Annotated in this window: 109 protein-coding genes and 4 pseudogenes; 59 read left to right on the forward strand and 54 right to left on the reverse strand. The window is 69.0% G+C overall.

Annotated features, from left to right (window positions below):
- Positions 1-409 precede the first annotated feature (409 nt).
- Entirely contained in the window at positions 410-1,057 is a 648-nt protein-coding gene (locus tag CG723_RS30200) for an HD domain-containing protein (RefSeq protein ID WP_100596833.1), read from the forward strand.
- A 26-nt stretch (positions 1,058-1,083) separates the two neighbouring features.
- On the forward strand, positions 1,084-2,061 hold the full coding sequence (locus tag CG723_RS30205) for a GlxA family transcriptional regulator (RefSeq protein ID WP_100596834.1): 978 nt from the start codon (positions 1,084-1,086) through the stop codon (positions 2,059-2,061).
- 195 nt (positions 2,062-2,256) lie between these two features.
- On the opposite strand, the gene CG723_RS30210 is transcribed toward CG723_RS30205, so the two are convergent.
- Positions 2,257-2,844, reverse strand: a complete 588-nt coding sequence (locus CG723_RS30210; protein ID WP_100596700.1) for a TetR family transcriptional regulator — start codon at positions 2,842-2,844, stop codon at positions 2,257-2,259.
- A 97-nt stretch (positions 2,845-2,941) separates the two neighbouring features.
- Between CG723_RS30210 and CG723_RS30215 the strand changes: the two genes are divergently transcribed.
- Positions 2,942-3,985, forward strand: a complete 1,044-nt coding sequence (locus CG723_RS30215) for an NAD(P)-dependent alcohol dehydrogenase (protein ID WP_100596701.1) — start codon at positions 2,942-2,944, stop codon at positions 3,983-3,985.
- Positions 3,986-4,060: 75 nt separating this feature from the next.
- Here the strand turns inward: CG723_RS30215 and CG723_RS30220 are convergent, their stop codons facing one another.
- The 4 genes from CG723_RS30220 to CG723_RS30235 form a co-directional block, all read right to left on the reverse strand.
- A complete protein-coding gene (locus tag CG723_RS30220) occupies positions 4,061-4,804 on the reverse strand; it encodes a class I SAM-dependent DNA methyltransferase (RefSeq protein ID WP_100596702.1) in 744 nt (247 codons plus the stop codon).
- Between the two features lie 378 nt (positions 4,805-5,182).
- The gene (locus tag CG723_RS30230) at positions 5,183-5,785 is read right to left on the reverse strand and encodes a zinc-binding dehydrogenase (protein WP_324905295.1); all 603 of its coding nucleotides are present in this window, start codon (positions 5,783-5,785) and stop codon (positions 5,183-5,185) included.
- Positions 5,782-6,099 (reverse strand): alcohol dehydrogenase catalytic domain-containing protein, encoded by a 318-nt coding sequence (locus CG723_RS49015; protein WP_324905298.1) that lies wholly within the window; start codon positions 6,097-6,099, stop codon positions 5,782-5,784. Before CG723_RS49015 ends, CG723_RS30230 begins: the two co-directional genes overlap by 4 nt.
- Positions 6,100-6,502: 403 nt before the next feature.
- A complete protein-coding gene (locus CG723_RS30235; protein ID WP_100596704.1) occupies positions 6,503-8,731 on the reverse strand; it encodes a penicillin acylase family protein in 2,229 nt (742 codons plus the stop codon).
- Positions 8,732-9,303: 572 nt separating this feature from the next.
- Here CG723_RS30235 and CG723_RS30240 point away from each other — a divergent pair.
- Complete coding sequence (locus tag CG723_RS30240; protein ID WP_100596705.1) at positions 9,304-9,825, forward strand: GNAT family N-acetyltransferase; 522 nt, start codon at positions 9,304-9,306, stop codon at positions 9,823-9,825.
- A 79-nt stretch (positions 9,826-9,904) separates the two neighbouring features.
- Here the strand turns inward: CG723_RS30240 and CG723_RS30245 are convergent, their stop codons facing one another.
- The 9 genes from CG723_RS30245 to CG723_RS30285 form a co-directional block, all read right to left on the reverse strand.
- Positions 9,905-10,876, reverse strand: coding sequence for an SDR family NAD(P)-dependent oxidoreductase (locus CG723_RS30245; protein ID WP_100596706.1), 972 nt, complete (start codon positions 10,874-10,876; stop codon positions 9,905-9,907).
- Between the two features lie 196 nt (positions 10,877-11,072).
- Entirely contained in the window at positions 11,073-11,507 is a 435-nt protein-coding gene (locus tag CG723_RS30250; protein ID WP_100596707.1) for a VOC family protein, read from the reverse strand.
- Positions 11,508-11,786: 279 nt separating this feature from the next.
- Positions 11,787-12,455, reverse strand: coding sequence for a response regulator (locus CG723_RS30255; RefSeq protein WP_100596708.1), 669 nt, complete (start codon positions 12,453-12,455; stop codon positions 11,787-11,789).
- Complete coding sequence (locus CG723_RS30260) at positions 12,452-13,711, reverse strand: histidine kinase (RefSeq protein ID WP_199841954.1); 1,260 nt, start codon at positions 13,709-13,711, stop codon at positions 12,452-12,454. Before CG723_RS30260 ends, CG723_RS30255 begins: the two co-directional genes overlap by 4 nt.
- Before the next feature lie 112 nt (positions 13,712-13,823).
- Positions 13,824-14,684, reverse strand: a complete 861-nt coding sequence (locus CG723_RS30265) for a hypothetical protein (RefSeq protein ID WP_100596710.1) — start codon at positions 14,682-14,684, stop codon at positions 13,824-13,826.
- Entirely contained in the window at positions 14,681-15,619 is a 939-nt protein-coding gene (locus CG723_RS30270) for an ATP-binding cassette domain-containing protein (protein ID WP_100596711.1), read from the reverse strand. Before CG723_RS30270 ends, CG723_RS30265 begins: the two co-directional genes overlap by 4 nt.
- Positions 15,620-15,808: 189 nt before the next feature.
- Positions 15,809-16,843, reverse strand: coding sequence for a sodium-dependent transporter (locus CG723_RS30275; RefSeq protein WP_324905311.1), 1,035 nt, complete (start codon positions 16,841-16,843; stop codon positions 15,809-15,811).
- Between the two features lie 268 nt (positions 16,844-17,111).
- Positions 17,112-17,948: an undecaprenyl-diphosphate phosphatase gene (locus CG723_RS30280; protein ID WP_100596713.1), complete on the reverse strand. Its 837-nt coding sequence runs from the start codon at positions 17,946-17,948 to the stop codon at positions 17,112-17,114.
- Positions 17,945-18,601, reverse strand: a complete 657-nt coding sequence (locus tag CG723_RS30285; protein WP_159032579.1) for a phosphatase PAP2 family protein — start codon at positions 18,599-18,601, stop codon at positions 17,945-17,947. The genes CG723_RS30280 and CG723_RS30285 overlap by 4 nt, the downstream gene beginning before the upstream one ends.
- A 162-nt stretch (positions 18,602-18,763) precedes the next feature.
- Between CG723_RS30285 and CG723_RS30290 the strand changes: the two genes are divergently transcribed.
- Positions 18,764-19,150, forward strand: coding sequence for a BlaI/MecI/CopY family transcriptional regulator (locus CG723_RS30290; protein WP_234374595.1), 387 nt, complete (start codon positions 18,764-18,766; stop codon positions 19,148-19,150).
- 15 nt (positions 19,151-19,165) lie between these two features.
- Positions 19,166-20,095: a M56 family metallopeptidase gene (locus CG723_RS30295; protein ID WP_100596715.1), complete on the forward strand. Its 930-nt coding sequence runs from the start codon at positions 19,166-19,168 to the stop codon at positions 20,093-20,095.
- 209 nt (positions 20,096-20,304) lie between these two features.
- Here the strand turns inward: CG723_RS30295 and CG723_RS30300 are convergent, their stop codons facing one another.
- Positions 20,305-21,090 (reverse strand): ABC transporter permease, encoded by a 786-nt coding sequence (locus CG723_RS30300; RefSeq protein ID WP_100596716.1) that lies wholly within the window; start codon positions 21,088-21,090, stop codon positions 20,305-20,307.
- Positions 21,091-21,246: 156 nt separating this feature from the next.
- On the opposite strand from CG723_RS30300, the gene CG723_RS30305 reads away from it, so the two are divergent.
- Both CG723_RS30305 and CG723_RS30310 read left to right on the forward strand, forming a co-directional pair.
- Entirely contained in the window at positions 21,247-21,909 is a 663-nt protein-coding gene (locus CG723_RS30305; RefSeq protein ID WP_100596717.1) for a response regulator transcription factor, read from the forward strand.
- On the forward strand, positions 21,906-23,264 hold the full coding sequence (locus tag CG723_RS30310; protein WP_100596718.1) for a sensor histidine kinase: 1,359 nt from the start codon (positions 21,906-21,908) through the stop codon (positions 23,262-23,264). The genes CG723_RS30305 and CG723_RS30310 overlap by 4 nt, the downstream gene beginning before the upstream one ends.
- Here CG723_RS30310 and CG723_RS30315 read toward each other — a convergent pair.
- Positions 23,245-24,075 (reverse strand): COG4705 family protein, encoded by an 831-nt coding sequence (locus CG723_RS30315; RefSeq protein ID WP_100596719.1) that lies wholly within the window; start codon positions 24,073-24,075, stop codon positions 23,245-23,247. The two genes, CG723_RS30310 and CG723_RS30315, sit on opposite strands and share 20 nt — an antisense overlap.
- A gap of 322 nt (positions 24,076-24,397) precedes the next feature.
- On the opposite strand from CG723_RS30315, the gene CG723_RS30320 reads away from it, so the two are divergent.
- Both CG723_RS30320 and CG723_RS30325 read left to right on the forward strand, forming a co-directional pair.
- Positions 24,398-24,838 carry a MarR family winged helix-turn-helix transcriptional regulator gene (locus tag CG723_RS30320; protein WP_100596720.1) on the forward strand — a complete coding sequence of 147 codons (441 nt, stop codon included), beginning with the start codon at positions 24,398-24,400 and terminating at the stop codon, positions 24,836-24,838.
- 98 nt (positions 24,839-24,936) lie between these two features.
- Positions 24,937-25,521: a YbhB/YbcL family Raf kinase inhibitor-like protein gene (locus tag CG723_RS30325; protein WP_100596721.1), complete on the forward strand. Its 585-nt coding sequence runs from the start codon at positions 24,937-24,939 to the stop codon at positions 25,519-25,521.
- Here the strand turns inward: CG723_RS30325 and CG723_RS49310 are convergent.
- The 3 genes from CG723_RS49310 to CG723_RS30340 form a co-directional block, all read right to left on the reverse strand.
- Positions 25,499-25,801, reverse strand: a complete 303-nt coding sequence (locus tag CG723_RS49310) for a hypothetical protein (RefSeq protein WP_100596722.1) — start codon at positions 25,799-25,801, stop codon at positions 25,499-25,501. The genes CG723_RS30325 and CG723_RS49310 overlap by 23 nt on opposite strands.
- A 136-nt stretch (positions 25,802-25,937) precedes the next feature.
- Positions 25,938-26,516 (reverse strand): dihydrofolate reductase family protein, encoded by a 579-nt coding sequence (locus tag CG723_RS30335; RefSeq protein WP_100596723.1) that lies wholly within the window; start codon positions 26,514-26,516, stop codon positions 25,938-25,940.
- A gap of 171 nt (positions 26,517-26,687) precedes the next feature.
- A complete protein-coding gene (locus tag CG723_RS30340) occupies positions 26,688-27,686 on the reverse strand; it encodes an SDR family NAD(P)-dependent oxidoreductase (RefSeq protein ID WP_100596724.1) in 999 nt (332 codons plus the stop codon).
- A 318-nt stretch (positions 27,687-28,004) separates the two neighbouring features.
- Between CG723_RS30340 and CG723_RS46465 the strand changes: the two genes are divergently transcribed.
- From CG723_RS46465 to CG723_RS30355, 4 genes are all read left to right on the forward strand, one after another.
- Positions 28,005-28,151: a hypothetical protein gene (locus CG723_RS46465; protein WP_159032580.1), complete on the forward strand. Its 147-nt coding sequence runs from the start codon at positions 28,005-28,007 to the stop codon at positions 28,149-28,151.
- Positions 28,148-28,621, forward strand: coding sequence for a hypothetical protein (locus tag CG723_RS30345; protein WP_100596725.1), 474 nt, complete (start codon positions 28,148-28,150; stop codon positions 28,619-28,621). The genes CG723_RS46465 and CG723_RS30345 overlap by 4 nt, the downstream gene beginning before the upstream one ends.
- A gap of 109 nt (positions 28,622-28,730) precedes the next feature.
- Positions 28,731-30,167 (forward strand): MFS transporter, encoded by a 1,437-nt coding sequence (locus CG723_RS30350; RefSeq protein ID WP_234374596.1) that lies wholly within the window; start codon positions 28,731-28,733, stop codon positions 30,165-30,167.
- A 149-nt stretch (positions 30,168-30,316) separates the two neighbouring features.
- Positions 30,317-31,198 carry a DUF4232 domain-containing protein gene (locus tag CG723_RS30355; protein ID WP_100596726.1) on the forward strand — a complete coding sequence of 294 codons (882 nt, stop codon included), beginning with the start codon at positions 30,317-30,319 and terminating at the stop codon, positions 31,196-31,198.
- 24 nt (positions 31,199-31,222) lie between these two features.
- Here the strand turns inward: CG723_RS30355 and CG723_RS30360 are convergent, their stop codons facing one another.
- From CG723_RS30360 to CG723_RS30370, 3 genes are all read right to left on the reverse strand, one after another.
- A complete protein-coding gene (locus tag CG723_RS30360) occupies positions 31,223-31,714 on the reverse strand; it encodes a nucleotidyltransferase domain-containing protein (protein WP_199841945.1) in 492 nt (163 codons plus the stop codon).
- 214 nt (positions 31,715-31,928) lie between these two features.
- Positions 31,929-32,471, reverse strand: a complete 543-nt coding sequence (locus CG723_RS47030; RefSeq protein WP_199841957.1) for a hypothetical protein — start codon at positions 32,469-32,471, stop codon at positions 31,929-31,931.
- A 763-nt stretch (positions 32,472-33,234) separates the two neighbouring features.
- Complete coding sequence (locus CG723_RS30370) at positions 33,235-33,846, reverse strand: helix-turn-helix domain-containing protein (protein WP_100596728.1); 612 nt, start codon at positions 33,844-33,846, stop codon at positions 33,235-33,237.
- A 104-nt stretch (positions 33,847-33,950) separates the two neighbouring features.
- On the opposite strand from CG723_RS30370, the pseudogene CG723_RS47945 reads away from it, so the two are divergent.
- The 3 genes and pseudogenes from CG723_RS47945 to CG723_RS30385 form a co-directional block, all read left to right on the forward strand.
- A pseudogene (locus tag CG723_RS47945) lies at positions 33,951-34,604 on the forward strand (FAD-dependent oxidoreductase); the annotation flags it as partial.
- Between the two features lie 95 nt (positions 34,605-34,699).
- Positions 34,700-34,876 (forward strand): hypothetical protein, encoded by a 177-nt coding sequence (locus tag CG723_RS47040; RefSeq protein ID WP_199841947.1) that lies wholly within the window; start codon positions 34,700-34,702, stop codon positions 34,874-34,876.
- A gap of 241 nt (positions 34,877-35,117) precedes the next feature.
- Positions 35,118-35,603: a nucleoside deaminase gene (locus CG723_RS30385; RefSeq protein ID WP_100596729.1), complete on the forward strand. Its 486-nt coding sequence runs from the start codon at positions 35,118-35,120 to the stop codon at positions 35,601-35,603.
- 168 nt (positions 35,604-35,771) lie between these two features.
- On the opposite strand, the gene CG723_RS30390 is transcribed toward CG723_RS30385, so the two are convergent.
- Positions 35,772-36,269, reverse strand: coding sequence for a GNAT family N-acetyltransferase (locus CG723_RS30390; RefSeq protein ID WP_100596730.1), 498 nt, complete (start codon positions 36,267-36,269; stop codon positions 35,772-35,774).
- A 112-nt stretch (positions 36,270-36,381) separates the two neighbouring features.
- Positions 36,382-37,281 (reverse strand): bifunctional helix-turn-helix transcriptional regulator/GNAT family N-acetyltransferase, encoded by a 900-nt coding sequence (locus CG723_RS30395; RefSeq protein ID WP_100596731.1) that lies wholly within the window; start codon positions 37,279-37,281, stop codon positions 36,382-36,384.
- A 181-nt stretch (positions 37,282-37,462) separates the two neighbouring features.
- On the opposite strand from CG723_RS30395, the gene CG723_RS30400 reads away from it, so the two are divergent.
- Positions 37,463-37,984, forward strand: coding sequence for a maleylpyruvate isomerase family mycothiol-dependent enzyme (locus CG723_RS30400; RefSeq protein WP_100596732.1), 522 nt, complete (start codon positions 37,463-37,465; stop codon positions 37,982-37,984).
- 177 nt (positions 37,985-38,161) lie between these two features.
- Here CG723_RS30400 and CG723_RS46470 read toward each other — a convergent pair whose 3' ends face one another.
- A complete protein-coding gene (locus CG723_RS46470) occupies positions 38,162-38,350 on the reverse strand; it encodes a hypothetical protein (RefSeq protein WP_159032581.1) in 189 nt (62 codons plus the stop codon).
- Positions 38,351-38,694: 344 nt separating this feature from the next.
- Between CG723_RS46470 and CG723_RS30410 the strand changes: the two genes are divergently transcribed.
- From CG723_RS30410 to CG723_RS30450, 9 genes are all read left to right on the forward strand, one after another.
- Complete coding sequence (locus CG723_RS30410) at positions 38,695-39,537, forward strand: phytanoyl-CoA dioxygenase family protein (RefSeq protein ID WP_100596733.1); 843 nt, start codon at positions 38,695-38,697, stop codon at positions 39,535-39,537.
- A gap of 167 nt (positions 39,538-39,704) precedes the next feature.
- On the forward strand, positions 39,705-40,760 hold the full coding sequence (locus CG723_RS30415; protein ID WP_100596734.1) for a LacI family DNA-binding transcriptional regulator: 1,056 nt from the start codon (positions 39,705-39,707) through the stop codon (positions 40,758-40,760).
- Positions 40,761-40,913: 153 nt separating this feature from the next.
- Positions 40,914-42,155 carry an extracellular solute-binding protein gene (locus tag CG723_RS30420; RefSeq protein ID WP_100596735.1) on the forward strand — a complete coding sequence of 414 codons (1,242 nt, stop codon included), beginning with the start codon at positions 40,914-40,916 and terminating at the stop codon, positions 42,153-42,155.
- 4 nt (positions 42,156-42,159) lie between these two features.
- A complete protein-coding gene (locus CG723_RS30425; protein ID WP_100596736.1) occupies positions 42,160-43,146 on the forward strand; it encodes a carbohydrate ABC transporter permease in 987 nt (328 codons plus the stop codon).
- On the forward strand, positions 43,143-44,030 hold the full coding sequence (locus tag CG723_RS30430) for a carbohydrate ABC transporter permease (protein WP_100596737.1): 888 nt from the start codon (positions 43,143-43,145) through the stop codon (positions 44,028-44,030). Before CG723_RS30425 ends, CG723_RS30430 begins: the two co-directional genes overlap by 4 nt.
- Before the next feature lie 100 nt (positions 44,031-44,130).
- Complete coding sequence (locus tag CG723_RS30435) at positions 44,131-44,886, forward strand: fibronectin type III domain-containing protein (protein ID WP_234374597.1); 756 nt, start codon at positions 44,131-44,133, stop codon at positions 44,884-44,886.
- 30 nt (positions 44,887-44,916) lie between these two features.
- Positions 44,917-46,305 carry a glucoamylase family protein gene (locus CG723_RS30440; RefSeq protein WP_100596738.1) on the forward strand — a complete coding sequence of 463 codons (1,389 nt, stop codon included), beginning with the start codon at positions 44,917-44,919 and terminating at the stop codon, positions 46,303-46,305.
- Entirely contained in the window at positions 46,302-47,759 is a 1,458-nt protein-coding gene (locus CG723_RS30445) for a sulfatase family protein (protein ID WP_100596739.1), read from the forward strand. The genes CG723_RS30440 and CG723_RS30445 overlap by 4 nt, the downstream gene beginning before the upstream one ends.
- Positions 47,756-50,311 (forward strand): beta-galactosidase, encoded by a 2,556-nt coding sequence (locus CG723_RS30450; RefSeq protein ID WP_100596740.1) that lies wholly within the window; start codon positions 47,756-47,758, stop codon positions 50,309-50,311. The genes CG723_RS30445 and CG723_RS30450 overlap by 4 nt, the downstream gene beginning before the upstream one ends.
- 58 nt (positions 50,312-50,369) lie before the next feature.
- Here CG723_RS30450 and CG723_RS30455 read toward each other — a convergent pair whose 3' ends face one another.
- Both CG723_RS30455 and CG723_RS30460 read right to left on the reverse strand, forming a co-directional pair.
- A complete protein-coding gene (locus CG723_RS30455) occupies positions 50,370-51,953 on the reverse strand; it encodes an alpha-amylase family glycosyl hydrolase (RefSeq protein ID WP_100596741.1) in 1,584 nt (527 codons plus the stop codon).
- Positions 51,950-52,804 carry an endonuclease/exonuclease/phosphatase family protein gene (locus CG723_RS30460; protein WP_100596742.1) on the reverse strand — a complete coding sequence of 285 codons (855 nt, stop codon included), beginning with the start codon at positions 52,802-52,804 and terminating at the stop codon, positions 51,950-51,952. Before CG723_RS30460 ends, CG723_RS30455 begins: the two co-directional genes overlap by 4 nt.
- 106 nt (positions 52,805-52,910) lie before the next feature.
- Here CG723_RS30460 and CG723_RS30465 point away from each other — a divergent pair, with 106 nt between their 5' ends.
- Entirely contained in the window at positions 52,911-55,067 is a 2,157-nt protein-coding gene (locus tag CG723_RS30465) for a glycoside hydrolase family 3 N-terminal domain-containing protein (RefSeq protein WP_100596743.1), read from the forward strand.
- A gap of 86 nt (positions 55,068-55,153) precedes the next feature.
- Here CG723_RS30465 and CG723_RS30470 read toward each other — a convergent pair whose 3' ends face one another.
- From CG723_RS30470 to vdcB, 4 genes are all read right to left on the reverse strand, one after another.
- Positions 55,154-56,383: a MalY/PatB family protein gene (locus CG723_RS30470; protein ID WP_100596744.1), complete on the reverse strand. Its 1,230-nt coding sequence runs from the start codon at positions 56,381-56,383 to the stop codon at positions 55,154-55,156.
- Positions 56,384-56,819: 436 nt separating this feature from the next.
- Positions 56,820-57,059, reverse strand: a complete 240-nt coding sequence (locus CG723_RS30475; protein ID WP_267893741.1) for a non-oxidative hydroxyarylic acid decarboxylases subunit D — start codon at positions 57,057-57,059, stop codon at positions 56,820-56,822.
- 32 nt (positions 57,060-57,091) lie between these two features.
- The gene (gene vdcC, locus CG723_RS30480; protein ID WP_100596745.1) at positions 57,092-58,519 is read right to left on the reverse strand and encodes a non-oxidative vanillic acid decarboxylases subunit C; all 1,428 of its coding nucleotides are present in this window, start codon (positions 58,517-58,519) and stop codon (positions 57,092-57,094) included.
- 28 nt (positions 58,520-58,547) lie between these two features.
- Entirely contained in the window at positions 58,548-59,150 is a 603-nt protein-coding gene (gene vdcB, locus CG723_RS30485; RefSeq protein ID WP_100596746.1) for a non-oxidative vanillic acid decarboxylases subunit B, read from the reverse strand.
- Between the two features lie 84 nt (positions 59,151-59,234).
- Here vdcB and CG723_RS30490 point away from each other — a divergent pair, with 84 nt between their 5' ends.
- The 10 genes from CG723_RS30490 (at position 59,235) to CG723_RS30535 (ending at position 70,341) form a co-directional block, all read left to right on the forward strand.
- A complete protein-coding gene (locus tag CG723_RS30490; RefSeq protein WP_100596747.1) occupies positions 59,235-60,119 on the forward strand; it encodes a helix-turn-helix domain-containing protein in 885 nt (294 codons plus the stop codon).
- Positions 60,120-60,366: 247 nt separating this feature from the next.
- On the forward strand, positions 60,367-61,386 hold the full coding sequence (locus CG723_RS30495) for a LacI family DNA-binding transcriptional regulator (RefSeq protein ID WP_100596748.1): 1,020 nt from the start codon (positions 60,367-60,369) through the stop codon (positions 61,384-61,386).
- Between the two features lie 108 nt (positions 61,387-61,494).
- Complete coding sequence (locus CG723_RS30500; RefSeq protein WP_100596749.1) at positions 61,495-62,787, forward strand: ABC transporter substrate-binding protein; 1,293 nt, start codon at positions 61,495-61,497, stop codon at positions 62,785-62,787.
- On the forward strand, positions 62,784-63,728 hold the full coding sequence (locus CG723_RS30505; protein WP_100596750.1) for a carbohydrate ABC transporter permease: 945 nt from the start codon (positions 62,784-62,786) through the stop codon (positions 63,726-63,728). The genes CG723_RS30500 and CG723_RS30505 overlap by 4 nt, the downstream gene beginning before the upstream one ends.
- A 1-nt stretch (position 63,729) precedes the next feature.
- A complete protein-coding gene (locus tag CG723_RS30510) occupies positions 63,730-64,578 on the forward strand; it encodes a carbohydrate ABC transporter permease (RefSeq protein ID WP_100596751.1) in 849 nt (282 codons plus the stop codon).
- A gap of 5 nt (positions 64,579-64,583) precedes the next feature.
- Positions 64,584-65,663, forward strand: coding sequence for a glycoside hydrolase family 130 protein (locus CG723_RS30515; RefSeq protein ID WP_100596752.1), 1,080 nt, complete (start codon positions 64,584-64,586; stop codon positions 65,661-65,663).
- Positions 65,660-66,889, forward strand: coding sequence for a Gfo/Idh/MocA family protein (locus CG723_RS30520; RefSeq protein WP_100596753.1), 1,230 nt, complete (start codon positions 65,660-65,662; stop codon positions 66,887-66,889). Before CG723_RS30515 ends, CG723_RS30520 begins: the two co-directional genes overlap by 4 nt.
- Positions 66,886-68,508: a glycoside hydrolase family 13 protein gene (locus tag CG723_RS30525; RefSeq protein WP_100596754.1), complete on the forward strand. Its 1,623-nt coding sequence runs from the start codon at positions 66,886-66,888 to the stop codon at positions 68,506-68,508. The genes CG723_RS30520 and CG723_RS30525 overlap by 4 nt, the downstream gene beginning before the upstream one ends.
- Entirely contained in the window at positions 68,492-69,877 is a 1,386-nt protein-coding gene (locus CG723_RS30530; RefSeq protein ID WP_100596755.1) for a phosphomannomutase/phosphoglucomutase, read from the forward strand. Before CG723_RS30525 ends, CG723_RS30530 begins: the two co-directional genes overlap by 17 nt.
- 110 nt (positions 69,878-69,987) lie before the next feature.
- The gene (locus CG723_RS30535; protein WP_100596756.1) at positions 69,988-70,341 is read left to right on the forward strand and encodes a hypothetical protein; all 354 of its coding nucleotides are present in this window, start codon (positions 69,988-69,990) and stop codon (positions 70,339-70,341) included.
- 444 nt (positions 70,342-70,785) lie between these two features.
- On the opposite strand, the gene CG723_RS46475 is transcribed toward CG723_RS30535, so the two are convergent.
- On the reverse strand, positions 70,786-70,950 hold the full coding sequence (locus CG723_RS46475) for a hypothetical protein (RefSeq protein WP_159032582.1): 165 nt from the start codon (positions 70,948-70,950) through the stop codon (positions 70,786-70,788).
- Between the two features lie 19 nt (positions 70,951-70,969).
- Positions 70,970-71,323, reverse strand: a complete 354-nt coding sequence (locus tag CG723_RS30545; RefSeq protein WP_100596839.1) for a VOC family protein — start codon at positions 71,321-71,323, stop codon at positions 70,970-70,972.
- Between the two features lie 184 nt (positions 71,324-71,507).
- Here CG723_RS30545 and CG723_RS30550 point away from each other — a divergent pair, with 184 nt between their 5' ends.
- Positions 71,508-71,972 (forward strand): hypothetical protein, encoded by a 465-nt coding sequence (locus tag CG723_RS30550; RefSeq protein ID WP_199841948.1) that lies wholly within the window; start codon positions 71,508-71,510, stop codon positions 71,970-71,972.
- On the opposite strand, the gene CG723_RS30555 is transcribed toward CG723_RS30550, so the two are convergent.
- The 3 genes and pseudogenes from CG723_RS30555 to CG723_RS48730 form a co-directional block, all read right to left on the reverse strand.
- Positions 71,930-74,182 carry an ATP-binding SpoIIE family protein phosphatase gene (locus CG723_RS30555; protein ID WP_159032583.1) on the reverse strand — a complete coding sequence of 751 codons (2,253 nt, stop codon included), beginning with the start codon at positions 74,180-74,182 and terminating at the stop codon, positions 71,930-71,932. The genes CG723_RS30550 and CG723_RS30555 overlap by 43 nt on opposite strands.
- Positions 74,183-74,390: 208 nt before the next feature.
- A pseudogene (locus CG723_RS30560) lies at positions 74,391-74,776 on the reverse strand (DUF1348 family protein).
- A 269-nt stretch (positions 74,777-75,045) separates the two neighbouring features.
- On the reverse strand, positions 75,046-75,318 hold the full coding sequence (locus tag CG723_RS48730) for a thiamine pyrophosphate-binding protein (RefSeq protein WP_100596759.1): 273 nt from the start codon (positions 75,316-75,318) through the stop codon (positions 75,046-75,048).
- A 410-nt stretch (positions 75,319-75,728) separates the two neighbouring features.
- Here CG723_RS48730 and CG723_RS30570 point away from each other — a divergent pair, with 410 nt between their 5' ends.
- The 3 genes and pseudogenes from CG723_RS30570 to CG723_RS30580 all read left to right on the forward strand — a co-directional run bounded on the left by CG723_RS30570 (position 75,729) and on the right by CG723_RS30580 (position 77,308).
- Entirely contained in the window at positions 75,729-76,556 is an 828-nt protein-coding gene (locus tag CG723_RS30570; protein ID WP_100596760.1) for an alpha/beta fold hydrolase, read from the forward strand.
- 47 nt (positions 76,557-76,603) lie between these two features.
- Positions 76,604-76,758 (forward strand): annotated as a pseudogene (locus tag CG723_RS47960) (IS110 family transposase); the annotation flags it as partial.
- A 154-nt stretch (positions 76,759-76,912) separates the two neighbouring features.
- Positions 76,913-77,308 carry an ATP-binding protein gene (locus tag CG723_RS30580; protein ID WP_100596761.1) on the forward strand — a complete coding sequence of 132 codons (396 nt, stop codon included), beginning with the start codon at positions 76,913-76,915 and terminating at the stop codon, positions 77,306-77,308.
- A gap of 61 nt (positions 77,309-77,369) precedes the next feature.
- Here CG723_RS30580 and CG723_RS30585 read toward each other — a convergent pair whose 3' ends face one another.
- From CG723_RS30585 to CG723_RS30605, 4 genes are all read right to left on the reverse strand, one after another.
- Positions 77,370-78,536: a sensor histidine kinase gene (locus CG723_RS30585; protein ID WP_100596762.1), complete on the reverse strand. Its 1,167-nt coding sequence runs from the start codon at positions 78,534-78,536 to the stop codon at positions 77,370-77,372.
- Between the two features lie 41 nt (positions 78,537-78,577).
- Positions 78,578-79,231, reverse strand: a complete 654-nt coding sequence (locus tag CG723_RS30590) for a response regulator transcription factor (protein ID WP_324905374.1) — start codon at positions 79,229-79,231, stop codon at positions 78,578-78,580.
- Positions 79,232-79,353: 122 nt separating this feature from the next.
- A complete protein-coding gene (locus CG723_RS30595) occupies positions 79,354-80,457 on the reverse strand; it encodes a maleylacetate reductase (RefSeq protein WP_100596763.1) in 1,104 nt (367 codons plus the stop codon).
- Positions 80,458-80,561: 104 nt separating this feature from the next.
- Positions 80,562-81,515 carry a dioxygenase family protein gene (locus CG723_RS30605; RefSeq protein WP_100596764.1) on the reverse strand — a complete coding sequence of 318 codons (954 nt, stop codon included), beginning with the start codon at positions 81,513-81,515 and terminating at the stop codon, positions 80,562-80,564.
- A 1,117-nt stretch (positions 81,516-82,632) separates the two neighbouring features.
- Between CG723_RS30605 and CG723_RS30620 the strand changes: the two genes are divergently transcribed.
- On the forward strand, positions 82,633-84,519 hold the full coding sequence (locus tag CG723_RS30620) for a multicopper oxidase family protein (protein WP_234374600.1): 1,887 nt from the start codon (positions 82,633-82,635) through the stop codon (positions 84,517-84,519).
- A gap of 195 nt (positions 84,520-84,714) precedes the next feature.
- Positions 84,715-85,827 (forward strand): ABC transporter substrate-binding protein, encoded by a 1,113-nt coding sequence (locus CG723_RS30625; RefSeq protein WP_100596766.1) that lies wholly within the window; start codon positions 84,715-84,717, stop codon positions 85,825-85,827.
- A gap of 401 nt (positions 85,828-86,228) precedes the next feature.
- Here CG723_RS30625 and CG723_RS30630 read toward each other — a convergent pair whose 3' ends face one another.
- The 3 genes from CG723_RS30630 to CG723_RS30640 form a co-directional block, all read right to left on the reverse strand.
- Positions 86,229-87,479, reverse strand: coding sequence for an MFS transporter (locus tag CG723_RS30630; RefSeq protein ID WP_100596767.1), 1,251 nt, complete (start codon positions 87,477-87,479; stop codon positions 86,229-86,231).
- Between the two features lie 133 nt (positions 87,480-87,612).
- Entirely contained in the window at positions 87,613-88,896 is a 1,284-nt protein-coding gene (locus CG723_RS30635) for a low temperature requirement protein A (protein ID WP_100596841.1), read from the reverse strand.
- 125 nt (positions 88,897-89,021) lie between these two features.
- Positions 89,022-90,047, reverse strand: a complete 1,026-nt coding sequence (locus CG723_RS30640) for a chitinase (RefSeq protein WP_199841950.1) — start codon at positions 90,045-90,047, stop codon at positions 89,022-89,024.
- A 161-nt stretch (positions 90,048-90,208) separates the two neighbouring features.
- Here CG723_RS30640 and CG723_RS30645 point away from each other — a divergent pair, with 161 nt between their 5' ends.
- From CG723_RS30645 to gdhA, 7 genes are all read left to right on the forward strand, one after another.
- Positions 90,209-90,610, forward strand: a complete 402-nt coding sequence (locus CG723_RS30645) for a hypothetical protein (protein ID WP_100596768.1) — start codon at positions 90,209-90,211, stop codon at positions 90,608-90,610.
- Positions 90,611-90,629: 19 nt separating this feature from the next.
- On the forward strand, positions 90,630-92,729 hold the full coding sequence (locus CG723_RS30650) for a bifunctional polysaccharide deacetylase/glycosyltransferase family 2 protein (RefSeq protein ID WP_234374601.1): 2,100 nt from the start codon (positions 90,630-90,632) through the stop codon (positions 92,727-92,729).
- Positions 92,730-92,752: 23 nt separating this feature from the next.
- Positions 92,753-93,019 (forward strand): hypothetical protein, encoded by a 267-nt coding sequence (locus tag CG723_RS47965; protein ID WP_234374602.1) that lies wholly within the window; start codon positions 92,753-92,755, stop codon positions 93,017-93,019.
- Positions 93,020-93,141: 122 nt separating this feature from the next.
- Positions 93,142-94,230 (forward strand): acyltransferase family protein, encoded by a 1,089-nt coding sequence (locus CG723_RS30655; protein ID WP_100596769.1) that lies wholly within the window; start codon positions 93,142-93,144, stop codon positions 94,228-94,230.
- Between the two features lie 282 nt (positions 94,231-94,512).
- Entirely contained in the window at positions 94,513-95,337 is an 825-nt protein-coding gene (locus CG723_RS30660; RefSeq protein WP_100596770.1) for a class I SAM-dependent methyltransferase, read from the forward strand.
- A 127-nt stretch (positions 95,338-95,464) separates the two neighbouring features.
- Positions 95,465-95,602, forward strand: a complete 138-nt coding sequence (locus tag CG723_RS46480) for an SDR family oxidoreductase (RefSeq protein ID WP_159032584.1) — start codon at positions 95,465-95,467, stop codon at positions 95,600-95,602.
- Positions 95,603-95,897: 295 nt separating this feature from the next.
- A complete protein-coding gene (gdhA, locus tag CG723_RS30665) occupies positions 95,898-97,262 on the forward strand; it encodes an NADP-specific glutamate dehydrogenase (protein WP_100596771.1) in 1,365 nt (454 codons plus the stop codon).
- A gap of 327 nt (positions 97,263-97,589) precedes the next feature.
- Here the strand turns inward: gdhA and CG723_RS30670 are convergent, their stop codons facing one another.
- The gene (locus CG723_RS30670; protein ID WP_100596772.1) at positions 97,590-98,072 is read right to left on the reverse strand and encodes a MarR family winged helix-turn-helix transcriptional regulator; all 483 of its coding nucleotides are present in this window, start codon (positions 98,070-98,072) and stop codon (positions 97,590-97,592) included.
- A gap of 112 nt (positions 98,073-98,184) precedes the next feature.
- Here CG723_RS30670 and CG723_RS30675 point away from each other — a divergent pair, with 112 nt between their 5' ends.
- Together CG723_RS30675 and CG723_RS47970 are read left to right on the forward strand one after the other, a co-directional pair.
- On the forward strand, positions 98,185-98,931 hold the full coding sequence (locus tag CG723_RS30675) for a dienelactone hydrolase family protein (RefSeq protein WP_100596843.1): 747 nt from the start codon (positions 98,185-98,187) through the stop codon (positions 98,929-98,931).
- 16 nt (positions 98,932-98,947) lie between these two features.
- On the forward strand, positions 98,948-99,292 hold the full coding sequence (locus CG723_RS47970) for a TrmO family methyltransferase domain-containing protein (RefSeq protein WP_234374603.1): 345 nt from the start codon (positions 98,948-98,950) through the stop codon (positions 99,290-99,292).
- Here the strand turns inward: CG723_RS47970 and CG723_RS47975 are convergent.
- Both CG723_RS47975 and CG723_RS30690 read right to left on the reverse strand, forming a co-directional pair.
- A complete protein-coding gene (locus CG723_RS47975) occupies positions 99,175-100,029 on the reverse strand; it encodes a PHB depolymerase family esterase (protein ID WP_100596773.1) in 855 nt (284 codons plus the stop codon). The genes CG723_RS47970 and CG723_RS47975 overlap by 118 nt on opposite strands.
- A gap of 112 nt (positions 100,030-100,141) precedes the next feature.
- Complete coding sequence (locus tag CG723_RS30690; protein ID WP_100596774.1) at positions 100,142-101,212, reverse strand: ArsR/SmtB family transcription factor; 1,071 nt, start codon at positions 101,210-101,212, stop codon at positions 100,142-100,144.
- 118 nt (positions 101,213-101,330) lie between these two features.
- Between CG723_RS30690 and CG723_RS30695 the strand changes: the two genes are divergently transcribed.
- Genes CG723_RS30695 through CG723_RS30705 form a run of 3 tightly spaced genes read left to right on the forward strand, consistent with a single transcriptional unit; the run spans position 101,331 to position 104,449 of the window.
- Positions 101,331-102,377: a Bug family tripartite tricarboxylate transporter substrate binding protein gene (locus CG723_RS30695; protein ID WP_100596775.1), complete on the forward strand. Its 1,047-nt coding sequence runs from the start codon at positions 101,331-101,333 to the stop codon at positions 102,375-102,377.
- Positions 102,374-102,886 carry a tripartite tricarboxylate transporter TctB family protein gene (locus CG723_RS30700; protein WP_100596776.1) on the forward strand — a complete coding sequence of 171 codons (513 nt, stop codon included), beginning with the start codon at positions 102,374-102,376 and terminating at the stop codon, positions 102,884-102,886. Before CG723_RS30695 ends, CG723_RS30700 begins: the two co-directional genes overlap by 4 nt.
- Positions 102,887-102,889: 3 nt before the next feature.
- The gene (locus CG723_RS30705; protein ID WP_100596777.1) at positions 102,890-104,449 is read left to right on the forward strand and encodes a tripartite tricarboxylate transporter permease; all 1,560 of its coding nucleotides are present in this window, start codon (positions 102,890-102,892) and stop codon (positions 104,447-104,449) included.
- Positions 104,450-104,546: 97 nt separating this feature from the next.
- Here the strand turns inward: CG723_RS30705 and CG723_RS47980 are convergent, their stop codons facing one another.
- From CG723_RS47980 to tnpA, 3 genes and pseudogenes are all read right to left on the reverse strand, one after another.
- Positions 104,547-104,741: a hypothetical protein gene (locus CG723_RS47980; protein WP_234374614.1), complete on the reverse strand. Its 195-nt coding sequence runs from the start codon at positions 104,739-104,741 to the stop codon at positions 104,547-104,549.
- Positions 104,742-104,851: 110 nt separating this feature from the next.
- A pseudogene (locus CG723_RS49025) lies at positions 104,852-105,130 on the reverse strand (hypothetical protein); the annotation flags it as partial.
- Positions 105,131-105,154: 24 nt separating this feature from the next.
- Positions 105,155-105,553, reverse strand: coding sequence for an IS200/IS605 family transposase (gene tnpA / locus CG723_RS30715; RefSeq protein ID WP_100596778.1), 399 nt, complete (start codon positions 105,551-105,553; stop codon positions 105,155-105,157).
- Between the two features lie 85 nt (positions 105,554-105,638).
- On the opposite strand from tnpA, the gene CG723_RS47990 reads away from it, so the two are divergent.
- On the forward strand, positions 105,639-106,901 hold the full coding sequence (locus CG723_RS47990) for an RNA-guided endonuclease InsQ/TnpB family protein (protein ID WP_234374604.1): 1,263 nt from the start codon (positions 105,639-105,641) through the stop codon (positions 106,899-106,901).
- Between the two features lie 39 nt (positions 106,902-106,940).
- Here the strand turns inward: CG723_RS47990 and CG723_RS30725 are convergent, their stop codons facing one another.
- Positions 106,941-107,432, reverse strand: coding sequence for a GNAT family N-acetyltransferase (locus CG723_RS30725; RefSeq protein ID WP_100596845.1), 492 nt, complete (start codon positions 107,430-107,432; stop codon positions 106,941-106,943).
- 56 nt (positions 107,433-107,488) lie between these two features.
- Here CG723_RS30725 and CG723_RS30730 point away from each other — a divergent pair, with 56 nt between their 5' ends.
- Complete coding sequence (locus CG723_RS30730) at positions 107,489-108,067, forward strand: TetR/AcrR family transcriptional regulator (protein ID WP_100596779.1); 579 nt, start codon at positions 107,489-107,491, stop codon at positions 108,065-108,067.
- A gap of 175 nt (positions 108,068-108,242) precedes the next feature.
- On the opposite strand, the gene CG723_RS30735 is transcribed toward CG723_RS30730, so the two are convergent.
- Positions 108,243-109,445 (reverse strand): erythromycin esterase family protein, encoded by a 1,203-nt coding sequence (locus CG723_RS30735; protein WP_100596780.1) that lies wholly within the window; start codon positions 109,443-109,445, stop codon positions 108,243-108,245.
- Between the two features lie 68 nt (positions 109,446-109,513).
- Here CG723_RS30735 and CG723_RS30740 point away from each other — a divergent pair, with 68 nt between their 5' ends.
- Complete coding sequence (locus CG723_RS30740) at positions 109,514-110,263, forward strand: TioE family transcriptional regulator (RefSeq protein ID WP_100596781.1); 750 nt, start codon at positions 109,514-109,516, stop codon at positions 110,261-110,263.
- A gap of 673 nt (positions 110,264-110,936) precedes the next feature.
- On the opposite strand, the gene CG723_RS30745 is transcribed toward CG723_RS30740, so the two are convergent.
- From CG723_RS30745 to CG723_RS30755, 3 genes are all read right to left on the reverse strand, one after another.
- On the reverse strand, positions 110,937-111,302 hold the full coding sequence (locus CG723_RS30745) for a DUF1801 domain-containing protein (RefSeq protein WP_100596846.1): 366 nt from the start codon (positions 111,300-111,302) through the stop codon (positions 110,937-110,939).
- Between the two features lie 110 nt (positions 111,303-111,412).
- Positions 111,413-112,198 (reverse strand): hypothetical protein, encoded by a 786-nt coding sequence (locus CG723_RS30750; RefSeq protein ID WP_100596782.1) that lies wholly within the window; start codon positions 112,196-112,198, stop codon positions 111,413-111,415.
- Positions 112,199-112,385: 187 nt separating this feature from the next.
- A complete protein-coding gene (locus CG723_RS30755) occupies positions 112,386-112,580 on the reverse strand; it encodes a hypothetical protein (protein ID WP_100596783.1) in 195 nt (64 codons plus the stop codon).
- Positions 112,581-112,722: the final 142 nt, after the last annotated feature.

Genomic DNA, 112,722 nt, shown 5'->3' on the forward strand with positions numbered 1-112,722 from the left:
ATCTCCGCCATCCGCTCCACACCCATCGCCTAACCGCACCACCCCGCACAAACGCCCCCACCACTACAGGTGGGAGGGCTACGAGGCCTGGGGATTGTGGGCCCGACCGACAGCGGAGCGGCTTCGGCGCTGTCCTGGCAGGCGCCGCAGTCAACGGCTCCGGCAGTCATCGGCGCCCTGGCGGCCCCGTCCACCCGCGCCGGACCCGGACCCGGCCCGAATCCGAACCGTCCGCCCCGCCGACCCACCTGAACCGACCCGGCCGCCCGATGTCCGTATCTGTGGCATACCGGGCCGTACAGCCATGGCGCGCGCCGCCTACGCGACGGATGCTGAACAGGTCGGCGGACACGTCGGCAGTGAATCGGCAGGACGAGGCCATCGCGTACGGAAGGTCCGGGTGAGCATGATGAACAACGACGGTGCTGCAGTGGCGGGTGTGGCCGTGCCCGACACCAAGCTCGCGCGCGAGGCGGAGCAGCTGGTACGGGACACGACGAGCGAACTGATCTACCACCACTCGAGGCGGGTGTTCTTCTTCGGGGCGCTCCAGGGCCGCAAGCTCGACCTCTCCTACGATCCCGAACTCGTCTACATCGGCGCCCTGTTCCACGATCTGGGACTGTCCGAACGCTTCCACGGCAGCGGTCGCCGCTTCGAAGTCGACAGTGCCGACGAAGCCCAGCGCTTCCTGACCGCGCGCGACGTTCCGCCGGACAGTGTGCGCCGCGTGTGGACGGCGATCGCCCTGCACACCACGCCGGGAGTGCCCCAGCACATGGAGCCGGAGGTCGCGCTGGTGACCGCCGGCGTCGAGTACGACGTGCTCGGCATCGGCTACGACGACCTGTCCGCGGCCGACCGCGCGGACATCGTCGCCCTGCATCCGCGGCCCGACTTCAAACACCGCATCCTCGCGGCCTTCACCGACGGTGTCGCCCCGAAGCCGGACACCACCTTCGGCAACGTGAAGGCCGACGTTCTCGCCCACTACGTGCCCGGCTTCGAGCGCGGCGACTTCGTGCGGACGATTCTCGACTCGAAGTGGGAGCAGTGAGCCCAAGAAGGCCGGCGGCGCCGACGATCGTAATCGTCGCCTTCGACCAGGTACAACTCCTCGACGTGACGGGGCCGACGGAAGTATTCACCACAGCGACCGCCACCACCGGCGGCGCCGCCTACGACGTGCGGATCGTCTCCCCCGACGGCGCCGACGTCCGCACCTCGTCAGGCGTGCGGATCGGCGTCGACATCGGCCCGGACGCGCTGCCACGCCGCATCGACACCGTCCTGGTCCCCGGACGCAGCGACTGGCGCGCCGCCGTACACGACACGGAACTCGTCGCCTTCACGGCCCAACTCGCCCGCCGCGCACGGCGGGTGGCGTCCGTCTGCGCAGGCGCCTTCCTCCTTGCCGAGGCAGGCCTCCTGGACGGTCGGCGAGCCGCCACCCACTGGCGGCTCGCCGCCGACCTCGCCACTGCCTACCCAGCCGTAACCGTCGCCCACGACCCCATCTACGTACGCGACGGTCCCGTCGTCACGTCGGCCGGGGTGAGCGCGGGGATCGATCTGGCGCTCGCCCTGGTCGAGGAGGACCACGGCGCCGACACCGCCCGCGATGTGGCCCGTGAGCTCGTGGTGTTCATGGCCCGCCCCGGCGGCCAGTCACAATTCAGCGCCCGCCTCACCCCCGCCACCGGACAGCACCCCGCAGTACGCGCCGCCATGGACGCCGCCGGAGCAGACCCGCGGGTGGCGTCCGACCTCACGGTCCTGGCCGAGGTGGCCGGCGTGAGCCCTCGCCACCTCACGCGGCTGTTCCGGGCCGACACCGGAATGACCCCCGGCCAATACATCGAATCCGTACGCCTGGAGGCGGCCCGCGCCCTGCTCGAGGGCGGCGGCGACCCGGTCGAACACATCGCGCAGGCAGCCGGGTTCGGCTCATCGGAGAGCATGCGCCGGGCGTTCCAGCAGACGCTGGGGGTAGCGCCCACCGAATACCGCGCACGATTCCGCACCACCCACACCACCAACCCCACAGTCACCCCAGCCTGAACCCGCAACACCGCAAACCGAGCACGCGGAGCACGCCGAGCACGCCGATGCGGGCGCCCGAGGTGTCATCACGATGCCGGCCGGCCCACGCCACCACCTGCCGTGGCCCGCGCATCGCCAACAGCAGTCGGGCATGCGTTGGTCAGGCGGAGGGAGCGCCTTGGGGCCGGCGAAAGATGACGACGCGCCCCTCTGTCAATCGACTGCGACAGCGCGCCGGACACAATCGCGGAGAAGGGTACGGCGCTGTTCGTGCAGGTCGGGTGACTCCTGGGCGGTCGCCGCGTAGACGTTGCTCACCGGCGACCAGGCCATGGACATGGCGATGACCATGGCCATCACATCGAAAGGGTCGCCCTGACGCACCCGCCCGGCGGCTTGCGCTTCAGCGACGGCCCGCAGCTTGCGGTCGTCGTAATGGTCGTGGTTCTCGACGAGGTGGCCGACCGGTCGGCGTTCCAGGCGTGCCCAGGTGGCCAGCCGGATGAGGTCCGGGCGCCGGAGGTACTCGTCGTAGAGGCGCACGGCCCAGTCCGCAAGGTCGTCCGCGTCGATCGGAACGACGTTGGTAATGCGCTCCAGGGAAGCGAAGAAGATCGCGTCGAAGAGCTTTTCCTTGTTGCCGAAGTAGGCGTAGAGCTGAGCCTTGTTGGTGCGGGCAGCGGACACGATCCGCTCGATGCGGGCTCCGGCGATGCCGTGCTGGGCGAATTCCTGGGTCGCCACATCAAGAATGCGCTGGTAAGTCGCGGCTCCGCGCGAGGTCAGGGGCTGGTCCGCCATGCCCGCGACGCTACCAGACAGAACAGTTGGTTTGCTTGACGACCGCATCGCGCCTACGATCCAATAGACCGAACAGTCTGTTTACGGGAGGCATGCCGTGCGCACAACGACCGGATGGCTGGCTGACGGCCCGACCGCGAGGCTGCGACGAACGCCCCTGGAGCGTCGCGATCTCCGCCCCGATGATCTTGCGGTTCGGATCGACTACTGCGGCGTCTGCCACACCGACCTGCACGCGCTCCGCGCCCACGACAGCAAAGCGGGGCAACCCCTGGTCCCGGGGCACGAGTTCACGGGAGTGGTGACCGAGATCGGACCCGCTGTCAGCCGCTTCTCGGCCGGCGACGGAGTCGCGGTCGGCAACATCGTCGACTCATGCGGCGAGTGCTCCATGTGCCAGGCCGGACAGGAGAACTTCTGTCACGCCTTCCCGACCCTGACCTACGGCGGCACCGACCGGCACGACGGATGGACCACCCTGGGCGGATACTCCCGCGAGTACGTCGTCCGGGAGCAGTTCGCCTACCCCCTTCCCCCAGGTCTGGACCCGGCCGCCGTCGCTCCCCTGCTCTGCGCCGGTGTCACCGTCTGGGAGCCCCTACAGGCTCTGGGCGTAGGCCCGAGCAGCCGCGTCGCCGTCGCCGGATTGGGAGGCCTGGGGCATCTCGCGGTCAAGATGGCCGTGGCCCTCGGCGCCACGACTTCGGTCGTCAGCCGCTCACCGGACAAGGCCGAGGACGCCCGCCGTCTCGGCGCGCACGGGCTCATCGTCTCCACGGATCCGGAACAGATGGCCAAGGCCCGGGACAGGTTCGACGTCGTCATCGACACCATCTCCGCCCCGCACGACCTCGGCCCCTACCTGAAGCTGGTCGCGCTGGACGGCACGCTCAGCCACCTCGGGCACCTCGGACCGGTCACCGTGGAGACGATGGACCTCCTCGTGGGGCGCAAGAAGCTCAGCTCCGCAGGCAGCGGCGGGCGTCCTGCGACCGCCGCCATGCTGGACTTCTGTGCGGAGAACGGCATCGGCGCCGACATCGAACTGCTCCCCTCGGCACAGGTGAACGAGGCCCTCGACCGCCTCCGGCGAAACGACGTCCGCTACCGCTTCGTACTCGACATGTCCGACCTCAGCTGAGCGGACAGGACTCAGCGCCTCATCCGGTGCGCCGCATGCCTTGGAAGTCGCCCACACACGAAACCCCCACCCCAGCTACGACGTTTGTGCAATTCGGTAGACGGAGACATGAGAGGGCGACTCGGCAGTGAAGGCGCCGCCCGCCCAGTCCGCATGCCTGCTTTCCAGTTCGAATCCAGCCAGCTGGGCCATGAGGTCGAGTTCCCCCGGCCAGATGTAGCGGTGAGGGCTGCGGAACAAATGAGCCTGCGTGGTCTCGTCGAACCGGAAGTGGTGTGACACGACGTGCTGACGCAGCACGTCGTAGGTGTCCAGGCCGATGTAGCCGGCATCGGCCTGGCAGACCATGGCTGTCTGGCCCGGCGGGAGCTTGCGCAGCTCAGGTACCCAGAGCTCGATCACGAACCGACCACCGGGCTCGAGGTGTCGGGCCGCATTGCGGAAGCACTCGACCTGCTCAGCCTGGGTGAGCAGGTTGGAGATCGTGTTGTAGACGAGATAGACCACGGTGTACTTCCCCGGGACGACGGTGGTCGCCATGTCACCCATGATCACCGGGATCGTTGCTTCGTCCGCCTTGGCGCGCAGTTGCTCCACCATCGGCAATGACAATTCGATGCCGGTGACAGGAATCCCTCGCTCGGCGAGCGGGACGGCTACGCGGCCGGTCCCGATGGCGAACTCAAGCGCGGCTCCCTCTCCTGCGAGCTCGGCGAGGCGGTTCACGGTCGGACCCAGGACCTCAGGCGCGAACATGCCCGATCCCGGTGTGTCGTAGCGCTTGGCAACATCCGCGTCCCAGATTTTCGCCTTCTCCATTCCGCTAACGCTCGCCGCTGACCTACGCGATGTCCAGCGAATAACCGCCTCGTTCCGTGAGGGGATCTCGTCCAGGGGCAGCACCCGCGGCTGGATGGCGACGCCCCGGGCCACAAAAGCGCCGCCAAGGCCAACAGGCCGACGCCCCAAGCGCGTATCCGACTGGCCCGGTCGCGGAAGTCAAGGTCGTACTCTCGTGATGACATGGCGGAGGAATCCAGCCGCGGCTTCTCGCTGCTCCTGGCGCTGGCCTTGGTTGTAACCTGCACCGCTTTCCCCGCTGGCGGCCACTTGGCGGGGAGCCATCAGGCCACCAGCGGGAACACTGCGTTGATACTTCTGGGGCATCTGCTCGACGGTCGCCTCGGGCAGCCGGGGCTACGGACGGCGCACGATCCTGCCGTGGGTGTGCCCCCGTTCCAGCTCGCTGAACGCGTCTCGCACCCGCTCCAGCGGGTAGGTGCGGTCGATCGGCACCTCCAACTCCCCACACGCGGCGAGCCGGGCCAGCTCACCGAGCACGACCACGCATGCCGCCGAGCCTGCTCCGTATGCCCGCGCACCGACTCTGGCCGCGGCGTGCCGATCCCGGATCGTGTTGATCCGCTCGGGCCGCACGCCCAACTCCACTGCCAGCTCCACGTAGCCGTCGCCGAGCGTGTCGATGAACGCGTCGACGTTCCCGCCGGCGGCCTGCCGGATCCGCTCTGCAGCGCCTCCCCCGTACTCGACCGGGACGACACCGCGGTCCCCCAGCCAGGCATGGTTTCGCTCGCTCGCAAGGCCGATCACCGTGGCGCCGCGCCGTCGCGCGAGTTGCACGGCAAGCGACCCGACGCCGCCCTCCGCAACGGACACCACGACTGTGTCGGCCGGCCCGGGGTCGACAGCGAACACGGTGGCGTATGCGGTCGTGCCGGCCACGTACAACGGCCCGGCCACGTCCCAGGACAGCCCGTTCGGACGGGAGACCACATTCACGTCGTCGACCAGACGAACTCCGCGTGGCTCACTCTGTTATGGGTGAAGCCCAGGACGTCATCGCCCACCGCGAAGCCGCTCACCTGCGCACCGACCTCCCCCACGGCGCCGGCCAGGTCGCTGCCCTGGCCGGAGGGGAACGCAGCCGGCCGGCGTTCGTGTCGCGCGCCCTTGCGGATCATCGCCTCGCCGGGCTGGATCCCGGCCGCGCGGACCTCGACCAGCGCCTGCCCGGGGCCGGGCGCCGGGCGTTCCACGTCCTCCACCCGCAGCACATCGATCTCGCCGTACTCGTGCAACCGCACCGCCTTCATGCGTGATCACCGCACTTTGTCGTTCGGACAGGTCCTGGACGGCCACGTGCGGGTTGCCACACGTCGACCGCGCCATCGCCTTCAACGACGCAGGAACGGTGGTGACTTCCCAGGAGTGCGTAACTGGGCGGCCGGGCACGGACTGTCCCGTCAGTCCGCTGCGGCCGTCGCCTCGCGCGCACCCGTGGCCAGGACGCCGGCGCGTTACGAACCGCTGAACAGCGCTCAAGGCCATGCCTGAGTTGTCCGTGTCGTGCGGCGCGATGCCGCGGTGCCGTCCTCGCCGACCCGCGCGGCCGCCCGGGAATGGGAGCCAAGGCTCGGCCGGAGCCCGTACGCGGTTCCGCGAGCCCGTTCAGCCCCCTGCCGCCCCTCGCCCCCGCTCCCGCTCCCGGGCGACCGGTCACGTGCCGGGCCGGTACCTCCGCTCGACGTGCCCGGCGAGATCCTCGGGATAGAAGTAGACGGGCCGCAGAGCGCCCCGCGCATAGCGTTCGGCCTGGTCGCCGAAGTGCGGAGAGTCGGGGTGTCCGCTCACACCGCCCGCCGTCACCGCCCAGGCGCGAAGTCGCGGCCCGAACTCCACGACCGCCACGAAACTGTTGCCACTGGTGCCGTAGTAACGCTTGGTTCCCGGGTAGGCCTTCGCGCCGAACGAGGCGAGCGAGCCCCAGCGCGAGGAGGTGAAGGGCACCGGGATGCTGGGCTTGTCGTCGCTGAACTCCTGCACGATCGCAGCGTCGTTGCGCTGGTAGCGATTGATGTCACCCCACGGCACCCGCCAGCTGCCGAAGTCCCGCTGCAGCCGCTGCATCGCCGTCTCGAGGGCTCCGAGCTTTTGCGCGTTCGAGGCACGGTCGGCGATGTAGTCCCACACCGACATTCCGGCGTCCGCCGCCGCCTGGGAGGTGAGCGCCCACGTGTCTTCGCCCCAGAACACGGCCACCGACGTCGCAGGCGAATCGGCGGACCACCGGTGATCCCAGTCGCGCAGCAGACCGATCGGACCGGCCAGCTTCCTCTTCCGCCCGCTCCCCTCGGGCAGTTGGTCCCACGCTGCCACGAGCCCCGGCAGCAACCGCGCGAAGGCGGTGAGATAGGGGTCGAACGCGGCGTCGATCAACGTCTGCGGGGTGAAGTCGTCGCGCGCGCTCAGTACCCGGATGGCCTGCGGCCCGCGCGGGTTCTCACCGAAGCGGTCGAAGTAGCGCGGATAGTCGGCCTTGTCGGGGCTGTCCGCGCCGGCGGCGGTCCAGGGCCAGTTGTTGGTGTTGAACGCCCAGCCGTTCTTCGGGTTCACAGCCTGCGGCATGCTGTCCAGGCTGTGCAGTCCACGCCAGTCGGTCGCCGGGTCACTGCCGCTGACAGGCTTGAGATAGTCGAACCGGTCGTCCCGCACCGGCATGAACTGCGGCATCAGGAAGGCGATCTCGCCCTTCGAGTCCGCGAAGAGCGTGTTGTTCGAGCTGTTTGCCTTGAGGCCCGCGACCCGGAGATAGCCCGCATAGTCCCGCGTCGTGGTGCGCAGGAAGCTCTGCTGGAGCGCCTGGACAGGCTTGTTCATCAGCGCACACGCGATCCACTTGCCGTCCGTCTCGCGCACGATCGGGCCGTGGTGCGTCGCGTACGTCGTGAAGGTGCGCTTGCTCTGTCCGCCCTCCGCGGTACGGAAGGAGAGCGTGACCTTCTTCGTCGTGACGGGGCGCAGTTCGTCGCCGTAACGGTAGGAACGGGCTCCGTCGGCCCCTACCACGATCGTCTCGGCGAACTCGTCGATGTTGTCGACACCGCTCGACGTGTGCATCCACCCCGTCTCCGCGTTGAAGCCCTGGTAGATGAAGAACTGTCCCCAGGTGGCGGCACCGTAGGCGTTGAGTCCCTCGCGGCTCGTCACATGCTGTTCCGCGCGGAAGAAGAAGCTGGTGTGCGGGTTGATCAGCAGCAGTGCGTGACCGTCCCGCGTGTGGCTGGGTGCGATGGCGAAGCCGTTGGACCCCGTGGGTTCGCGCTGCACGAGGCCGCGCTCCTCGTCGGTCATCGGTACGTCACGCTTGTCGTAGAACGCTTCGAGCTGGGTGAGCAGCACCGACTCGATGTCACCTCCGATGCTGCCTTCGGAGAAGCTGAGCGGCATCCACGGCTCGAACCGGTCGAGCACACGCGGGCGCACCTCGGGGTGTGTCGCGAGGTAGTGGTTGAGTCCGTCCGCCCAGGCCCGCATCAACGCGCGCAGCCACGCAGGGCACTTCGCGTAGTCCTTCTTCAGCGCCTCCGGGTCGAGGAACAGCCGCTGGCGCAGGTCCTGCCATATCGCGCTCTCGCCCTCGGCCTCGGCGAGACGGCCCAGGGCGACAAGGTAATTCTGCTCGATCCGATTGAAGTCGTCCTCCGCCTGGGCGTACATCATCCCGAACACCGCGTCGGCATCGGTCTCGCCCACGATGTGGGAAACACCCCAGTCGTCCCGGGTGATCGTGACCCGGTCTGCGTGTCTGCGTCGGCGGGCCTCGTCGGGCAGTGCCGGCTTCGCAAACGCGGTGCCGGTCTGCAGCCCCGCCGCCGCAGCGGCCAGCCCGGCCGCTCCGCCCAGGACGCGGCGCCGGCTCACCCCGGAGTTCTGCGCATGGCTCATGAGTTGCTCCACTCTCCTTCGAGGATCAGGGGATCGTTCGGCTACACCCGGTGTGGCGAGCGGTGGTCCACGTGCCGGCCCCAACTCGATGACGCCTTCGGCCATCACCCTGATCGTCACCACCCACCGCGCAGCCGGCACCCACGACCGAGGTGACCCCCCGGACGGCACAGGCACGTTTCGGTGATCACCTACGCGGACAGTCCTATCCAGGAAGCAGCCCCCTGACAAGGCTTCACCCCGCTGCAATCGGAAGTACTTCGTCCGGTGGGGAGCGGCTGTCCCAGGTGTCGCCGAAGAAGTCGCTTCTCCAGGGGTACCCCTTGCCACCCGCCGTCCCTGGCAGGGCGGTTGCATCGACGACTTGCTGCGCGGTATCGCCGACGACAAGGTGGCCGGAGCCCTCATCACCGACACCCTCGTCCTCCAGAGGGGCGGGCTGCGGGTGCCGAGGCGCCTGGGCGGCGAACTGAATGGGAAGTCCGGCCCGGTTGAGCATCTGCCCGGTCGGCGCCTACGCCCGAGGCCGAGCCGGGGGAGAAACGCGTTGCCGTGCCGTCGCAGAGGTAGGCATGCTCCAAGGCGTGGCCACCGAAGACGACTTCACCGACACAACCGTCTTCTTACCTGTCAGTGTGCGGGATCTGCTGCCACGGGATCTGCCGAGGTGCACCTGGTCCGGCTCGGGCAGCCACCTGCGCAGCGTAGGACGAGAGCTGGCTCGCGCTGCGTCGGGCGAGGTGGACTACCTGGCTGTATGCACTCCCGAGGACCTGCCGGTGGCGATCGGCGGCATAGACTTCCAGGTCTCCGAGGAGTCCGGATTCGTGTGGCAGCTCGCCGTGCACCCGGCGCTGCGGTCCCGCGGCCTGGGAACGCTGCTCGTCCGCGCTGCCGAACAGCGGATCCGGGACCGCGGGCTGCGCGGGGCCGAACTCGCAGTGGAGGAAAGCAACCCCCGGGCCCGCGCCCTGTACGAACGCCTGGGCTACGTCGCGTACGGCCGCAAACCGGACGCCTGGGACGAGGAAGGGCCCGACGGGTCGATCCCTAGCCACGAGACGATGTGCGTTCTCATGCGAAGGGGCCTTTGAGCCGCGGTCAGGGGCACAGGTCCAACGGGCGTGGCGGCGGGGTTGGTCCTGTCATCGCGTCATGGTGCGACGGCATCTGTCAGTCGGCGAACGCGTCCACGCCCGTCAGTTCGGCGGACAGTGCCCACAGGCGGGCCGCTTGCTCCGGGTCCGTGGCCCACTCCTTGACGCCGACCCGGGAGCCGTCCGCCGGGGCGGGCTCGGCGATGTCGCAGTCCTCCAGGTAGACGCCACCCATGCCGTCCAGCTGGGGGGAGGTCGCCGCCCAGACCTGCGTGGCCGCGCCCTGCTGCGGCGTCTTGAACGCGTCGGGGTGGAGCAGGTTGCCGTCCTCGTCGATCCAGCCCCGCTCGACCATCTCCTGCCTCGGCAGGTGCCGCTGAAGGGGCGTCAAGATGCCACCGGGGTGCAGCGAGAAGGCCCGCACGCCCAGACCCTGGCCGCGGCGGTCGAGTTCCACTGCGAACAGCGCGTTGGCCGTCTTGGCCTGGCCGTACGCCTCCCACTTGTCGTAGCCGTGGCGCCAGTGAACGTCGTCCCAGCGGATACCGGAGGCGTGGTGGCCGGTCGAGGAGACCGAGACAACGCGGGCGCCACCCGGCTCGAGTGCCGGCCAAAGGCGGTTGATGAGGGCGAAGTGGCCCAGGTGGTTGGTGGCGAACTGGGCCTCCCAGCCCGGCCCGACGCGGGTCTCGGGGCAGGCCATGATCCCCGCGCTGTCGATGACGATGTCCAGGGGCCGGCCCGTGGCAAGGAAACGCTCGGCGAAGGAGCGCACGCTGTCCAGGTCACCGAGGTCCATTTCTTCCACCTCGACACTGTCGATCCCGGCCAGGTTCTCCTGTGCCGCGCCGACCCGGCGGGCCGGGACCACGACGCGTGCGCCGGCCTTCGCCAGTGCGCGTGTGGTCTCGGCGCCGATGCCCGAGTAACCGCCCGTCACCAGGGCGAGCCGGCCCGTAAGATCGATGCCCGCGAGGACATCGTCGGCGGAGCTCCGGGCGCCGAAGCCCGAACCGATCTTGTGCTGCGGTGTGCTGCTGTCGCTCATGAGGGCACGGTACGAATTCGAGTGCTCTCGAAGTCAAGCCCACCCCGCGGCCGCGGTCTGAACAGGCTCGAACGGGGAAGCAGCCCCGACCGGACGGGCGAATCATGCCTCCACACGATGCCGCTGCACCGAGTAGCCCTCCCCCGCAGGACGCCCACCGCCCTGAGCGGGCCACCTACAGCGGTCCGTCAGGTCACTACGAGGATCCGAAGGCCGGGATGGTCAGGGAGCCGTCTTCGGCCAGCGGGAAGCCTGGGTTGTGGGCGATCTCCCACAGGTGTCCGTCAGGGTCGGCGAAGCACCCCGCGTAGCCGCCGTAGGGCGTTGCCCGGGCCGGCTTGGTGATGGTGCCTCCGGCTTGCTGTGCTGCGGTGAGGAGCGCGTCCACCTCCTTCGGGGAGCGCATGTTGTGCGCCAGGACGATGCCGCCGAAGCCTGTCCCGTCAGCGCTGTCGAGGCCACAGTCGAGTGCGAGCTTGTCGCGGCCCCACAGGACGAGGCCAAGGCCGCCTGCCTGGAAGAAGACGGTCTCTTCGACCTCTTGTCCCCGCCAGCCGAGGCTCTCGTAGAACGCCCGGGAGCACCCGAGGTCGGCTACAGCCAGGGTGATCAGACTGACGCGTTGTTCCATGCGCGGAAGCTAGCACGTGCTTCAGCGCCTGCCCGGGAGCCTCAATGTCCGCCTGACACCGACCGCGGGCCGTCTGACGCTGTCCGGACGAGCGCCTCAACTGCGGTGGCAGCACAGTGCGTTGCCGGTAGGAGTGAGGGCGGCTGCAACGTGGGCGGGGTGCGACCGGGTCGGACGGCTGACGGGCTCCTGGCCGAGCCCGTCAGCCGACGCGGCCCGCGTCGAGGACCGCCAACAGACCGACGCTGACGGGGCGGACGCGAGCGCCGACCCATCGGCTCAGCCCCCATGGGGCCGGGCCAGGCCGTGGTCGTAGGCGAAGATCACCGCCTGGATGCGGTCGCGGGCGCCGATCTTGGACAGGACGCGGCCGACATGGGTCTTGACCGTGGACTCCGACAGGACGAAGCGGGTGGCGATCTCGCCGTTGGTCCAGCCCTTGCCGATGGCTACGAGGATCTCGCGTTCGCGGTCGGTGAGGGAGCTCAGCTTCGAGTCCTCGGCGGATCCATTCGCGCCGGCGGGCACGAGTTGGGCGAACTCGTACAGCAGGCGGCGCGTGAGCGCCGGAGCGATCACCGCGTCTCCGACGGCCACGGCGCGGATGCCGGCCAGGAGTTCCTCGGGACGGGCGTCCTTGAGGAGGAAGCCGCTGGCTCCGGCGCGCAGTGCCGCGTAGACGTACTCGTCGAGGTCGAAGGTGGTCATGACGAGGACGCGGGAGCGGTCGCCCGTGGCGACGATGCGGCGCGTGGCCTCGATGCCGTCCATGCCCGGCATGCGTACGTCCATCAGGACGACGTCGGGGCGGAGTTCGGCGGCCTTGCGCACGGCGTCGGCTCCGTGCGCGGCCTCGCCGACCACCTCTGTCTCGGGCACGGAGTCGAGGAGCATGCGGAGGCCGTACCGCTGGAGGGGCTGATCGTCCACGACGAGCACGGTGGTCATCGGGCACCGCCCTGGGGAGCGAGGTTGAGTTCGGCCCGCACGGCCCATCCCGCGCCGGCGGGACCGGCGTTGATGTGTCCGCCGTAGAGAGCCGCTCGTTCGCGCATGCCCACCAGGCCGTGTCCTTCCTCGTTGGCCGGTCCCCGCCGGGCGGCCGGAGCGGCTGGGCCGGAGTCCTGGACGGTGATGGTCAGCCGCTTGTCCTCGACGACGATCGCCAGGTTCGCACGGGCGTCGGCGCCCGCGTGCTTCAGGGCGTTCGTCAGGGCCTCCTGCACGATGCGGTAGACGGTCAGCTGCACGCCGCTGTCGAGGGCGTCGATGTCACCGGCGGTACGGTAGATCACCTTCAGGCCGGCAGCACGCACCCCCTCACACAGCGCGTCGATGTCCGCGAGTCCGGGCTGCGGGCTCAGTTCGGGCTCGGTGCGCGGGCCGTCCGCCTCGCGCAGCACGCCGAGCAGGCGCCGCAGTTCGCCGAGGGCCTGGCGACCTGTGTCGCCGATGAGGTGCAGGGCCTCCGTGCCCCGTTCCGGAGCGACGGCCGTGGCGTAGGCGCCCGCGTCTGCGAGTGTGATGATGACTGACAGATTGTGTCCGACGATGTCGTGCATCTCGCGGGCCACCCGTGTCCGTTCGGCCGCGACGGCGAGCCTGCCGCGCTGGTCGCGTTCGATCTCGAGCCGGGCCGCACGGTCCCGCAGTCCGGCCAGTTGGGCCCGCCGGATCCGGATCATCAGGCCGAGCGCGAGGGCCGCGGTCGCCGTGCTGAGGAGAAAGAAGAGCGCGTCCCAGAGCGACACCGCCGAGGAGACCCGCGCCGCGACCAGGCCCAGCGCGCCCGCCATGACCGCGCACGCCCACGGCAGTTGTCGCAGCCGCCCGTGCAGGGCCAGGCTGTACAGGGCTACGAAGAGGGCGACATCCGCGCGGAGTGCGGCACCGAGAGACCACTGCAGGACGAACACGGCCGTGACCCCGCCGAAGGCCGCCGCGGGTGATCGCCGCCGCCACAGCAGCGGCAGCACCAATCCGGCCTGCAGGGCCAGCATGCCGACCGTGGGGAGCTGGGTGAACGACAGGCGGAACCGGCGCGGGCCGTCGCTGTCCCCAACGCCCCTGTGCAGCAGGTCCGGCAGGCAGAACACCAGGAAGACCAGGACCACGACCGCGGTGTCCAGCACCCACGGACGGGCCTGGTCGGCGCGCCGTAGCCGCTCGCCGGCCCGGCCGAACCGAGCGACGAGCGGCCCCATCGCGCCGAGGTCTTCGGTGGTCACGGAGTTCACCAGCCCATGGTGCGGGTCCGGGCCTTGATGCGGGTCCTGCCCATGTTGCGGGTCCGGCCCCTGATTGGAAGGCAATGGCTCAGACGTCACTGCGCAGCAGCCGGTACGCCGCCCCGGCCAGCGCCAGTGCCGTCCAGCCGAGGAAGACCAGGAGCCCGGCGGTCGGTGACAGGGTGGTGGAGTCGTGCGTCAGGGCGAACGTCGCCTCGCCTGCGTTGCTCGGGAGGTACGGGTCGATGTCGCCCTGCCACGAACTGGGCAACAGGGAGATCAGCCCTGGGACGAGCATGAGGGTGGCGACCAGGACCGAGATACCGCCCGCCACCGACCGCATCAGCGCGCCCAGGGCGGTGCCGATCACACCGACCAGACCGAGGTAGAGCCCGGCGCCCAGCAGGCTGCGTACGACGCCGGCGTGGCCGAGGCCCATGGCAGCGGGCGTGCCGGAGACGATCTGGCTTCCGACGAGGAAGGCGACGAACGCGCCGAACGTGGCGATCACGAGCGCGACCAGCCCGTACACCACCGCCTTGGACCACAGCACGGGGAGCCGGCGCGGCACGGCGGCCAGGGTCGAGCGGATCATGCCGGTGGAGTACTCGCCCGCCGTGACCAGCACACCGAGTACGCCGAGGGCCAGCTGGGCGAAGTTCGTGCCGAAGAGGGACAGGCTCACGGCCGTCGCGGAGCCGAAGTCACGATCCATCGGACGGCCGGAGCCGATCTCGGACTTGTAGTGGCTCGCGGCGATGACGCCGAAGGCGACCAGGAACAGCAGGCCCAGGCCGAGAGTGATCCAGGTCGAGCGCACGGACCAGAGTTTGGCCCACTCCGAGGACAGCACACGCCGTCCGGTCACCCGGTAGACGGGCCCGCCCTGAGTGGCCTGGTCGGTCCCGGGGGTCTCGGGGATCTCGGGGGTTGCCGTGAGGGTGCTCATGTTGTGCTCCCGAAGGTGTCGGCACCGGTCGTGGAACCGTGGTACTCCACGGCGTCCCTGGTCAGTTCCATGAAGGCTTCCTCCAGCGACACCGCCTTCGCAGTCAGCTCGAACAGGGGGATTCCGTGCTCGGCCGCCATCAGCCCGATCTCGCGGGCGGTCATCCCGGTCACCTGCAGTTCCTCGGATCCGACGCGGCCGGTGACGTCCACACCAGGCCCGGACAGCACGTCCCGCAGCGTGGCTGGGTCCTGCGTCGCGACCTTTACGGTGTCACCGCCCGCCTCGCGGACAAGGTCCCGTACGGTCGTGTCGGCCAGCAGCTGTCCCCTGCCGACGATGATCAGGTGGTCAGCCACCAGGGCGACCTCACTCATCAGGTGCGAGGAGACGAACACCGTCCGCCCCTCGGCCGCGAGCGATGTCAGCAGATTGCGGATCCAGAGCACTCCCTCGGGGTCCAGACCGTTGACGGGCTCGTCCAGCATCACCGTCTGCGGATCGCCCAGCAGCGCGGCGGCGATGCCGAGCCGCTGCCCCATGCCGAGAGAGAAGGCACCGGCCCGCTTCTTCGCGACGGTGCCGAGACCGGCGAGTTCGATGACCTCGTCGACGCGGCGGCGCGGAATGCCGTGGGTGAGGGCGAGCGCCCGGAGGTGGTTGGAGGCCGAGCGGCCCGGGTGGATCGACTTGGCCTCCAGAAGCGCTCCGACCTCCTGCAGGGGTGCCTGGTGGCGGGCGTAGCGGTGGCCGTTCACCGTCACGGAGCCCCTCGTCGGCGCGTCGAGCCCGATGACCATGCGCATGGTCGTCGACTTGCCGGCTCCGTTGGGTCCCAGGAAGCCGGTCACCGTGCCCGGCTTCACGGTGAAGTCCAGACCGTCGACGGCTGTCTTCTCCCCGTACCGCTTGGTGAGCTGCTGTGCGTCGATCATTCGCTTCTCTCTCCTTCGGGCTGAGGCGTTGGACACGCCTGACGCCTCCTCCGCAACGCTAAGACCGCGATGTCCCCGATCCGGTGGTACCGGGGGCTGAAGGGGGCCAGGCGGGTGGTACCGGGGTACTACGCTGCGGCACGGTGCGTGCCCGGCGACTCTGCGGTTGCTGTCCCGGCCGACCGCTGGTCAGGAGGTGTTGGCCATGGGGTGCGTGACGTTGTCGCGTAGCCGCTGTCTGCGGACCACCCGGCCGGCGGCCGTCTTCTGCAGCAGTCCGTAGGCCAGGACCGGCAGGAGCAGGTGCGGTTTGTCGGGAAGCGTGGTGGTGATCAGGACCGCGCTCGCGCTGCTGTTGTTCATGCCGCAGGCGAGCGTGAGTGACGATGCCGCGGGAGCGTCCAGTCCCAGCAGACGTGCGGCTCCGCGGCCGACCATGAACGACAGCAGGCAGACGCCGGCCGCCACGGCCAGCGCGGCGGCCAGCAGCAGCGGACGCGGATGGGCCAGGAACGAGCCGAGGGCGCCGCAGGCGTTGACGTAGGTGAGGAGGAGTGAGCCGACCAGGGCAATGGGTACGCCGATGCCGACCACCCGGCGCAGCCACGGCGCCGGTAGTGCCAGGCGGCACAGGATGCCTGCTGTGCACGGCAGGACCACGCCGACCAGGGCAAATCCGCCGTCGCCGACGTGCAGGGCCCTGGTGAGTCTGTCGGCGTAGCCGCCTCCGAGCAGCGGCATCAGGGCGCTGGTGACCAGAGGAATGGTGAGCGGGCTGAGAAGGGTGGACGCGAGGACGAGCCCGACCATGGTCGGCTGGTCGCCGCCTCCCTTCCCGGTCCACACCGTCGACCCGGCGGCGACGGGCATGGCCACGATCAGGATCATCGCGGTGACCAAGCCGCTGCCGCCGTCGGTGTCGGGCGTCCGGCTCAGCAGGAACGCGACGGCGGGGATGGCCAGCAGCGGAATCGCCAGGTGCAGAACGAGCCCGGCCAGCAGCGCGATCGGACGGCGCAGCAGGGTCCCCAGCGTGCGTACCGGAACCTGGAGTCCGGCCGAGAAGAGCACCAGAGAGAGCAAGAGCGGTGCGGTGCTCAAGGACAGCCGGTCTGCCGCGCCGAGGGGCAGCGAGTGGGCTCGGCGCAGCCACAGTCCGGGGCCCGGCAGGAGCAGGGCAGCTGCGTAGGACAGGACGACCCCGCGGCCGAGTCGGCGTCGCAACCAGTCGGTCGCCCTGTCAGTCCGGGCAGCGCTTCGGGTGTTCAGGGCGGGATTCTTCCGTCGCGGGAGCAGGGGCAGGGGCCGGAAGGAATGCCGATATACGCCGGGCCGGGCAGCTGTTCATTCCGCCATGGTGCTCCCGCGAATCGAGTGGTGCGCGCTGCGCCGCACGGCAGTCAGGATGCGTTCAGGTGCCCTTTGGCGCGGGCGGTGCACGGACCTCGGTCCGAACGATGGCGACGGCGGCTCCGCCGTCGCCATGACCTGCTCAGGCGTTGAGGGTTCCGGTGCCCAGGAGGGCGAACAGGAGTACGCCGATGATGACCCGGTAGATGACGAAGGCGTTGAAGCTGTGCCGGGCGACGTACTTCAGCAGCCACGCGATGGACGCGTACGCCACGACGAAGGAGACCACGGTCCCCACGACGAGGGGCGCGCTGTCCGCACCGGCTCCGACGGCGTCCTTGAGTTCGTACAGGCCGGCGCCGGTGAGTGCGGGGATGCCGAGGAAGAAGGACAGGCGCGTGGCGGCGACGCGGTCCAGGTCGAGGATGAGCCCCGTGGACATGGTGGCGCCGGACCGCGAGAAGCCGGGGAAGAGGAGGGCCAGGATCTGGGAGGAGCCGACGAGCATGGCGTCCTTCAGGCTGGTGTCGTCCTCGCCGCGCTTGTGCCGACCCATCTGGTCGGCGGCCCACATCAGTCCACTGCCGACGATCAACGATCCGGCCACGACCCAGAGCGAGGCGAGCGGGCCCTCGATCAGCGGCTTTGCGGCCAGCCCGACGATGACGACGGGAATGGTGGCGTAGATGACCCACCAGGCGAATTTGTAGTCGTGATGGTAGCGCTGGTCGCGGTGGCGAAGGCCGCGTCCCCATGCGCCCAGGATCCGGACGATGTCCTTGAAGAAGTACAGCAGTACTGCGGCGATGGCGCCGACCTGGATCACCGCGGTGAACGCGACGACGGACTTGTCGTCCACCGGGATGTTCATCAGCCCCTCAGTGATCTTCAGGTGGCCGGTGGAGGAGACGGGCAGAAACTCCGTCACTCCCTCCACCACGCCGAGGATCACGGCCTGTCCGATGCTGATGGCGCTCACGTGTGCTGCCTTTCCATCGAGAGTGCGTGGTCGGCCCGGCGCCGCCACAGAAGAACAAGGAGTGTTGCCGACGCGGCCCAGCAGCCGGCCAGCAGCCATCCCGCCGCGACGTCGGTCGGCCAGTGCATGCCTAGGTAAATGCGAGTGAGGCCCACGGTAGTTGCCCAGATCCCGGGGGCAGCGAGCAGGAACGGCCGCCCCCGGCCGTGCACCCTGCGGTGTACGGCGAGGGTGAACAAGAGGGCGACCACCATGGACGTCGTGGTGTGCCCGGAAGGCATGGACCATCCGCTGGCTTTCGCCGCCCAGTCCGCGGCCGGCGGTCTGGGCCTTGCCAGTGCCGAGGCCAATGCCATACGTGACACTTGCGCCGAGGCCAGAGCGAGTACCCCCGTGAGTGCGCCTCGCCCGTACACGGTGCGCTGCGCGAGCGTTCCGGCCAGCGCCGCCAGCACATAGGCCGGCGCTCCACTGCCCGTATCGGTCACGATGACGGCCAACTGCCGCGCCCAGGCCGGACGGTGGTCCAGCATCCACGCGTGCAGGGCCGTATCCAGGGCGAAGGGTGACGCTCGCGTCGCGACCGCGGCAACCAGGGTCCCGAGCAGAACACCGCAGACCGCCAGGACTGACACGGCAGGCCAGAACGGCATGCTCTCGCGCCGAGGGCTGTGGGCAGGCGAAGGAGGCATCAGGCATCCTGTGAGCAGGGTCCACCGCACCTGGGACGTGACGGCGGGGCTGGGCACACATTATCTTCTATTCGCGAATAGAAGATACGGGTGACTGTAGACCACGAAGGCAGGAGGACGGCGTTGGATGCTCAGGAACATGCATCTGGGACCGGTGGCAGGCGCCGGGCCAACGGCGCGCTGGAGGCCGAGATCCTCACCTTGCTGCACTCGGCCGGACGCGCCCTGACGCCCGGGGACGTGGCCGAACTCCTGACGGCGTCCCCCGCGCACACCACCGTGGCCACCACGCTCGCCCGTCTGCACAGCCGTGGCGTACTCGACCGAACGCCGCTGGGCCGCAGCTACGCCTATGAACCCGTCTCCGACGAGTCGGGGCTGACGGCCAGGCACATGCACCAGGTGATGGAGGCAGGCACCGACCGCGCCTCTGTTCTGACCCATTTCGTGGACGAACTGTCCGACGACGACGAAGACCTGCTGCGCCGCCTGCTGGGCAGCGACGGGTAGCGGAGAAACGTACCGATGCACCTGGCCGTCTACTTGCCGCTGCTGCTGCCCGCGCTGGCCGGCTTGAGCGCGGGCCCACTGGCCCGCCGCCTCGAACCGCGGCTGGCGACATGGCTGCTGACAGCAGCCGGACTGATCCTGGCCGTGTCCAGCACCGTGGTCCTCGGCCTGTTGGCCGTGGCAGGATTGGTGCGTCTCCCGCTGATCGCGGCGCTCGAGGGCTACTCGCCCACAGTGATCGCCCGCGACGACCCGGCAGCCTGGCCTGCGGCCCTGGCAGGAGCCGTTCTGCTCACGCTCGCCGTTGCGGCCACCGTCCGCCTCACCGTGCGCCGGGCCGGGGCACTGTGGTCAGCCGCTCTCGAAGCGGCCTGCCTCCCCGGGAGGGAGTCGGTCGTCGTCACCGACGACCTGCACGCCGACGCGTACACCATGCCAGGACTGCCCGGCCGGATCGTGATCTCCCACGGCATGCTCGACGCTCTTGACCCCACCGGTCACGACATCATCCTGGCCCATGAGCGGGCACACCTGAACCACCATCACTACGCGTTCGTCACGCTCGCCCAGATCTCAGCCGCCGCCAACCCGCTGCTCCGCCCACTGGCCACGTCCGTCGCCTACACCGTCGAGCGGTGGGCCGATGAGTACGCCGCACTCCACACCGGCGACCGGCGCGCAGTCGCCGAAACCGTGGCCAAAGCGGCCGTGGCCACCAAACGAACCCGCGCGCTACGCCTGCCCTCAGCGGCACTGGGGGTCCTCGGCCGCAGCCCGGCCCCGGGCATCATCCCCCGCCGGGTCGCAGCCCTGCTCGAACCTCCCCCGCGCAGACCGGCACACCTCCTCGCCGCGGCCGGAGCGCTGGTAGGAGTAAGCAGCGTCTGCGTGCTGGAAGCCGCTCATGACTTGCACGAGTTTCTGGAACTCGCGCACCTACGTTGACGACCGCGCTCCGACGTAGGCGAGCGCACCCTCCATGCCCACGCCCTCACCGCCAGCCCTGACTTGCCGCTCTCCGACGGGATCAACTCGGCACTGGATCCCGACACCGCCGTCACCGTCATGGAACTCCTGCAACGCCTGCGCGCCGAGCGCAACACGCCCCTCACCATCGTGTGCCACGAGACCCAGGTTCCTGAAGTCGCGGAATTTCAGGGACTCTTCATGTCAGGGCGGAACAGGCGCCGTCGAGCGATGAGTTCGACGGTTACGGCGACCGCGATGGCCTGCACGGCCATGAGGGCGATCAGTACAAACAGCTGCACCGCCCCGGCCATCACCGGACTCGCACCGCCCAACAGCATGCCCACGAACGCCCCGGGGAGCGTGACCAGGCCGACCGTACGCGTCTGGTCCAGGCCCGGAAGCAGGGCGTCCGATGCCGCGGGCCGGGCGATCTCCATGCGCGCATCCCGGTCGAGGAAGCCCAGCGCCATCGCCGCCTCGACCTCGCCTCGGCGCTGTTCCAGCTCGTCCAGGGCGCGACGCCCCGAGAGCACCGTCACCGTCAGGGCGCCGCCGATGAGAATGCCGGCGATCGGAACAAGGGCGAGTCCCTTGAGGGGAACCAGTCCCGTGAGCAGCAGTGCGGCCACCGTGGGGACGACACCGGCGGCGATGGGCGCGGCGGTCAGCCACCAAGTGCGGTTGGCGGTCAGCCTTCGGCCTGCCGTGCGTACGGCGACGGTGAACATCACGACCAGGAACGCGACCAGGCCGGCCACCGTGGTGACTGCCCAGGTGATGACCACGGACACCGCGGCGAGCTGAGCCGCCGCACGCACCCCCGCGACCAGGATCTCCCTCGGCCTGCCGGCCGACGAGTCGGGAGACAGACGAAACCGGTAGGCAACCCCCGCCGCCACCGCGAGAAGCACGACCAGCAGCACGCCGAGCGTGATGTTGACCGGGAGAAGAGATCTTGCACTCAGCGTCACATGCCTCACCGTAGATGCCGCGTACTGCAGGTACGACAGTCAGCCCGGCGCGCTGGTTCTGGGAACGATCCTCACCTCGCTATCGTCTACATGACTGTAGACGATACTGTTCGCGTCCGCACAGGAGGCGTCGCGTGAAGCAGGTGAGGGAGAGGCATGAGGCATCGAATCCTGGTCGTCGAGGACGATCACGCACTGCGTGATGTGCTGCTGCGGAGTCTGCGGGACGAGGATTTCGACGCCGTGCCCGCGCAGGACGGCGCGACCGCCCTGCGGCTGGCGGGGGACGCCGTCGACGCTGCCGTGCTCGACGTCGGGCTGCCCGACGCGGACGGCCGGGACGTCTGCCAGGCGATCAGAGCCAATGGCTTCGTCTTTCCCGTCATCTTCCTGACCGCTCATCATCGACTCACCGACCGCCTGGCAGGGTTCTCGGCAGGCGGCGACGACTATCTGCCCAAGCCGTTCCACACGATGGAGCTGGCCGCACGACTGAGGGCGGCCCTCAAGCGCAACGGTTCGTCGCAGTCCGCGACCTGCGGAGATGTGCTCCTGGACCCAGTCGGGCACAGCCTGACGGTGCGGGGGACGCGTGTCGCCCTCACTCCCACCGAGTTCCGGCTGCTGGCAGCTCTCATGGCCGCGTCCGGCGCCATCGTCCGCAGGCGGGAGCTCATCCGGGCCGGCTGGCCCGAGGGGGCCCACGTCAGTGACAACACGCTGGACCAGTATCTGACCCGGCTACGACGCAAGCTCCGCGACGGCGGCAGCGCGCTGACCGTCACCACCGCGCGCGGCGTCGGACACCGCCTGTCATGAGGCCGTACGTCTCATGGTTCTGGCCGCGAACCCTGCGCGGGCGCCTGGCCCTGGTGGCGCTGACCACCGCCACGCTCCTGATGGTGATCCTCACCGCGGTGTTCAACACCGTCGTCCGCAACCGCCTCCAGCACCAGGCCGACGACGAGCTCCACACGCGGGCCGCCGCCGTTGCCGCCACCGTCGACACCAGCGGACCCAGGGTGCGCGTCCTGGAGACGCCGGGTGAGGAACTGCTGGACACGAACGTGTGGATCTACGACGGAGGAAGGCTGCTCGAAAAGCCTCCGTCCGCCGCTGCCGGGCCACTGACACGCGCCGCCGACCGGTTGGCCGCGCGCAGCGGCCGACGCTGCGTCACCGTGCAGGCCCATGGGCCGGTCCGTCTGTGCTCGCTGCCGGTGCCCGACGGGAAAAGTGACGCCTCGGTGGTCACCGCGCTGGACCTGTCCCCCTACAGCAGTTCTGCCGATGCCATGCTCTACGCCTCGCTCGCGCTCGACGCCGTCATGCTGGCTTGCACCTACGCGCTGACGCGGTTGGCGGTGGGGCGTGCGCTGCGACCGGTGCGGACCATGACCGAGCATGCCGCGCAGTGGAGCGCAATAGCCTCCGAGGAACGCTTCGCGAGCGTGGAGCGCCCCATCGAACTCACGCAGCTGGGTGGGTCGTTGGACGCGCTGCTCGACCGTATTCGCGCACTGCTGCGGCACGAGCAACAGCTCACGCGGGAACTGTCGCACGAGCTGCGCAACCCGCTCGCCCGGATCATCGCCGAGCTGGACTGGTGGCAGGCCCGCCCCCGCTCCGCCGCCGACACCCGGACCACGCACGACGCCATCGCGGACGCCGCGCGGTCCATGCGCAGGATCTGCGACACCCTCCTCGACGACGCCCGCGACAGCGCGGCCACCACACGGGGCGTCAGTGACGTGCCCATGGTGCTGCGCGGCCTCGCCGATCGCGCCGATACCGCCGGGAACGTGGAGGTCGTCGTCACGGTCCGGGAGCCGGGCCTGTCGGCCGGGGTCCCGGGCACACTCCTGGAGCGCATTGCGAGCCCGCTGCTCGACAATGCGCTGCGACACGCACGCTCCCGGGTGGAGATCCGGGCGTGCGCCCGTGCGGGCGGCGTCCGCGTCGATGTCACGGACGACGGCCCCGGCGTGCCGGAGTCGTTCGCGCCGCAGCTCTTCCAGCCGGGGCGCCGCGCCCGGCCCGGGGACGGACACGACGGAGCGGGCCTGGGGCTGCCGCTGTCGCGACGCCTGGCCCGCTCAGTCGGTGGCGAGGTGCATCACGACGAGAGGCACACTCCGGGCGCGAGATTCGTGATCAGCCTTCCCGCGGGGTGAGCGGCGCGGACTCTTCGACGTCCCGCCGGGTCACCGACAGGTGGATGACCAGCCCGAGGATGACCGCGAGGAAGAGCACGCTGGTGATCACGGTGCCCATGCCCAGGCCGCCGTCGCCGGTCGGCTGCGACAGATAGTCGCCGATCGAGGCACCGAGCGGACGGGTGAGGATGTAGGCCATCCAGAAGCTGAACACGGCATTCAGGCCGAGCGCGAAGTGCGCGACGGCAACGGCGGCGATGGCCAGGGCGAACAGGACGGCGGAGACCCAGTAGCCGAGGGCCATCTTTTCGGCGACGAGGTCGCCGGCCGCGGTGCCGAGCGCGAAGGTGAACAGCACTGCCAGCCAGTAGTAGACCTCGCGGGGCGTCGTGTCGATGCTGTGGATGGACAGGGTCCGCTCGCGCCGATGCCAGACGAGGAAGACCACGGCGAGGGCCACGGCGAACGTCGCGGTACTGGCCTCCAGCGGCACACCCAGGTTGTCGGTGAGGTTGTCGCTGATCAAGGTGCCGACCACGCTGATCAGTGCCACGGCAAGCCAGTAGACGCCGGGTCGATAGGCCTTCGTGCGGAACTGGACGACCAGGACGACCGCCAGAAGCGCGCTCATCAGCAGCGACACGCCGGTCAGGCCCAGGCCCAGCTTCTCGTTCAGGAGGTCCGCCGCGGTCTCCCCGACCGTCGTGCACAGCACCTTGATGATCCAGAAGTACGCGGTGACTTCCGGAACCTTGTTCCAGCGCAGCCGACGACCCGGGGCCGCCTCAGAGGGCGCGTACGCCCCAGAAGTCTCAGAAGTATCGGTCATGAGGCCCGACCTTGTCAGCCGGAGTCTGAACACATCCTGACCGTCGCGTCGGCGCCCACTCAGTTCCGGCCCGAGCCGTTCAACCCTGTTCCGGCCAGGGCGACTTGGCGACGGCTGTCCCGATGCGGCGAGACAGGACAGACAGATCGACATAGGTGAGGCCCACCTCATAGATGCCGGTGAGTGACAACCGCCGCGTGGCCACCCACGCCCGTCCGCTCTGTCGGCGGACCGCTGAGCCGCTGCGGCTTCCTGGCCGCCTCGAGTGAGCAGATCACCGCCGCACTACACTAAGGCAGACTTATAAGTTAGCCTTAATATTATGCCTGAGGATCCGACCCCCGATGAAGTTGGCGCAGCCCTGCTGGCGAGCGTCGGCCTGCTGGTTCGCCGGGTGCGCCAGGTGCGCGTCGAAGGCGGCGAACTGTCCGAACCCGAGCGCTCGGCGCTGAAGCAACTGGACCGCACGGGCCCGGCAACCTCCTCGGAACTGGCCCGTCAGGCACACATCACCCCGCAGGCCATGGGGGCGACACTCAGCGCACTGCAGGCTGCCGGCCTGATCCAGCGGCGTCCGGACTCCCAGGACGGCAGGCGCAAGGTCTTGTCCCTGACCGACGCCGGAGCTCGTGACCTCCAAGAGAAGCGCAGCGCCCGGACCGATCTACTGGCGCGAGCCCTCGCGGAAGCCTTCACGCAGGACGAACTGACACACCTCGCAGCGGCCGCTCCGCTGATCAGACGCCTCGCCGAGAACATCTGACCGCAGCAGCGTCGAGGACGTCCTCCCCGAACCCGGCGAAACAGCCACCAACCACCAACCACCAACACGGAGATTCTCCACATGCCCAAGGCCACCCGATGAACCTTCTCGGCCGACTTCTCAGCAACCGCCGGGCAGGCGAGGCCCACATAGCCTGGAACCTGCCGAACCTCCAGGGTCCCGACCTCCTGAGAATCACCAGCGAGCACTTCACCGACAGCGGGGCGATCCCGCTGGAGCACGCCGGCAAACGCATCGGCGGCAGCGACCTGTCGCCCCACCTGTCCTGGAGCCCTCCGCCCCCCGACACCGCGCAGCTCCTCCTGGTCGTGGAGGACACCGACGTCCCCATGCCCAAGCCCGCCGTGCACTGCGTCGCCCTCATCGACCCGGCGCAGCTCGACACACCTCACCAGCTTCCCGCCGGCGCCCTGTCCGCCCGGCAACCCGCGGCCGGGGTCCAGGTACTGCGCTCAACCATCGGACGCGGGTACCTGGGCCCCGCTCCGATCAAGGGACACGGCCCGCACCACTACACCTTCCAGCTGTTCGCCCTGGACGCCGACGTCCGCGACACTGCGGCCGGAATCGCACCGGAGCGCGCCCGACCCCGCTCCCTGCTCTCCTCCGTCCGCCCAGCGGTCCTGGCCCGGGGTCGACTCACCGGCACCTTCGAACGCTAAGCAGGTGTTGCCAGGGGGCGACGATGGTCTTGCGGCCCTGACCGGCCCGCAAGCGCGTCAGCGCGGTCTCGTACTGGTCCAGCGGGAACCGGTCACTGATGAAGGCCTGCGGATCGAGGACGACGCCGGCGACGAGTCCCGCAGCGCGCTTGCAGTTGGCCGCCCGCGGCGCGAACTCGCCCTGCGAGATGTCCAAATCGTTTCCGTACAGGCCGCACACGCCGACCTCGACGACCACGTCACGGGCCGGGATGGGATCGCGGACGGACTCGATGCCCACCGCTCCCAGCGATCAGCTGGCTCAACCAGTAAGCAACCTGATCGCGGTCAGCCCGTCTCAAAGTCACTCCTCGCCGACCGACCGCTGTCGGGCCAGGAACTCTGCGAATGCCGCTGACTGCTCAGGGTCCCTGGGCTCAGACATGCAGGGTGGGCCGGTAGATGAGTTCTTGGATGCCGCCGTCGAGGGTCCGGTGCTCGATCAGCTCGAGGTCGAAGTCGGCCGCACCCCGGAAGATCGGGTCCAACCCGGTCTGACCTGTGATCACGGGGAAGAGCGTCACCTGGACGCGGTCGACCAGGCCGGCGGCCATCAGCGCCCGGTTCATCGACAGACTGCCGTGCGAACGCAACGGCACGTTGGACTCCTTCTTGAGCCGAGCGACGACGTCGACGGCATCGCCGGCGGCGACGCTCGCATCCGGCCAGTCGAGGGGCCCTTCCAGCGTGGTCGACACCACCGTCGCCGGCAGGTTCCTCATCCGGGTGACCCATGGGTCACGCACCTCGGACTCCTCGGTGCTCGAGGCCAGCATCTGCGCGAACGCCCGATACGTGTTGGCCCCGAACACCATCCGCTGCTCGTCGTCGTACACGGCGAGACGGTGCTCGAGGAGCTCCGGGCCTTGCTTGCCCCAGTAGCCGGTCCAGTTTCCGCCGGCGGCGCCGAAGCCGTCGAGGCTGGAGAACACGTCGAATGTGTAGGCGGCGGTCATGATGTTCTCCTCGAGTACGGTTGATCGCGTGTCGGGTATACAGACCGGGAACCGCGGCGAGACTCATCGCCCTTGCACTCCCGGGGTCCGGCCGCCCCCGATCCGCGCCGGCCGATCCACAGGGCTCAACTGATCCTCCCCACGTGCGGCCACGCCTCACAGCGGAATTTGCTAGGAGTTCGAAGCGTCACAGGGGCCGCTCAGGCGTTTGCGCGCAGTTGGTCGCGCGCCCAGGTTTCGAAGGTGGTCGGTCAGGTCGCAGCTGGCGTCCCACAGCCCGGCCGCGACGGCGGTGTCGGCGAGATGGCTCCATGCCGCTTCTTGTCGGGGTGCGCCGCGCAGGCTGAACAGGCGTGGCCCCCACAGCTGCCCTCCGCGCGCGGCCGGGTCGAGCACCGCTCGGACCGCCGGCCAGGCGCCGGCGTGCTTGCCTTGGACGAGTAGAGCGGCGGGTGCCGCGCGCAGCCGCGCGCCGAGGCTTCTCACATGGACCGGCGGCCGTGACGGAGTGAGGGCGTCCAGGGCACCGCCGGGATGGACCACTGCGCTCTCCACCGAACTGCCGAGGGTGCGCAGGCGGCGGTCGAGTTCGAGCCCGAAGTACATCTGGGCCAGCTTGGTTCGTCCGTAGGTACGTTTGGCCTGGTAGTCCCGCCGGGACTGGAGGTCGTCCAGGTCCAGCCGTTCCGATTTCGCCGCGAAACTACCGACGGTCACGACACGCGCCGCAGGTGCGGCCGACAGCAGCGGCATCAGCAGACCGGTCAGCGCGAAATGCCCGAGGTGATTTGTGCCGAACATGAGTTCATGACCATCCCCTGTCTCGCGACGCGGCGGGTCGTCGAGCGCGACGCCGGCATTGTGGACCACCGCATGCAGAGCACTCACCTCCAGGGATTCCACTGCTGCGCTGAGCGACGACAGGTCAGCGAGGTCCAGCCGGATGGCCCGTACCTGCGCGCCGGGCACGCGAGAGCGGATCGACGTCAGGGCGGCTTCGGCTCTGGCCGGGTCCCGACAGCCCAGCACGACCGTGGCTCCGGTCGCTGAAAGCTGCTCCGCGATGAAGTACCCGATACCGGTGTTGCCGCCGGTGACCAAGAAGACGCTGCCCTCTGCGCGCGGCAGCCGGTGAACATCCCAGGGCGGAGCGGAGGAAGTGGACGACATGACGGGAGGCTCCCTGGATCCGGAGGGGCGAGACGGTTGCGGCCGCTCCCGAGGGAGCAACTTGCCATCCACAGTTCCAGCGCTGACCGACACATCGCCTACGGATCACCGACCGCCGCGACGGACGCCGACACCCCGCCGACAGACGGCCAGTCCGCTGACCGACGGTTGCCAACCGCCGCCTCGGATCCAGATTCGGACTCGGACCTCCCAGCCGTGAAGACGCAGGTGTGTCGTGGCACGGTCGTTGTCATCGGCGAGCATCGTGACTTCGAAATCGGCCGGCCCGATTGCCCATCGGCGAGCCAGAATCATCCCGTGATGCGACAGGCCTACGAGGACGCCGAACTCCACCAGTCCATAACCGAGTTGGCGGCCGAGACCGGCGAGATGCGGCGGTTCTCCGCGAAGATCCTGCCGCCGCGGTGCCGCAAGTCGCCGCCGGTGTCCGAGGTACTGCCATGAATCACCACGACGCCGGGCAGGAGGAGGAACCCGCGGAGCACCTGCGCTTCTGGACCTACCTGAGGGAGTTTGAGCAGGTCACGGAGGCCGACGAGGTCGACCTGGTCAGCGAAGTACTTTCCGACCCGGACGAGACGATGGCCCAGTCCGCCGTCCTGCGGTATGTGGACCGCCGAGCCGCCGACCTGTTCTCCGGACCCGCCTACGAGTCCTGGGCCGCGAAGATGACCCAGGCCACGACGCGCTACCCGTTCCTGACCCGGCGCCTTCACGAATGGTCTCTCTTCCGGGCCGTCACGCTCAGGCAGCCGTGGCGTCCGGATGCCCTGCTCGAGTCGTCTGACTGGTTCCAGCGCAAAGCGGCCGAAGCGTCGAACGCGGCCGCCCTGGAAATCCTCGCCGCCCGGGGCCGCACCAAGCGGATCCGCAACGCCGCCCGCATCAATCTGAAGCAGCAGGGTCAAGGCTGATCGCAGTCCCCCGGTGTGTGACGCACCCAAGGTCTGGAACATTGCTCGCCGTTCGACGCGGGCAGCGGTCCGTAAGAGCTTGACACGGCGCGGGTCTGCCGAGGGAGGCGTGTTCCTGATCTACGGTGCTGCCATGGTGCGTGCCGGTGGTCCCCAGACCCGTGGACCGGACAGGTCTGCGGCTTCGGGCCGCTCCCTGGCCCCGCTGCTCGCTGTCTGCGCGGGCTACTTCATGGTCATCCTGGACGTGACCGTCATCAACGTCGCCGTTCCGGTGATGGGGCGGGAACTGTCGGCCTCGCTGACAGGGATTCAGTGGATCACCAACAGCTACACCCTGATCTTCGCCGGCCTCCTGCTCACCGGCGGCGCGCTGGGAGACCGGTTGGGCAATCGCCGGATCTTCTGCACCGGGGTGGTGGTGTTCACCGTCGCCTCGGCCGGCTGCGGACTGGCCCAGAGCACCGGGGCTCTGATCGCCGCCCGGCTGCTGGAAGGCGCCGGCGCGGCACTGATCGTGCCCGCCTCCCTCGCTCTCCTCCAACAGGCGTATCCCTCCCCCGCCGAGCGCTCCCGGGCGTTCGGCCTGTGGGGCTCCATGGCCGGCATCGCCGCCTCGGCCGGGCCCCTCCTGGGCGGCCTCCTCGTCACGACCGTGGGCTGGCGCTGGGTGTTCTTCATCAACCTGCCCGTCGGATGCGTCTGCCTGCTGCTCACGCTGCGCCGCGTGCCCCCTTCGGCCCGGCGCAGGGACCGCCCTGTGGACTGGCCGGCCCAGTGCGCGATCGTCGCGACGGTGTCCCTGCTGACCGCCGTACTGAACGAGGCCGGACGACGCGGCTGGACGGACCCACTGATCCTGACCGGGGCCGGCCTGTGCCTGCTGGCAGCGGCCGCGTTCGTCCTGCGGGAGCACCTGGCCCGCAGCCCTGTGCTGCCCCTGCGGCTGCTGCGCTCCCGCGCGATGAGCGGAGGAGCGATCATCGGCCTGCTGTTCAACTTCGCCTTCTACGGGATGATCTTCACCGCAAGCCTGTACTTCCAGCATCAGCGCGGCCTGACCGCGCTGCGCACCGGGTTCGCCCTTTTCCCGGCGGTGGCCATGACGATGTTCGCCTCCGTCCTCTCCGGAAGGCTGGCACGCCGCACCGGACACCGCCCGCTTGTGGTCACCGGCTTGCTTATTGGAGGGGCAGGCCTGGCCGGCTGGGCCGCGGCCGGGCCGAACCCGAGCTACGCACTGCTCGTGGCGCCGATGATGGCCGCGGGCTTCGGTACGTCCTTCGCCCTCACCGGGTCGACGACCACCGTGATGGCGGCCGCCCCTGACAAGTACTCCGGCACCGCCTCCGCCCTGTTCAACACCACCCGCCAGGTCGGCAGTGCCACAGGCGTCGCGCTGGGAGGCTCCCTGCTGGCCGCCACAGGCAACTTCACCACCGGGCTGCGGACCAGCATGGCCATCGGTTCGGCCGCTTACCTGACGGCCGCCGCCCTTGCGCTCTTCTGCATCCCGCGGAAGGCACCCGGCCACGCCACCGACTGAATGGCGGCGAGCCAGGGCGTGGCAGGTACGCCGATGGGCCGGTGGTGGACAAGCCACCGCGTCGTCAAAGACCCACCTGTAGCACTCTCGTGGCCGGAATTATGGCCTCCACCACACGCGTGTGGCTCGCGCCCTGATGAAGTGATCGGATGCGTAGATCCGCTTCCCTTCTGCCGGCCCTGGCCTCGACCGCCCTGCTCCTCACGGCCTGCGAACCGCCGCCCCACACACAGGTCGACGACCCGGGCAAGGACGGCGTACGGATCACATCGCTGACCCTCCCCTCGGCCTCCCCCTCGCCCACCCGCACCACTTCCGTCTCCGCCGACAGCCTCCCCGTGGACTCGGGGGTCATTGCCGCCTACGAGGTCACCAACAAGGGCACCAAGACCCTGACCTACTCAGTCGTCTTCACCTTCATGAGCGGTGACGGCCAGGCCATGACCAACCAAACCGCGACCGTGCGCGACGTCGGCCCCGGAGAATCCGTGCGAGGCACCGTCCGGGCCGGAGAGCTGCCGCCCGCCGCCCCTCGGGTGACGGGGGCGGCGGTCCTCGAAGTGACCAAGGTTCCCGCAGGCGAGGCGCCTGCCGCGCCGGGCACGTGCCCCGCCTCCGGCATCCGGGTCAGCGCCGACAAGGGCGACGCGGCCATGGGACTGCGCGTCGTGGGCCTCCACCTCGACAACTGCGGCACGCGCGACTACACCGTCGACGGATACCCACTCCTGGAACTCCTGGACGACGACCTCAACCCTGTCCACGGCATTCAAATCCTCGACGGCAGCGGCGACATCACCACCGGCGCCGGGCCCGACGAGCAGCCACGGCCCGTCATGCTCAAGCCCGGCGAGTCGGCAACCGCCGGCCTGGTGTGGCGCAACACCACCGAGGCCGGTACGGCAGTGAACGTTCCCCATGTGCGGGTCCGGGCGAAGGCGGGTGCCGATCCCGTGACGGTAACCCCGCACCTCGACCTCGGAACCACCGGAAGGCTCGGGGTCAGACCGTGGGAGAGGGCGGAACGCTAGGGCTTTCGTTTGGGTCAGGCTGGATCAGAAGTGCGTGGTGATCCCGAAGACGCGGCGCAGTTGTGCCATGTCGTGCCGATCGCGTTCCGACGGCTCGTATCCCTGGTGGAAGTAGACCTGTTGCTCGGCGGACAGGCACGGGACGGACATTCCCTTGATGGTGCCGGTCACGAAACACGAGCAGGGATAGGTGAAGGGGCGCTGCGGTTCGGGTGATGCCTGCACTGCTGAGCCGTCGTCGGCAAAGACCAGCGGGTGAAGGTCGATCTCCCGTCCGTCCGCAGTTGCCATGACGAATCGGATGGGCCTCCAATCCACACTCTCCACGAAGCCCGCCTCACGAAGTGCCCCCAGCGCGGCGGCTTCATGGTCTTGCCGGTGCATCAGGTCCAGGTCGCGGTGGTCTCGGGTCTGCTCGCCGAGCAGAGCATCGATTCCCCACCCTCCACCGATCCAGACGTCAACGTTCGCCCGTCGCAAAGGAGTTAGAACGCCCAGCACGTCGTCAGCTGTCATCACCCGACGCAGACTAGAAGCATCCGCCTGTGGCAGCGAACGAATTCCATGTCCCCCGCTACGTCGTAGACAGCACACCCGGCCTCACCCGGTGTGTGCAACTGATACCCCCGCGGATGCCGCACTCTCGCCGTGTGGGCGCGTTCGGGAGTAACGCAGTGTGCGGCCCCGGCGTTGACCGGGCCCGCACACCGCGCTCTCAGCAGGCAGACAGTCAACGTCCGCCGCCACCGCCGCCGCCGCCGTAGCCACCGCCACCGCCGCCGCCGCCGTAGCCGCCACCGCCGCCGCCGCCGTAGCCACCGCCACCGCCGCCGCCGTAGCCACCGCCACCGCCGCCGTAGCCACCACCGCCGTAGCCACCACCACCGTAGTTACCGCCGCCGTAGCCGCCGCCACCGTAGTTGCCGCCGCCGTAGCCGCCGTAGCCGCCGTAACCACCACGACCGTAGCCGTTGTAGTTGTTGTAGTTGTAGCCACGACCGTAGCCGCCGTAGCGACCGTAGTCGTTGTAGTTGTTGTAGTTGTAGTAGCCGCGGTTGTAGCCACCGTAGCGGTGGTGGCCGTAGTAGCGGCAGTCGTTGTGGTGCCAGCTCCAGCCCCAGCCCCGGTTGTAGCAATCGCTGTAGCCGGAGTTGTGGTGGGTCGAGCCCGTGCTGGCCGAGGCCGTCCCCGCTGTGCCGATCGCGGCGCCACCCGCCATCAGAACTCCGGTGGCGGTCACCGCGAAGAGGCGCTTCACGCGAAGTGCTCGCATGAGAATTTTCTCCCTTCCATCGTCTCGCGCACCCGAACGCGAGATGGATGGCCGCGCACGCAAGAAAGATCAGGGCGCGCGGTCGAAATGTCACCGCTCTGGAAATTGAAAGACACGCCGTGGCCATTCACCGGCCGTGTCGGCCTTGTACGGCTTCACGCGCGAACCCCCGCAGCAACAGTCGAGCTGTCCACCGCGAGAAGACTTCGCCGATGTGGCGCGTCCCGGGTTGCGGTCTCAGTGGTAAACGCTACTCCCAATCCGCTCCACGTCATCTTGAACGGGCACTCATCTCGGCACCGAACCCGGTCGACCGGCTCGGCCGGCGCCTCACGGCGGGCAAATCCGCTGGTGGCACAGCCCTCTGAGCACGCACCTGAATTTCCGGCCGCCACAGCGGCACAGCCTCACGCCGGCGGACCTGAAGGGAATGAACTGCCCCGACCGGTCCAACCGTTGCCGCCTTCGCGGAGCCCGGGGTATCGCTTCCCCTGCAAACCCGGCCCGACAGCAGTGACCCAAGAGGTGCACGCGCTGCCAGTCAGTCACCGAACCCCGCGTCACGGGTCGCCATGCGTCGTCGCTGAGCGTAGCGACGCGGACTGCTGAGCGGCCGGCGATGGCGGTGAAGCGCGCGGTGAGTGCTTCCGCGTCCAGGTCAACGGTGTGTGCCTGACTGCCGCTGTCGGCGGCATTCTGCTGGGCGGGTGTGTGGGCGGTCGGGTGTGCGGGTGTGCGGCAAGACTTCTGCCGCGGCACGAGCTCAGGAGCAGCGGCCGCCCGGTTCGAAGTCGCCGCCGGCGCCTTTGCTGCCGCTGTCGCGCTGGTGGCCGCGGCGGGCGTCGCGGTCGAAGATGCCCAGGATCTCGCAGGGGCCGCCCTCGGCGCCGATGGCGTGCGGGAGCATGGTGGGGAACTCTGCGGCCTGGTTGGTCTCGACGCGGAACCTGCGGTGGCCCAGCATGAGGATCGCGGTGCCGGACAGGACGACGAGCCATTCCCGGCCGGGGTGCGCACGCATGCGGGAGGGGTTGTCCGGCGGTGGTTCGGTCATGCGCTGGCGCACGACACTCATGCCGGGGTCGCCCTTGACGGGCCAGCGCATCGTGCCGTGCGCCGCGTCGATCATGGGACTCGTGATGACGTCGTCGGAGGCGTTCTCCACGAGCTGGTCTAGAGATGTGTCGAGAGCGCGGGCGAGGGTGACCAGCTGATCCAGGGCGAGGCGGCGCTGGCCGTTCTCGATGCGGGAGAGCGTTGACTGACTGACGCCGGCGCGGGTGGCCAGTTCCTCCAGGGACCAGCCCTGTGCCACGCGCAGGGCGCGGATCCGTTTGCGTACGAGGCTGTCCAGCTCTCCATCATTTTGCGCCATAGGCAACATCGTATGCCCATCACGCAAGTAGGGGTTGCGTTCGCTTACGAGGTGACCCGGAAAGGCTGGGGTCACGCCGAGCGAATGGGTGCGAGGGCTGGGCGGTGACGGCTTCCGCGTACGCGCGCGACGCACTGCCCCAGGGGACTGTCGACGCCGGGGTGATCGGCGGCGGTGCCGCTGTCGGAACGGTGCGCTGATGCTCGTCCGCTCCCCGCCGCTCGGTCGTCGTGATCGACAGCGGCACGCCCCGCAACGCGCCTGCCGAAGCCATGCACGGCTCGTCGTGCTGGACGGCATCCCGCCCGCCGAGCTGCTCGAGCGGGGCCGACAGCAGATGCGCCACTACGGCGGGCGGGGCGTCTTCGGCGAGGTGACCTCCGCCGAACCAGCCGCCCCGGGTGGCGGGGGTGATCTGCGTCTTGCGCTCGCCCTGGCCGACGGCCGCACCCTGACGCCGCGCCGTGTGCTGGTGGCCACCGGGCTGCGGGACGCGCTGCCCGACGTGCCCGGCCTCGCCGAGCACTGGTGCGCGGCGTGGTGCACTGCCCGTACCGCGACGGCTGGGAGGTGCGCGACGAGCCCATCGGCGCCCACGCCACCGGCCCCGCATCGGTCCACCATGCGCTGCTGTTGCGCCAACTGACCGACAACCTGGTCTACTTCACCCGCCGCGCCGAGCTGGACGAGGACACCTGCGCAGGCTTCGACGCCCGCGCCACCGCGTCGTCGACACCCCGGTGCAGGGCGTCACAAGCCGCAGGGCATCCCCCAGTACACCGCGGACGCCGCACGGGAAGGCCTGGCCAACGCTGTCGAGGCAGCGGGCAGCGCCGGCTCGCAGGCCCAGCAAGTGGTCCACGCCGCGCGGCAGTCCTTCGCCGACGGCTGGCAGCAGGCCATGTGGGCAGGCGTCGCCGTCATGCGCGCCCTGTTCGCCTACGTCCTCGCCCACGGCCCGAAGACGACAGCGCAGGGCGCAACGACCGCGAACGAGAAGGGGACCACCTCAGAGACCCTCTCCACGTGACGCTCACGCCCAACCAGGCACAGAATTGTGCCTGCTGACAACGGCTCAGGCTCCGTCACCCGACGTCACCTGACGCCCTCGACCGGTTCTGCCCTACGTCGACACCGACTGGCAGCGCTCTGCCGCTCGGTGGCCCATCGCGCTGCCGCAGACCCGCCGAGTACAGCACCGATGCGGGACTCCACCCGAGGCCTGTGTGAGCATGGCGTGCGCATCAGTTTCGAGTGCCGGAGGGGCTTTGATGGACACCCACGACTTGGACCATTTGCGCCGGTGCGTCGAGCTGGCTGCCGAAGCACTGGAAGCCGGGGACGAGCCTTTCGGCTCGGTACTCGTGGACGACGCCGGAGTCGTCCGCGCCGAGGACCGCAACCGGGTGGCCGACGGCGACGCCACCCTCCACCCCGAGTTCGAACTCGCCCGCTGGGCGGCCGCGAACCTCTCACCTCAGGAGCGGGCCGCCGCCACCGTCTACACCTCCGGTGAGCACTGCCCGATGTGCTCGGCCGCACACGCCTGGGTCGGGCTGGGTCGTATCGTGTACGTGGCCTCTGCGGCCCAGTTGTCCGGGTGGCTCGCCGATTGGGGCCGCCCCCAGGCGCCCGTGCGCAGCCTGACCATCCAGGAGGTCGCTCCCTCGATCGAGGTCGAGGGCCCCGTCGATGAACTCGTTCCCGCGGTCAACGAGTTGCACCGGCGCCTCGCACAACGGGCATCCAACGCCTGACCGACCGCCTCTGCCCTCCCAGCGGCCCGGCCGACGCCGGGGCCCATCCGCACCACCCGGCGTAACCCGGGCGCCGTTGCGGCGAGCACCCGCACCCCACCCTCTGGGCCGAGCTTTCTCAGTGCGGTTTCCCCGGCCGGTCCAGGCGGCTGATGTCCAAGAGAATGCTCAATCGGCAGGCGGCAGCGACAGCCACTCCTGCCAGGTGATTTCCCGGCCCAGACAACGAGGCTGCCGGAAGGGCCAGCGGGTGGCGATCCACTCGGGCACCAGCGCGTCGAGCGCGCGCTCCGCCTCGCTGCCCACGAGGTCGTCCACCACCCACCAGGAGATCTCGCCGTCGGAGCCGGTGCGCTCGGGCGGATCAATGTAGACGCAGCCGAGGACTGCCGTCTCCTCCTCGTCCAGGAGCGCGTAGTTGAAGGACTTGTGCGCGGCAATCTCCTGCTCGTGGCGCAGTAGGTCGATTCGGTCCTCTTCGTACGTCATCGTCTTCTTCGGCCATTCCCAGGCCGGACCGAAGATCTCCCACAGGCGTTCCTGGGAGCCCATCACGGCCGGGTAGTCGAGCGCGGTGTCCGCCTCGCGGATCGGCCGCAGGTGCAGCGCCGTGTGGGGCACGGGCACATGGACGGGGTGAACGAAGTCATCCGGGAGCCAGCTCATGAGAGGGAGGCTACAACCGGCCGCCGCGCAGGCGGTCCACACGGCGCAGATGCACCCGCTCCACCGGACATGTTCAACATCCGGCACGCAATCCGCGAGTCCGTCGAAGTCCTCATCCCGACCGTGGTGTGGTGATCCGCTTCTCGAACCAATGGTGGGCGTACGGCTCGTCGTTGAAGGCGGCGACCTCCTGGAATCCGCAGGAGTGGTACAGGCCGATCGCGGCGGTGAGCGCCTTGTTGGTGTCCAGGCGCAGTACGTCGCAGCCGTGCCGGGCGGCCCGCGCCTCCAGCTCGGCCAGGAACCGGCGGCCGAGACCGAGGCCCCGGGTGCGGGGATCGACCCACATGCGTTTGATCTCGGCCGGGGCACCGGGCGGCAGCTTCAGACCGGCGCAGCCGACAGGCTCGCCGTGGAGCCGGGCGACCAGGAACAGGCCGTGCGGTGGGCGGAGTTCACCCGCGTCGGGCAGCAGGCTCCGCGCGGGATCGAATCCGGTCTCGAAGCGTTCCTGCATTTCCGCGAAGTAGGACCGCAGGCAGTGCTGGGCGTCCGGGCGTTCCGGATCAACCACGTCCAGCGTGACCGTCGCGGCCGTCAGCAGCCGGTTGACCTCGGCCATGGCGGCGACGAGCCGGGCGCGCTGGTCGGCGTTGAGAGGCTGCAGGAGAGAGCCGGCCAACTCGTCGCTACGCCGGTCGAGCACGGCGAGTTCCGTGCGGCCTGCATCAGTGAGACGTACGGAACGCACGCGCCTGTCCTCGGGCTGCGGCTCCACCGTTACGAGGCCGTCCGTCTCCAAGGAGCGCAGCAGCCGACTGACGTAGCCGGAGTCGAGCCCGAGGCGCTCGCGCAGCCACCGTACGTCCCGGCCCTGTACGCCGATCTCCCAGAGCAGCCGCGCCTCGGCGACGGGCCTGTCGAGGCCCAGGTAGTGGTCGTGCAGCACGCCCACACGTTCGGTGACCGTGCGGTTGAACCGCCGCACCCCGTCGATCTGCGTCGCATCCATATCTCTGACTTTAGTCAGAGAATCCCGGTCGGGTCAGCCAGGGTTCTGGCCTTCCGCGCGCGGGCCGGGCCACGCACCAGCGACCTCTCGTCACGGAACGTGTGCCCCGCGCGCCGGACGATGAGTTCCCGTAGTCCCCTAAGTCCTACCTGGCAGACTCCGCGCCGATGGAGGAGAAGCCGTGACGGACGATGTCTGGGAATTGGTGCACGCCGAGCGTGAGGCTCTGATCGACGACCTCGCGCACCTCAAGGACGATCAGTGGCTGAAGTCGTCACTCTGTGATGGGTGGACCGTGCACGACGTGCTCGCCCATCTGATCGACACGGCCCGCACGACTCGCCTCGGTTTCGTGAAAGACCTGACCCTGGCGCGGTTCGACTTCAACCGTCAGAACACCCGCGGTGTGGAACGCGAACGCCGGAGCACACCGCAGGAGACCCTGGAGCGGTTCCGTCAGGTGGCATCGCGCACATCAACCCCTCCGGCGCCCCTCGACAGCCGGCTCGTCGAAGAAGTCGTCCACGGCGAGGACATCCGCCGGCCCCTCGGCCTCACCCGCGCCTACCCCACGCAGGCCGCCGTCAGATCACTCCGCCTGCAGACACGCACTCCTGCGTCGTTCGGCAGCCTCCGCCGACGCCAAGAAGGCCACCCTCAGGACGCCACACCGCCGGGGTTCGACCCCGGTCGTCCTGACTGATTGCCACTGAGTCCTTTCCTCTGACCCGGAAGGTCGCGGCACTGGCCAACTCGCTCTCCCGCTCGCTTCCCGGGTCGGCTCGGTCATCGGTCTCAGCGCGTACGGTGCCTCGCCCGTTCGCTGTTACCCGCTGGCGCACATACGCGACGATCCACCTCCGCCACTCGGCCAGTGGCTCTACCCCGCCCGTCGCAGCAGCTCCGCCTTCCGCGCGGGGCCCAGCCGCTCTCCGGCCAGCACCGGGGACAGGTGCCGCAGGCGGCGGCGCAGGGCTGTGCGGCCAGCCGCCGACAGGTCGCGCCCCGCTCCCGCTGTCCCGCTGTCCCGCTGTCCCGCTACGAGGTCATCGGTGATCGTGTTCCGCATAGGATCAATTAGATTGCATGTTCGAATCCCCGCCAAGCTGCTCGGCCAGTCCGACGTTGACGCTCTCGGGGCCGCGGACATAACAGAGGGATTAGGTGTCCGCGTACTGGCTCCAGCTCGCCGACGAGTTCGGCGCCGTGGGTGCGCAGGCGGGCAATGACGTCGTCGATGTCGTCGACGGCGAACATGATGCGACGAATGCCCAGCGCGTTCGCCGGCGGGTCTTTCGGCTCGGCTGTGCCGGCCTTCGACCCCAGCAGGCATCCGCTGCGACAGTGGACACCTGCCTCCCGCAGCACCAGCCAGGACCAGCACCACGCCCATACAGCGAGGAGAAGTCCGCCATGACCGTCAAGACCGTCACGACGACGTCGGCGATGCCGGAGCTCGACCGCCCCTACGACCGCCTGGCCTCGACCGCCGTGGCGGACTTCAACCGGGACGGGTTCGTGCATCTGCGGAACGTGCTCACGCCCGAGACGATCGCCGCGTACGAGCCGACGATCACCTCGGAGGTGATCCGGCTCAACACCCAGAACCTGCCGCTGGCGGAGCGTGACACCTACGGCAAGGCGTTCCTGCAGGTGACAAATCTTTGGGAACACAGCGAGAAAGTGCAGGAGTTGGTGTTCTCCCGGCGTCTCGCACGCATCGCCGCCGAGGTGCTCGGTGTGCACGCGGTGCGGCTCTACCACGACCAGGCGCTGTACAAGGAGCCATCCGGCGGCATCACGCCCTGGCACGCCGATCAGTACTACTGGCCGCTGTCCTCCGACCGCTGCCTGACCGTCTGGCTGCCGCTGCAGGAAACCCCCATGGAGATGGGCCCGATCGCCTTCGCCCGCGGCAGCCACCACTTCGCGTACGGCCGCGACCTGCCCATCTCCGACGAGTCCGAGGCCCGCCTCAAGGAGACCGTCACCGAGCAGAACTTCGAAGACGTCGCGGAGCCGTTCGCGCTCGGCGACGCGAGCTTCCACCGCGGGTGGACCTTCCACCACGCGGGGCCCAACCGCGCCAACGTCCCGCGCCGTGTCATGACGGTGATCTACATAGACGCCGACATCCGTGTCGCCGAGCCCACGAACGACCACCAGGCCGCCGACCGTGGCTGGATGCCCGGCACCAGGATCGGCCAGGTCCCGGACACTCCCCTCAACCCCGTGCTGTACGACGCGCGCCGCTGACTGCACCGCGCCCCATGGCCACAGACATCACCGGCCATCACCGCCCGGCACCTGGTATCTTGCCCCGGCACCCTCCCCGACCGTAGGCTGAATGCGCTTTCAGGCACGACGGCAGGCAGCCGGGCACGCCACAGGTGCCGGGCGAAGGGGCGAGGCGAGACAGCAAGATGACCACTCCCACGGTGTACGACGTCGCCGAACAGGCGGGCGTCTCCATCGCGACCGTGTCGCGCGTCTACCGCAACCCCGACGCGGTCCGGGCGGAGACCCGCGAGAAGGTCCTGGCCGCCGCGCGCGAACTCGGCTACGTGCCGAGCGGCAGCGCCCGCGGGCTCGCCAGCCGGGCGACCGGCGTGCTGGGACTCTGCTTCCCCGACTTCCACGACACCGAGGCGGAGCACGCCGCGGGCGCCGAGGACGCCGAGCTGGTGCTCTACTCGGACCAGGTCATCCGCGGCATGGAGCGCGCGGCCCGGCGCCAGGGCTACGCGCTGCTGATCTCGGCCGCGCACGCCGACCAGGCAGGCCGGCAACTCGCCGAGGTGGCGGGGCGCGTGGACGGTCTGGCCGTGCTTGCGCAGTCGCTGACCGAAGAGGACCTCGACGTCGTGGGGCGCCGGCAGCCCGTCGTCCTGCTGGCCGGCGAGCGGCACGCCGGCTACGACCACGTCGAAGTGGCCAACTTCGACGGCCAGTTGGAGCTTACGCGGCATCTGATCGTCGACCACGGGCTGCGCCGCCTGGCCTTTGCCGGCGGCCCGGCGGACTCGCCGGACGGCGAGGCGCGCTTCCGCGGTTACCAGGCCGCCCACCTGGAGGCCGGACTGCCGTTGCCGAAGGCGCCCGACACCCGAGGTGACCTCACCCAGGCCGCGGGCCGCAAGGCCGCACTGGAGCTGCTCGACCGGGACGAGACCATGCCCGACGGCCTGGTGTTCGCCAACGACCAGATGGCGGTGGGCGCGCTGCACGCCCTGGAGGCGCGCGGGGTCGCCGTCCCGGACGACATCGCCGTGACCGGCTTCGACGGGATCCCGCTGAGTCGTCTGGTGCGGCCGACGCTCACGACCGTACGGCAGCCGACCGGTCACCTGGGCGAGGTGGCGGTGGAGCTGCTGATCGCCCGGCTCCACGAGCGCGACCGGGCGGCCGAGCTGCGCGTGCTGCCGGTGACGGTGACCCGCCGGGCGAGCTGCGGATGCGCACAGGAACGCACCGTTTGAGCGGTGCGCAACAGCCCTTTCCCCGCTGCGTGTTCGCGGATGTCCGCACGTTTACGGAAGCGTTACCTCCAGACCCCTTGAGTCGGTCCGCCTCGTACTACAGGGTCATGTATGCGCTTACGTACAGCGCTTACATGAATGTAGGAGGGCCCCATGACACGCACCAAGTCCGTCAGCGTAGCCGCGACCGTGGTGGTGGCGGCGCTCGCCCTGACCTCCTGCGGGAGCAGCGGGGGTGAGCAGGTGGCGGCGGACAAGAAGCAGACGCTCACGGTGTGGGCCATGGGCGAGGAGGGCACCCGCCTCAAGGCGGTCACCGACGAGTTCACCAAGCAGCACCCGAACATCACCGTCAAGGTGACCCCGGTGGGCTGGGACGTCGTGCACCAGAAGCTGGTGTCGGCCATCGCCGCCAAGAAGACGCCGGACATGGCGCAGATGGGCTCCACGATGATGGGCGAGTTCATCGCTCTGGACGCCCTGGAGCCGGTGGACACCAAGACGTTCAAGAAGTCCGACTTCTTCCCCGCAACGTGGGACAGCAACGTCAAGGACGGGACGGCGTACGGCGTTCCCTGGTACGCCGACACCCGCGCGCTCTACTACCGCACCGACCTCGCCGAGAAGGCGGGCGTCGACAAGGCCCCCACCACGTGGAAGGACCAGCAGGCTCTCGCCGCCGCCTACCAGAAGTCGGGCACCGAGTGGGGCACGGACCTGCAGCCCAGCAGCACCGGCGCCTGGCAGAGCTGGGTCCAGTACCTGTACTCGGCGGGCGGCGAGCTGATCGGCAAGGACGGCAAGCCGGCCCTCGACTCCCCCGAGGCGATACGGGCGTTCACCGAGTGGGCGAGCTACTTCAAGAAGGGGCTCGCCAAGAAGACCTTCACGCCCGGGTACGACGTCACCAAGGACTTCGCCTCCGGGAAGCGGCCGATGTTCCAGTCCGGCCCCTGGATGGTGCGCAACATCGCCGACCAGCAGCCGCAGCTCAAGGGCAAGTACAAGGTCGTGCCCGTCCCGGCGGACAAGACCTCGACCTCCTGGGTCGGCGGCGCGTCCCTCGTCACGTTCAAGAACAGCGCACACAAGGCGGCGGCCGAGGAGCTGACCCAGTACCTCACCACGCCGAAGACGCAGGCCCAGTGGTACGAGGCGGACAAGGCGCTGCCGGCCAGCAAGGCCGCCTGGGACGAGCCCGCCCTCAAGAGCGGCGGCGAGTCGCTCGCCACCTTCAAGGCCTCGCTCGACACGGCGAAGGCGATCCCGCCGCTGGAGAAGTGGAACGAGTTCGCCGCGGCCGTCGAGGGCGCCCTGGCGAAGATCTCGCAGGGCGCGGACCCGGCGGCGACCGCGAAGACGCTGCAGAAGACGGCCGAGGGGCTGGTGGACTGACCCCATGAGCACCACCACCGCACAGGCCGGTGCACCGGGTGCGGGACAGGACGCAGTGGTGTCGAAGGCTCGGGCTGACGGCACCGGGCCCGGCCGGCGCCGTCGGGACCGGCTGTCCCGCCACAATCTCGCCGGCTGGCTGTTCTCCACACCGTTCCTGGGGCTGTTCCTCACCTTCATGGCGTTCCCGATCGTGGCCACGCTGTTGATGAGCTTCACCGACTTCGGTCTGCGCAATGTCACTGATCCGCTGTCGGCTCAGTTCGTGGGCCTGGACAACTACACGAAGCTGTTCCAGGACGACAAGTTCGTCAGGGCGCTGTTCAACACGGCATACTTCGTCGTGCTCGGCGTGCCGCTCACGATCGGCAGCGGCCTGGCGGCCGCGGTGCTGCTCAACTCGGGCATCGACCGGCTGCGCACCTTCTTCCGTGTCGGCTTCTACGCGCCCGTCGTCACAGCCATCGTGGCGGTCGCCGTCATCTGGCGCTTCGTCCTCGATCCCAGCGAGGGTCTGATCGCGGGCCTCGGCCACCAACTCGGCATCCAGACACCGGACTTCCTCGGCTCCGAGACACTCGCGATGCCCTCGCTGATCATGATGGCCGTCTGGCGCAACATGGGTTCGGCGATGGTCCTCTTCCTCGCCGGTCTGCAGGCCATTCCCACAGAGGTGCGGGAGGCGGCGCGGATCGACGGCGCGGGGATCTTCCAGGAGTTCCGCAGGATCACGGTGCCGCTGCTGCGGCCCACCATGCTCTATGTCGCCGTCATGACCACGATCGGCTTCCTCAACGTCTTCGAGGAGCCGTTCGTGATGACTGACGGCGGCCCGTCGGACAGCACCCTGACGATCTCGCTGCACATGTACCGCGAGGGCTTCGACTTCTTCCACATGGGCTATGCCAGCGCCATGGCATACGTCCTGTTCGTGATCGTCCTCGCGATCACGACGCTCCAGCTCCGCCTCCTCAAGGACAAGACCTCATGAGCACGACCGAGACCCGGGCCCCGCTCGCGGCCCCGGCGGGCAAGGCGCGGCGGGATCCGGCGACCCGGGCCCGTCGGACACTCGTGTACGTCCTGCTCACCGTCGGGCTGATCGTGACGGTCGCGCCGTTCCTGTGGATGGCGCTGTCGTCCTTCAAGACGCAGCGGGAGCTGGGCGCGAGCCCGCCGGTGTGGTGGCCGACCGAGTGGACCCTGGACAACTTCCGGGAACTGCTCGACCGGATGGACGTCGGGCAGGCGCTCTTCAACTCCCTGCTCGTGGCCGTGTTCGTGACCGTCTGCAATCTGCTGTTCTGCTCGATGCTCGGCTACGCCCTGGCGAAGCTGAACTTCGTAGGGAAGCGGCCGATCTTCGGTGTCGTGCTCGGCGCCCTGATGGTGCCCGGCAACCTGATGCTGCTGCCCATGTTCGTGATGATGAGCGGGATGGGACTGATCGACAGTTACGCCGCGCTGATCCTTCCGTTCGCGGCAGGGGCCTTCGGCGTCTTCCTCATGCGGCAGTTCATCCAGGCCATCCCGGACGAGCTGCTCGAGGCGGCGCGGATGGACGGCGCCCGCGAGTGGTACATCTTCTGGCGGATCGTGCTGCCGCTGGTCAAGCCGGCCCTGGCGACACTGTCGATCTTCGTGTTCCTCGGCTCCTGGAACAACTTCCTGTGGCCGCTGGTCGCCACCAACGACCCGGGCAAGTACACGCTCCCGGTCGCACTCGCCACCTTCGCCACGGACCCGACCCAGGCGGACGGTTCGAACGGTGTCCTGATGGCAGGCGCCTTCCTCGTGGTGCTGCCGGTGCTGCTTGTCTTCGTCCTGCTCCAGCGCTTCTTCACTCAGGGCATCGCCACCGCCGGGCTGAAGTAGCCCTTCCCGCCGGCCGGTTCCCGTCCCGCGCCACGGGGACGGGAACCGGTGAATCCGTACGTCATGAATGTATGCGCATCCATTCGAGAGGCGGACCACCATGCCACCGAGGAACGCCGCACAACACGCCCTGGACCGGCCCCCGGCAGTGGCGGTCACCCTGCCACCGCCCGCCGGACTGCGCGCCGAGGACGGCACCGGCCATGTGTTCCTGACGTGGGAGCCGGTGCCGGGGGCCCGTGGTTACCTCGTGCACCGCTCGCCGTTCGCGGAGGGGCCCTACGAGCCCCTGACCGGGCAGTGCCTCCCCCGCCCTCCGTACGCCGACACCCGGGCCGAACCCGGTCGCGGCTACTGGTACAAGGTCGCGGCCCTTACCGACGACGGCCCCGGACCGCTCACCTCGACGCCCGTCCCCGGGTGCGTCAAGGCCCGGGGTATCTCCCTCGCGACCGTGACAATCACGGTCGACGCCACCGGCGCCGTACCGCCGCACGTCACCGGCGACGGCGCCCAGGCCCTGGTCAACGCCGTGGCGAGGCACACGGACGACTGCTCGCACATGTACGTCGTGGTGAGGAACACGGCCGCCGACCGCCCCGGTATGCCGCCGGGTTCGCCGGCGCTGGACCGCACGGCCGTTGTACGGGTGACCGGCCTCGCTGCCGACACCTCGTACGCCGTCTCACTGCACCGCGCGGACACCACCGACTCCGATACGACCCGCGACGCACTCACCGACACGCTCCCCCACGAACAACTCCCCCCGCTCACGACTGGACCGGACGGCGCCGCGTCTCTGTCGCTGGACATCCCGCTGCCGGGCCTGCGCTCGCTCCACCTGTCCCGTATCTGACCACGCCCCCACCTCAAAGGAGAGACCGGGATGAAACGCCGTACCTTCCTCGCCACCGCGGCGGGCGCGTCCACCGCCCTCGCTCTCGGCGCCACCGGCACGGCCGCCGGAGCCGGTACCGGCGCCCTGCTGAGCCGCTGGTTCCGCGACACGTACCGCTCCATCGAGGCCCTGACCACGGACTTCGGTCTGGCCGCGGACACCATGGACGTCACCGCGAGCACACTCACGCCGTCCGTCAACACCTCACCGACCAACATCGGTTGCGGCCTGTGGGCGACGGTCGCGGCCGGCGGACTCGGAGTCATCGACGCCACGACGATGCACCGCCGCCTCGCCCGCACCGTCACCGCCGTAGAGCGGCTGGAGCGCGCCCACGGCTTCTGGTTCAACTGGTACGACGCCTACACCGGCGAGACCCTCACGACATGGCCGGGCAGCGGCGACCCGGTAGACCCGTTCCTGTCGTCCGTCGACAACGCGTGGCTGGTCACGGGCCTGAGGATCGCCGCCGACGCCGACCCGGAGCTGCGCCCGCGCGTGGCGCGGCTGCTCGCGGACGCCGACTGGTCGTTCTACTACACGCCGTACGACGCCGCGGACCCGGCAGCCAACCCCGGCCAGTTGCACGGCGGCTACTCCACGGCCACCGAATCCTTCACCCCCCACTGGTACGGCACGCTCAACACCGAGCCGCGCATGGCCAGTTACCTCGGCATCGCCGACGGCTCGCTGCCCGGTGAGCACTACTGGCACACCTTCCGCACGCTGGAGCCGGGCGCCGAGCAGGACCAGCAGCCCGAGGGCGAGTGGGTGACGGTCGACGGTGTGCGGCTGTGGCGCGGGCACTACACGTACCGGGGCCGCAAGATCGTCCCCTCCTGGGGCGGGTCGATGTTCGAGGCGCTGATGGTGCCGCTGTTCGTGCCGGAGGCGGCGTGGTCGCCGGGCGCGTGGGGGCTCAACCACCAGCGCTACGTGCGCAGTCAGATCGAGCACGGGATGGTCGAGGAGGCGTACGGCTACTGGGGCTTCTCCCCCGCCGACGTCCCCGCGGGCGGCTATGCCACGTACGGCGTGGACGCCATCGGCATGGCCGTCGACGGCTACACCTCCGGGGGCGTGGTCACTCCGCACGCATCCTTCCTCGCGATGCCGTTCGCACGCGACGAGGCGGTCACCAACCTGCTGCGCATCGCCCGGGACTTCGGGGCGTACGAGGACGGCCTGGGCTTCCGTGACTCGGTCGACGTGAACACAGGCCGGGTCAGCGACTACATGCTCGCGCTGGACCAGGGCATGATCGCGGCGGCACTCGCCCAAGTGCTCAAGCCAGGGCTGCTGCAGGGCCCGTTCCGCAGCGGAGGGTTCGCGCGGCGCGTGCGGCCGCTGCTGGCGAAGGAGAACTTCGGAGTATGACGGATCCGAGACACGGACAGGGCCGTCGCCCTGTCCGGCGCCCCAACATCATCGTGATGATGACCGATGACCACGCAGTGCCCGCCATCGGCGCGTACGGAAGTGTCATCAACCGGACTCCGGCGGTGGACCGGCTGGCGGCCGAAGGCATGCGGTTCGACAACGCCTTCTGTACGAACTCGATCTGCTCGCCCGCCCGCGCGACGCTGCTCACCGGCGCGTACAGCCATGTCCACGGCATGACGACGCTGGAGCAGCCGGGGCAGAAGTTCGACGCGCGTCAGCCGTCGTTCCCCGAGATGCTGCAGGCGGCGGGCTATCAGACGGCGATCATCGGCAAATGGCATCTGGGGCACGGCGGGGTCAGTGACCCGTGCGGCTTCGACCACTGGGAAGTCCTGCCGGAGCACGGGCAGTACCACGACCCCACATTCCTCACCGCCGACGGTGAGCACAAGCACGCCGGCTACGTCACCGACATCATCACCGACCTGGCCCTGAACTGGCTGGACGGGCGGGATCCCGACCGGCCGTTCGCGCTGCTGATCCAGCACAAGGCGCCGCACCGCGCCTTCGAGCCGGCCGAGCGCCATCGCCACCTGTACGAGCACGAGGAGATTCCGGCCCCGGCCACGCTCCACGACGACTACGCGAACCGGGCGGGCGCGGCGGCCGAGGCGCGCATGCGGATGTCCGATCTGCTGCCGCAGGACCTCAAGATGCCGGTGCCCGAAGGGCTTTCGGAGCGTGCGGAGCGGGAGTGGCGCTATCAGCGCTACATCAAGGAGTACCTGCGGGTCATCGCGGGGCTCGACGAGAACGTGGGCCGGGTCCTGCACTACCTCGACGTCAGTGGGCTGACCGAAGACACCGCGGTCGCGTACACCTCCGACCACGGTTTCTATCTGGGTGAACACGGCTGGTTCGACAAGCGGTTCATGTATGAGCCGTCGCTGCGCATCCCGTTGGTCGTGCGCTGGCCGGGGGTGGTGCAGCCGGGGTCGTCGTGCGACGAGCTGGTGGCGAACGTCGACTACGCGCAGACGATTCTCGACCTCGCCGACGTACCCGCGCACGAGCGGATGCAGGGCAACAGTCTGCTGCCGCTGCTGCGCGGCGAGCGGCCGGACGACTGGCGTGACGCGGTCTACTACCGCTACTTCGAGCACCTGGACGTGTGCCATGGCGTGCAGGCCAGTTACGGGATCCGCACCCGGACGCACAAGCTGATCCATTATCCGGGCCACGGTTCGGGGCAGGCCGGGGCGTCGCCGGACACCCGGGCACCGCAGTGGGAGCTGTTCGACCTGGAGCGGGATCCGGACGAGCTGCACAACCGGTACGACGACCCCGAGTATGCGCAGGTCGTCGAGGACCTCACGGCGCGGCTCACCGCGCTGCAACTGCGCTACCTGGACACACCGGAGCACGTGAGCACCGAGGAGCCGCGATGACACAGCAGTCAGTGCCGGTCACTACCCCCGGTTTCGCTCCGAGGCGCAGAACCGTCCTGGGCGGCCTGGGCGCCGGGGTCGCCCTGGCGGCGGCCCCTGGGTCGCTGAATTCCGCAGCGGCGGCCGCGAATACCCGGTCTCCGGGCGATGGGTCCGCCGCCTCCGTCACCTACCGCGACAAACAGTTCCTCATCGACGGCGAACCGACTGTTGTCCTTGCCGGTGAGATCCACTACTTCCGCCTCAAGCGCGCGGACTGGCAGTCCCGGCTCGACAAGGCGAAGGAAGCAGGACTCAACGCAATCGCCACGTACATCCCATGGATGTGGCACGAGACCGCGGACGGCTCGATCGACGTCACCGGCCGGACGAGGCCCGAGCGCGACCTGGGCGCTTTCCTCGACCTGTGCCGGGAGAACGGCTTCCATGTCATCGCCAGGCCCGGTCCGTTCACCATGGCCGAACTGAAGGGCGAGGGCGTCCCGCAGCGGGTGCGCACGGACCACCCGGAGATCGTGCCGACGGGCTGGAACGGCGACAAGGCCACCACGGCCGCCGTCGACTATCTGGCGCCCGCGTACCTCAGGGAGGCCAGGCGCTGGTACGACGCGGTGATGCCGGTCATCGCCGAGCGCCTGCACCGCAAGGGCAGACCCGGCGTGATCGCCTGCCAGCTCGACAACGAGATCGGCATGCTGCCGTGGGTCAGCAACGGGCTCATCCTGACCGACCGTTGCCTGCGGGACTTCAACACCTGGCTGGACACGACGTACGGGAAGGATCTGGCCGAGCGCTATCCGTTCGCGGGTGGCAGCGCCGGCGAACGCGACGCCGCGATCCGGGCCCCGAAGGACGGCTACGCACCCGCCCTCATGCACGACCTGGGGACGTACATGCGCGGCGCCATCGCCGACTACGCGGCGCGGCTGCGCTCGTACGCGGAGGCGGGCGGGGTTCGCGGTATCCCGTTCCTGATCAACATCCACGGGACGGGCGGCGGGAGCGCGGAGAACTTCCCGATCGGTGTCAGCCAGCTGATGGAGTCCTACGCGGGCAAGCCAGGGATGATCTCCGGCGCGGACTTCTACCTCGGCGACCTGACCCTCGGCAACGTGACGGACCTGTATCTGGTCAATGCGTTCATGGACGCGGTCAATGACAGTGATCAGCCGTTGACGGCCCTGGAGTTCGACGCCGGGCACGCCGACTACGGGGACGACCTGAGCAATGAGACAGGGCGCGGGGCGGTCGGGCTCAAGACGCGGCTCTGTGTCGCCCAGGGCGCGAAGATGATCAACTACTACCTGTTCGCCGGCGGCTTCAACCCGAAGCTCGACAAGCCGGTCGGCGACGGCAACGACCGCATCGGCATCACCGGCGAACGCCATGGCTTCGCCGCGCCCGTCGACCCCGAGGGCAGGCCCGGCGTCAGCTTCGCCCCCACGAGGGAGACAGCGCAGGCCGTCCGCGGACTGGCCGCGGCGCTGGCGCCGATGAGGGCGGAGTACGACGACGTGGTGCTCGGCTTCGTGCCCGACCACTACCTCACCGAATACCGGCCGCCGGACAGTGCCGCCGTGCAGGCCCTGGTCGACGACGTGACGGGCACCCGTGGCTTCGGGCCGCGTGGCGCCCTGTCGCGGGCCATGCTGCTCGGCGGCTTCCGGTACCGGAGCGTCGATCTTCAGGCCGCGGACCTGGATCCGGCCGAGCAGCCGGTCCTCGCCCTTGCCACAGGGCAGTACCTGGCACGCGTGGTGCAGGAGCGTCTCGTGCGGTACCTGCGGGCGGGCGGGCAGCTGCTGTTGTCGGGTCAGACGCCGGACAAGGACATGACGAGCGCGTCCTGCACGGTACTGCGGGAGGCGCTGGGCCTGACACCCGGCAAGACCCTCACGGACGCGAACCAGTTCTGGCTGTCCGCGACCGCGCACGGGTGGGCGGCGCCGCGGGCCGAGATCCGGGTGCCCAAGGCTCAGTTGTGCTCGGCGAGCCGGGGCGAGACGGTCCTGCGTGAGGTGTCCACGGGGGACGGCTGCGGCTTCGACATCCCTGTGGGCAAGGGGCGGGCGGTCGTGATCACCACGGCGTACCGTTGCGACCTCGACTTCTGGCTCAGCGCCTTCAAGGTTCTGGGCGCGGTACCCGCGATCACTCACAGCTCCACCGACGCGGGCGTCTTCATGCTCACCACGAAGGACGAGCACGGCGGCCGTCTGCTGCATGCCTTCAACGTCACCTCCGGCTACGCCCAGTCCTGCACCGTCTCCGAAAAAGGCAAGGCCCTGTTCGGTGGAGAGCGGCTGCACCTCGAGGGGGCGAGCGCGGCGATGCTGCCGCTGGGCCTCATGGCGGGCGGGCTGCGCATCGCGTACGCGACCGCCGAGATCTCCGGGATCGCGGACGGCGAGGTCACCTTCCGCGCACTGGGCGGCGAGGCAGTCGTGGCCGTCGACGGCCGGGCGCGGTGCGAGGACGCCAAGTCCTCTTACGAGGGCGGGCGCACGATCCTGCGCGTACGCCGCGGGGAGTTCACGGTCCGCAAGGGCTGACGCCGGTAACAGGAGGGGCCGCGCCGCCGGAAGGCGGTGCGGCCCCTCCTGTTGTGGGTTACAACTCGAAGATGCCGTAGCCGAAGCCCTCCGCGCTGATCCTGCCCCCGCTCACCGTGACCCCGGATGCCACCACCGGGGTGGCGGTGTCCTTCGGTGCGGCTGCGTCCGCGTGCTCGCCGCGCGGGTTGACGACGACGAGGTAGCGGCCGCCGCGGATGTAGGACAGCGGGTAGCCGTCGTGCAGGACTTCGGTGCTCCCGTCGGGACCGAGTTCCGGGGTGGCGCGGCGCAGGGTGATGAGGCGTCGGACCAGGTTCAGAAGGGAGTCGGGGTCGGCCTGCTGGGCGGCGACCGTGGGCCGGTTCGCGTCGGGGTCGACGGGCAGGTAGAGCTGGTCGGCCGGGGCAGTGGAGAAGCCCGCGTTGGGAGTGTCGTTCCACTGCATGGGGGTGCGTGAGCCGGCCCGGTTGTATCGGGGGCCGAGGCGGCTGCCCTCGTGGTCGGGCAGGCCGGGGACGTAGCGCATGCCGATCTCGTCGCCGTAGTAGATCGCGGGCAGCGTCGGCCAGGTGAGCTGGAACGCGAAGGCTGCGGGCAGCTGCTCGGCGGTGCGGGGCCCGCAGGCCAGGCGGGAGAAGTCGTGGTTGGCGGTGGGCAGGGCGATGAAGCCGGCGTCGCCGATGGCGTCGCGGGCCGCGCGCCAGCCGTCGAGGAAGGTACGCGGGGAGCCTTCGCCCGAGGCGTCGAAGTACGGGGCTTGCGGCGCCCAGGGCTCACTGACCGTGCCTGTGAAGTTGTTCCACAGGGAGCGCAGGTACAGGCCGTCGTTCTCGGAGCCGAACTGCAGGAAGAAGTCGGCGTGGAAGCCGGCCGGGACGGAGGTCGCCGGGTCGCCCCATTCGGACAGGAGTGCCGCGTGCGGGTGCCTGGTGTCGAGCCAGCCGCGCAGCTCCCGCCACAGCTTGGCGGTTTCGACGTGGCCGGGGTCGTCCTTGATCAGCGATGCGGCCATGTCTACGCGGAAGCCGGACAGGCCGAGGGAGAGCCAGTGGTCCATGATGTCGCGCAGGGCGCGGCGGTTGGTGCGGGGCCCTTCGGCGTCGACGGGCAGGCGCCAGGGCTCGTCAGCGTTCATGTGGGCGTGGCCGAAGTTGAGGGCGGGCTGCGACTCGAAGAAGTTGGGCTGGTAGAAGCCGGAACGGGTGCCGGGCGAGGCGACGAAGCCGGGCGGTGCCGTCTCGGTGTCGGCCCAGATGTAGCGCTGGTCGGCGGGGTCGTCAGCCGATGCCTTGAACCAGGCGTGTTCGTCGGAGGTGTGGCCGGCGACCAGGTCGAGCAGGACGCGGATGCCGCGGCGCCGGGCGGCGTCGACGAGGTTGACCAGGTCGTCGTTGGTGCCGTAGCGCGGGGCGACGGTGAGGTAGTCGCTGACGTCGTAGCCCGCGTCCCGGAACGGCGAGGCGAAGCACGGGTTGAACCAGACGGTGTTGACGCCGAGCCAGGCGAGGTGGTCCAGCTTGGCCTCGGCACCGGCGAAGTCGCCGATGCCGTCGCCGTCGGAGTCGGCGAAGGACTGCGGATAGATCTGGTAGAGGACGGCGTCGGCGAGCCACTCGGTGGCGGGGCGGCGAGAGGTCATGGGGTGGGGTCCTCCGAGGACGGTCGGGGTGGTGCGGTGTGCAGAACAGCTTCGATCGGCAGGTGGTCGCTGGGGAAGCGGCCGCTGGGCGCGAAGGTGTGGGCGTGTGCCGAGCGGACCCGGACGCCTCGCGAGACGAGAATCCAGTCGATGCGCTCGCCGTCAGGGACCGGGGGCAAGTAGTCGTGGAAGGTGCCCAGGTCCGGGCCGCGTTCCTCGGCCGCGTCCCAGGCGTCCACGAGTCCCGCGTCGGCGAGTAGGCGGATGTACGGCGAACTGTCCGGTCCCGCGGGGGTGTTGAAGTCGCCGGTGACGACGGTCGGGATGTCGGGTGCGAGCGTGCTCAGCCGCTCGGCGAGCAGGGCCGCGGAGCGTTCGCGGGCGCGGGCGCTCGCATGGTCGAAGTGGGTGTTGGCGGCGTACAGCTCGCCACCCGTGGCCAGGTCGCGGAAGTGGACCCAGGTGACCATGCGGGGGCAGCCGCCGCCCCAGGTGTTGGAGGCCGGGATGTCCGGTGTGCCGGAGAGCCAGAAGTGACCGTGTGTCAGGGGGGCCAGGCGCCGGCGGTCGTAGAAGATGGCCATGAACTCGCCGTCGTCACCGCCCTCCCGCCCCTCTCCGATCCAGCCGTAGTCGTCACCGTACTCGCCCAAGGCGGCCTCGACATCGTGCACTTGGTGCCGCAGGCCTTCCTGGGTGCCGATGAGGTGAGGACGTTGACGGCGCAGTAGCTCGGCGACCGTCTGTCTGCGCTCGGGCCAGGTGTGGGGCGGGTTGTCCCAGTGGACCTGCAGATTGAAACTCATGACGTGCAGTCCGCCCCCGGCCGTCGGAATCCCGAGGTCGGCCATCAGAAACCTCCACCCACTTGTATGCGCTTCCTGAATGCGCTTACATGACTGGCGCACACGTTAACTTCGCATGGGCGATGCGGCAATAGAGCGGTGAGGGGCTCGCATGCTTCGAGGATATGAGGACCAGGTCAAGGGGCTTCTCGACCAGATGACCACCGCGGAGAAACTGGGTCAGCTGCAACAGCTGACCTGGACCGGTGACACGGGTCCCGGCGGCGGCCAGACCGCGCACATCGAGGCGGCGGCGCGCGCCGGTCTGCTCGGCTCGGTGCTCAACATCCATGGTGCGGCGCACACCAACGCCCTGCAGCGGATGGCCGTCGAGGAGTCCCGGCTCGGCATCCCGCTCCTCTTCGGCCTCGACGTCATCCACGGCTTCTGGACCACGTTCCCGATCCCGCTGGCCCAGGCGGCCTCCTTCGACCCGGAGGTGGCCCGCCGCGACGCCGAGGTGTCGGCAGCGGAGACCCGCTCGAACGGTGTGCGCTGGACGTTCTCGCCGATGATGGACGTCACCCATGAGCCGCGCTGGGGCCGCATCGCGGAGGGCTGCGGCGAGGATCCGTACGTCAACGCCGCCTTTGCGGTGGCCAAGGTCCGCGGCTACCAAGGTTCCGACGGCGGCGGCGAGTTGGCGGACGGGGAGCGCATCGCGGCGTGCGCCAAGCACTTCGTCGCCTACGGCGGAGCGGAGGGCGGCCGCGACTACAACACGGTCGATGTCTCCGAGCAGCGGCTGCGCAACCACTATCTGCCGCCCTTCAAGGCCGCCGTAGACGCGGGCGTGGCCACGGTGATGGCCGCGTTCAACACGGTCGCGGGGGTACCGGCGCACGGCAATCCGCACACGATGAACGCGATCCTCAAGGAGGAGTGGGGCTTCGACGGCTTCGTCGTGAGCGACTACACGGGTGTCGAAGAACTCATCGCGCACGGCTTCGCCGAGGACGGTGCCGACGCGGCACGCCTCGCCTTCAACGCCGGGCTCGACATGGAGATGGTCTCCACCAACGTGACCGAGCACGGCGAGCAGCTCGTGGCCGACGGCCTGATCGGCGAGACCCGCCTCGACGACGCGGTCACGCGCATCCTGCGCCTCAAGTTCGCCCTCGGCCTGTTCGACCAGCCGTACACCGACGAGCCCGCCGAGATCACCGGTCCGACGCCGGCCGCACGGGAAGCGGCGCGAGCCGCCGGCGCCCGGTCGATGGTGCTGCTCAAGAACGACGACGGTCTTCTCCCCCTGGAGCGCACCACACCCTCGATCGCGGTCGTCGGCCCGCTCGCGAGCTCCACGGACCTGCACGGCACTTGGGCCGGTCCCGGCGGCTTCCACCTTCCGTCCGTGAGCATCGTGGACGCGGTGCGCACGGCGGCGCCCGACGCCCGCATCATCCACGCCGATGACGACATCACGGCCGCGGTCGCCGCGGCGCAGGAGGCCGAAATAACGGTCGTCGTGGTCGGCGAACCCCCCGCGCTCAGCGGCGAGGCGTCCGTGCGCAGCGACATCGGACTGCCCTCCGGGCAGGAGGAGCTGATCGCCGCCGTCGCCGCGACCGGCAAGCCGTACGCCGTGGTGCTCCTGAACGGCAGGCCCCTGACGATCGGCGACTGGCTGGACACCGCGCCCGCGGTCCTTGAGGCCTGGCACCCGGGCATCGAGGCGGGGCACGCCGTGGCGGACGTGCTGTTCGGCACGGTCAACCCCGGCGGCAAGCTGCCCGTGTCGTTCCCACGGGCGGTGGGCCAGATTCCGGTCTACTACAACCACGAGAACACCGGCCGCCCCGCCCATGTCCTGGGCGCCGACCCGAAGTTCGTCTCGAAGTACCTGGACCTCGAAGAGACCCCGCAGCTGCCGTTCGGGCACGGCCTGAGCTACACGACGTTCACCACCGGCGCCCCGGAGCTGCGGCGTGCCGAGATCACCCGCGATGAGCTGGCGGCGGGCGAGACGCTCGAGGTCACGGTGACGGTCACCAACACCGGCGACTGCGTCGGCGACGAGGTGGTCCAGCTCTACATCCACGACGTCGCGGCGAGCATCGCCCAGCCGGTGCGCCGGCTGCGCGGCTTCGAGCGGGTGACGCTGGAGCCGGGCGGGAGCACAACGGTCCGCTTCCGGCTCGGCGCCGATGACCTCGGCTTCTGGACGAACGACCCGGCAGGGACGTACGTCGTGGAGCGCGGCCGCGTCGACGTCTACGCGGGGACGAGCTCAACGGCAGAGGCACGCTGCACGCTGCACATTCTCTGACGGACAGTACGGTCTTCCGGCCGACGCCGTGGCCGACTTCTCGTGGTTGGTCACGGACCTGGACATGTGATGCTTTTCTCGGCTGGTCAGCGGGCTTCGAGGCCGGACACCGCGGCGGCCATGCGGTCCACCGCTTCGCGAAGGATCGCCGAAGAGGTGGCGTAGTTGATCCGTACGAACCCGGCGCCCCCGCTGCCGAACGCGTGCCCTGAGCTCAACGCGACCCGCGCCTGGTCGAGGAACAGCTGGGCGGGGCCGGCGATGTCGCTGACCACCGGAGTGGCGGTGGTCGGCGACGTCGTATGGAGGCCGAGGGTGCGGCAGTCGAGCCAGGCGAGATAGGTGGCCTCCGGCCACATCAGGGCGAGCCCGGGAAGTCGCTCGGCGATGAGGTCGGCGAGCAGCGCCCGGTTGGTGTCGAGGCCACGCAGCAGCGCGTCCAGCCAGGGCCGTCCCTCCTCGAAGGCGGCGGTGTGGGCGAGGATGCCGACGTGGCTGGGTCCATGGCTTACCTCCTCCGGAAGCCGGTGCAGGTCGTCGACCGCGTTCGGTCCGGCTACCAGGAGTGCCGCCTTCAGACCGGCGAGATTCCAGGCCTTCGACGCGGAGTGCAGGGCGAACGCGTCCTCGGCGCCGGGGAGAGTCAGGTAGGGGACGAACTCGGCGCCGGGCAGGACCAAGGGCGCGTGAATCTCGTCCGAGACGACTCGCACTCCGAAGGACCTGGCCAGAGCAGCGACCGCGATGAGTTCGTTCCTGGTGTGCACGGTTCCGGTGGGGTTGTGGGGGTTGGCCAGCAGCAGCACGGTCCGTGCGGAGACGCGCTGGGCCGAGGCGAACGCCACCCGGAGCGTCTCCATGTCGAGTCGGCCGTCGGGTCCGAGCGGCGCTTCGATCACTCTCCTGTCGGCGTGGGTGACGAAGGCGTAGAACGGCGGGTAGACGGGCGGGCACACCACCACGGCGTCGCCCGAAGACGTGATCAGCCGCAGCGCCTCGACGATGCCCATCATCACGTCGGGGACGATCGCGGTCTGCTCGGCCTCGAGGCCCCGCCAGTCCCAGCGGTCCGCGGCGAACGACTGGAGGGCACGGGCGTAGGCACGGCCGCTGGGATAGCCGGTGTCGCCGGCGGCGATGGCCTCGTGCAGCCTGGCCGCGACCGGCTCGGCGAGCGGCACGTCCATCTCGGCCACCCAGAGGGGCAGTACGTCGGCCGGAAAGGTGGTCCACTTCATGCTGGTCCGGGCCCGCAGCTGGTCGATCGTCAACTGTTCGAGCGGGTTCATGATCGACGGATCCGTGTCGGATGGCATGGTCGCGATGCTAGCCACGACCCGAGGTCGGGTCGATGACGGCGCGGTGTCCACGGATGTGGCCCCACTGGGCTTCCCCATGGGCAGTGGTGCAGGAGCGGGAGGCCTTGTCAGCCCTACGTCGGATCCGAGCCGTCCGCCTTTACGACGCCTCCCGGTCGGCGTGCCGTCGGCCGATCAGGTGCAGGTCGGTGTCCGTCCGGCGAGAGCCTCCGCGGCGGCCTGCCCGCCGTCTCCTTGGACGACGGCGCCGGGAATGCCGAACTCGACCAGGACCGGGGCCGTCTCCAGGGGCAGTGCGGGTGCGTCGGGTGGGGTGACGCGCAGGGCGCGGCGGGCGGCGGCCGGTCCGAGCTCCCGGTCCGGCTGCGCGATGGCAGCGGTGTTGGCGAGGTCCCGTTGCCAGGCGGTGAAGTCTCCGGGCGTGCCAGGAACGTCACTTCAGCAGTGGCGGCACCGCAGGCACCTCGATCGCGTTCTCGATGTCCGACTCCGTCAGCTTGAAGGTGTCGGGGTAGGCGTCGCGCTGGGTGCGGCGGGCGGGTTCGATGGTGCGCCAGGTGTAGAGGCAGCGGCCGCACTGGACCACGTCCCACACGCCCGGGACGGGGGACGTGGCAAGCAGGGAGATCTCCGCAAAGGCGCAGCGAGGGCATTCAACAGGCATGTGGTTCAAGGGAGTTGTCCTTTCGGCGAGGATCGGTGGGGTCAGCCGCGGGCCGCGATGAGGCGCTGCAGGCGAGCGGCCCACTCGGCGGTCTCGGGCAGGTCCTTGGCCGGAGTGGAGAAGTTGCCGCGGATGTCCGGGGCGACCGGCGTCGTCGCATCGATGATCATCTTGCTGCTGATGCCGGCGGGCTGCGCGGCGGGCGCGAGTTCCAGGACCGACAGGTTGGGAATGACGACGACGTCGTCCTTCGGGTTGACCTTGGCGGACATGGCCCACATGACCTGCGGCAGGTTGAACGGGTCGACGTCCTCGTCGACGAGGATCACCTGGGCCACGTAGCCGAGCCCGTGCGGCGTCGTCATGGCACGCATGCCGACGGCCTTGGCGAAGCCGCCGTACCGCTTGGCCGTGGAGATGATCACCATCAGGCCGTGTGTGTACATGGCGTTGACGGCCTGCACCTCGGGGAACTCGGCGCGCAGCTGCTTGAGCAGCGGCACGCACGTGTTGGGGCCGACGAGGTAGTCGCACTCCGTCCACGGCATGCCGAGGTAGAGCGACTCGAAAACCGGGTTCGTGCGGTACGAGACGCGGTCCACGCGAATGACGGGCATCCGGCGGCCCCCCGAGTAGTGACCGGTGAACTCGCCGAAGGGGCCCTCTATCTGGCGCTTGCGGGACTCGATGACGCCCTCGATGACGACCTCGCTCCCCCAGGGCACGTCGAAGCCGGTGAGCGGCGCGGTGGCGATCGGCGCGGGCGCGCCGCGCAGGGCGCCCGCCATCTCGTACTCGCTCTGGTCGTACGCCATCGGCATCCCGGCCACGATCGCCATCACGGGATCGTTGCCGAGGGTGATGGCGATGGGCAGGTCCTCACCCTTCTCCTCGGCCTTGCGCAGGTGCTGGGCCACGTCGTGCATGGGCACGGGCTGGAAGGCGAGCCGGTTGGTGCCGATGACCTGGATGCGGTACGTACCGACGTTCTGCTTGCCGAAGTCGTCCGGGTCATCCGGGTCACGGGAGACGACGGCGGCCTTGTCGAGATAGAAGCCGCCGTCTCCGTCGTTGAGGCGGAAGAGGGGAAGCACCGAGAACAGGTCGACGTCCTCGCCCTCCTGGGTGTTCTCGCGCCAGGGGGCGTCCTCGCGGCGCTCTGGCGCGACGGGGAAGGCGTCCCAGCGCCGCGCGAACTCCTCCACCTGCTCCTTGACCGGCGTGTTCTTCGGCAACCCGAGCGCGAGCGCGTGGTTGGCCCACGAGCCGTGCACGTTCATGGCGATCCGGGCGTCTGTGAAGCCCTTGACGTTGTCGAAGTGGAGGGCGGGGGCGTTCTCGCCGATGCGGCCCGTCGCGTTGGCGGCGGCCGCGAGATCCGGCTCGGGCAGCACCTCGTCGGTGATGCGCAGCAGCTGCCCCTCCTTCTCCAAGGTGTCGAGGAAGCTGCGCAAGTCGTCGTAGGCCATGGTGAATTCCTTTACGGGGCAGGGGACTTCAGGCGGCGTCGCCGAAGGATCGGGAAGCGGCGCGGGCGGCGCGCATCCCGGCCCAGCGCCGGGCGGCGGGCGCGGGCAGGTCGAACTGGTCGAGGATGCGGGCCACCACGTGGTCGACGATGTCGTCGACGGTCTGCGGGTTGTTGTAGAAGGCGGGCATGGGCGGCACCAGTTGCACGCCCATGCGGGCGAGTTCGAGCATGTTCTGGAGGTGGATCTCGTTCAGCGGTGTCTCGCGCGGGACGAGGACGAGCCTGCGTCGCTCCTTGAGAACCACGTCGGCGGCCCGGGCGACGAGCCCTTCGGCGTATCCGGTCCTGATCCCGGCGAGGGTCTTCATGGAGCACGGCACAATCACCATGCCGTCGGTGCGGAACGACCCGGAGGAGATGGTGGCGCCCTGGTCCTCGGGATGATGCGTGACGTCCGCGAGGGCGGACACCTCGGCCACGGACAGGCCCGTCTCCAGCTCGATGGTGGTGCGCGCCCAGCGGGACAGCACGAGGTGCGTCTCCACGCCCGGCAGCTCGCGCAGATTCTCCAGCAGACGGACACCGAACGGGGCACCCGTCGCCCCGGTCATTCCCACGACCAACCGCATTGGACCACCTCAAACACGTCGCTGACCTGTGCTTTCACGCTACTGAGCGATCTGGACGCGGCAGCGGTACCCTCGGGACCATCGATGGGGAAAAACGGACACCCTGCAGGGCGCCCCGACGTCAGGGACCTGGAGTACACCCCGGCCGTGGGCGCACCGGCCGGAGTCGAGGTGATGGAACTCGCCGACCTGCTCGAACGCTCGCGGCGCCACGGCAACGACCCGTACGCGCCCCTGCGCCCCGCCTTCCACCAGCTGATCGGCGCCCGTGAACGGCCGCTGCGCATGTGGGTCGACTTCGTCGAACACGAGCTGAGGCCCGGGTCGTGGCTGTGGATCCGGCCGGGGCAGGTGCAGCGGTTCGGCCCCGACCTGGTGGCGGCGGACGGGGTGATCGTGCTGTTCCAGCCCGGCTTCCTGCCGCCGGCGACCGTTTCGGCGGCACACATGGATCCGCCGTACGAACAGCGCCCGTCGGTCCTCGATGGCTCGGACGCGGAAGGCGTTCGCCGGGCGCTCGACCATCTCGTCTACGAGTACGGGGCGATGGCCTCGCTCCCCCTCCAGGCACATACCGAGGTGCTCCGCGCGCTGGTGTCCGTGCTCGTGGTGCGGCTCGCGCAGGCGCGCGGCCCGGCGCCGCGGCCGACCACCGCGTCGGAGACGTTCCGTCGCTTTCACGCGGCCGTCGAGCGGGACCACGCGGTGACGCGGCGCGTCGAGGACTACGCGGCGGCGCTCGGCTACAGCACGCGCACGCTGACCCGGGCCACGCTCGCCGCGACGGGACGCACGGCCAAGCAGTACGTCGACGACCGGGTCCTTCTGGAGGCCAAGCGCCTGTTGCAGCACAGCGGCCTGACAGCGAAGAAGGTCACCGTCCGGCTCGGGTTCACGGACGCGAGCGACTTCACGAAGTTCTTCCGGCTGCGGACGGGCATGACGCCGGGAGCGTTCCGCGGAACGTAACCCCGGCGGACGCGTACGCGAGGCGCTCGCCGGGACGGCTCCCGCTCCAGAGGCAGCGCGCGAACCCGGAGAACGACACAGATCACATCCGCCGCCCCCTTGACCCCCGACGTTCAAACCGGTTTAGTCGGCCTCGTTCAGCGACTCAAACCGGTTTAAGGACTGGTTGCGGACCAGCGTCCCGTGTCAGCTGGACGGTTCGTCGCGCTCCGGCTCGTCCAAGGCCGCACCCAGGGAGTCCAGCACCATGGCACGCAAGCCCACCATCGCGGATGTCGCACAGCGTGCGGGCGTCTCGCGCGCCACCGTCTCCTTCGCGCTCAACGACCGGCCCGGCATCGCGGGGGAAACCAAGGCCCGGGTTCTCGCGGCCGCCGCCGACCTCGGCTGGACGCCGAGCCATCAGGCACGCGGCCTCTCCCTGGGCAAGGCCGGAGCCTTCGGTCTGGTTCTGGCCCGCGAGGCGGAGCAGATCGGGGCTGACCCGTTCTTCCCGGCGTTCATCGCCGGCGTCGAAGCCGTCATCGGGCAGCGCGGCGACGGGCTCATGGTGCACGTGACCACCCCCGAGCACGAGCAGGGCGTGTACGAGCGCCTTGCCGCACAGCGGCAGGTGGACGGTGTCCTCCTGACCGACCTGCGCCGCGACGACCCGCGTCCCCCGCTCATGCGCGAACTCGGTCTGCCCGCCGTCGTGGTGGGCCAGCCCGAGTGGGGCGGCGGTCTGACGGCGGTGAGCCTGGACGACGAGCCCGCCTACGCCGACGCGATCCGCCGGCTCGCGGACCTGGGACACCGGCGCATCGCCCACGTCGAGGGCCCCCAGGAACTGCGGCACGCCCACCGGCGCCGGACGGCCTGGGAACGGACGCTGGGCACGCTCGGTCTGCCCGCAGGACCGGTGCTGCCCGGCGGGTTCAGCCCTGAGGGCGGCGCCCGGGCCACGCGGGAGCTGCTCACGCTCCCCGAGCCCCCGACCGCGATCGTCTACGGCAACGATCTCGCCGCGATGGCCGGGCTCTCGGTCGCCCAGGAGCTGGGCGTCCGCGTCCCCGATCAGCTGTCGGTGGTCGGCTACGACGACGCTCCCCTGACTCGGTACAGCTACCCGCCGCTCGCCTCCGCCCGCGCGGACGCCCGCGGCTGGGGAGAGGCGGCGGCCCGCGCCCTGGACGCGGTGATCGCCCTCGGCACCGCGGCACACGTAGAGCTGCCGCCCGCCCAGTTCGTGCCCCGCGCGTCGATCGGGCCCGTGCCCCGCGAGTGACGCGGGGACCGCACTCCCGCACGCAGGGACCAAGCACCGGTCGCGCTGGCGCCGACCGGAAATTCCGCTCGGCGACGAGGCCGCGCGTGAACAGTTCGGAGATCAATCATGCTGAGGAGAACGGCGTACGCGCTGCTCGTGCTCGCACTCGCGGGCACGGCGACAGCCTGCGGCCGGTCGGCTCCGGATCCGGCCGCCGCCGCTGACGCGCGCGGTCCGATCACGGTCTGGCTTTCCAACAACGCGCAAGAGGTCCAGTGGGGCAAGGCCATGGTCGCCTCGTGGAACGAGCGCCATCCCGACCAGCACGTGACAGCGCAGCAGATCCCGGCAGGCAAGACGTCCGAGGAGGCCATCAGCGCTTCGATCATCGCGGGGACGACGGCCTGTCTCGCCTTCAACACCTCGCCCGCGGCGGTGCCGACGTTCCAGAAGCAGAACGGGCTCGTGTCCCTCAGTGACTTCCCGGACGGCGAGAAGTACATCACCGAGCGCGGTGGCTCCCTCACGGACCAGTACCGGTCGACGGACGGCAAGTTCTACCAGCTGCCCTGGAAGAGCAACCCCGTCATGATCCTCTACAACAAGAAGCTCTTCGCAAAGGCAGGTCTGGACGCGGAGCACCCCAAGCTCGCGACGTACAAGGAGTTCCTCGACACGTCGCGCAAGCTCGTGCACAGCGGCGCCGCGAAGGCGGCGATCTGGCCGTCTCCCAGCAGCGACTTCTTCCAGCCCTGGTACGACTTCTACCCGGCCTTCGCCGCGCAGAGCGGCGGCAAGCAGCTGATCGAGGACGGCAAGCCGCAGTTCGACTCGTCCGCGGGCCGCCAGGTCGCGGGGTTCTGGCGCAAGCTCTACGCCGAGAAGCTGGCGCCGCAGGAGGCCTACCCGGGCGATTCGCTCAACGACGGCAAGGCCGCGATGGCCACGGTCGGTCCCTGGGCCCTCGCCGCGTACAAGAACAGCGTGGACATCGGTGTCGCGCCGGTCCCGACCGCGGACGGCGGCTCGGACAAGCACTCGTTCAGCGACGAGAAGTCAGCGGCGATGTTCAGCTCCTGCAAGAACCGGGCCACGGCCTGGGACGTGCTCAAGTTCGCGAGCTCCGCCGGCCAGGACGGGAAGTTCCTCGAGACGACCGGGCAGATGCCGATGCGCGAGCACCTGACCGAGAAGTACGCCGGCTACTTCAAGGCGCACCCGACGTACAAGGCCTTCGCCGACCAGGCGGAGCGCGTCGTCGAGGTGCCCAACGTGCCGGGCTCCATCGACATCTGGCAGACCTTCCGCGACGAGTGGACGAAGTCGGTCGTCTTCGGCCGGGAGTCCACACCGTCGGGTCTGCGCAACGCCTCATCCGAGATCACCGACCTGCTGAACGAGTACGGGGACCCGTCATGAGCGTGAATCTCCAGTCAGCGCCCGCCGCCGTCAGGGACAGCGCTCCCGCCCGGCGGGAGGGTCCGCGCAAGGCCCGTGGCCTGTCCCGTGTCGGCGCCCTGTTCGTGTCGCCGTACGTGCTGTTCCTCGTGGTGGTCTTCGCCGTCCCGCTGGTCTACACGGTGTGGATCTCCTTCCACCGCTTCTACTTCACGGCTCCGGGCACCGACGTCGACTCGCCATGGGTGGGCCTGTCGAACTACAAGGACGTCTTCACCGATCCCGTGGTCGGCCGGGCCTTCCTCAACATCGTGATCTTCCTGGTCATCAACGTGCCGCTCACCGTGGGCGTCTCGCTGGTCCTGGCCACGGCACTGAACGCGAAGATACGGGGCCGCGCGTTCTTCCGCGCCGCGTTCTACCTCCCCTACGTGACCGCGAGCGTCGCGCTGGTCGCTGTGTGGCAGTTCCTGTTCGGCTCGGACGGGTTCGTCAACCACCTGCTGGGCTCGCACGCTCCCGACCCGTCGTGGCTGGTGAACTCGCATCTCGCGATGCCGATGATTGCCGTCTTCGTGACCTGGAAGCAGCTCGGCTTCTTCGTGATGCTGTACCTGGCTTCGCTGCAGAACGTCGGCAAGGAGCTGTACGAGGCGTCCGCCATGGACGGCGCGGGCCGCGTGCGGCAGTTCTTCTCGGTGACCGTGCCCGGTGTGCGTCCGGCGACGACGCTCGTCGTGATCTACGCGATCATCACCGGCGCCAACCTGTTCAGCGAGCCGTATCTGCTGACCGGGGGCGGCGGTCCCGACCACGCCTCCACCTCGCCGGTGCTGCTGATGTACCAGAAGGGCATCGAGCAGGGGCACCCCGACTTCGCGGCCGCGCTCGGCGTCGTCCTCGTCGCGTTCGTCATGGTCGTCTCGCTCGCCGCCCGCAAGCTCGCCGAGAGGGGCAACTGACATGAGTGACACCCTGGAGACCCGCCACCGCGGCGGGAGCGCGGTCCGCTACGTCCTGCTGTCGCTCGGTGCGGTCGCCTTCCTGTTCCCCTTCTACTACATGGTCGTCGGCTCGCTGCGCGGGACGACGGTCGGTGATCTGTCCGCCGCGGTCCCGTCCGGGCTGACCGGCGCCAACTACACGGCCGTCAACGGCGCGATCTCGCTGGGCCGTTCCCTGCTCAACTCGGGGATCATGACCATCGGTGTCCTGGTCTGCACGCTCGTCTTCGGCGTACTCGCCGGCTACGCGCTCGCCCAGCTGCGCTTCCGCGGCAAGGGCGCCGTCTTCGCCGCACTGCTCCTCGTACAGATGATCCCGTTCCAGCTGCTCACACTGCCGTTGTACGTGCTCGTCGTCCGCGACTACGGGCTCGGCGACAACTACCTCGGCATGATCCTGCCGTTCGCGATCAACTCGACGGCTGTGTTCCTCTTCCGCCAGTTCTTCTCCCAGCTGCCGCAGTCCCTCTTCGAGGCGGCGCGGATCGACGGGGCGAGCGAGCTGCGGATCCTGTGGCAGATCGCGCTGCCGATGGCACGTCCGGCGGTGCTGACCGCGCTGCTGCTGACGTTCATCGGGCCGTGGAACGAGTTCCTGTGGCCGTTCCTGGTCACCAAGAACGCCGACATGCAGCCGCTGGCCGTCTCGCTGGCCAGCTTCCTCTCCAACCTCCAGGGCACGGTCGCCAACCCGGCCGGTGCCCTGCTGGCCGGCGCATGTGTGCTGGCCGTCCCCGCGGTGGCCCTGTTCCTCCTGTTCCAGCGCCACTTCACCTCTACCGACATCGACTCCGGAGTAAAGGGCTAATCGCCATGAGCAACACCACCGTCGCCACCGACATCCCCTACCGCATGGTGCGCAAGGGCGTGGTCATGTCCCCCCTGGCCGGTGAGGCGAACGAGGTCGAGGGGGTCCTGAACCCCGCCTCCGGCCGCACCCCGGACGGCACGCTGCACCTGCTGCCGCGCCTGGTCGCCGAGGGCAATGTCTCCCGCGTCGGCCTCGCCGAGGTCACCTTCGACGAGACGGGCGTCCCCGGCGCCGTCGAGCGCCGCGGCGTCGTCCTCTCCCCCGACGAGGGCTGGGAGCGCGGCAAGAACAACGCCGGCGTCGAGGACCCCCGCATCACCTGGGTCCCCTCGCTCGGCAAGCACGTCATGAGTTACGTCGCCTACGGCCCGCTCGGCCCGAAGCCGGCGCTCGCCGTCTCCGAGAACCTCACCGACTGGACCCGCCTCGGGCCGGTCCAGTTCCAGTACCAGGCAGACCTGGACACCGACCTCAACCTCTTCCCGAACAAGGACGTCGTCCACTTCCCCGAGCCCGTCCCGGGCCCGGACGGCGAGATGGCGTACGCGATGCTGCACCGTCCGATGTGGGACCTGGGCTGGTTCCGTCCGGGCGAGGGCGTGCACCTGCCCGCCGGTGTCACCGACGAGCGTCCCGGCATCTGGATCTCGTACGTTCCGGTCGCCGAGGTCGAGGCCGACATCCGCGCCCTGACCCGCCCGCGTGACCACCGCCTGCTGGCTCTGTCCGAGTTCCCGTGGGAGTCCCTGAAGATCGGCGGCGGCCCGGCCCCGATCCGCGTGCCCGAGGGCTGGCTGCTCATCCACCACGGTGTCTCCGGATCCATCGAAGACCCGTGGGCGCAGAACCAGAAGGTGTCGTACGCCGCCGGCGCGATGATCCTCGACCCGGCCGACCCGTCGAAGGTGCTCGCACGCTCCGACAAGCCGCTCATGGCCCCGGAGACCGAGGAGGAGATCTCGGGCACCGTCCCGAACGTCGTCTTCCCGACGGCCATCGAAGAGATCGACGGCAAGCTCTACGTCTTCTACGGCATGGCCGACGCGCACATCGGCGTCGCCCTCCTGGAGCGCACGGCATGACCGGCGGCGCCCCCGCACCTCTCGGAGTCGGCCTGGTCGGCTGCGGCGGGTTCGCCGAGTTCGTCCTGGACGCCGTCGCGGACCTGCCCGGCCTGCACCTTGCGGCCGTCGCCGACCCCTCGCGCGAACGCGCCGAGCGGCTCGGCGCGCGGCACGGCGTCCCGGCGCTGGCTTCCCTCGACGAGCTCCTCGAACGGGACGACGTGGCGGCCGTGCTGATCGCCACACCGCCCGCCACTCACGCCGCGATGGCCATCACCGCGCTGGGTGCGGGGCGCCATGTCTTCTGCGAGAAGCCTCTCGCCACCACGACCGAGGACGCCTCGGCGGTCGCCCACGAGGCGCGGCTCGCCGGGCGCGTCCTGGTCGTGGACCACGTGCTGCGCTACAACCCGCTGCTGCGGGCCGTGCGACACCTCACCGAGCGGGGACTGCTCGCGCCCCCGCGCCGGTTCCTGTTCGAGAACGACGCCTCCGACGAGGACCTGGGCCCGGACCACTGGTTCTGGGACCCGGCACACAGCGGCGGCATCTTCGTCGAGCACGGTGTCCACTTCTTCGACGCCGCCCGCGCACTCCTGGGCTCGGACCCGGTCAGCGTGCGGGCGACCGCCGTGGCCCGGCCCGGAGGCCCGGTCGACATGGTGAGCGCCGACGTCGTCCACCCCGGCGGCGTCCTCGCCTCCCATCTGCACTCCTTCACGCACGCCCACCGTGCCGAGCGTCAACTCATGCGTCTGGACCACGGGTTCGCCGAGACGCGGATCAGCGGCTGGATCCCCGTGCAGGCGAAGATCTCGGCGTGGACCGACGAGGAGGGCGCCCGCCGCTGGGAGCAACTACCTGACAGACTGTGCGAGTTGCTGTCCGTCGACGGCTTCCGGCCGCACGGCGAGGAGCGGATCACCGTCCGCGTCGAGCGTGACGCCGGCTCCGCCGCCCCGGCCCGAGGGCGCGGCGAACAGCGCACGGTCCCGCACCACGTCACCGCCGTCCTCGACCTGGGCGGCGAGGCCCGCAAGCCGTACGTGTACGCGCAGAGCGTGCGTGCCGCGATGGCCGATCTGGTCCGGGCCGTCCGAGAGGACACGCCGCCGGTCGCGGACGCCGTCAGCGGATTCGCCGCGGTCGCCGTCGCCGAGGCGGCCACCCTCGCCGCCTCCACCGGCACCGAACAGGGCGTCCCCTCCCCCGACCTGACCGTCTCCGAGGGAGCCTCCGCATGAGCTGGTGGCAGGACACGGTCTGCTACGAGGTCTACCCGCGCGCCTTCGCCGACTCGGACGGCGACGGGATCGGCGACCTGCCGGGCCTGACAGAACGCCTTGAGCACATCAAGGATCTGGGCGCGGACGCCGTGTGGTGCACCCCGTTCTACCCGTCGCCACTGGCCGACGGCGGCTACGACATCGCGGATTACACCGGCGTGGCATCGGACCTGGGAACGGACGACGACGTCACCCAACTGATTTCCCGTGCACATGAGTTGGGCCTCAGATTCATCATCGACCTGGTGCCGAACCACACCTCCGACCAGCACCCCTGGTTCCAGGAGGCTCTGGCCGCGGGGCCCGGTTCGGCGGAGCGGGAGATGTACCTGTTCCGACCCGGCCGTGGCGCGGACGGCGAACTGCCGCCCAACGACTGGCAGTCGGCGTTCGGCGGCCCCGCCTGGACCCGGGTCGCGGACGGCGAGTGGTACTGCCACCTCCACGCCGCCGAGCAGCCCGACCTCAACTGGCGCAACCCCAAAGTGCAGAGCGCCTTCACCGAGGTACTGCGGCACTGGCTCGACCACGGCGTGGACGGCTTCCGCGTGGACGTCGCCCACGCCCTGTTCAAGGCGGAAGGGCTGCCCGACGCGGGCCCCGGCCAGCACACCGACCCGCTGCGCAACCACCTGATGCCGTACTACGACCAGGAGGAGCTGCACCCGCTCTACCGCGAATGGCGGGCCCTGCTGGACACCCATCCCGCACCCGCCGGCGCGGCGGCGCCCCAGGACCGGGTGATGGTCGCCGAGTCCGCCGTCTTCGACCCTGCCCGCCTCAGCCGCTACATCCGGCCCGACGAGATGCACCAGGCCTTCAACTTCGCCTTCCTGGAGGCACCTTGGGAGGCAGCGGAGCTGCGCCGGGTCGTCGACGGCTCGTTCGCCGTGCCGGGCAGCGCGGTCACCTGGCTGCTCTCCAGTCACGACGCGGTCCGCCCGGTCACCCGGCACGGCTCCCTGGCGCGCGCCCGTGCGGCCGCGCTGCTGATGCTGGCCCTGCCCGGCTCCGCGTACCTCTTTCAGGGCGAGGAGCTGGGACTGCCGCAGGCCGACGTACCCATCGACCGCATCCTCGACCCTCTGTGGGAACGCTCGGGTCGCACGGAGCGCGGGCGTGACGGCGCGCGTGTGCCGCTGCCGTGGACCGGTGAGCACGCACCGTACGGATTCAGCACCGTGGCGCCCGACCGCACCTGGCTGCCCCAGCCGGACGACTGGTCGGGCCTGACTGTCGCCGCGCAGCAGCGGGACCCCGACTCGACGCTCGCCCTGTACCGGGCGGCACTGCGGATCCGCCGCACCCATCCGGCACCGGACCCGACGGCCCCGCCGACCTGGCTGTCCGCACCCGACGCCCCGTACCTCGCCTTCCGCCGCGGCGCGCTGGTCTGCCTCGTCAACCTGGGCGCCGAGCCCCTGCGCCTCACCTCACTCGGTCTGCCCGGCCGGGCGACGCTCCGCAGTGGACCGTTCGACGGCGACACGTTGCCGCCCGACACCGCGCTGTGGCTTCTCGACCCGACCGCCCCCGCCCATCTCGCCGAAAGCGACACCGATGACACGCGCGACTGACGCGACGCACCGCACCGACCTGTCCGGACTCGTCAAGGCGTACGACGTGCGGGGCGTGGTCCCCGACCAGTGGGGCGAGGTGACGGCCGAGCTCTTCGGCGCCGCGTTCGTCCAGGTCACCGGCGCGGACGCGATCGTGACGGGCCATGACATGCGTCCCTCGTCCCCCGGCCTGGCCCGCGCCTTCGCCCGCGGCGCGACCGCGCAGGGCGCCGACGTCACCGAGATCGGCCTCTGCTCGACGGACCAGCTGTACTACGCGTCCGGCTCTCTCGGCCTCCCCGGCGCGATGTTCACGGCCTCGCACAACCCGGCCCAGTACAACGGCATCAAGATGTGCCGCGCCGCCGCCGAACCGGTCGGCCAGGACACGGGCCTCGCCGAGATCCGCACCTTGGTCGAAGAATGGACGGACAACGGCGCCCCGGCGACGGCCGACCGGACGGGCGCCGTCACCACCAGGGACACCCTCGCCGACTACGCGACGTACCTGCACTCTCTCGTGGACCTGTCGGCGATCCGCCCGCTGAAGGTCGTGGTCGACGCCGGCAACGGCATGGGCGGGCACACCGTGCCGACGGTCCTCGCCGGTCTGCCGCTGGACATCGTCCCGATGTACTTCGAGCTGGACGGTACGTTCCCCAACCACGAGGCCAATCCGCTGGACCCCGCCAACATCGTCGACCTGCAGGCACGCGTGCGCGCCGAGGGCGCCGACATCGGTATCGCCTTCGACGGCGACGCGGACCGCTGCTTCGTCGTCGACGAGAACGGCGACCCGGTCTCACCCTCCGCTGTCACCGCGCTGGTCGCCTCGCGGGAACTGGCGCGGCACCCCGGGGCCACCGTCATCCACAACCTCATCACCTCCCGCACGGTGCCGGAGGTGATCCGCGAGGCGGGCGGCACACCGGTCCGCACCCGCGTCGGCCACTCCTTCATCAAGCGGGAAATGGCCCGCGCGGGCGCCGTCTTCGGCGGCGAGCACTCCGCCCACTACTACTTCCGCGACTTCTGGAACGCCGACACCGGCATGCTCGCGGCCCTCCACGTCCTCGCCGCCCTGGGCACGCAGAACACCCCGCTGTCCGACCTGACCAGCAGCTTCGAGCGCTACGCCGCCTCTGGTGAGATCAACTCCGCCGTTGGCGACCCGAGCGCGCGCACCGCGGCGGTGCGCGCGGCATGGAGCACCCGCCCGGACGTGACGCTCGACGACCTCGACGGCCTGACCGTCAGCGGAACCGACTGGTGGTTCAACGTCCGCCCCTCGAACACGGAGCCGCTGCTGCGACTCAACGTCGAAGCCCCGACCGAGTCGGCGATGCGCGCCCTGCGAGACGAGGTACTGGCGACGATCCGCGCCTGAGCCTGCGAAGTCATGGCGAAGCTCATCGGTATCGCAGAACCGCCGGCCGCCCCTGGTCAGGAAGCGGCAACTGCGGCACCGGCCTGAGCCGTGCGGTCATAGTCTCGTTCGTGGACGAGGTCATCGAGGTTCTGAGACGGGAGTTCGAGGCAGAGGAAGGAAGCTTCCTGCTGCGGTTGCGTGGGGATCTGGAGTGGGATCGGACTGCCTTCAGCCGTCTCGAGCGGGCGATGCGGACCGCCTGCGAGTGCTCCCAGGGCAGCGAGAAGCTCGATCGATGGCTGGCCGAAGGGTTCTATGAGATCGCGACGTGGGTACCGGTCTGGACCTCACATCCGAACTTTCCCAGACCGACCCCCGCGGCCTACTACGAAGACTGCACTGAACGAATCAGCGATCTGGCCGGATGGTTCTTCCGGGGTTGGCACAACTACGGCGAGGGATACCAGTGGTCCGACGTGTGAGGGCCTACAGGTTCTCCCCCCATTCGGCCTCTCGATCAGGATGGCCCCTCATGATCAGAGCCTCGTTCAGAAGAGACTGCCGGTTCGTCAGGCGACGGTTCAGAACCGCGTTGCCGCGGACCTTCCGGCCGCGCAGGTCAGCGATGACCTCAGCAGTGCGGCGCCAGTCGCGCACGGTGCCGACCTCGGGGTGGAGCCGGCCGGCGGCGACCAGACGAACCAGGGCGGCCGGGTCTGGCCGTAGGTCACTTCCGAGGTGGTGTAGTCGAAATGCGTGAGGTGGGCCTGAACGGGGCCGGCGAAGGAATCGAAGAAGTCGAGAGTGAAGGGTTCGCGGCTGCCTGGCCGAACCACACCAGACGGCCGCCCAGGGCCGGCCGCGCCAGGGCCGCCGGCAGCCTGGTGCCTGCCGCCGACCGACTCCAGGGCTACGTCGTAGCGGCCCTAGGCGTCCTCCACCGAGGTGCCCAACTCGGCGGCGCCGAGCCACAACAGTTTCGCTCCGCGTTCCGCGGTGGCGCTGACCGCCGTCACCTCGGCACCGGTGGACGCCGTCGGGTCGGTCACGTGCCCCACCACGCCGCCGACGGCCGTAAAAGACTCCGTCACCGCCCGCGTGAAGACGTGGTCAGGCGGGCTGCCACAGCTCGACCCGATTGCCCTCAGGATCGGTGACCCAGCCGAATCGACCGACACCCTCCATGTCCTGCGTTTCCTCGGCCACGTCCGCGCCCTTGGCGCGCAACTGCGCGAGCATCGCGTCCAGGTCGCGGACCCGGAAGTTGAGCATTGTCTGCTGGGCGCGGGACCCGAAGTAGTCGGTCTCGGACTCGAACGTCGCGAACACCGTCAGCCCGGCTCCCTGACGCCACAGGCCGTGCTCATCGGCGTCCAGGCCCAGGCAGTCGCGATACCACGCGCTCAGGGCCGCCGGGTCGTCGGCCCGCATGAAATACCCACCGATACCAAGCACACGTTCCATGCCGCCATCTTGCCAGGACATGGGACTTACCTCTGGTTCCCAGGGCCTCTACTTGGCGTTGTGTGCGACCTGCGCCAACTCCTCGGCGGACTCTGCGGTGGGCTATCGTCCTGGCAGGCCACTCGTACGGCGGTGCCGTCATCAGCTCAGCTCAGCTCAGCTCAGCTGCCGCAGGCAACCCGACGTGAAGTCCCTGGTGTTCATATCCGCGCTGATGCCTGACATCGGCGAGAGCGGCATATCCCTGTCCGCCCGCTTCCCCAGCACCCTCGCCACGGCTACTGGCGAAGTGCCCTGCCAGACCGGCACTACGAGCGGGACCGACCTGTACCGCAGGCGTGACAAGGTGCACCCCGTGTTCGCCGCCTGCCTGCCGGAAAGCCAGGCGAACGTCCTGAGGGTCACTCAACGGCCGGCCTCCACGACCGCCTTCTCAGAGAAGGCCAAGGTCACGGCGTGGAAGAGCCTCCCGTCTTGGGCCGTCGTAGGCCGACAGGACATGACCGTCAGCCCGGACCAGGAGCGCTTCCAGGCCAAGCGGGCCGACTCCCACACAGTGAAAGCTTTATCAGTTCACAGGAAGCGCTCGCGCTCTACTTGTCCCTGTCAAGCGATTTCAACCCAGATGATTTTCCCGTTCGACCTGTAGCGGGTTCCCCAGCGCTGGGCAAGAGAGGCGACGATCAACAGGCCGCGCCCGTCCTCATCTTGGGCCCGGGCATGACGCAAATGCGGCGATGTTGCGGCTTCATCGGAGACCTCGATCGTCAACGTGCTGTCGCGTATGAGGCGCACAGTAGGAATACCGCTGGTATGCCTGATCACGTTGGTCACTAGTTCGCTGACGACCAACTCCGTGGTGAAGACGAGCGAGTCCAGGCCCCAGTCCCTGAGTTGGCGACTGGTCTGTCGCCTGCACGCAGAGACCGCACTGGGCTCCCGACTTACTGTCCAGGTAGCAATACAGCTATCGGGAAGGCGATGCGTCTGCGCGACGAGGATGGCGGTGCCGTCATCGGCACGTTGGCCCATCAGACGCTCGACGATGCTGTCGCAGGTGGCTTTCGGGCCGTCATCAGTGTGGGCGACAGCCTGCCGTAGCTCGGTAATACGTTCTTCTGAGCGGGGCCCCGGGCCCAGCAGCGACGGGGAGTAAAACGTCAGCGTGCTCTGCGGTGCGATGTGTTGGCGGTGCGACTCGTAACTTGCCCCCTGCCCCAGGGGCGGGCCGACCGGCAGGTCCACTTCAGTGACGCTGCCAGCCGGGGAGGTCAGCAAAGGCGGCGGCCACCCGGCGGCGGCGATGGCAAGTTCGCCGGTCACGGAATCGTAGACGGCGTACTGGCATCGCAGGGAGCCCGAGAGTGCCTGCGGGCAGGCAGGGTCCGGGAGGATGTAGCGGGCAGCGTCGTCGAGATGCACCAGCAGTTCATCTGGAGGGAGATCAAGGGCAGCAAGCGTGCCCACAGCGGTGCGGAAGCGGCCCATGGTGGCGGATTCATTCAGGCCTTGCCGGGAAACCTGCCCGATAACGAGCCCGACCCGCGCCCCAGAGAGCTCGATCACGTCGAACCAAACGGTCTGCCGGGCCCCAGGCGTGTAGAAGTGCGCTGTATTCACCGCGGAGAGATCGGGGAAGGACCGCGGCAGCAGACTGCGCTGCAGCGTGACAGCGGTGTTGCGCTCCCTCGTGTAGCAGCGCGCGTTCTCCAGGTGGGCCGACGCTTTCGCGCTCAGCTGTTTCGCCAACGCCACATCGGATGTATCGAAAGCAACGGAGTTTCGTCGCCCACGGTAGAAACTGGCCAGCCCCAACACACGCCCGCGGAAGGACAAGGGAACAATGATCATCGAATGGATGCCGGCATCCCGCAGTGCGCCCGCACGAGCGGCATCGTGCATCAACCAGTCCGACGTTGAGATTTTCGGGTCCAGCAGCCGCGGCGTAAGGTCTGTCAGCACCTGCATGTACGGGCTGGGAGAGACGAATTGACTCGTCTCTCCCACCGGGTAAAGGGCGTGCGTGTCGCCTGTTGATTCGAAAGCGGCTCGCCGTAGTGGTACGTCGATGGATAGTGGCGGCGCGGGTGCCTCGTCTCCTTGCAGGACTGCATCGACGAGGTCCACCGAAGTGGCGTCAGCGAAATCGTGAGTCGCGACCGAAGCCAAGTCACGAGACGTGCGCATGGCGTCGAGCGTGGTTCCGATCTCCGCTTCAGCCCGAGCAAGCAGATGTACCGCGGACTGAGCGCGTTCCTGGCCCGTGACGTCGTGGATCACGGCGCCGACGCCGATGGTCCGCAGCTCCTCTTGCAGCTTGAACGCGGTGACAGAGAAGATCTGCCGGCCTCCGTGCCCGTCGTGGCCGTGGACAGTCTCGTGAACTGCCGGTTCGCTGCCGCTCAGGACCCGCCCAAGAAGCTGTGTGAGGGGTAGACGCGAGCCGAGGTCTGCAACCGGGTGTGCCAGAACGCGGTCTGCCGGGAGGCCGCGCATAGCGAGGGCGGAAGAGTTGCTTCGCAAGACGTGCAGATTGGTGTCGTAGGCCTCAAGGCCTGCAGCAGACTGCTCGAATGCTGCGGTTTCGAAGACGGCTTCGACCCCCGATATAGGGCTTCCGCAGACAGCGTCTCGAATGGAAATGACGGTATTTGAGCCCTCCCGCTCGGCGTGGAGCTGCAATGCCACTGGGTTGCCCGCGTGGGATTCGCCGAACTGATCGAGGAGACGACCGAGAAGCAGCCCCACAGGCTGGCCGACTATCTCGCGGGCCGAGGCAGGTGAGGTGTGGTTTGATTCATGGTGCCAGCCGACGACTATTCCGTTCTCGTCCACGGTGAATGAACTGTCGTGAGCCACGCTAGGCACCTCCTGGCACCGCTTCCCCACAATCCTGGGGCCGTGGATCCCCCTTCCAGGGTGATGAACTTCTGCGGCGTGGGCAACCGCACCCTGTGACAGCCGATCCGCGTGTGGCCGTCGAAAGCGCCCTCCGCCCCCCTACGCGCTGCACCGTGGTCAGCACTGGTCAGTGGTGGTCCTCCAGCTCGACTCGGCCTGCAATGGCCTACGCCCTGCGAGCCAACATGTCCGTGCACCGCGGCCGACGGGTGGTGGTACGGGTGGGTACATCGTTGATCGAGGCATGCCGCACGGCCATGAGCCCGTCCGGATTGAACTCCCAGTTCTCATTTCCGTAGGATCGGAACCAGTTTCCATCGGTGTCACGTGATTCATAAGCGAACCGCACCGCGATGCGATCGTCACCGAATGCACAGAGCTCCTTGATGAGCCGATACTCGAGCTCCTTTTCCCACTTGCGGGTCAGAAACTCGACAATCTCCTCGCGTCCCGTGACAAACTCCCTGCGATTTCGCCAACGCGAGTCCTCTGCATACTCTTTTGGATGGCTGTTTCCCTCGCGAAAGGAGGCACGGACGGTTGATCTGTCATGACTACTCCTGCGGGGCTGGCAGCGGCTCACGATGCCGCTGTCCTCGGCGGGCTCGGTCCAGTCGTCCAGCGGAACGGACAGGTACACCACGCCCTGGGGCGCCGAGTCGTCGAGCATCAGGCCTTTGGAGACCAGCGCGGGGCCGTCCTGCGGGCGCAACGGCTCGCCCGACCATGTCACCAGTGGGTCACCGGGCTTGACGGGATCGACGTTGGTCAGCATGGCCCCACCGGCAGCGCGTAGCGCCCCGCCTGCTGACCAGCCATGATCACCACTGGGCGAAGCCGTCGGCGATGTCGATCGCGGCGCCCTCCTGGAGAACCACGTAGTACGGGATGCCGTCCGGGCGCCCTGTAAGGAAGGAGAGTTCGTTCGATCCCGGATTCCCGAACACCGCCTTCACTCCATGATGACGAAGAATTCCAGAGAAGACGTCACTGACGGTAACCGCAAGAGGGCCCCTTCCGATGCGCGAACGGGTCGGCGCTCTGGCACTTCGACCAGTCCTACGCTGGCGCAAATCTTCGCGTTTGGGGCGCATGCCATCGTCGCGACGCCCGGAATGGCCGCAGACCCTGATTCTGATCCTCGGCCGCTAGAGCCCACGTGATGCCATTCGGTGGAACGCCGTGTTTCCCGTCTCTTTCCCGTCACGAGCTCTCCCCAACGGCGCGCAGGTGCAGTCGAGTTCACCTGCACCCGACTCGAGGACGACGCCTTCACGCCGGCCATCGACACGACCTTCTCGATGAGGATTTCTCGACGCGCTGAAGTGGTGCCCCTCAGCTAGAGTGACGTCGACAAAATGCTCATCCCGGCCTTTTCGCCGCCGCCCTCTCCGTTGACCCCCGTGTACGTCCGAAAGTGGTTCGTGGCGTTGCAAAGGGCCCGGCTCGGGCACTGAGCTCGCGTGACCCGTGGAGTTCTGGACGAGTTTCGAGAGGACCACACATGCCCTTCGCCACCGCCAAGGACGGCACGCAGATCTTCTACAAGGACTGGGGATCGGGCCAGCCCGTTGTCTTCTCCCACGGCTGGCCGCTGAACGCCGATGCCTGGGACCCCCAGATGAAGGTGATGGCGGACAACGGCTTCCGTGCCATCGCCCACGACCGGCGCGGTGGCGGACGCTCCGGCCAGCCCTGGGAGGGCAACAACCTCGACACGTACGCCGACGACCTGGCCGCGGTGATCGAGGCCGAGGACCTCCACGACGTCATCCTGGTCGGCCACTCCACCGGCGGCGGCGAGGTCACCCGCTACATCGGCCGGCACGGCACCGGCCGCGTCGCCAAGGCCGTCCTGGTCGGCGCGATCCCCCCGCTCATGCTCAAGACGGACGCCAACCCCGAGGGCCAGCCCCTTGAGGTCTTCGACGGAATCCGCGAGGGTGTGAAAACGGATCGCTCCCAGTTCTACCAAGACCTCAGCGGCTCGTTCTACGGAGCCAACCGCGACGACTCGACGGTCACGCAAGGCACCCGCGACGAGTTCTGGCTTTGGGGCATGACCGTCGGGATCAAGGCCGCCTACGACTGCGTCAAGGCGTTCTCCGAGACGGACACCACCGAGGACCTCAAGAAGATCGACGTGCCCACGCTGATCGTGCACGGCGACGACGACCAGATCGTGCCCATCGTGGCCTCCGGCAACAAGAGCTCGAAGCTCGTCAAGGACTCGATCTACAAGGTCTACCCCGGCGCCCCGCACGGTCTCGCGATGGTGCCCAAGTTCGCCGAACAGTTCAACGCCGACCTCCTTGAGTTCGCACGCAGTTGAACGTGAAGCCGGGATCGCAGAACGAGGCGAACTCGCTCGAACTCAACGACGAGATCATCGCCGAGCTGGAGATGCTCGTCGGCTTCGACGACAACCTCGTCTCGGAGGCAACCGGCTCTCCAACCGGCTGCGCGGCCTGTTCACGCAGGTCCACCCGCGCTTGGAGAGGGCGCTCGGCCCGCGCATGCAGCACCCGGCCGTCCGGTCTGCCCGTGACGATCGTCACTCGGTCCGGTGACGTCCGGGACATGGGAATGCGGAGCAAAGGCATACGGATTCGGCCCTATTTCCGGGCCATCCTGGATTGAGTAAGCAGGGGGATTGCCTTCGCCGGGAAATAGACAATCGGAGATCCCATGCACGCATCCAGCGGCATCGCCATTCTGTCCCGACATCCTCGCGCAGCCGCCGAGGCCCGAACCGCACTGCATGAGATAGCCCCCACCGGTTCCTCCGGGGCGGACACGGCAGCCCTCCTGCTGACCGAGGTGGTCTCGAACGCCGTCCGCCACGGCAAGGGAGCGGCGATCCGGGTAGCTGTCGGCTTCGACCCCTCCGCCGACGTCATCACTGGTGCTGTCTTCGACAGGGAGCCCGAGATGAGCGCGGGTGACCGAGCGAGCGTCGCCGAAGACCAGGACATGGAGTCCGGACGCGGACTCGACCTGCTGGACGTCGCGTCACAGGCGTGGGGCGTCGCGACGGCGGGAGACCGCGGAAAGTGGGTGTGGTTCCAGGTCCCTGCGGCGTGACGCCTCAGGCCCACCCTCGCCAACGTCCCGCTGGGCCGGCGCGAGGATCGCGTCGGAGCCGTCACATGGTGTCGGGCCGGGCGATGGGAAGGTGGAGCTCCACCCGGAATCCCTCACCCTCGGGGCCGGCGGTCAGTTCGCCTCCGAGCAAGGACGCACGTTCGTCCAGTCCGAGCAGACCGTTGCCGCCGCTGGGGAGTTCATCGGCGGGCGGCCCGGAAGCGGGGCCGTTGATCACCGTGAGGTCCACCGTGTCAGGACCGCACCTCAATTCGATCCCGACGTTCGCCCCCGGCGCGTACTTGGCGGCATTGGTGAGCGACTCCTGAAGAGTCCGGTAGACGGCCTGCTGCACCAGCGTGGGCAGCGCCCCCGGCTCCCCCTCCATGCTGAGGTCAGCGTGCAGTCCGGCCCGTCGGGCGCTGCGCACCAGGTCGTCGAGGTCGCCGACGTCCACCCGTAGGGCGCGCGGTGCGGGCCGGCCTGCACGGTCGGGCGTGAGCACGCCGAGAATCGCGCGCAACTCCTCAAGGGCACGACGCCCCTCGTGCCGGATCTGTTCCGCGTCGTCCGCGACCTTGGGGTTCGCCACCCCGGGGCCCACCCGCAGAGCGGCGGCCAGCAGCACGATGTGCCCGACCCGGTGCGCCACCACGTCGTGCATGTCCCGGGCAATCCGGCTCCGTTCGTTGACCCGCGCCTGCTCGACCACCAGCACGTGCTCGCGCTCCCTCGTGGCGAGTTCGGTCTGGGCGGCCGTGGCCAGGTCACGGCGGAGGGCGACGGCGTAGCCGACGACCAGCGGTCCGACGACCAGCGCCAGCGAGTACGAGGCTCCCCGGAAGTCCCACGCTCCGCCGAGCCACAGGGCGCCCGCGTCCGACAGGCAACCCAGGACGGCGAACCAGGCGAGCAGCCTCCATCGGTTCGGGTACGTGGATCCCACCGTGTACAGCGCGACGGCCAGGGCCGTGGGGGTGAAGAGGAGGAGGTGGCAGAGTACGACGAGCCACCCGACCATGACGGTCCGCTTGCGTCTCCACCACAGCACGAGTCCGACGGCTCCGGAGAGCACCGCGACCGTCACGGTGGGAGCCCCCGTGAGAAGACCGTTCGAGGGCTTGACCCAACTGTTTCCGAACCCAACGAGTGCGGCAGCTGCCGCCACCGACGCGTCCAGACGCCGCAGGGACGACGGCGTCGCATCGTTCCACGCGATCCAGCGCACGGGGCCTTTCTCCCTCCACGCCGCCCGGCCGGACCTGGTGTTCAGCGTTCCATTCCCGCCCGGTACGCCAGGCGGGCCGCCTGGACCCGGTTGTCCGCCCCGATCTTCGCCAGAAGGCGGCTCACTTGGTTCTTCACGGTCCCTTCGCTGGCGTGGAGTTCCTTGCCGATGCCCGCGTTGGACATGCCTCGTCCGATGAGGCCGAGGATCTCCCGCTCCCGGGCGGTCAACGAGTCGAGGGCCTGCTGTTCATCAGTCGTCAGCCGAATCGCGTGCTGGGCGAGCTGCTCCATGACGCGCCCCGTGACCGAGGGATCGAGGGTGGACTTACCGGCGGCCACGAGGCGCACCGACCGCAGCAACTCCTCGGGGGGCGTGTCTTTGAGTAGAAAGCCGCTGGCCCCCGCACTGACCGCTTCATCCACGTACTCGTCTTCCGCGAACATGGTGAGGATGAGAACCCGGGGCGGATCGGTGAGCGCCTGCAGCTCGCGAGTGGCGGCGATGCCGTCCATGCCCGGCATCCGAATGTCGAGAAGCGCCACGTCAGGGCGAAGGCGTCGCGCTGCGTCGACGGCGCTGCGTCCGTCCCATGCCTGATCCACCACGTGGATGTCGTCTGCGGAGGAAAGAATGTCGCTCAGTCCCCGGCGGACGATCTCGCTGTCGTCGGCGACCAGGACATGGATCACCATGGGTGACCACCTCTCACGCTCAGCGCTCTGCCAGCCACCGGCCAAGTCAATAATGGGGACAGGCTAGCTCATTACGGTATTTCTTGATCGAAGCGTCCCATCCCAATGCGGGGGTCGAAAACTCACCGTCGCTCAGGGGCGCCTGTATGTCTTGACCAAGCCCACGCACCCATCGCCGGATCCGCGCCCTCCCACGCCGCCCGCAGCAACCCTCGTACGCCGTCGGCCGTGACCGGACGCGGATTGTTCGCCGGGGCCGCCTTCAGGATCGCCGGCACCGCGTCGTCGATGTCCGGCTCGGCGAGGCCGTAGTCCCGCAGCGCGGTCGGCGCGTCCACCGCCCGGCGCAGCCGCTGCAGCCCGTCGAGCGCCGAGCCCGTGCCGAATGCCTCCGCGATCCTGCGCTCGGCGTGCGGCGCGGCTGGGGCGTTGAAGGCGAGCACGTACGGCAGGACGACGGCGTGCGTCTGGGCGTGCGGCAGGCCGTAGCGGCCGCCGAGTACATGGCAGATCTTGTGGTGCAGGCCCGACCCCGCCGACGAGAATGCGACCGCCGACAGGTACGCGCCGTACAGCATCTGCTCGCGGCACTCGATGCCGGAGGGATCGGCGACGACTGCGGGCAGTCCGGCAGCGAGCGCGCGGATGCCCTCCCCGGCCATTGCCTGGTCGACCGGGTCGGTGCGTGGTGCCCACATCGAATCGACGCAGTGGGCAAGGGCGTTGAGGCCCGATGCGACACTCATCGGCACGGGGAGCGTGAGGGTGAGCATCGCGTCGTAGACGATCGCGCGCGGCAGGACGCGGGCGTCCACGCCGGTCGTCTTGCGGCCGACCTCGGTGAGGCCCCAGACGCTGGTCGCCTCCGACCCCGCGTACGTGGTCGGGACGGCCACGATCGGCAGCCCCGTCGTGAGCGCGACGGCCTTGGCCAGGCCGGTCGTAGAGCCGCCGCCGACGCAGACCAGCACGTCCGCATCGTGCCGGGCCGCTGCCGCCCGGGCCCGTTCGGCCGTGGCGAATGGGACGTGCATCGCCACGTCGTCGTGGTGCACGACCACCGGGACGTCGGCGGTGACGGACTTGGCCCGTTCGGCTTCGCGGGCCGTCGCGATGACCATCACGCGGGCGCCGCCGAGCCGTTCGACCTCGGTGCGCACGGCCGCGCGTGCGTCGCCGGAGGCGAAGTGGACGCGCTGCGGCAGCGTCTCGTGCTCGAATCGCATGGGAGGTTCTCCTTCTCGCTCCAATTCCTGCTCCGGTTCCTGCTCCGGTTCCTGCTCCGGTTCCTGCTCCGGTTCCTGCTGCGGTTCCTGCTCCGACGGTCGCGTCACGCGCGCCGCAGCACTATGTCGAAGCGGACGCGGGTCCAGCTCAGGTCGGTGAGGGTACGACCGTCGGGGGCCGGTGTGCCGGGTGCCTGCCGGTCGAACCCCTTGACGAGGGAGTCCTTGACGCCGAACACAGCGTCCTGCATGAGGAGTTGGTCGCCTTCGACGAAGATGTGAGTGATCACGGCGCGGTGGCCGGGGGCGGTCGCCTTGAAGTGCAGATGGGAGGCGCGCAGCGGGGAGCGTCCAGTCTTCTCCAGGAGTTCACCGACCGGCCCGTCGTGCGGGATCGGGTACGGGGTGGGGGTGAGTCCCCAGAACGCGTAGCGTCCCTGGTCATCGGTGTAGAGATGCCCCCGGCCCGCCGTACGGTCCGGCCCGTACTGCACGTCGTAGAGACCGTCCTCGTCGGCTTCCCATACGTCGAGCCGGGCTCCGACGACCGGTTTTCCGTCGGTGTCGGTGACGGTGCCCTCGACCCAGCAGGGCTCTCCTGGGGCTCCCCCCGCCAGGTCGCCGCCGATGGGAATCTCCGGGGAGCCGTCCACGAAGAACGGTCCGACCACCGTCGCTTCGGTTGCGTTCCCGGCGGCGTCATGATTGACGTTGATGGTCTGCATGGAGGCCCCGAGCACGTCGGACAGGAGCACGAACTCCTGACGCCGGTCAGTGGTGATGTGCCCGGCCAAGGTGAGGAAGTCAACGGCCCGCTGCCACTCCGCCTCGGTCAGACGTACCTCACGGATGAACCCGTGCAGGTGCCTGACCAGTGATTGCATCAGCTCCTTGAGGCGCGGGTCCGGGGTGTCACGGAACGAGGCCAGGACCGTTTCGACCAACTCCGCTTCCACCTGGCGCTGTTGCTCCGGCAGCGCGCCGCGCTTCTCGGACCGGCCATCAGGTCGGGCTGGCGGAAGTCCTGCGGGATGTGCTGCGTTCTGCGGCGCGGACATGGAGCGGCTCCCCCTGCTCGTTCGGCGTTGCTGCGTACACACGGTGGCAGACTTCTCGGCGTCGGCAGTGAACATTCCACCGGATGTCCTGGACGCCAACCCGAGCTCGTCCCTCGGCTTCGGTGGGCCCAGAGCGACACCAGCAATCCGGTGAACTCCATTGCTGTCCACGGCAGTCGTCGACCCAGCGTGGTCTGCACTTGCGCCTCGCGCCGGCGGAAGACCGGGTGGTCTACGCGTACACCTCGTCCACGGCGCCCGCACCGTGCTGGTCACCATGACCCACACGGCCGACTAGCCACTCTCGTGCAGTCGCACCGCTCCTCCGCTGGGGACCTTCCGGGGCACGGGGGGGGTTCGCTTGCGGACCTGCCTCTTTCGGCGAGGTCCCGCAACAGAGCGCGCCCGAGAGGGGTTTCGGCGGTCTTGGGATAGCCGAACCAGCGGCCCGGGCTGGTCTCCACCACGGACCCGACCGCGCTGCCCAGCGAGATACCGGCGTACGCGAACGACTCCCAGCCCTGCGCGTCCGTGAGCCGCAACACCTGTGTCGCCAAAGCGGCGACGCTCGCCGTGCCGTCGTCTCGAGCACGCGCGGGAGCTCGCGGACGGGATCGCCGATGCCACCCTGGAGGCATCCGCCATCGGGCATCTCGCGGTCGAGCAGCCGGAGGCTGTCGGTGCGGCGCTGAGCACTCATCTCCGCGGCAGGCTCCCGGCACGGACCCATGGACCCCGGCATGTCCGAGGTATCGCGTTCTGCCGGTATCCCGAAAGGGCAGCATCATTGAATGGGGCATAAATTGGGCAACTGAGGCACGGAAGATCGGCGACGACTCGGACCAACAGCCCGCCCCACAGCCGTATATGACGCATCAGCAGAGTGCTCAGCACACGAGCTCAGGGTGGCGGTAATCATTCGATTCCAATCCCGATACCTTCCGAATTCCTGCCGAGATCGGCTCAATGAGTGGCATTCTCAGCCCGGACCGACGCGCTCCGGCAACGTTCCGAACCAGCCCTGTATCTATTCATCGTCACGCGAGGCGACGAAAGGCTGGAGACGATGGTTGGGCGACGGAGATTCCTCATGGCCGGTGCCATGGGTGGTGCGGCCATGCTTCCACGGGGGGCGGGAGGGCAGGCGTCTGCAGCAGACGGTCACGGTCACGGGTCGGCGGCTGGGGACCCGTCGATTCCGCACACCCCGAAGCTGGAGAAGTACGTTGACCCGCTGCCCATCCCGAGGGCAGCCATCTCGGATCCTTCCGTCTATCCGGGCGCCGACTTCTACGACATCACGATGCGGCCGGGCAGGTGGCGCTTCCACCGGGATCTCGGGCGGGCCAAGGTGTGGGGCTACTGGGCCGCGAACCCGCACGACCCCCGCAAGCCGATCGGCATGGGCTACCTGGGGCCGACCCTCAACGTGACCAGGGACCACCCGACGCTCGTCAAGTGGCGCAACCACCTGCCGACCACCCACCTGTTCCAGTTCGTGATCGATAAGATTCGCTCGGGGGACCCCCAGCTGACCCCGACCCCTCCGCCCCCCTACAAGCCGATGCAGCCGTTCCCCGAGAACGTCAACGTGTGGAACGTCGTACACCAGCACGGTGGTTTCACGGCGCCGCAGTCCGACGGCCTGCCGCTCCAGTCGTTCAGCCCGGACGGCATCCACGCCGAGTCCTACACCACCCTGGACCCGAAGCGGGTCGCACCCAACGAGGCGATCTGCGGCTACACCAACCACGACCGTTCCTGCATGCTCTGGTATCACGACCACGGCATGGGGATGACCAGCGTCAACGTCTACGCGGGCCTTGCCGGTCTCTACTTCGTCCATGACCCCGCCGACGATCGGCTCGGACTGCCGCAAGGCGAATTCGAGGTCCCCCTCATCCTGCAGGACCGGACCTTCCACCCGGACGGCTCGCTCGCCTACACCATGACCTTGCAGCAGGGCGAGGACACCCCGGTCGTCAACGGGAAGGCATACCCCTTCCTGGAGGTCGAGCGACGACGCTACCGGCTGCGCGTTCTCAACGCTTCGAACGAGCGCTTCTGGCGGCTGAGGTTCGACGTTCCCGAGGATGTACTGCCTCAGCCCGTCCTGCCGTTCTGGCTGATCGGCACCGACGGCGGTCTCCGCACCCCGTTGCGCATGCTGAACTTCCTGATCTCGCCGGCCGAGCGGTACGACCTGATCGTCGACTTCAGCAAGCTGCCCATGGGCACGAAGGTCACGCTGACGAACTACAACGCGCCCGTGCACTTCCCCGGCGGCGACGGACCGGAAATCTCGGAAATCATGGAATTCCGTGTCACCAAACCGTTGTCCGGAGGCCGAGACAGGACAACGCCGCCCATGAAGCTCGAGCTGCCGAAGGCCGCACCCATCGAGGTGACGGCGCATACCCGCCGGCGGGAATGGGTCCTCTACCAGCACCAGCTATTCGGCACCATGACGTTCAATGCGGTGCCGTTCATGGAGCCGTCCGAGGACTTCATCAAGGCGGGCTCGACCGAGATCTGGGAGTACGTCAATCCCAACCACGACGGCCACCCGATGCATGTCCACCTCGTCAATTTCCAGGTGTTGAACAGGCAGCCGATCGACGCGGCCGGCTACCAGGACCAATACGAAAAGTGGATCGACGGTGGCCGTAAACCGAAGGACAAGCCGGTGTTGGCGAACTATCTCACCGGCCCGCCGATTCCGCCGGACCCGGACGAAGCACTGTCCCGCAAGGACACGTTCAAGTCCTATCCGGAAACAGTGACCAGAATCGTCATCAATGAATTCGACCCGCCGACGGAAAGGATCGCCGGGCTGCCGGGAAGCGGCACCGAGCTGCCGGCGACGTACGTCCAGCACTGCCACATCCTCGAACACGAAGACGACGACCTGATGCGCCCGTGGACGATCGTCGGCCGCGACGACCACGGCGAGCACGACCAGGCCGGTGGCGACCACGACGGCGGACACGGCGACGACCACTGACAGAATCGATCGACCGACGCTTGCCGCCCCCGGCCCGGACCGCGGGGCGGCGAACACGTCGTTGGAGGTCCCGCACCCGATGGGGCGCCGAAGCCGGCCAATGCCGGCTCGGCTACTCTCGGCGCCACCGACATGCACTCCGCGATCCGATCCGGACAAAGTGCCACCGGATCGTCGCTCAGGAGGCGCCCACTCATGAATACGCCGGCACCGGCGCCTGGAGCGGAGTGGACTGACGGATCAGCGGTCCGGATCGGCGCCCTCGTTCCGCTGACTCGCCCCGGCTGGGTCGAGGCAGGCCAACACCTCCTCGCTGGACTTGAGTTGGCCGTTCGCGAAGTCAATGACGGCGGCGGAATCGTCGGCAGGCCTCTCGAGCTGGTGGTCCGAGACACGGCCGCTGATCCGCAGAAGGCCGCGGCGGCAGTGGATGAATTGGCTCGCATGGGCGTGGCGGCCTTGGCGGGCGAATATCACAGCGTCGTCGCTCGCGCCGCTGCTGCCAGGGCCGACGCCCTCGGCCTGCCCTACCTCTGCTCGTCAGCGGTTCTCGACGCGCTCACCGATCATCCGACGGAATGGGTCGCGCGCCTCGCGCCGGCGCAGTCCCACGGGTGGCAGATATACGCGGACTTCCTCCTCGGCGCGGGCCACAGCCGCATCGCCGTGGCAGCCCAGCCGAGTGTGTACTGGGCATCCGGGGCCCGCATTCTGCGCGATTACCTCGCTCCACGCGGCGGCGCCGTCATCGAACTCGACATGCGCGAGTTCGACCCCGCGGCGCTGTGCGACGAACTCGTCGAGAGTCACGCGACAGCCCTGCTTCTTCTGGCCGGCCATCCGGAGCCGGCAGTGTCGATCGTCAAGTCCGTACGCCACGACCAGCGCCTCGCCGAGATGCTGATCGGTGCTCCGGCGGGACAACCGGAGTTCGCCGAATGGGCGAAGCTGCTCGGCGACGACGGCGCCGGGATCCCGTTCCTGCGCTACCTGCCGGAGCGCCTCAACCCACTCGGTGCGCGAGTCGAGACGGCACTCCGTGAGCGGCTGGGCGAAGCGCCCTCCTTCGTCGCCTTCGAGGGCTACGACACGATCGCTGTCCTCGCCGATGTGCTGCGTGCGCACGGCGCGGACCGGTCCCGTATTGCCGCATCCTGGCCGCGCGTTGCGGTCGAAGGCACCCGCGGGCAGATCAAGTTCTCCCGCACGCCTGGCATCAGCGTGTGGCAATGGGCCTGGACGTCGGTCCAGGTGGTTGACCGGGATCCGGCGGAACCCGATGGCTTTCGGATCCTCCACACCGGCTGACCGAGCACGGAGGATGGTTCAGGCACGGCAGCCCAGCGTCTCCATCGGCGGGTTCGCAAGGATGTCCCCCCGACTCGGCCCAGTACGCGCCGCTCCAGGACCGACGATCGAGCTGGGCGTACGTGCCCTGCTGGGCGCGCCCGCACCTGGCTCGCCGACGGGGAGTAATGACGAGCCGGTTGCTGACCGGCCACGGGTGAAGGGCGGGCACGCCTCACGTGGCCGATCCACCCTGCTTCGTCCGGTAGGCGGCCACGCGGCCCACCCGAATTCACGGGCTCGGCGGGCCACGGTCGTGGCAGAAAGTCTTCTCCGCCGTGTCCGGGCCGCCGTACTGGCACATGACAAGCGCCTTCGTCGACGAATGCGCAGACGCGAGACGGCCCCGCGCCCTTTCTTGGTCACGCGCAGGCCTCTGCTGGGAAATCGAGTTCGTCGGTGGTGCGGGCCCTGCGGGTACGAGAGACCGTCAGTGCAAGCGCCTGGACGACGGCTCCGGACAGTCCGATCCACAGGGCGAAGCGATAGCTGATCTGGTCGGCGAGTACTCCACCGAGCGGTGCCCCCACGGCTACCATTCCCCAGTTCATCGAGCGGATCGTCGCGTTCATGCGGCCGCGCAGCCGGTCGGGTGTCACCGCTTGCCGATAGCTCATCTCCACCGGGCTCTCGATGCCGATGGCCAGGGACACGATGAAGAAGGCGAGCGACACGGAGGCAAGCGCCCACGGTCCACGTCCGGCCAGGACCAGGGGCAGCCAGCCGATCGCGGCGAGCAGGCGGAAGGCGATCAGCGTGGGGCCGACGTCCATCCTGTCGGCCACGCGTGCGGACAACGCGCCGCCGAGTACCGCTCCGACACTCGCGAAGGCATAGGTGGCCGCCAGGCCGAATTCGCCGATCTTGAGCTCGTTCAGGGCGAAGACCACGAAGACGGTGCTGACCATGCTGTTGAAAAGCAGCATCGCGTGTGAGGTCAGGGCGATGGATGCCAGCGTGCGATGCCGGTAGACCCATGCCACCCCTTCGCGCAGCTCGCTGCCGAGGCTGCGCCGTGCGCCGCCATCGGGGACGGGGTCGGGTGCCTTCACCGAGGCGAGCAACAAGGCCGACATCAGATATGTGACGGCGTCCACCAGCACGGCCAGCGGCGCCCCCATGATTTTGATCAGTACCCCGCCGATCAGAGGGCCGGTCGAACCGGCCACCGCGCCCGCCTGCTCCATACGGGCGTACCCCGAGTTGAGCAGTTCTTTTGGTACCAGCTGTGGCACGTACGACTGGTTCGCCGCGTCAAACAGCAGTGACAGCGCCCCGAACGCGAAGACGAACAAGCACAGCGTGGGGACAGTGAGCTGGTCCAGCGCGTACAGCACGGGTATCGCGCCGAGCAGGACCGCCCTTCCGAGGTCCGTGGTGACCATCATCGGCTTGCGTGGGCGGCGGTCCACCACTACCCCGGCCACGAGTCCGAAGAGCAGATACGGAAGCCAGCGGGCGGCGTTGACGATGCCGACCTCAGTGGCGGATGCGCTCAGCGCCACGGCGGTGAGGATCTGCAGGGCCAGCCCCGTGACCTGAGAACCGAAAGCGGATACCGCTGAGGCGGTCCAGAAGCGTACGTACCCAGGAACTTCCACCAGGCGCGGCATGGCTGGACAGTACCAGCGAGGAATCACCGCACGACCAAGCCGGCCTCGTGGGAAGTCGGACGGGGCGAAGGCCAACGGGCGGGCCACCAGGGCCTGCACCTGTGCCCATCGCCCCCGTATCCGCGAGCAGTTGTCAATGGTTCTGCGAGTCGAGCCCTTCCAGCATCCGGCGCTGGTGGCGGTGGCCGATCGTCTCGTAGCCGACCACGGTGACGAAGGGGGCCAGCATCACGATGAGGAGGCACGCCGCGATGGCGACGCCGGCCGCGGACAGGAGCACCGCCGCGAGCAGTACGGCCAGCGTGAGCGAGATCAGCAGCACGTGGAACGGGTCGGCCGTGGACAGCAAGAGCGTGTGGAGGAGATACACCATGAGCAGGTAGAGGCCGACCGGGATGGCCAGGGACAGCACCACGGCGACGTCACTGATCTCCGAGTTGTGCTCCAGGTGCAGCCCCGCCACGTGGAGGCCGGCTCCGGCGCCGGCCACCCCGGCGAAGAGCGGGATGTGCCCGTAGCCGAAGAGGTATCCGCGGCTGCGGCGGTGCACCAGGATATCGCCGAAGGGGGTGGCAAAATACACCCACCACATGCCGAAGGTCAGTCCGACGCCGGCGACGACCACGGCGATCGCGTTGCCGCTCCAATGGGTTCCGTCCACACCGCCGAGAAGCTCGCCCGAGGACGCGACGGTACCGACCACGCCCTCCCCGAGGACGATGATGGCGAACAGGCCGTACCGCTCCGCGACATGGTGAGGGTGCCACGGAGTTCCGCCCGCATCGCCCTGGGTGAGGACGGGCAATGCCAGTTCGAGCGCACCGAGGACGATGAACGCGACGAACACCGCGTTGAGCGGCAGATGCGTGAACGCGACGACGACCCAGCCGACTTGGACGATCACCGTCCAGCGGATGTTCGCCATTCCGACGTCCCGGAATGTGGGGGACTCCCGGGCGGCGCGCCACCACTGCAGCACCATCGCGATCCGCATCACGACATACCCGAGCACCATCACCCTCAGGTCGAGGTGTTCGCCCTCGTCGACCGAGTGGAACATCGCGGGCAGGCCGAGCGAGAACACGACGACGCCGATCATCTGCAACATCGTCAGCGCGCGGTAGAGCCAGTCGTCCGTGCCGAACGCCGACGCGAACCAGCTGAAGCTGATCCACGCAACACTGATCGCGAACATCGCCAGCACAAACGCGGTGACCGACTCTCCGGTATGCCCCTCGGCGACCATCTCGGCGAACTGGGAGGAGGCGGTTCCTACCGCGACCACAAACGTCAGGTCGAACAGCAGCTCCAGCGGTGAAGAGACCCGTCCGGGTTCTCGGGGATCGCGGCCAGTCATCGGCACCCGACTGTGCGCCAGATTGCCGCCGGCACCTCGAGGGTGGGGAGAGTCGCTCATGCGGAGCATGATGCCGCATCAGTGCCGTCGAACCGAGTGATGCGGGACAGGCGCCCGAGGTGCGTCGGTCACGGTCTCGCTCTCGAAGGAGGCATCCGCGCCGCACCTGTACCGAACGCGTCGCCTCAGCCGGACAGAGCCTTGCCGAAGGCTCCCGAACTCTGCTGCACACCACTGCAGTTGGTGAGCGGGTCGTCCGACGACGTGTCGGCAGATGAGCACTGCTGGTCGCGGAACGTGGACCACATGGAGACCCAGGCAAGCTCCTTCGTCTCCGCGAAGGTACGCAGTTGGGCGGCATCGGAAAGGGTGAACGTCTCCTTGTCGATGTCGTTCGTGCCGAGCATCGGCGTCACGGCGAGTCCGCGCCACGCGTTCCTGTCCGACAGCCCGAAAACGTCCGCGAGTTGGGCGTGGGCCGCCTTGGCCGACGTAATGGCGTAGTCGCCCATGTCGCCGGTGTAGGACGTGCCGTAGTTCATCGTCATGATGTTGACGCTGGACACCTTGACGCCTTGGTCGTTGGCCGACTCCAGGAGGGCCACGCCGTCCGCGTCCAGGCCCGAGGGCATCACGGGAAGTGTGAAAGACACGTTGAGGTCGGTGCGCTTCTTCTGGAGCAGGGCGATCGCCTTCGAGCGCAGGGTCACCGAGTCGGAGTCCTTCAGCGCATCACCCTCGATGTCGAAGTCGGCCTGGGTGGCGCCCGCGGCGTCGAGCGTGGCGGCGTAGGCGTCGGCCAGAGCGGACGCGCTGCCGCACGTCTCGGCCAGTTCCTTGCCGGACGCCCCGCCGAAGGAGACGCGCACGGTCGCGCCGGACGACTCGAGTGCCGAGATCCGCTTCTTCACCGTCGCGTCGCTGACGGCCTCCGTGCCGTTCCACGTGGGCGTGCAGGAGCTGCCGTCCGCGATGGTGAAGGCCAGGTTGTACGCGGAGGGGGACCCGGCGGCGTCCAGGTCCGAGGCGTCCGTGGCGCTGACGTAGGGGGCGAACGGGCTGGATGACGAGGGTGCGCTCGCGGCCTGCGAGGACGCGCCGTGCGGTGACGCGTCGGCCGAGCCCGAGCTCCCCGACGAGCACCCCGCGCAGGTCGCTGCCGCCACCAGCGACACGAAGGCGGCGCCCGGCCTCCCCAGAACATTCCTCATCGTGCATGCACCCATTTCTTCTCGGTCTCGTCCCGGAACTGAAACACGGAAGCCTGTGATCCAGGTGTCATGAGGCAAATCACAGCGAACTCAGGGCCTTCTCAGGGTGCGCACAGGAATGCCTGTGATGGGCCACATGAAGATCCCTTAGCGTCCCGAGAATGCATTTCGATTCCTCCGTCGAAAACCGTGCCAGTGGGCGCGGAAGCCACCGCAAACGTGGAAAAGGGGCCGATGAAGGCCCCGTATTCGTCGACAGTTCCGGACGGCGGGCCAAGCTGCTGCGCAGGTTCGGCCTCGCCGTGGTCGTCGCCTGTCTGGGCTACGCGGTCGTCCTCGGCCTGTCGTTCATGGGGTGGGGTGTGTCCGTGAGCACGACGGACCTGCTGCCCTTCGGCGGCGCAGGTGGCGGAGGTGGCACCGGTCGTGGTCCGGCCGCCGGGTACGGCGCTCCTGGCGGCGCCGGTCAGCAGCAGGGAACGCCTCCGACCACCCGCCCCTCCCTCTCACCCAGCCCTTCGCTGCCCGCCCCCTCGGCATCAGCCGCCGCCGACGCCCACTGACGCGCAGGTAAGGGAAAACATGACCAGCAACACCTCCGCGAGGCGCCGTCGCCGCGCCGCTCCCTCCCGCTTGGAGCGCGCCGGGCGTCGAGCCGCCGCTCTGCAGCGGCCACGCGTCGTCCTCGCGCTCGTTCTCGTCCTCGGACTCGTCAGCGTGATGATGCTCGACGGATATCTGCGGGCCGAGGTCCTGGGCGACCACCGCGTCCGCACCGACGCGTCCTACGACAAGGTGCCGCAGCGCATCCTCGACGGCGGCCCGATTCTGACCTCGACCAACGGTTCCATGCGGACGCAGTCCGTTCCGAAGAAGACCATCGTGCTCACCTTCGACGACGGTCCCGACGCCACGTACACCGAGAAGGTCCTCAAGATCCTCGCGGACAACGATGTGAACGGCACGTTCTTCCTCGTGGGTTCCATGATCGCCCGGCAGCCCGGCATCGTGAAGGACATGGTCCAGCAGGGGAACGAGGTCGGCCTGCACACCTTCACCCATGTCGACCTCTCCTATCAGAGCGACGCCCGTGTCAAGCGTGAGCTCACGCAGACCCAACTGGCGCTCGCGGGAGCGGCCGGCATCACCACGAAGCTGGTGCGCGCGCCCTACTCGTCCGAGGCCGCCGCGATCGACAACTACAGCTGGCCGGTCTACAAGAAGCTCGGCGCCATGGGCTACACCAGCGTCTTCGTCGACACCGACAGCGACGACTGGAAGAAGCCGGGCGTCTCGAAGATCGTCCAGTGGGCGACGCCGAAGAAGAGCAAAGGCGCGTCGGTGCTCTTCCACGACGCCGGCGGCAACCGTGACCAGACGCTCAGGGCGCTGCCCGAGTACATCAAGAAGATGAAGGCGAAGGGCTACACCTTCACTACGGTCAGCGGCGCCATGGCCAAGACGGGGGCGCTGGGCGGCGGCTCCGCACAGAACGGCTCCGACGGGAGCGGCTCCGCGCAGGGCACCGGTGCGCAGGACGGCGACACACAGGACGCAAGCGCTCGGCCCGGTGGGGCGTCGCAGAGGTCCGGTCAGACACCGGGTGGCGCGGCCCAGCAGGGAACCCCTCCCTCCTCCGGCACGAACGCTCCGGGCGGCGCCCGCAATGTCGAGCAGGCCGCCCATTCCGAAGCCACCGGCACCACCCTCTACGAGGGCAAGGCGCTCATCGTGGCGGTCGCGATCGCCGAGTGGACCGTGCCGACGCTGGCCGTCTTCCTCGCGGTCGTCGGAGTCGCCGTGATGGCGCGATTCGCGATGATGCTGCTCCTCGCGCGGCGCCACTACAGGCAGCGCAACAAACGCCGGTTCAGCTGGGGGACGCCCGTCACCAGGCCGGTCAGCGTGATCGTGCCCGCGTACAACGAGAAGGAGTGCATCGCCAACACCCTCAACTCCCTCGCGCAGAGCACGCATCCCATCGAGATCATCGTCGTGGACGACGGCTCCACCGACGGCACGAAGGAGATCGCCGAGTCCCTCGGCCTGCCCAACGTGCGAGTGATCCGTCAGGAGAACGCAGGCAAGCCCGCGGCGCTCAACAACGGGGTACGCAACGCCAGTTACGACATCGTCGTGATGATGGACGGCGACACGGTCTTCGAGCCGGACACCGTCCGGCAGCTCGTGCAGCCTTTCGCCTCCCCGGACATCGGCGCGGTCGCGGGCAACGCCAAGGTCGGCAACCGCAACACGGTCATCGGCGCCTGGCAGCACATCGAGTACGTGATGGGCTTCAACCTGGACCGCCGCATGTACGACCTGCTGCGCTGCATGCCCACCATCCCCGGAGCGATCGGAGCGTTCCGGCGCCAGGCCGTCCTCGAGGTCGGCGGCATGAGCGAGGACACTCTCGCGGAGGACACCGACATCACCATCGCGATGCACCGCGCCGGATGGCGTGTGGTGTACCAGGAGCATGCGCGGGCCTGGACGGAGGCGCCGGCCTCGCTCAAACAGCTGTGGAGCCAGCGCTACCGTTGGTCGTACGGCACCATGCAGGCGCTGTGGAAGCACCGCAAGTCCCTCGTGGACAAGGGGCCTTCGGGTCGCTTCGGACGGGTGGGCATGCCCCTCGTGGTGCTCTTCCACAGATCGTCACGCCGGTCTTCGCGCCGCTGATCGACCTCTTCACCGTCTACTCGATGATCTTCGTGGACTTCAAGGCGTCCCTGCTCGCCTGGCTGGCTGTGCTCGGCATCCAACTCGTGTGCGCCGCCTGCGCGTTCCGCCTCGACGGGGAGAAGTACCGCTACCTGTGGATGCTCCCGCTCCAGCAGATCGCGTACCGCCAGATGATGTACCTGGTGCTCATCCACTCCTCCATCACCGCCCTCACGGGCGGCCGGCTGCGCTGGCAGAAACTCAAGCGCACCGGCGAGGTCGGGACGCCGACGGGGGTGGGGCGGTGACCGCGGAGGCACAGGGGAATCGTCACAGAGCCGCTCGGCGAACGCGCGAAACGCCCGAAAAGCCTGAAGCACCTGAAATACCGGCAACGCAGGGCCTTGATCAGGACACCACACCTCTCCGTGTGATCGAGCCGGGCGACCGAGAACCCGCCGTGCCCGAGCGGTCAGCGGTCCGGGCGGGCGGCCGCGACCGGTACTTCGACACGCTTCGCGCCCTCGCACTGGTTCGCGTCGTGGCCTACCACACGTTCGGCTGGGTGTGGGCGGGCCTCTTCTTCCCCTCCATGGGCGTCATGTTCGCGCTCGCCGGGTCACTGATGGCCAAGTCCCTTGAACGGCCGGCCCTTTCGGTGATCAGAGGCCGGACACGACGCCTGCTGCCGCCCTTCTGGCTCTGGGGCATCTTCGTCGTCCTCGCGATGCTGCTGCACGGCTGGATGCCGGGATGGCAGGTCGTGTACTGGGTGGTGCCCCTCGGCGACCCGCCGGGTAACAGCTGGGGCATGCAGGCCTGGGAGATCCTCTGGTATCTGCGCGCCTACCTGTGGTTCGTGCTCCTGTCGCCGCTGCTCTTGAAGGTGTTCCGCCTGGCGCCGGTGGCGGTGCTCCTCGCTTCGCTCACGCCGATCCTGGTGCTCCAGTTTGTGTGGCAGCCGCCGGACAACCGGTTCGGCAGCGGTCTTCTCGACTTCGCGACTTTCCTGTTCTGCTGGCTCGCCGGTTTCGCGCACCGTGAGGGCGTCCTGGCCCGTCTGCGTCCGGGACCCGTCGTCGTGCTCTCCATCGCGGCGCTTGCCTACGGTGCCTGGTTCGCCCTCACCCACCAGGCGGAGTACGGGAGTTACGACCTGGACGACATCCCGCTTGCGCAGGCTTTCTGGTCAGCAGGGTTTGTGATGCTGCTGATGTACTCGAAGGCATACTTCAAGGTCGACTTCGCGTGGCTGGCGCGCTTCAAACGGCTCGACCGGATCGTGTCGGTCTTCAACGCACGGGCGATGACGATCTACCTCTGGCACGAGATCGCACTGATCCTCGCGGTGCCACTGATCGACCAGTTCTGGAACGTGCCCGCATTCGTGAAGTACCTGCCGCTGGAGAGCCAGTGGTTCATGTTCGGTGTCGGCTGGGTGCTGATCGCCGCGGCGATCCCGCTGGTGGGCTGGGTGGAGGACGTCGCGGCGAAGCGACGGCCTCGGCTGCTGCCCTGAGGTGGTCGGTCGCTGGAAGCACACCTTGAGCCATGCTTCCGGCGACGCCGGCACGGCTCTGAGTCGTCCGGGTAGCGGCCCGGCGCGCCTCGGCAGCGCCGGCGGCCGCCGATGGAAGATCGGTGGGGCGGCGACCTCGTGAGGGGCCGCCGCCGCACCGACCCACAGATGAAGAGGTCCGGCCTTGAAACTGCTCTACGACCCGCCGTTCCAGCCCCTCGCCGACCGGGCACCGGTACTCATCAATGACGACGCCCACGGCGTCGCGGCCAGGGCCGCGATGTGACCGCCACTCCGCACGGGGACGTGCCAGGCGGCGATCGCTATGGCGAGGCCGTCTTCCGTCCTGAACAGGCCGGTGAGGCCGAGCGTATCGACTTCGGCGCCCTCGCCTACGACGACATCACCATGGCGCGACTGCAGGAACTCGGCGTCGGCCCGGGGTGGCACTGCCTCGACGTGGGCGCCGGCACGGGCACGGTTTCGCGCCGGCTGCTGGACGAGGCCGGGGTGGCAAGTGTGCTCGCCGTGGACCGCGACACACGTTTCCTCGGCGCACGGCTCGTGCCCGGGCTCGACGTGCTGGAGGCCGACGTCACCGCCCCGGACTTCGTCCCCGGCCGGTTCCGGCTCGTCCACGCGCGCTTCGTGCTGATGCACCTGCCCGAGCGCGAGCGTCTGATCACGGCTTTGGCCGAACTCGTCGCGCCCGGCGGTGTGCTGGTACTCAGTGACGCGGTCGACCTGACGAGTGACCGGACGCCCGACACGCCGTACACCGTGATGATGCGCGCGATGTGGCAGGGGCTGCGGGCCGCCATCGGCACCGATGTCTCCTGGGTTCCGTCGTACCCGCAACTGCTGCGCGGGGCGGGGCTCGTGTCCGTGGCTGCCGAGATCCATGTGCCGCCGCTGCTGCCGGCCAGCCCCATCAGCCGCTTCTGGGCCGACACATGGGAACGCGGCAGAACGGCGATGCTTGCCACCGGACTCGTCGATGACGCGGCCGTCGACGCGGCCGTTCGGTACCTGGACTCCGACCAATGCGCCGCGCTGTCGGCCGGCATGCTCACCACCTGGGGATGGAAAACCGTGGAGGGCCCTTGATGGCCGGACCGACGCCAGGCAGTGAGTGGCCCGCCGCTCTCAGCCGGCGAGAAGACCACCTCAACAACTGGTACGAAGCACACACCCTCACACCCTCCGTACCAGGCTGACGGAAGGCGGCAACATCGTGATTCCCGAGACACCGCTCGGCCGGCGCGCGGATTCCTCCGAACCCACCGCAGCCGGTGCCTACCTCGTCAGCGACGACGCGAGCTTCATCACGGGCACCGAACTGGTCGTGGACGGACGCTTCCGAACCCGGTGATGCCCATCCCACCGTCGCTACCGGTCCGCCCGGATCGGCCGGTAGCGACGGTGGCGTTTCACCTGTTGGTCATCGCCGCTCAACCACAGCGCCGTGCGGCCCAATTGCCGTACTGTCGATCTGGATCAACGCTGATGAGGCGCCCGTCGGCTCATCCCACCGCCACGCAATCCCGTCCAAGTGGGCCGCATGGCACTGCGTACCACTTCGGCCGCTTCCCCCTTGACCAGACCCAACATAACCGCGCCGTCCGATTCCTCCCCTACCAAGTCCGCTCCCCCGCCAGAGGAAGATGATGACCACCGTTTCGCCCTCAGCCGTTCCCTCTCATCTGGACGACGTCCTCGACGCGGTCCGGCGTCGCAGCCCAGGCGAAGTCGTGTTTCAACAGGCCGTCGAGGAGGTCCTGCACACGCTCGGCCCGGTTCTCGACCGGCATCCCGAGTACGCCGACGCGCACATTCTCGAGCGCCTCTGCGAACCCGAACGGCAAATCATGTTCCGGGTGCCCTGGGTCGACGACCGCGGCCGGATTCAGGTGAACCGCGGCTACCGCGTGGAATTCTCCAGCGCGCTCGGCCCGTACAAGGGCGGCCTGCGCTTCCACCCGACCGTCGATCTGTCGGTCATCAAGTTCCTCGGCTTCGAGCAGATCTTCAAGAACGCGCTCACCGGCCAGGGCATCGGGGCCGGCAAGGGTGGCGCGGACTTCGACCCCGCCGGATGCAGTGACGCCGAAGTCATGCGCTTCTGCCAGTCGTTCATCACCGAGCTCTACCGGCACCTGGGCGAACACACGGATGTGCCGGCCGGTGACATCGGCGTGGGTGGCCGTGAGATCGGCTACATGTTCGGCCAGTACAAGCGGATCGTGAACCGCCACGAGTCGGGGGTGCTGACGGGGAAGGGCGTCGGATGGGGCGGCTCGCAGGGCCGCACCGAAGCGACCGGGTACGGCACGGTGTTCTTCGCCCGGGACATGCTCGCCACCCGCGGGCAGGACCTTTCAGGCCGCACCGTCGTGATGTCCGGTTCGGGCAATGTGGCGATCTATGCGATCGAGCAGGCCCACCGCCTCGGCGCGAAGGCCGTCGCCTGCTCGGACTCCGCCGGCCACGTCGTGGATCCGGACGGCATCGACGTCGCCCTCCTGCGTGAGATCAAGGAGGTGCGGCGGGAACGGCTGAGCGCCTACGCCGCCGAGCGGCCGTCCGCCGAACACCACGCATACGGATCGGTCTACGACGTGCCCTGTGATGTGATGCTTCCCTGCGCCACGCAGAACGAGCTGGGCGAGGACCATGCCGCCGCGCTGATCCGCAACGGTGTGCTGGCGGTCGCGGAGGGCGCCAACATGCCCTGCACCCCTGGTGCGGTGGCCCGCTTCCGCGAGGCCGGGGTGCTGTTCGGCCCCGGCAAGGCCGCGAACGCGGGCGGGGTCGCGACCTCGGCCCTGGAGATGAGCCAGAACGCCTCGCGGGCGGCGTGGAGCCGGGACGAGGTGACGGACCGGCTCGAGACCATCATGAGCGACATCCACGCCCACAGTCGCGCAACCGCCGACGCGTACACCGGCGACCCGGACGACTACGTCGCCGGAGCGTCCATCGCGGGATTCATCCGGGTCGCCGACGCGATGCTGGCCCAGGGCATCGTCTGATCCGTACGATCACCGGGCACGTCGCCGTCTCCACGGGAGGCGGCGACGTGCCCCGTGAGGATCAGGTCAGTCTGACCGAACAGGGCACTCAACTCCGCGAGCGCGCCCGGACGGTACCGGTCGGCATCGGCGACTCCAAGGCCCTGCCGGCGCACGACTTCGACGAGAGGTCAGGCGGATCCTGCGCCAGCTCACGGCCAATGTCTCCGAGAACCTGACCGGGACACCCCGGTAAGGGCTCCCCCGCCGGCGGCAGCCGACGCCCCCTGCACCAAGCCGTCCCTCACCTGCATGGACGGCTGATGCCTGCTGCCACCACCCGCGCGGTCAGGCGGTCCCGGCGTGATGGTCCAGCAAGCGGTTGAGCAACTCCACGAGCTGGTCGCGTTCGGTCGGATTCAGCGGAGCGAGCAGCTCGTCGTGGAGTGTGTCCAGGACCTTGTCGAGGCGGCGTAGTTGACGGCGACCCTTGGCAGAGATCGTAATGATGTTACGGCGCTGGTCGTCGGGATCGGGCGCCCGCTCGACGAGGTCACGCTCCGCCAGTTCGTTGAGCACACCGACCATGTCGCTGCGGTAGATGCCGGTGCGCCTGCTCAGCGTCGCCTGACTGCCCGGCCCGAAGTCCTGCAATGAGGCGAGTACGGCGTAATGCCACTTGCGGGCGTCGGCCTGTGCCAGCCCCTCGGTAATCAGCCGGTCCGACCGCGCGGTCAGCTGCGACAACAGCCGGCTCGCCCGTCGACGCAGCCGGTCGGGCGTCTTGCGCGCGCCGTCGTCGGGCAGGTCTGCGGCATCGGCTCTCGTCATGGCGCCGATTCTACCCGTTGCGTTAGTCCGACTAACGATGTACGTTCGCTCGCGCCAACACCGTTAGTGCAACTAACGGCAGTTGAGAGAACTCCAGGAAGGAAGATCCGCTATTCCCACCAAGACCCTGCAGATTCCCACCGCCGACGGCCAGGCCGACGCTTTCGCCGCCTTTCCCAACGACGGCGCGCCGCACCCGGGGGTGCTGTTGTACTCGGACGCCTTCGGCCTGCGGCCCGAGTTGGTGGACAAGGCCCGCGAACTGGCCGGGCACGGCTACTACGCGCTCGTCCCCAACCTCTACTACCGGCACGGCCCGGCACCCGTGGTGGAACTTCCTGAGTACATCGGAGAAGAGGTCCGGCCCGCGGTCATCGCGCAGCTGATGCCCGTGCTCGAGGCGCACACCACCGAACATGCCCGGCGCGACGCCGATGCCTACCTCCGGTTCCTCACCACCCAGCCCGAGGTCAGCGCCGGACCCGTTGCCGTGATCGGCTACTGCATCGGCACCCTCTTCGCGATGCGCACCGCAGCGGCCCACCCCGACCAGGTGGCCGCCGTCGCCGGATTCCACCCCGGCTTCGTGGTCACCGACACACCCGACAGCCCGCACCGCCTCATCCCCGAGCTCACCGCCGAGGTCCATCTCGGCCTCGCCGACGACTTGCCGTCCGAGGCGATCAGCGAGCTCAACGAGGCTCTGGATGCCGCAGGTCTCGGTCACACCATCGAGATCTACCCCGGCACCGTCCACGGCTTCACCATGTCCGACACCGAAGCCTTCAACGCCTCCGGGCTGCAGCGCCACTGGGACCGCCTCCTCCCCCTCCTCGCCCGCACCTTGGGCAAGAGCTGAGGCTCGGGGCTGGTGCATGCAGGGCCTGGAGAGTTTCTCCCACGTCGAGGTTCTCCTCGTCTTCGACCAGTTCCCAGAGCCGGACGAGTACCGGCCGTTGCCCCAGCGCGGCCGGTCTGACCTGCCCGCCATCGGCGTCTTCGCCGCGCGCGGTCCGCGTCGCCCCAACCGCATCGGTGTCACCTGCTGCCGGTCACGGCCGTGCGCGGACGGGACCTGGAAGTTGTCGGTCTTGACGCGGCCCTATCCGGCCCGCAGCACACGGGCGGCGAAATCCCGGACCTGCTCCAACACGCCCATGCCGTCGTGGCCGAGCCCGGGTACGACATCGAAGGCGACGTCGATCCCGTGGGCGCGGTAGTTGTCACGCAGTGCCGAGATGCGTTCGACGCGGGTGCGGCCGACGGCGTCCGCGCCGTCCATCCAGTTGGAGTCGCCCGGGTTGTTGATCTCCCAGGTCTCGGTGTCCTCGGCGCCGATCACCATATGCACCGGAACGTCGCGCACTTGGTCCAGGTCGACAGGGGCGCCGAATCGTTCGGCGAAGCCCTTGGTGCCCAGCCACCACTCCCGTTCCGGATCGATCAGCGTGACCCTGCCCGGGGCGCCGATGGAGACTCCGGCGAGCCGGTCCGGATGCAGCAGGAGGAACCGGTGAGCGAACTGGCCGCCGCCGGAGAAGCCGTGCAGCACGAACCGCGAGGTGTCGATATCAACCCGCTCCGCGGCCTCGTCGACGATCGCGAGCAGCGCCAGGTCGAAGCGGATGCCCTGGTGCGCGATGAACTTGAAGTTGTGGAGGTCGTCGGGGTCGTCACCGAGCCCGGCGGGGAAGAGCGGGGCGAGCACGACGATGCCGTGCTCCTCGGCGAACTCGGCCATCGCGTCCCGGTACTGGGGCCCGGAGCGGCCGGTGCCGTGCTGCATCACCAGCAGGGGGAGCGGCTCGGCGGCCGTCTCCTGCGCGGACGGGACGTAGAGACAGTACGAGAGACGCTGGTCGTAGCGGGAGGCGAACTGCGTGGTGGCGCCGGTGACATAGAAGGCGGAGGTGGTCTTGGTACGGGCGGCGGCGGTGACGGCAGGGCTGCTTGTCATGGGGCGTGGACCTCGATCTTCGTGGTGCGGTCCCGCTCACCCTCGCCACGAAAAACGCGCGGCTCAAGAAGATTGCCGCCCGTACGTCAATCTTCCCGGTACGAGGACGGGTTCAGCGGTGCAGGGCGGCGAGCAGGTCGTGCCCCAGGGTGCGGACCGCCTCCTGGTCCAGCTGGTAGTGGACCTGGGCGCCGCGGCGGTGCGTGACCACCATCCCCGCTTCGCGCAGCCGTCGTAGGTGCCGGGACATCTGCGGGGGTGTCATCGCGTACTGTTCGGCCAGTTCGGTCGTGGTCATCGCCTCCCGCAGCAGGGTGCGGCACAGGTCGATCCGGAGCGGTTCCTGGAGAGCCTTGATTCGGTGCCGCACCAGGTCGAGGGAAGGCGGGCCCATGCTGCCGGGTCCCCGCACCGGATACTGCACCACCACCGGAAAGCCCGGATAGTGCTTGATCGCCAGATGCGGGTTGACGTGCAGGGACGGCGTCAGGAGACAGTCCGTGCCGGCCAGCGGCACGCGTGCCTGGTACAGCTTCTCGAACTCGATCCGCGGCGGATCTGCCAGCAGCCGCGCGCTCGGGAACGAGGCGAGCACCGCCACCCCGTCGTTCCGGTGCTCCGCGAACCGGGCCCTGACCTCCGCCCGCAGAGGCCCGGCCAGCCGCTCCCACTCCGCGCCGAACCACTCCTCGCCCGCCGCGGTGAGGAACCCGGTGACCGTGTCGCGCAGCCCCTCGGGGTCGGACAGCAGCCGGGCGCCCAGCGTGAACCGCTCCTCGGCATGCTGCCGCAGCCGTGACAGGAACCGGTCCGGCTCCTCGAGCGGTGCCCCGGGCCGCGGCGAGTTCTTCCCGAGCAGCGCCTGCGCCGTCATCCCGGTGAACTGCTCCAGATCCAGGGTGGTGATGTCAGCGATCTCCTCCTCGAGCGAGCGCTCGACTCCCGCCGACAACGGCAGTAGATAACGGGCCCGGAAAGCGCTCCACAGCGGCGACAGCGCGACGGCCCGGGCGAGAAGCGCGGGGTCGGCGTCCTGCCGTACCGCGTCCACCCAACGGCGGCTGGCCGGATGGTGACCGGGTGTCTGCAGGGCGTGCAGACAGGCGCAGAGTTCGGCGAGCGGGGAGAGCCGCGGAGCCACGGCACGGTCCGGATCAGGACCTGGTTCGATCACGACGGGCATCCGCCGACCCTCAAGGATTGATTGCTTACTGTCAATCCTCTTGCTGCCGCGACACCGGGGCACGCAGGATCCCCCGACACCTTCCCCATACCCGCCCCCTCCGCGCTGGAGCTCATCCATGTCCCCGTTCGTTCCCCCCGGGCCGGTCCCCCGCCCGCCCGGCCTGCGCCGCCCCGTGCTGTTCGCCTTCTTCGCCACCGCGCTCACGGCCGCCCTCGGCGGCTGCGCGTTCGGCCCGGTCGACTCCGGCGCCACCGTCGAGGACTACCCCGCCCGGGGACTGGCGATCCTCGCCCCCGGCAGTGTCGGCGGCGGCTTCGACTCCCGTGCCCGTGGCATCGGTTCGGCCCTGAACAAGTGTGGGATCACCGGTCAGGACATCACCGTGTCCAACGCCCCGGGCGCCGCCGGAACCATCGGCCTGGCACGGATGGCGGGCCGGGCCGACGACCCGTACCAGCTGATGACCATGGACACCGTCACCCTCCTCGGCGGTGAGATCCAGAACCACTCCCCGGTCTCCCTCACCCAGCTCACCCCGGTCGCCGGCCTCACCGTCTCCACCACCGCGATCGTCGTACCCGCCCACTCTTCGCACCGTGACTTCGCCTCCCTGATGCGGGCGATGGCGAAGAACCCGCGCGGCACGAAGTGGGTCGGCGGGTCGCTCGGCGGCCCGGACCACATCACCGTCGCCTCGCTCGCCGAATCCGCGCATGTGCCCCCCGACAAGGTCACGTACGTGCCCACCGGCGGCGGGGGCGAGGTCCTCAACATGCTGCTCAGCGGTGTCGCCACAGCAGGGCTCTCCACGCTCTCCGAGATCCGCCCGCAGGTCGAGGCCGGAAAGCTGCGCATCCTCGCGGTCAGCGGCGGGGACTCACCGAAGGATCTCGGAACGCCACCCACACTGGAGCACCTGGGCTACGGCAAGGACGCCGTGGACGCCATCGGCGGCGTGATGGCCCCGCCCGGGCTCAACCGCACGGAACAGCGCGCGGTCGTCGCACTCATGGACAAGATGCGCCACACCGACTGCTGGAAACGCACCTTGCGCGAGAACGACTGGGACGAGGTCTGGCTCCCTGGCAAGAAGTTCGGCGATCTGATCCGCCGTCAGCGCGGCCAGGTCGGCGGCGTCCTGAAGGAGGTCGGGCTCGGATGACCACCCCCGCACCCATCCCGGACAACAGGCGTCCGCTCGCGCCCCGGATCACGGCTGCCGCCTTCCTCGTCGCCGGATTCGCCGTGCTGACCTTCGCCTTCACCATCCCCGACGCCGCCCTGGCCGAAGGCACCGACGTCGGCCCGCGCTCCTTCCCCCTCCTGGTCGGCGCCGGGCTCACCGTCGTCGCCGCCCTCAACGCCGTGCAGTGCTTCCGCGGCACCGACCCCACCCAGGACAGCGCGGCCCGCGAGGAGGCCAGGGTCACCGAGTGGCGTCCGGTCGGCCTGCTGGTCGCTGCCCTCGCCGCGTACTGCCTGACCCTTGAGTTCTTCGGCTACTGGCAGACCAGCACGGTCCTGTTCGCTGTCGTCGCCCGTGTCCTCGGCAGCCGCCGCGCCGTGCGCGACGCGCTCATCGGACTCGCCCTCGCCGTGACCGCGTACCTGCTCTTCGACCGGCTCCTCGGCATCCATCTCCCGCCCGGCTACCTGCGATTGGCGTTCTGACCCATGGACGTGCTCTCCCACCTCGGCGACGGATTCGCCAACGCCTTCAGTCCGGTGCACCTGCTGCTCGCCTTCGCCGGCTGCCTGCTCGGGTCCCTGGTCGGTGTGCTGCCCGGACTCGGCCCCGCCACCACCGTCGCCCTGCTCCTGCCCGTCACCTACGTCGTCGACCCCGTCGGGGCGCTCGTGTTGTTCGCCGGCATCTACTACGGAGGCATGTACGGCGGATCGACCACCGCGATCCTCCTCAACGTGCCTGGCGAGACGGCCTCCGTTCCCACCACCCTCGAGGGCTTTCCGATGGCCCGTGCGGGCCGGGCCGGCGCGGCCCTCGCCACCGCCGCCATCGGCTCCTTCGTCGCCGGCACGATCTCCACCGTCGGCATCACCTTCGCCGGGCCCGCCTTCTCCGCCATCGCCGAACACATACAGCCCGCCGAGTACTTCGCGGTCATGGTGCTCGCCTTCGCCACCGTCACCGCGGTCGTGGCCGAGGCCCCGCTGCGCGGATTGTGCAGCCTCTTCCTGGGGCTCGCCATCGGCCTTGTGGGCATCGACAGCCTCACCGGGCAGGCCCGCTACACCTTCGGCGTCCCCGAACTCTTCGACGGAATCGCCCTGGTGGCCGTCGCCGTCGGTCTCTTCGCCATCGCCGAGGCCCTGTACACCGCGGCCCGGCTGCGCCGGGCGCCCGACCCCGATCCGCTGCCGCTGCGCGGCCGCATCGGCATGACCCGCGACGACTGGCGACGCTCCTGGAAGCCCTGGCTGCGCGGCACCGCCCTCGGCCTGCCCATCGGTGCGCTCCCGGCCGGCGGCGCGGAGATCCCCACGTTCCTCAGCTACAACTTGGAACGCCGGCTCTCCAAGCACAAGCAGCAGTTCGGCAAGGGTGCCATCGAAGGCGTCGCCGGCCCGGAAGCCGCCAACAACGCCGCCTTCTCCGGTGTCCTGGTCCCGCTGCTCACCCTCGGCATCCCCACCTCGGCGACGGCTTCGATGCTGCTCATCGCCTTCCAGATGTACAACGTCCAGCCCGGACCGCAGCTCTTCGAGACCCAGCCGACGCTGGTATGGACGCTGATCGCCAGCCTCTACATCGGCAACGTGGTGCTCCTCGCCCTGAACCTGCCGATGATCCCGCTCTGGGTGAAGCTCCTGAAGATCGAACGCCCCCTGCTCACCGCCGGAATCCTGCTCTTCGCCGCGCTCGGCGTCTACGCCCTCTCCCAGAGCCCGTTCGACCTGGGCGTCGCCCTCGCCTTCGGTGTCCTGGGCTTCCTGATGCGCCGCACCGGATACCCTGTGGCCCCTCTGGTCCTCGGCGCTGTCCTCGGCCCCCTGACCGAGACCCAGTTCCGCCGCGCCCTCACCCTCGCCGAGGGCGACTGGACAGTCTTCATCACCCGCCCCCTCTCGGCAGCCATCCTTGTGCTGGCCGCACTCGCCCTGATCGGTCCGTTGTTGATGCGACTCGTCCGCACACCCGCACCGGATGACGGAGAGGCCGATGTGACAGTGCCCGAAGACAACCACCCTGCCGGCAATGCTGCGCCACGATGAATGCTGTCGCCTCCGACTTGGGGCGGCAGGGCGGTGACCGGTGGAAAACAGGTCCGCGCCCGAGTCGAGCACGCCATCGCCCGCCCCCGGTCAGCACTCAGACGGTGGCGGTCGCGAGGCCGAAGCCGATGCCGATGTCGATCAGTACGACGCCTGTGGTCCGCCGCCCCAGTGCTCTGCGGATCCGCGGCTTCTCCAGGGCCCGCTCCCGCCTGGACAGCAGGAACACGTAACTGCCCAGCCAGGCGAGCGTGAGTGCGGCGCGGAGGAGGACGAGGAGCGCCGTGGCCAAGGCAGCCGGAATTGGGGCGGCGCCGGCGTGGGGAGCAGTCCGGTGCAGGAGACGGCGATCTTCGGGTTGAGGACGTTGCTGACCAAGCCGGTCCGCCACGGGCTCCCCGTGGGCCGGGCCCCGGTGGTGCCGGGATGCGTTGCGGTGGCGGGTGCAGCGTGGCGGTTCTGCCACAGCGCCTGCGCGCCCGGGAACACCAGGTAGCAGGCGCCCAGGAGCTTGACGGGCAGGTAGGTCGAGGGCGAGGCGGCCAGCACGACTGCGAGTCCGGCAGCCATCGTGAGCGCGCCCCAGACCAGCAGTTCCGGTCTCCCTCCCGCCACCCCTGACGCCCTCCTACCGATGATCTTGGCCAGTGCCCCCGCCTTCAGGCGGGGGGTGTAGGCCATCTCAAGACTGCTCGGACCCGCAGGTCAGTACGGGCGTTTTTGCTGCTCGATGTACTGACGGACCACCGATATCGGTGCTCCGCCGCATGAGCCAGCGAAGTAGGAGCGGGACCAGAATCGGCCGTGCATGATGGCCCGGTTGGCCTGGCCGGTGAACTCCTGCCGCAGGTACCGCGAGCTGACGCCCTTCAGGCTGTTGACCAGCTTCGAGAGCGTGACTTTCGGAGGGTAGTGCACCAGAAGATGCACGTGATCGCGTTCGCCGTTGAACTCCTTCAGCTCCGCATCGAAGCTCCCGCAGACCTCGCGCAGGATCTCCTCGCAGCGCGTCAGCATGGCGTCATCCATCATGCCCCGCCGGTACTTCGTCACAAACACCAAGTGCACATGCAGGTTGTAGACAACGTGTGCTCCGCGCCTGATGTCGGGCGCTGCTTCCCATCGTGGTGACGTGCACCAAGCGTAGGATGAGTAGCGTACCGATCAACGAGCGGACCGGGGAGGGAAGTTGAAGCAGCAACGCGGCCACAAGGCCCGGCTTGACCTCACCCCCGTCCAGTTGTGGAAGATCGAAGACCAGGGCCACGCCGCCCGCGCGATGTGGAACCTGCTGCACGACTTGTGGACGATGACGCCGAAGTGCCAGCGGTCGCTGTCCCGCATGGACGCGGAGATACGCCTCGACTGGCTCGCCAAGCTCCCCGCCCAGGCCGCACAGCAGATCCTCAAGACGTACATCCGGGCCTGGGTGAACTGCTGGGAAGGGCGTGCGCAGGAGCCGAACTTCAAGGCCCGGTTCCGCACCCGCGCGGCCGTCGACATTCCCCAGGGGCGCGACCTGCGCATCACGCGCATAAACCGCCGCTGGGGCCAGGTGTGGGTACCGATAGTCGGCCTGGTCCGCTTCCGCTGGACCAAAGACCTCCCCGGCACCACCAAGAGCAGCCCCGCCGCTCGCGTCACTGGGGCCCGTCTGGTCAAGGATGCCCTCGGCTGGCACATCGTGTTCCGCACTGAGCTGACCGTGGACGAGCCGAAGCCCCACATGGGTCCCGGCGTCGGCATCGACGTCGGTATCAGCCGCCCCATGGCCCTCTCGGACGGGACGTTCCGAGACCACCACACGTGGCTGAGGCCGAAGGAAGCCGAGCGCCTGCGTCGTCTGGAGCGCACCCGCGAACGACAGAAGCAGCACCGCAAGCCGGGCGAGAAAACCTCGAACCGGCTTCGCCGCACCAACCGCCTGATCGCCGGGTACCACGCGAGAGCCAAGCGCCGCACCCTCGACTGGCAGCACAAGACGACCACCGGCATCGCCGACATGTTCGGCGTCGTCGGAGTCGAAGCACTCAAGATCACGAACATGGTCAAGTCAGCCAGAGGCACCGCCGAGGAGCCGGGAAAGAACGTCCGGCAGAAAGCCGAACTCAACCGCTCGATCAGCGCAGAGGCATGGGGCCGAACGGTCACCCTGCTGGAATACAAACTCTCCGATCGGGGCGGACACCTGATCAAGGTCCCCGCCCCGAACACCTCACGCCGCTGCCACGCCTGCGGTTTCATCACCGAAGGCAACCGCGAGACCCAGGCCGTGTTCGTGTGCAAAAACGAGACCTGCGGCTGGTCCGGCAACGCCGACACCAACGGCTCGTTCAACATCGAGATAGCCACCAAGTACCAAACGCCCCAGGAAATTGTGGGTGTCAGGACGTGGAGCCTTAGCCAGTGGGCAGGCCGTGAAGCGTCAACCACCCATCCAGTCGCACTCTGACACGGATGGGATTCTGCCCCGTTTACGGGGCGGAGGATTTCAAAGACTGCGCTGCCAGGTCTGCCCGACCAGGTCCTGGCCGAAGCTGTGGTGGGGCTCTTCGGCGACGAGTTCGAAGCCGTGCTTCTGGTAGATGCGCCGGGCCGAACCGAGCACGTCGTTGGTCCACAGGGTGATCGCCTCGTACCCGGCTTCCCGAGCGAAGCTCAGGCACTCCTCGACCAGGCGGGCTCCCAGGCCCAGGCCGCGCGCGTTCGGGTCGACGAGCAGCAGGCGCAGCTTCGCCGTCCGATCGTCATGGCGAACGCAGAACACGCAGCCGGCCCGCGCTCCGTCGACCTCGGCGATCCAGGCCGCCTGCGGACCTGGGTTCTTCCCCTCGGCGTAGTCGGCGACGATCCGGCTGACCAACGTCTCGAAGCCGGTGTCCCAGCCGAACTCGCGGTCGTAGGACTCACCGTGCGCCATCACCACCCAGCCCAGGTCGCCGGGCCGGCCCAGCGCCCTGACAACCGTCTCGCGCTCTGCCATGTCGACCTCGCCTCCCGTCTCGCTCACTGAAACGACTGTTTCAGTAGACTAACGCGGTGAGCCGATCCGAACCAACCCCCTCCCCTCGACGGCAGGAGCTGCTGGAAGCGGCCTATGCCTATGCCCTGCGCAGCGGTCTGGGCGACCTGTCCCTGCGCCCGCTGGCCGAGGAGATCCACTCCAGCCCGCGCGTGCTGCTTTACCTGTTCGGCAGCAAGGACGGCCTGATCCGCGCCCTGCTCGCGCGGGCCAGAGCCGACGAACTGGCACACATGCAGCAGGTCGCCGAGTCACAGGACCGGGGCGAGGGGCTGCAGCCTGTCGCCCGGGAACTGTGGCGATGGCTTTCCGACGAGGCTCACCGCGGGCTCCTGACGCTGTGGGTCGAGAGCTATGCCCGTTCCCTCATCGAACCCGACGGGCCGTGGGCCGGGTTCGCCCGCGGCACGGTCGGCGACTGGCTGGCGCTGCTCGCCGTCGGCCAGCCCGCCGCGCTACGTGACACCGAGGCCGCTCTCACCCAGCGCACCCTAGTACTCGCGGTCCTGCGGGGCGCGATGCTGGACCTGCTCGCCACGGGCGAGACCGCGCGCACCACCGCCGCGGTGCATCATCAGCTGGCCGCTCTGGAGTGACGCGTGTCCGTCTCGATCACGCGGGGGCCGCGGTGGCCTCGCCTTCAGGACTACGTGGCCTGGGCGCCGTCACCGACCGTGCGGACAGGTCGAGTTCGTCCCGGCTGTTCATGTCGAACGCGGACGAGCCGAACCGGCTCTCGGCGCCGCCGCATCGATCGGGTCGTCGCGCACGCTAGCTCCGCGGGACGTCCTTGACGAACACGATCCCGTCGTACCCGTCCAGGTGGGCCGGATCGAGTGGGGCGTAGCCGTAGTAGGGGGACACGCGGGCGGTCGGCCGCGTGTCGCCGAGGGCGGCGGTCAGGCCGTGGGCATCGACGACATTGAGGTCCTCCTGGAGGGCGTAGAGAAGTCCTTCGACGGTGTCCGGGGGCGGGGTGTCCACTCCCTGGTGCTGGATCGTGCCGAGGGCCGTGGCCAGGAAGGCGTACCCCTCGCCCAGTTGGGAGTTCACGAGCGCGCCGGCGCTCCACCACTCCAGCGACTGGCCGCCCATTCGCATGGTGCTCTTGTCCCGCTGGAGATGGCCGTTGTGGGCGTGGACCAGTGCCGGGTCCCGTTCGGCGAGGGCGAGGAGGTTTGCGGCCATCATCGAATCCCGCAGGCCGACCAGCCGTGTCATGCGGCTCGGTGAGTTGTGGGCCATCCAGAAGTGGTAGCGCAGCAGGCCCGTTGCGGTACGCCCGTACAGGCGCGCCCGGTCCCAGTCGTCCCGCGATGTCGCTGCGATCAGGTGAGGGGTCTGCTCGTCGAACAGCGCCACCAGATCGTCGGCGAGCAGCCGCAGTTCCCTCGCCTCGGCCGACTGCCCCACGGACTCGGCCGGGTCCAGCATCGCCGCGGGATTGGTCCACGGGGCGTCGGCACCGAGAAGACGGTCGAGTGTCTCCGCGGTGCAGGGAAGCAGGCTCGCGTCCGCCCAGGCCGAGAGGTAGCCGTGCAGTGCGGTGAGGGCCTGCCGGGGGCTCGCGGCGCCGGTGATCTCCAGCGGGCCGTCGAACCCGGCGAAGCGGAGCCGCTCGGACTCGGGCCGACCCTCGTTGTGGGCACGCATCCGACGTACGAGCTCGCGGTTGGCCGCAGACTCTCCCCAGCCGTGGCTGAATCCGTGCGCCATGACTGCGTCGAGGGTGCCCGTGCCCGTGGTGACGTAGTCGTCCACGACCAGGCCCATCATGCAGTCGCTCTCGATCGCGATCGTCCGGAAGCCCTCCTGCTCTACGAGTTGCCGGAAGAGCTCGTTGCGCACGTCGAGCAGGGCGTCCTCACCGTGAGTGGGCTCCCCCAGAGCGAGCAGCCGCGGCCGGGTCGGGAGCAGCCTCATGACGGCGGCCGCTTCGACAGCGTGGGCGGTGTCCTTGATGTCAGTAGCCATGCCTTAAACGCTATCGTTGAACCTTCGATTGAAACTTTCTCGCGATACCGGCAGGATTCGGCAGGCTCATGGGATCAGACCTTCAAAGCAGGGTGCGGCTCAGGCCGGTTGATCTGGCGCGCGAGCACGGCCTGTCGACCCAGGCGGTCAGGAACTACGAGGAGGCCGGCATCCTTCCGGCCGCCCGTCGCACACCTCACGGCTACCGCACCTACACCTCGCTGCACGCGGGAGCCCTGCGCGCGTTCCTCGCCCTGCTGCCCGGCCACGGTCACCAGAGGGCGACATCGATCATGCGGGCGTTGAACGAGGGCGCGGCCGAGGAGGCGTTCCGCCTCATCGACGAGAGCCACGCCCAGCTCCTCGACGACCGCCGGACCCTTCAGGCCGTGGAGAACGCCCTTGTCGACCTGGAGGCCACCACCGCGCCCGAGCACGGTGCGGGGTCCGAGCCGGCTGCCGTGACCGGGCCCGGCGGCACGTTCATCGGGCCGCTGGCAGCCAAGCTCGGAATCCGGCCCGCGACCCTGCGCAAGTGGGAGGGCGCCGGGCTGGTGCACCCGCGCCGCGACGCGCGGACCGGGTACCGGGTCTACGACGACGCCGACGTACGGGACGCCCGGCTCGCCCATCAACTCAGGCGGGGCGGCTACCTGCTGGAGCAGATCGCCCCGCTGATCGCCCAGGTACGGGCGGCCGGCGGCCTGGAGCCGCTGGAGGCCGCACTGTGCGACTGGCGGGGCCGGCTGTCCGCCCGCGGGCGGGCGATGCTGACCGGGGCCGCAGAGCTGGACGCATATCTCCGCGAGCGCGGCTGAGACCTCGGTCGACAGCCGAAGGGAACGAGCGCCAGAGGCGGTTCCGTCTCGGCTGACCCGACCGCTGGTGTCGGCCCGGCAGGGGACTCGGGGTCCGGACTCGGGGTCCCCTCCGCAGGTCCGCCTTCAGGAGTTGTCCGACCGAGGACTCGCTCGTCGGGGGACGGCTGATCTACGCGGCCAGCTTCTGGCGGAAGCCCGGGAAGTCGGCGTCCGACCAGTGGTCGATGATCTTTCCGTCCTCCGGCAGTCCTGGCCGGAGATGGACAGCAAGCTGATCTCGGCGTTCGACGGCCTCGCCATCACGGTCTTCGACCAGCTTGCCGAGGGCGACAAGGCGGCCACTCGCCGGCTGTTGGGCACGCTTTCACGATGCGCTTCGTCGTACCGCCACTGTCGCGGAGGACGGGGTCGTGGTCCTGGTTGGTCCTGGTCGTGATCGTCAGGGCGAGGGCGCCCCCGCTGAGCGCTCCGCCGACCAGCCCGCGTCAGCTCATGGACTTCGTCATGTGCTGCCTCCTGCTGGTTTCGTCCAGGCCGTCGAGGACCTCGAGGACCTCGAGATGAGGATTTGCCGCGCAATACCGGTGCGGATTCGTCCCGTTGACGTGGCTCCGAGGATGGAGCCAGCTGACGCCTGGCCGCGGCGTGCTTGCTGCGCCTGCCCCGGCCGTCAGCAGCTCTTGCCCGACGCGGCCGCGGTAGCCCTCAACAGGTCTCGCACCAAGTCGAAGTCGATGCTCTCCGGTTTCCGGAATCGCAGGCAGCCCTTGCCCATGTCCTGCGCAGCCAGCCGCTCTGTGAACGCCTCCCGGACATCAGACCGCAGAAGATAGAACGAGACGTACTGCTTCTGGCTCGCGAAGGCGATCTCGGCAGCGCCGTCCCGCACGTATGCGGGCATTCCGTACGCCATGACCTCCTCGAACCCCTTGAGCTCCGTACAACACAGCTCCCGCAGCCTGGTCAGGGCTTCCCTGCGCCCCTCCGCCACCTCGTCGAGATACCCGTCGACGTCTTCCGCGCTGCTCTGCACCATGCAGTCGAGCGTACCCACCGGGACCCGGCCACCGGCCCGCTCACAACTCGGCGGGCCGCACCAGGGGCGGGAAGCCGAGTTGGCGAATGCCCTCCGCTTCCCGCCCTCTGTCATCCGCCGGATGTCCTGTGGCGGCGCCGACGCCAGTGCCACATTGCGCCGGCCGCGACGGAGGCAGTGAACAGGAGGATGCCCACGACCGGCCAACTGCTGTCGGCGATCCGCACGCCCGTGACAAGGGTGGCCGCGACCAGGGCGACCGGCACCAGAAGGGAGAGGAGGGTGCGGGCGGCGCCGGCGAGCGAGGCAGGATCGAGGTGCGACCGCCGCCGGGCGACCAGCGCGGAATCGGTGAAGTAGAAGGCTGTGGCCCGGTCCGTCAACCGGGTGGTGGCCTGGTAGTACGACATCGCCATGTAGGGCAGCCAGACCAGAGGGGCGACGACGCCCACCACGAAGACCAGCCCCAACAGAACCCATCGGCCTGCCTGCACCAGCCTGCGTGACCAGCCGGTGCGCTCGGGTGCGGTGAGCAGTCCCAGCACCCGGGCCATGCGCAGGGTCAGGTTCCACAGCACGACGGGATGCCGAAGCGCGGACCGCCGCTTGCAGATGGCCGAGTGTTCCCCGTGGCAGACCGCGAGAGCCTCCCGGGCCCGGACGGGGTTCTCGTGCACGCCCTGGAGGACGAGAAGCTCGGCGGCGCGGTCGTCGGCCGCGGGATCGCCGCCTCTCAGCGCGGCCAGCTCCAGGACCGTACGGGCCTGGCTGAGCAGCGCAGCACAGAACGCGACAGGTACGAAAAGCAGGAACGGGCCACCGACGAAGGCGCCTTCGGAGACCGTGGCACGCCGCCCCCTGGCCGTCACCAGCGCACGGAGCCCTGCCGGATCCATATCCGGGTGGTCCTTCCTGATACGCGCGACCGAACGGGCAGCGGCTGGGCCGACCCGCCGCACCGCGAAGGCTGCCAAGGTCTCCGGGAGGCACTGCGGATCGTCGAGTGCCACCCGGAGGAGCCACCGTGCGGGCGACAGTCCCGGAGGCGTGTCAGGGAGTTCTGATCGCGAGCCTGGCACGGGGTCACCACGCTTCTGTGGCCGCGGTGGGGCCCGGCCGTAGCTGCGCTGTTCGCCGACGCGTCGCCCGGACCGCGACGTAGGCCAGGACTGCGTCGGACAGCACACTCGGAGAGGTCAGGACCATGCCACCGGTGGAGGCGGTGACCATGAGGACCATGCGGGCGGTGAGCGAGCCCGAAACGGTCAGCGTGACCACGCTCGTCCTCCAGCGATCAGCCGGTCCTGGGGCTTGGGCAGTTTGCATAAGCGAACACATAGGGTCAAAAGGCGCATCTTTGATATATCGAGATTGTTGCAGCCATCGGAAGCTCAGTGCCGCAACGCCGTGCCAACCCATC

Source organism: Streptomyces sp. CB01635 (genome assembly GCF_002803065.1).
Lineage (GTDB): Bacteria > Actinomycetota > Actinomycetes > Streptomycetales > Streptomycetaceae > Streptomyces.

Bases quoted from the DNA above. Each gene is read 5' to 3' on its own strand.
- CG723_RS30200 (WP_100596833.1), top strand. From the start codon at position 410: ATGAACAACGACGGTGCTGCAGTGGCGGGTGTGGCCGTGCCCGACACC.
- CG723_RS30210 (WP_100596700.1), bottom strand. From the start codon at position 2,844: ATGGCGGACCAGCCCCTGACCTCGCGCGGAGCCGCGACTTACCAGCGC.
- CG723_RS30220 (WP_100596702.1), bottom strand. From the start codon at position 4,804: ATGGAGAAGGCGAAAATCTGGGACGCGGATGTTGCCAAGCGCTACGAC.
- CG723_RS49015 (WP_324905298.1), bottom strand. From the start codon at position 6,099: ATGAAGGCGGTGCGGTTGCACGAGTACGGCGAGATCGATGTGCTGCGG.
- CG723_RS30235 (WP_100596704.1), bottom strand. From the start codon at position 8,731: ATGAGCCATGCGCAGAACTCCGGGGTGAGCCGGCGCCGCGTCCTGGGC.
- CG723_RS30240 (WP_100596705.1), top strand. From the start codon at position 9,304: ATGCTCCAAGGCGTGGCCACCGAAGACGACTTCACCGACACAACCGTC.
- CG723_RS30245 (WP_100596706.1), bottom strand. From the start codon at position 10,876: ATGAGCGACAGCAGCACACCGCAGCACAAGATCGGTTCGGGCTTCGGC.
- CG723_RS30250 (WP_100596707.1), bottom strand. From the start codon at position 11,507: ATGGAACAACGCGTCAGTCTGATCACCCTGGCTGTAGCCGACCTCGGG.
- CG723_RS30255 (WP_100596708.1), bottom strand. From the start codon at position 12,455: ATGACCACCGTGCTCGTCGTGGACGATCAGCCCCTCCAGCGGTACGGC.
- CG723_RS30260 (WP_199841954.1), bottom strand. From the start codon at position 13,711: ATGGGGCCGCTCGTCGCTCGGTTCGGCCGGGCCGGCGAGCGGCTACGG.
- CG723_RS30265 (WP_100596710.1), bottom strand. From the start codon at position 14,684: ATGAGCACCCTCACGGCAACCCCCGAGATCCCCGAGACCCCCGGGACC.
- CG723_RS30270 (WP_100596711.1), bottom strand. From the start codon at position 15,619: ATGATCGACGCACAGCAGCTCACCAAGCGGTACGGGGAGAAGACAGCC.
- CG723_RS30285 (WP_159032579.1), bottom strand. From the start codon at position 18,601: ATGCCGTTCTGGCCTGCCGTGTCAGTCCTGGCGGTCTGCGGTGTTCTG.
- CG723_RS30295 (WP_100596715.1), top strand. From the start codon at position 19,166: ATGCACCTGGCCGTCTACTTGCCGCTGCTGCTGCCCGCGCTGGCCGGC.
- CG723_RS30305 (WP_100596717.1), top strand. From the start codon at position 21,247: ATGAGGCATCGAATCCTGGTCGTCGAGGACGATCACGCACTGCGTGAT.
- CG723_RS30310 (WP_100596718.1), top strand. From the start codon at position 21,906: ATGAGGCCGTACGTCTCATGGTTCTGGCCGCGAACCCTGCGCGGGCGC.
- CG723_RS30315 (WP_100596719.1), bottom strand. From the start codon at position 24,075: ATGACCGATACTTCTGAGACTTCTGGGGCGTACGCGCCCTCTGAGGCG.
- CG723_RS30320 (WP_100596720.1), top strand. From the start codon at position 24,398: ATGCCTGAGGATCCGACCCCCGATGAAGTTGGCGCAGCCCTGCTGGCG.
- CG723_RS30325 (WP_100596721.1), top strand. From the start codon at position 24,937: ATGAACCTTCTCGGCCGACTTCTCAGCAACCGCCGGGCAGGCGAGGCC.
- CG723_RS30335 (WP_100596723.1), bottom strand. From the start codon at position 26,516: ATGACCGCCGCCTACACATTCGACGTGTTCTCCAGCCTCGACGGCTTC.
- CG723_RS30340 (WP_100596724.1), bottom strand. From the start codon at position 27,686: ATGTCGTCCACTTCCTCCGCTCCGCCCTGGGATGTTCACCGGCTGCCG.
- CG723_RS30345 (WP_100596725.1), top strand. From the start codon at position 28,148: ATGAATCACCACGACGCCGGGCAGGAGGAGGAACCCGCGGAGCACCTG.
- CG723_RS30355 (WP_100596726.1), top strand. From the start codon at position 30,317: ATGCGTAGATCCGCTTCCCTTCTGCCGGCCCTGGCCTCGACCGCCCTG.
- CG723_RS30360 (WP_199841945.1), bottom strand. From the start codon at position 31,714: ATGACAGCTGACGACGTGCTGGGCGTTCTAACTCCTTTGCGACGGGCG.
- CG723_RS47030 (WP_199841957.1), bottom strand. From the start codon at position 32,471: ATGCGAGCACTTCGCGTGAAGCGCCTCTTCGCGGTGACCGCCACCGGA.
- CG723_RS30370 (WP_100596728.1), bottom strand. From the start codon at position 33,846: ATGGCGCAAAATGATGGAGAGCTGGACAGCCTCGTACGCAAACGGATC.
- CG723_RS30385 (WP_100596729.1), top strand. From the start codon at position 35,118: ATGGACACCCACGACTTGGACCATTTGCGCCGGTGCGTCGAGCTGGCT.
- CG723_RS30390 (WP_100596730.1), bottom strand. From the start codon at position 36,269: ATGAGCTGGCTCCCGGATGACTTCGTTCACCCCGTCCATGTGCCCGTG.
- CG723_RS30395 (WP_100596731.1), bottom strand. From the start codon at position 37,281: ATGGATGCGACGCAGATCGACGGGGTGCGGCGGTTCAACCGCACGGTC.
- CG723_RS46470 (WP_159032581.1), bottom strand. From the start codon at position 38,350: ATGCGGAACACGATCACCGATGACCTCGTAGCGGGACAGCGGGACAGC.
- CG723_RS30410 (WP_100596733.1), top strand. From the start codon at position 38,695: ATGACCGTCAAGACCGTCACGACGACGTCGGCGATGCCGGAGCTCGAC.
- CG723_RS30415 (WP_100596734.1), top strand. From the start codon at position 39,705: ATGACCACTCCCACGGTGTACGACGTCGCCGAACAGGCGGGCGTCTCC.
- CG723_RS30420 (WP_100596735.1), top strand. From the start codon at position 40,914: ATGACACGCACCAAGTCCGTCAGCGTAGCCGCGACCGTGGTGGTGGCG.
- CG723_RS30425 (WP_100596736.1), top strand. From the start codon at position 42,160: ATGAGCACCACCACCGCACAGGCCGGTGCACCGGGTGCGGGACAGGAC.
- CG723_RS30430 (WP_100596737.1), top strand. From the start codon at position 43,143: ATGAGCACGACCGAGACCCGGGCCCCGCTCGCGGCCCCGGCGGGCAAG.
- CG723_RS30435 (WP_234374597.1), top strand. From the start codon at position 44,131: ATGCCACCGAGGAACGCCGCACAACACGCCCTGGACCGGCCCCCGGCA.
- CG723_RS30440 (WP_100596738.1), top strand. From the start codon at position 44,917: ATGAAACGCCGTACCTTCCTCGCCACCGCGGCGGGCGCGTCCACCGCC.
- CG723_RS30445 (WP_100596739.1), top strand. From the start codon at position 46,302: ATGACGGATCCGAGACACGGACAGGGCCGTCGCCCTGTCCGGCGCCCC.
- CG723_RS30450 (WP_100596740.1), top strand. From the start codon at position 47,756: ATGACACAGCAGTCAGTGCCGGTCACTACCCCCGGTTTCGCTCCGAGG.
- CG723_RS30455 (WP_100596741.1), bottom strand. From the start codon at position 51,953: ATGACCTCTCGCCGCCCCGCCACCGAGTGGCTCGCCGACGCCGTCCTC.
- CG723_RS30460 (WP_100596742.1), bottom strand. From the start codon at position 52,804: ATGGCCGACCTCGGGATTCCGACGGCCGGGGGCGGACTGCACGTCATG.
- CG723_RS30465 (WP_100596743.1), top strand. From the start codon at position 52,911: ATGCTTCGAGGATATGAGGACCAGGTCAAGGGGCTTCTCGACCAGATG.
- CG723_RS30470 (WP_100596744.1), bottom strand. From the start codon at position 56,383: ATGCCATCCGACACGGATCCGTCGATCATGAACCCGCTCGAACAGTTG.
- vdcC (WP_100596745.1), bottom strand. From the start codon at position 58,519: ATGGCCTACGACGACTTGCGCAGCTTCCTCGACACCTTGGAGAAGGAG.
- vdcB (WP_100596746.1), bottom strand. From the start codon at position 59,150: ATGCGGTTGGTCGTGGGAATGACCGGGGCGACGGGTGCCCCGTTCGGT.
- CG723_RS30490 (WP_100596747.1), top strand. From the start codon at position 59,235: ATGGGGAAAAACGGACACCCTGCAGGGCGCCCCGACGTCAGGGACCTG.
- CG723_RS30495 (WP_100596748.1), top strand. From the start codon at position 60,367: ATGGCACGCAAGCCCACCATCGCGGATGTCGCACAGCGTGCGGGCGTC.
- CG723_RS30500 (WP_100596749.1), top strand. From the start codon at position 61,495: ATGCTGAGGAGAACGGCGTACGCGCTGCTCGTGCTCGCACTCGCGGGC.
- CG723_RS30505 (WP_100596750.1), top strand. From the start codon at position 62,784: ATGAGCGTGAATCTCCAGTCAGCGCCCGCCGCCGTCAGGGACAGCGCT.
- CG723_RS30510 (WP_100596751.1), top strand. From the start codon at position 63,730: ATGAGTGACACCCTGGAGACCCGCCACCGCGGCGGGAGCGCGGTCCGC.
- CG723_RS30515 (WP_100596752.1), top strand. From the start codon at position 64,584: ATGAGCAACACCACCGTCGCCACCGACATCCCCTACCGCATGGTGCGC.
- CG723_RS30520 (WP_100596753.1), top strand. From the start codon at position 65,660: ATGACCGGCGGCGCCCCCGCACCTCTCGGAGTCGGCCTGGTCGGCTGC.
- CG723_RS30525 (WP_100596754.1), top strand. From the start codon at position 66,886: ATGAGCTGGTGGCAGGACACGGTCTGCTACGAGGTCTACCCGCGCGCC.
- CG723_RS30530 (WP_100596755.1), top strand. From the start codon at position 68,492: ATGACACGCGCGACTGACGCGACGCACCGCACCGACCTGTCCGGACTC.
- CG723_RS30545 (WP_100596839.1), bottom strand. From the start codon at position 71,323: ATGGAACGTGTGCTTGGTATCGGTGGGTATTTCATGCGGGCCGACGAC.
- CG723_RS48730 (WP_100596759.1), bottom strand. From the start codon at position 75,318: ATGCGCCCCAAACGCGAAGATTTGCGCCAGCGTAGGACTGGTCGAAGT.
- CG723_RS30570 (WP_100596760.1), top strand. From the start codon at position 75,729: ATGCCCTTCGCCACCGCCAAGGACGGCACGCAGATCTTCTACAAGGAC.
- CG723_RS30580 (WP_100596761.1), top strand. From the start codon at position 76,913: ATGCACGCATCCAGCGGCATCGCCATTCTGTCCCGACATCCTCGCGCA.
- CG723_RS30590 (WP_324905374.1), bottom strand. From the start codon at position 79,231: ATGGTGATCCATGTCCTGGTCGCCGACGACAGCGAGATCGTCCGCCGG.
- CG723_RS30595 (WP_100596763.1), bottom strand. From the start codon at position 80,457: ATGCGATTCGAGCACGAGACGCTGCCGCAGCGCGTCCACTTCGCCTCC.
- CG723_RS30605 (WP_100596764.1), bottom strand. From the start codon at position 81,515: ATGTCCGCGCCGCAGAACGCAGCACATCCCGCAGGACTTCCGCCAGCC.
- CG723_RS30620 (WP_234374600.1), top strand. From the start codon at position 82,633: ATGCTTCCACGGGGGGCGGGAGGGCAGGCGTCTGCAGCAGACGGTCAC.
- CG723_RS30625 (WP_100596766.1), top strand. From the start codon at position 84,715: ATGAATACGCCGGCACCGGCGCCTGGAGCGGAGTGGACTGACGGATCA.
- CG723_RS30630 (WP_100596767.1), bottom strand. From the start codon at position 87,479: ATGCCGCGCCTGGTGGAAGTTCCTGGGTACGTACGCTTCTGGACCGCC.
- CG723_RS30635 (WP_100596841.1), bottom strand. From the start codon at position 88,896: ATGAGCGACTCTCCCCACCCTCGAGGTGCCGGCGGCAATCTGGCGCAC.
- CG723_RS30640 (WP_199841950.1), bottom strand. From the start codon at position 90,047: ATGAGGAATGTTCTGGGGAGGCCGGGCGCCGCCTTCGTGTCGCTGGTG.
- CG723_RS30645 (WP_100596768.1), top strand. From the start codon at position 90,209: ATGCATTTCGATTCCTCCGTCGAAAACCGTGCCAGTGGGCGCGGAAGC.
- CG723_RS30650 (WP_234374601.1), top strand. From the start codon at position 90,630: ATGACCAGCAACACCTCCGCGAGGCGCCGTCGCCGCGCCGCTCCCTCC.
- CG723_RS47965 (WP_234374602.1), top strand. From the start codon at position 92,753: ATGATCTTCGTGGACTTCAAGGCGTCCCTGCTCGCCTGGCTGGCTGTG.
- gdhA (WP_100596771.1), top strand. From the start codon at position 95,898: ATGACCACCGTTTCGCCCTCAGCCGTTCCCTCTCATCTGGACGACGTC.
- CG723_RS30670 (WP_100596772.1), bottom strand. From the start codon at position 98,072: ATGACGAGAGCCGATGCCGCAGACCTGCCCGACGACGGCGCGCGCAAG.
- CG723_RS47970 (WP_234374603.1), top strand. From the start codon at position 98,948: ATGCAGGGCCTGGAGAGTTTCTCCCACGTCGAGGTTCTCCTCGTCTTC.
- CG723_RS47975 (WP_100596773.1), bottom strand. From the start codon at position 100,029: ATGACAAGCAGCCCTGCCGTCACCGCCGCCGCCCGTACCAAGACCACC.
- CG723_RS30690 (WP_100596774.1), bottom strand. From the start codon at position 101,212: ATGCCCGTCGTGATCGAACCAGGTCCTGATCCGGACCGTGCCGTGGCT.
- CG723_RS30695 (WP_100596775.1), top strand. From the start codon at position 101,331: ATGTCCCCGTTCGTTCCCCCCGGGCCGGTCCCCCGCCCGCCCGGCCTG.
- CG723_RS30700 (WP_100596776.1), top strand. From the start codon at position 102,374: ATGACCACCCCCGCACCCATCCCGGACAACAGGCGTCCGCTCGCGCCC.
- CG723_RS30705 (WP_100596777.1), top strand. From the start codon at position 102,890: ATGGACGTGCTCTCCCACCTCGGCGACGGATTCGCCAACGCCTTCAGT.
- CG723_RS30725 (WP_100596845.1), bottom strand. From the start codon at position 107,432: ATGGCAGAGCGCGAGACGGTTGTCAGGGCGCTGGGCCGGCCCGGCGAC.
- CG723_RS30735 (WP_100596780.1), bottom strand. From the start codon at position 109,445: ATGGCTACTGACATCAAGGACACCGCCCACGCTGTCGAAGCGGCCGCC.
- CG723_RS30740 (WP_100596781.1), top strand. From the start codon at position 109,514: ATGGGATCAGACCTTCAAAGCAGGGTGCGGCTCAGGCCGGTTGATCTG.
- CG723_RS30745 (WP_100596846.1), bottom strand. From the start codon at position 111,302: ATGGTGCAGAGCAGCGCGGAAGACGTCGACGGGTATCTCGACGAGGTG.
- CG723_RS30750 (WP_100596782.1), bottom strand. From the start codon at position 112,198: ATGGATCCGGCAGGGCTCCGTGCGCTGGTGACGGCCAGGGGGCGGCGT.